Here is a 113,065-nt window from a genome sequence, read left to right as displayed (position 1 = left end):
CAGAGGCGCCGTCACCCCATCCGCGGGCGTTTCGCCAGAATACGGGAAAGGGGTGCATGGAATATGCACACCACCCGGCAGTTGCAGGCTGCAAGACCGCGGCTGCCAGAGATCGAAGTTGCAGACATCGGTACGAACTTCCAGGCCGATCCCGTGCAGGTGATCGGCGAGGCGCTCCGTGAAGGTTTCATGGGCGGTGCTGCCAGGCAGGCGCGGGCCGAGGGCATCCAGTTCCATCTGTTGTTGCCACAGCTCTGCGGCGTTGGTCCAGATGCCGTCCTCGGCCTGCATGGTCCTCAGGTCCTTCCCTTGGGATGGGGTTCCTGAGGGTGTCATGGATGGGGGATATGCGACAAGCCCGGCTTACCAGGTCGGCAGGATGCTGCCCTTGAAGCGTTCGAGCACGAAATCCCGCACCGGAGCTGAACGGTAGATCTCAATGAAACGTACCAGGCGGGCATCCTGGGCGCGGTCGCGGCGTGCAGCCCAGACCAGCGTCCAGTGAGAGGTCTCGTCCTCGAGTTTTAGCGCAGCCTTCGGATCGAGACCGGCAAGCACTGCATAGTTGAGGGTGATCACGCCCAGATCGATATCCGGCAGGGTGCGGGGTAGCTGGGCAGCGTCGATCTCGGAGAAGCGAAGATGTCTGGGGTTGTCGGCGATATCGAGGGGAGAGGCTGCATCCTGGTCGATGTCCGGCTTGAGGCGGATCAGCCCGGCGAGTTCCAGCAGCTTCAGCGCACGTGCACTATTGGTGGGATCATTGGGAATCCCGATGGTCGCGCCATCGGGCAGAGTGTCGAGGTCTTTGGCGCGCCCCGCATAGATCCCCATCGGCACCACGATCGAGGGCTGGAGTGGCACGATGTCGTAGCCCCGGGCGGAGATCTGAGCGTTCAGATAGGGGATATGCTGGAAATTGTTGGCATCAATATCGCCCGACTGGAGGGCGGCATTGATCACCGTCCATTCGGTGAACTCCACGATCTCGACCTTCAAGCCTTCCTGGTCGGCGATCTTTGCAGCGAAGTCGAGAATTTCGCCATAAGGCCCTGCAGAAACGCCAATTTTGAGGGGGGTACTTGTTGCAAAGCTGGTGGCAGGAACCGAGAGGACGATTCCGAGCCCCGCGATGGCGGTCAGGAAGCGGCGGCGGTCGATTGGCGGGAAGGGCGATAGGAGCGGTCCTGGCCTCTGGAGATGCAGGTGTCGAGGGGAGCGGAGCAGGGCGATGGCCCTGCCCTGGTCGTGATCGCTTCATCTATGTCCCGCAGCATAAAATTCGTCAAATGTATATGTTGATAGAAAATTTTATACGTAAATTCCGTGTTATTTTTGGCCAAAAGAAACCAGCTTCTTGCAAGAAAGCCGGTTTCAGTAATTCAGAGCGCGGCGTCGATCCGCTTCATGGCGTCCTCGCGGCCAAGCACGCGCAGCACCTCGAAGATCGGGGGCGAAACGGTGGTGCCGGTCAGGGCCGCCCGGAGCGGCTGGGCGACCGCTCCCAGCTTCAGACCGGTCTCTTCGGCATGGGCGCGGGCGATGTCCTCGAGAACCGCATCTTCCCAGGCGGTGGCCGCTTCCAGCTTGGGCTTCAGCGCGGTCAGCACGTCGCGACCGCCGCCATCGAGGATCCTGGCGGCCTTGTCGGTGAAGCTGAACGGCGGCTCCACGGTATAAAAGGCTGAAGATTCAGCCAGTTCGATCAAGGTCTTCGCACGCTCTTTCAGCCCTGCCATACCGGCAAGCAGGCGGGCGCGACCGGTCTTGTCCACTGTCTTGCCCGTGTTCGCCTCGATGAATGGCACGACCAGGTCGACGAGTCGGGCGTCCTCGGCAGTGCGCAGGTAGTGGTAGTTCAGGTTGGTCAGCCGGGCCATGTCGAAACGCGCGGCACTCCGGCCGATCGCCGGCAGGTCGAACCATTCGATCGCCTGAGCGTCGGAGATGATCTCGTCATCGCCATGCGACCAGCCCAGACGCAGCAGGTAGTTCCGGACCGCCTCGGGCAGCAGGCCCATGTCCCGATAGGCATCGACCCCCAGCGCGCCATGGCGCTTGGACAGTTTGGCGCCATCCGGGCCGTGGATCAGCGGGATGTGGGCGAAGGTCGGGGTCGGCCAGTCATTCGCCTGGTAGATCAGGCTCTGGCGTGCGGTATTGGTCAGGTGGTCGTCGCCGCGGATCACATGGGTGATGCCCATGTCGTGATCGTCGACCACCACCGCGAGCATGTAGGTGGGGGTGCCGTCGCCGCGCAGCAGGACCAGGTCGTCGAGCTGATCATTCGAGAACCGGACCGTGCCCTGCACCTGGTCGTCGACCACGGTCTCGCCTTCCGACGGCGCGAGCAGGCGTACCACCGGCTTCACGCCGGCTGGAACGGTCGCCGGGTCGCGGTGGCGGCAACGGCCGTCATAGCGCACCGGCTTGCCGGCCGCGCGCTGTTCGGCGCGCTGGGCTTCCAGTTCTTCGGGCGTGCACCAGCAGTGATAGGCGCGGCCGCGCGCCAGCATGTCGCGGGCAACCTCGGCGTGACGCTCGGCACGGGCGAACTGATAGGTCTCCGGAGCGTCCCAATCGAGGCCCAGCCACGTCAGACCATCAAGAATCGCGTCGATCGCCTCTTTGGTCGAACGCTGTCGATCGGTATCCTCGATCCGGAGTAGAAATTGTCCGCCGGTATGACGCGCATACAGCCAATTGAACAGCGCGGTGCGTGCGCCGCCGATATGGAGGAAGCCGGTGGGCGAGGGGGCGAATCGGGTGACGACGGTCATGGAACACGGCTTTCGAATGGGCGCCGCGGCGGGCACGGCGAGTGGCCCTCTGATTAGCACGAAAAATCCGCGGGTGCAGCCCCGGGCTTGGCGTCTTCGGCAGCAGACAGCGGGGATAGCATGAGCCTGGTGGATGAGATCGGAGATGCGCCGGCCACGGCTGGCCGCCGTCGCAGCCTCGGTGGGCCGCTCCTGCGCGCCTTCATCGCCGAGCAGGATCGATGGCGGCTGTGGAGTGCGGTCTTCTTCGCAATCGGCTGCGGAGGCTATTTCGGCCTGGCGGCGGAACCGCCCGTCTGGCTGGGGGTGGTGCTCACGCTCGGCGCGCTCGGTCTCGGCATCGCGCTCCGGTCACGACTGCCCTGGCTCGCTCTGACACTCTTCGCCTGTGCATGGACGGCGGCGGGGTTCTGGTCGGCGGTCACGGGAACGCGGCTGGTCGATGCCCCGATGCTGATGCGCCCGGCTCAGGGGGAGGTGACCGGCCGTGTGCTGGCGGTGGAGCCCGATGGCCGCGGTGGCGGGCGGCTTCTGATCGTTCCGACGGCGATCGACCGCGTCGCGGCAGAAGATCTGCCGGCACGGGTCCGGATCACCGTCCGGCAGGGGCCTGTGCCCCGTCCGGGGGATGGCGTCCGGCTGCGCGCCAGTCTGTCACCGCCGTCGCTGCCCGTGGTGCCCGGCGGTCATGACTTCGCCCGAAGCGCTTTTTTTCAGCGGCTTGGCGGCATTGGTTTTGCCTATGCGCAACCCGATATCGTACCGGCCCCGGAGCCGTCGGAAATCCTGCAGACGGCGCGCGAAGCCGTGGAACGGTTGCGCCTCGATCTGGATGCCGTCATACGTGGGGCGGCGCCTGGCGAGGGCGGTGCGGTGCTCTCGGCCATGGTGACGGGGCTGAGAGGGGCGATCGGCGATGAGGCGGAAGCAGCGATGCGCGACAGCGGCCTCGCCCATCTGATCTCGATTTCCGGTCTGCACATGACCATGGTCGCGGGGCTGATCTTCGGCGCCGTCCGGCTGGTCATGGCCTTCCTGCCTCGTATTTCGGATCGTTGGCCGGGACGAAAGATTGCCGCCGTGGCGGCCCTGCTGGGGGCTGCTGCCTATCTCGCGGTCGGCGGTTTTGCGGTGCCCACGCAACGCGCCTTCGTGATGACCGCGCTGGGCCTGCTCGCCATCCTGACCGACCGGCCGGTGTTGTCGCTGCCACTGGTGGCCAGTTCGGCGATCGTCGTGCTGGTGCTGCAGCCGGCGGCCCTGACCGGTCCCAGCTTCCAGATGAGTTTTGCAGCGGTCATTGCTCTGATCGCACTCTATGAAAGCCCGACCATCCGGCGCCTTGCCGGTCTCGACGCCGGCACGAGGCGCGGCCTGCCCATGCGGGCGGCAACATGGATCTTCGGCCTGCTCGCGACATCGATGATCGCCGGCGCTGCGACCGCGCCTTACGCCGCCTATGCCTTCGGCCGGGCGAGCGGCTATGGGTTGGTTTCGAACCTGGTTGCCGTGCCCGTCACCGGCTTCTGGATCATGCCTGTCGCATTGACCGGAAGCCTGCTCAGTCTCGTTTCGGAAAGCGCGGGCGGCATCTGCTTTGCGCTCGCAGCACGGGGCATGGAGCTGGTGATCGCGACCGCGACCACCGTTGCCGGCTGGCCGGGGGCGGTGGTGCCGGTTGCAGGCTTCAGCGTGACGGCCCTGTTGTTGATGACCTTCGGCGGGCTGTGGCTGGTGATCTGGCGACGGGCCTGGCGCTGGGCGGGGTTGGTGGCCATTGCGCTCGGAATGCTGCTGGCGGCCCGGCCGGTCCTGCCGGACCTGTTCCTGTCGGGGGATGGGCGGAGCATGGCGCTGCGCGGGCCGGACGGTGCTCTTTACGCGATGACACCGGAACGCGACCGCTTCGTGCTGGATCAGTGGGCGGAAAAGCTGGGGACGCTCACAATCCGCGACATGACCGAAGCCGTTGCATGTGACGGTGGGGATCTGTGCCGGCTTGAACGCGCGGGGCTTCGTATCGCCCTGGTCCGTGGACGCGAACGTCTGGCAGAAGCCTGCGCCCATGCCGACCTCGTGCTCGCCGGGGCCGATCCCCGTCGCGATGCCCCCTATATCAGGCGACCGGATGGTTGCGCTGCGACCACGCTGATTGAACGTACGGGCCGCAACTTCGGTGGTGCCGCCGTGACGGTGCGTCTCGACGAGGCAGGACCGGTGATCGAGGGGGTTGTGGGGCCGCGCGGAGATCGGCCCTGGACACGGTGAGCATCTGCTCCCGGATGCTTCTTCCGACAGAAAGCCGCCGACCGCAGAGGTGCGGGCGGCGGCTTTCCCAGGTTCGGAACGCGATCAGGCGTAGCGGCGGAAGAGGGCGATCAGTTGCCCTTGCACTTTCACCTGGTCCGGTCGGTAGATTCGGGTTTCGTAGTGCTGGTTCGCGGGCTCCAGCGCCACCGACTGACCCCGCCGGCGCAGACGCTTCAGCGTTGCCTCGCCGCCATCGATCAGCGCGACGACGATGGTACCGTTGTCGGCGGTATCGGTCCGGCGGATGATGACGGTGTCGCCGTTCATAATACCGGCTTCGATCATCGAATCGCCTTCGACCTCGAGCGCAAAATACTCAGATCCGGCCGGGATCATGGTCGCCGGCACCTCGACGGTCCGGTCCCCGTCGGACAGGGCCTCAATGGGGGTACCGGCGGCGATCTTGCCGTAAAGCGGCAGCACCACATTGCCGTTGTCGTCCGAACGACCGGTGCGCGGCGGCGCATTCAACGGCGGTCGGGTCAGGCTGCGAAAGCGCTGGGGCTGGAGTTGGGGGGCTTGCGCGGCGACGGGCGCCCGCCCGATGCCGATTTCGACCAGACGCGGCCCGCGCGGAGCCACGGGTGGGGTGACGAAGGGATTGGCCGAGGCCAGACTGGCCGGTGCCGTAGAGGGGCTGTCGCCCTGGCTCTGCCCCGGCATCTGGAACGGTCCGCCATCCGGCAGGCGGATGACTTCGATCGCCCGGGCACGATGGGCAAGCCTGCGGATGAACCCGCGCTCTTCAAGCCCAAGGATAAGGCGATGGATGCCTGACTTGGACTTAAGGTCGAGCGCGTCCTTCATTTCTTCGAAAGACGGCGCCACCCCCGTGGCCCGCACCCGGTCCAGGATGAACCGCAGCAATTCGTGCTGCTTGCGTGTGAGCACCCGCGCCTCCCGGTGATCGCGCGGCAAAAACCGGCCCCGACCGATCTCTGAACCGCAGACTGCTTGAACGAGACTGTTGTCGCACAGAACAAAGGCGCAACATCAATTTCAGGCTACGCCTGTCATCGCCACGCGTCAAGACGCTTGTCGTCTGTTCGTTTCAGTCTTGTTCGCACCTGTTCGCGAAAATACAACTGATGGGAGCTTATGAATGCAATTCATTCTAACAAAAGATGTAAATCATCAGATCAGTCGAGCCGGTCGAGACGGAGAATGTCGACGAGCTCTCCCGGTTCGGCCGCGGGGGCATGAGGCCGGCGGAGAATCAGGGCATCTGCATCGGCCAGTGCCGACAGAAGCGAGCTGTCCTGATCACGAACCGGCAGCACCGTTTCAGCGCCATCGCCATCACGCAGAAGGCGTGCCCGCATATAGTGTTGCCGCATGGCATTGGCTGCAACCGGCGCCGCCAGGGGCAGCCGTTCCGAGGCGGCATCGCGCGGCTCGCGCCCCGACAGCCGGTCGATGAGCGGCAGGGCGAAGAGCAGGCTGCAGACATAGGCCGAAACCGGATTGCCCGGCAGGCCCAGCACCGGCATGCCGCTCAGTCGTCCGTACATCAACGGCTTGCCCGGACGCATGGCGATCTTCCAGAAATCGATCTCTGCCCCCGCAGCCAGCAGTGCGGCCTGAACGAGGTCATGATCGCCCACCGACGCGCCACCGATGGTGACCAGAAGATCGGCGCCCCGCGCGGCGGCGATCTGCGCATCGATCCGGTCGCGCGCGTCAGGGGCGATGCCCAGATCGACGACATCGGCGCCGGCATCGGCAAAAAGCGCGGTGAGGCAGGGGCTGACGGCGTCGACGATCGCATCGGGCCCGAGCGGCTCCCCCGGCCGGGCCAGCTCGTCGCCCGTGGCAAGGATCGCCACCCGCGGCCGCCTGTGCACGGGCAACCAGGGGTGTCCCATGGCGGCGGCAAGGGCGATCGCCCGTGCTTCCAGCCCTCTGCCGGCCTGAAGACCGACCGCACCGGTCTGGAAGTCGATGCCGGCCGGCCGGATATTGTCCCCGGCCTCCGCGTCCGCGCGCTCCCCCGTGATCTCGACGGCAGCAGGGGCGCCGCTGTCGTGGTGGCCGGTCACCCTGGTATCCTCCTGGATCACCACCAGATCGGCCCCCGGGGGGACCGGCGCGCCGGTGAAGATCCGGACCGCCTCGCCGGGTCCGACATCGCCGCCGAAGCCTTCGCCAGCGCGGGCTTCGCCGTTGACCCGGAAGGTCCGGTGCCCCTCGGCAAGATCGACACTGCGCAGCGCCCAGCCATCCATGGCCGACATGGCCTGCGGCGGCTGGGTGCGGCGGGCGACGACATCGCGTGCCAGCACCCGGCCACGGGCGAGCCCCAGCGGCACCGTTTCGGCGCCGAGCGGCGTTGCGTCTGCAAGGATGCGGGCGCGGGCGTCGTCGACGGTGAGCATGATGTCGGGCTCCCGGTGCGTGAAGAGGGGCGTGTCGATCAGCCGGCGTCGTCCGGGGTGGCCGCCTGCCAGTGCCCCGACCGGCCGCCACGCTTTTCGATCAGGCGGATGGTCTCGATGGTCATGCCGCGATCGATCGCCTTCAGCATATCGTAGACCGTGAGGCTTGCGACACTCGCGGCGGTCAGCGCTTCCATCTCGACGCCGGTGCGCGCCGTGACCTTGGCGGTGGCACGGATGACCAGGCCGGGCAGGGCGTCATCCGCCTCCAGGTCGAGCGTCACCGACTGCAGCGGCAGCGGATGGCAGAGAGGGATCAGGTCGGCGGTGCGCTTGGCACCCATGATGCCCGCGAGGCGGGCGATGGCGATGACGTCGCCCTTCTTCGCATCCCCCCGCTTCACCACGGCCAGCGTCTCCGGCGCCATGCGCACCCGCGCTTCGGCCACGGCTACGCGCTCGGTCACATCCTTGGCCGATACATCGACCATGACCGCGGCACCGCTTTCGTCGAAATGGGTGAGGCCGGATGTCATCGCCATCACTCCGCCGCGGCCGGCGCCCGCGCCGACAGCAGATGGCGGGTCGCCGCCTCGACGTCGTTCTGTCGCATCAGGCTTTCGCCGACCAGGAAGCGGAACATGCCATGCCCCATCATCCGCGTGAGCGCATCGGGGCCGTCGAGCCCGCTTTCGCAGACCAGTTCCCGATCGGCGGGCACCGCGGCCGCAAGCTCGATCGAGGTCTGAAGATCGACCACCAGGGTCTTGAGATTGCGATTATTAATGCCGAGAAGCGGGCTCTTCAGTCGAAGGGCACGATCGAGTTCCGGGCGATCGTGAACCTCGATCAGCACATCCATGCCAAGCTCGAACGCCGCCGCTTCAAGCTCTGCCGCCTGACCATCGTCAAGTGCCGCCATGATCAGCAGGATACAGTCGGCGCCGAGCGCGCGTGCCTCCATCACCTGATAGGGGTCGAGCATGAAGTCCTTGCGCAGCACCGGCAGGTCGACCGCTCCACGCGCCGCGACCAGATAGGCATCCTCGCCCTGGAAATAGGGCGTGTCGGTCAGCACCGACAGGCAGGCCGCCCCGGCCGCGGCATAGGCGCGAGCAAGCGATGCGGGGTCGAAATCGGCGCGGATCAGTCCCTTGGAGGGTGAGGCCTTCTTGACCTCGGCGATCAAGGCCGGAAGGCCCTGCACCGTTCTGGCGGCCAGAGCCTTGCGAAAGCCGCGCGGCGCCGAGGCTTCGCCGAGCCGGTCCTCAAGTGCCGCAAGCGGCGTCTCGGCCTTCTTGCGGGCGATGTGGTCGCGCTTGTCGGCGCAGATCCGGGCGAGGGTATCGCCGGCCATGTCGTCAGCCCTCCCGGCCATTGGTGATCGCGATGACCCTGTCCAGAACCGCCTTGGCGCGGCCCTGATCCAGGGCGTCGCGGGCCATGGCGATGCCCTGGCCGACATCGCCCGCAACCCCGGCCACCAACAGGGCAGCACCGGCATTGAGCAGGGCGATGTCGCGGAGCGCGCCGGGCGTGCCGTCCAGCATCGCCAGGATCGCCGCGGCATTGGTCTGGGCATCGCCGCCTTTCAGCGCCTCTGCCGGATGGCGGGTGAGCCCGAACATCTCGGGCGAGACCGTGAAGCTGGTGACCTTGCCGTCCTTCAGCTCCGACACGGCAGTCTCGTCGGTGACCGTGATCTCGTCGAGTCCGTCGCGACCATGGACCACCCAGGCGCGTTCCGAGCCCAGATTGCGCAGCACCTGAGCGACCGGCTCCACCCAGCGCTCGGCGAAGACACCGATCAACTGGCGTGTGGCGCCCGCCGGATTGGCGAGGGGGCCCAGCAGATTAAAGATGGTGCGCGTGCCGAGCTCCACCCGGGGGCCGGCGACGTTCAGCATGGCGGCGTGGTGGCGCGGCGCCATCAGGAAGCAGAAACCGGCATCGCGTCCCGCGCGTTCCACCCGCTCCAGATCGGCCTCGATATTGAGCCCCAGCGCCTTGAGCACGTCGGCAGAGCCGGATTTGGAGGAGAGCGCACGGTTGCCATGCTTGGCCACCGGCACGCCGCAGGCCGCCACGATCAGTGCGGCGGCGGTCGAGATGTTGTAGGTGCCGCGCGCATCGCCGCCGGTACCGCAGGTGTCGATCGCGCCGGCCGGCACCCGGACGGTGGTGGCCTTGGCCCGCATCACCTCGGCGCCCGCGGTGATTTCCTCGACCGTCTCGCCGCGCACGCGGAGTGCCATCAGGAAACCGCCGATCTGCGCCGGCGTCGCCTCGCCGCCCATCATCAGCCGGAAAGCCTGGCGGGCTTCCTCGCGGGTCAGGGCATGGCCGTCGGCGGCACGGGCAATCAGCGCCCGGAAATCCGGGCTGGTGGTGTCGGAAGTCATGCGGTCTCCGTCGCGCGTGCGGTCCCGGAGGTGCGGACCGTCTTCAGGAAATTGCCGATCAGCTCGTGACCGTGGGCGGATGCGATGCTTTCGGGATGGAACTGCACGCCATGGATCGGCAGGTCACGATGCGACAGCCCCATGATGATGCCGTCATCATCCTCGGCGGTCACCACCAGCGCGGCCGGCAGGCTTGCGCGCTCTACGACCAGCGAGTGGTAACGGGTCACGGGGAAGGTCTCAGGCAGGCCGGCGAACAGCGGACCGCCATGATGGTGGATGGCGGTCACCTTGCCATGCATCGGCTTCGGCCCCCGTACCACATGGCCGCCGAAAGCCTGACCGATGGTCTGGTGGCCAAGGCAGACGCCGAGCAGCGGCGTGCCGGTTCGGGCAGCTGCCGCGACCATGTCGAGACAGATACCGGCGCGATCGGGATCGCAGGGGCCGGGCGAGAGCAGAATGCCGTCGGGCCGATGCGCCATGGCCTCGTCTGCGGTCATCTGGTCGTTGCGCACCACCTCGACCTCCGCCCCGGCCTCGCCCAGATAATGGACCAGATTCCAGGTGAAGCTGTCGTAATTGTCCACCATCAGGATCTTCGGGGTCGGCAGGATCATCGGGGTCGGGGTCCTCGCGCACGGAAGAATACCGGCCCATACAGGGCCGCCGGAGGCACAGGAAACCCCCTGCATCCGCTGCCGTCAAGCCGCGGGATGCGGCCGTAGCACCGGCCGGTTGCCGGAACGCCGCGACAGGCCGTCGCAATCGGTCAGGGGGTGCTTGACCTTCCAGCGACTGGAAGGTGCAGACTGGGTCGTGAAGGGATGCTCCATCCGATGCCGCCCATCGGCGTCACCCCCGCGGAGCATTCGAGAGAGGGTTGCGAAATGGATACGATCACGGCTGCGCAACAGGGCCCCGGAGACAACGCCGTCGAACGCCGTATCGCCGTGGAGGGCATGACCTGCGGCACCTGCGTCACCCGGGTGGGGCGGGCGCTGAAGCGGGTCGAGGGGGTCCGGGATGCGGAGGTCAGCCTCGCCACCCATGAGGCGCTGGTGACGCTGGAGCCGGGCGTCACAGACGAGCGTCTGATCCAGGCACTCACCCGCGCCGGCTATGAGGGTGACATCATTCCCGAAGCCGCCGAGGATGGCGGCCTGGGTGTCGACCCCCGCGAGGCGCGCGAGGCGCAGGAGCTGGCCGAGAGCCGCCGCATGGGCATCGAGGTCGTGATCGGCGCGCTGCTGGCCCTGCCGCTGGTCGGCCAGATGGTCTGGACCCAGTTCGGTATCGGCCCGCTGCCGGGCTGGGCGCAGCTGGCGCTGGCCGTGCCGGTACAACTCGGCCTGGGCCGCCGGTTCCTGAAACCCGCCTGGGGGGCGCTGCGCGCCGGGGTGGGGAACATGGATCTTCTGGTCGTGCTCGGCACCTGGGCGGCCTTCGGTCTCAGCCTCTATCTCTGGGTGGTTCATGGCCAGGTCCATCATCTTTATTTCGAGGCGGCGGCCGCGGTGATCGTGCTGGTCCTGTTCGGCCGCTGGATGGAGGGCAGGGCACGTCGTGCCACCGGCGCCGCCATCCGGGCCCTGGCGGCGCTCAGGCCCGACACCGCGTTGCGTCGCACCCCGGACGGAAACGACGTCGAGGTCGCCGTGACCGCACTCCGGCCCGGCGACGTGTTGTCGATCCGGCCGGGCGAGCGTATCGCAGCAGACGCACGTGTGATCGAAGGCGAGGGGGCCGCCGACGAATCCATGCTGACCGGGGAAAGCCTGCCGGTCACGAAGCGTGTCGGCGACACGCTGTCGGCCGGTACGGTGAATGGTTCCGATCCCCTGCTTGCCCGCATCGTCCGGGTCGGCCGCGATACCACCCTCGCCCAAGTGGTGCGGATGGTCGAACACGCCCAGGCGACGCGCGCACCGGTCCAGGCGCTGGTCGACCGGGTAAGCGCGGTCTTCGTGCCGGCGGTGATCCTGATCGCACTTGCAACCTTTGCCGGCTGGGTGGCGACCGGCACGCCCTGGCCCGAGGCGATCATTCATGCCGTGACCGTGCTCGTCATCGCCTGCCCCTGCGCCATGGGCCTCGCCACACCGGCCGCGATCGTGGCCGGGACGGGGGCGGCGGCGAAGGCCGGCATCCTGGTGCGGTCTCCCGCAGCCTTCGATCACGGGGTCGGCATCGACCTCGCCCTGATCGACAAGACCGGTACGCTGACCGAGGGGCGGCCGCGGCTGCTGCGGATGATCGGTGCGACGGGCAATGCGCTCGCCCGCGCCGCCGGCCTGCAGCAGGCGAGCGAACATCCGCTTGCCCGTGCGATCCGCGCTGCGGCGGAGACGGAGGATGTGGCGCCGGTCGAGGTCGCCCAGCGGCGCAACCGCACCGGTGCCGGCGTCGAGGGCGCGATCGCCGGGCTGCCCCACAGGCTGGGCTCACGACGCTTCATGACTGAGGCCGGGGTGGAGATCCCGGCGGCGCTGACGGCGGAGGCAGATGCAGCGGAAGCCGAAGGCGCGACGGTCGTCTGGCTGGCGGCGGTGCCGGAAGCCGGGGAACCGGACCTTCTCGGCGGTTTCGTGCTGGCGGATGCCCCCCGATCCGATGCCGCGGCGGCGGTGAAAGCGCTCGGCGATCGCGGCATCACCGTGAAGATGCTGAGCGGCGATGCCCCGGCGACCGCGCAGGCGGTGGCGGCACGGCTGGGCATCAGCGAGGCGGTCGGCGGGGCCGATCCGGCCCGTAAGGCAGCCGTGGTGGCCGAGGCGAGGGCGGCCGGCCGACGGGTGATGATGGTCGGCGACGGTGTGAACGATGCGCCGGCCCTGGCCGGGGCGGATCTGTCGGTCGCGATCGGCGGCGGCACCGATGTGGCGATGGCTGCGGCCGATGTCACCCTGATGCGACAGAGCCCATCCCTCTTGCCTGCGACCCTCGATATCTGTCGGGCGACCCGGGCGAAGATCCGCCAGAACCTGGTCTGGGCCTTCGGCTATAATGTGATCGGCATTCCGCTTGCCGCCCTGGGCATCCTGGATCCGGTGTTTGCGGGGGCGGCGATGGCGGCAAGTTCCGTGAGCGTGCTTGGCAATGCCCTGCTGCTGGCCCGCTGGCGGCCGGCCGGGATGAGGGAGCGCGCCGCATGACCGGCCTGACCATCGGTGCGCTCGCCGAGGCTGCGGGAACCAATCCCAAGACGGTGCGCTATTACGAGGAGATCGGGCTGCTGCCGAAGCCGGCGCGCGCCGCCAATGGCTATCGCGACTATCCGGCGACGACACTCGATCGGCTGCGGTTCGTACTGCGCGCCAGGCATCTGGGCTTCCCGGTGGATGACGTCCGCGACCTGCTGGCACTCTGGGATGATCGCGGACGGGCCAGCCGCGACGTCCGCCAGCTGGCCGAAGCCCGGATCACCGAGATCGACCGCCGGATGGCCGAACTCCGGAGCATGCGGCGCACCCTTGCCCATCTGGTCGCAAACTGCCATGGCGACGGTCGTCCGGATTGCCCGATCCTGGACGATCTGGCCGAGCATGACGGGCAGGATGTGGTCGCCGGTCATGACGTGCAGGCCCATCGGCAGCGGCCGGACGATGGGCTATAGTGCGCCCGCCGGCCGCGGGTCGGCCCAGGACCAGAGTGATTACGGACCAGACGCATGAGCAAGGGCGAGGACGGACGCCGCGACGGCGGCGCCGGCCGAAAGGGTGGCGGCAGCCGCAAGGGCAGCGACGAGACCGGCACGGCCGGCCGCAAGCCGGCTGCCGGAAGCAGGCCACGCAGTAGCGCCACTGGCGCGTCCAAGGCGGGGGCGTCAAAGGCGTCGGCGTCAAAGGCGTCGGCGTCAAAGGCGTCGGCGTCAAAGGCGGCTGGGGCGAAGGCCGGCGCGGCCAAGGGCGCCACCTTCAGGGCTGCGGGTGCAAAACCGGGGACGGCTGCCGGCAAGCCGGCATCGAAGGCGGCATCCCGCAAGCCCGCATCTGGTGGCACACCGCGCAGCCTGCGTGGGCCGGTCGGGGCTTCGGGGGCTGAAGGCCCCGGGTTTCTTGCTCGTTTCGGTTCGGCTCTGCTCGCCCGGCGGCGTTTCCTGGGCTATGGGCTGGTCGGCATCGCCCTATTGGTGGTCGCAGGCGCCGTGATCGGGTCGCTGATCAAGCCCGCGCGCTATGAACAGGTCGCCCGGCCGACCCTGCCTGCCGGTGCAGCCGTGACCGAGCCTGCCCGGCCCCAGGCCCCGGAGGCCCCGGCCGCAGCCCCCGAAGCACCGCGGAAGGAATGGACGCCGGATCTGGCCGGCAGCGGCGATACGATCACAGGTGCGGATGCGAGCCGTGAGTCGCAGCCCCAGGCCGCCGCGACCACGCCGCCTGCACCGGCCGCGAAGCCTGATCCGCAGCCGGCGGCGCCAAAAGCCGCGCCTGCGAAGCCGGCCGAGGCACCGGCTGCCGTTGCCACAGCTGAACCGGCGCCGCAGCAACTGGCGGCGATTCAACCGCCGGTGCCGGATGCCATCCGGCCGCCGGCCGACGGCAAGCCCGCCTGGCAGCGTTACGCGATGCCGGCACCGGTGGCATCCAAGGGGCCGCGGGTCGCCATCGTCATCGACGATATGGGGGTCAACAAGCCGCAGACCGCAGCCGCCATCGGCCTGCCGTCGCCGATCACATTCGCCTTCCTGCCCTATGCCCAGGATGTCGCCGGGCAGGCGGCCAAGGCGCGGGCAGCAGGGCATGAGTTGATCGTGCATATGCCGATGCAGCCGCAGGGCCCGGCCGATCCGGGGCCGGGTGCCCTGAATCCGGCGCTGCCGGTGGCCGAAAACGTCAAGCGGCTGAAGCATAATCTGGAGGCCTTCGGCGCCTATGTCGGGATCAACAACCACATGGGCAGCCGGGCGACCGAGGACACGCCACTGATGGCGGCGGTGATGGCCGAGCTGAAGGCGCGGGGGCTGCTGTTCCTGGACAGCCGGACGACCGCGAAATCGGTAGGCTCCAAGGCTGCCATTTCGGCCGGCATTCCGAATGTTCAGCGCGACGTGTTTCTGGATCACGAGATCGACGAGCGCAAGATCGCGGCCCAGCTTGACCGGCTGGAGGCGATCGCCCGGCGTCACGGCGCTGCGATCGCCATCGGCCACCCGCATCCCGAGACCCTGAAGGTACTGAACCGCTGGCTGCCGGCGGCCCAGGCGCGGGGCATTGTTTTCGTGCCGTTGACTGCGCTGGTCGCGGTCCCCGGCGCCAGTGAACCGGCCGGTCCCCGCACCGCGTCGGACGAGGCGGCCCCCGCACGGGCCGAGGAAGGCCCGGTCTTTGCCGACGGGCCGGCAGTGAAGGAGTGACGGACATGACCACCCAGACCTATCGTGTCGAGGGCATGACCTGCGACGGCTGCGCAAAGGCGGTCCGCCGCGCCCTGGGCACCCGCCTGCCCGAGGCTGAGATCGAGATCGACCGGCCGGCCGGCCTGGTCACGATCGCCGGCGCCCATGACGAGGCCGTGGTGCGTGAGGCGATCGATGATGCCGGCTATGACTTCGGTGGCAAGGCGGCCTGATGGCGCGCTCCCTGATGGTGCTCTACGGCCGCGGCAGGCGGTAGAGCACATGGCGAGCAAGGGGATGGTCCGGAGCAAGGCGCGGGTGATCGAAATCCAGCGCCGGATCCGGAACCATGCCCAGTCGCTGCATTACCGCCTGCGAGCGCTGGTTGGACGCGGCCGTGTAGGCCACGACCTCGTCAAGGCCCAGGGTTTCGAAGGCAAAGCCGCTTGCCGCCCGTGCGGCTTCGGTCGCAAGCCCCTGTCCCCAGAGGGCCGGGGAGAGCGTCCAGCCCAGTTCAATGGCCGGCGTGAAGGCCGCCTCGAAGGGGACCGGCCGCAGGCCGCCGAAGCCCGCGAAATCCCCTGAGCGGCGGTCTTCCATCGCGAAGAAGCCCCAGCCGCGCGCGGCGATCTCCGCCGCCATCCGCTGTGCAAAGGCGTGGGACTGGTCTCCGGTGAGCGTGCCGCCGAGCGTCTCGCCCACCCGTACGTCCCCGCGGAGAGCGGCAACGGGCGCCAGGTCGCCCTGCTGCCACTGACGCAGGATCAGACGGTCGGTTTCGATCCGGACCGACGACACTTCTGGCGGAACCAGCGGCTCGGTCGCGGATACCGTCATCGCGCAAGGCCACCCGCATAGCGCCAGGCTTCGCCGGCAGCGCGGATCAGGGCCCGGGCCTTGGCGCGGGTTTCCTCGTATTCAGAGGTCGGGTCGCTGTCGGCGACCACGCCAGCGCCAGCCTGGACGTGCAGCTCCCCATCCTTGATCACCGCGGTGCGCAGCACGATGCAGCTGTCCATGGCACCGCCGGCCGAGAAATAGCCGACACCGCCGCCATAGACGCCGCGGCGGTCGGGCTCCAGCTCGTTGATGATCTCCATCGCCCGCACTTTGGGGGCACCCGAAACCGTGCCGGCCGGGAAGCCGCCGATCAGGGCATCCAGTGCATCATGACGATCGGCAAGCCGGCCTTCGACGTTGGAGACCAGATGCATCACCGCGCTGTAGCGCTCGATGATCATATTCTCGGTGACCTTGACCGTGCCGATTTCGGCGAAGCGGCCGACATCGTTGCGGGCCAGATCGAGCAGCATCAGATGCTCGGCCACCTCTTTCGGATCGGCCGCCAGCTCTTCGGCCAGCGCCTGATCTTCCGCGGCATCCTTGCCGCGCCGACGGGTGCCGGCGATCGGGCGCACGGTGATCACGTCATCGCGGACCCGGACCAGGATTTCGGGGCTGGAACCCGCCACCTGGAAGGTGCCGAAATCCAGATAGAACAGGAAGGGCGAGGGGTTCTGGCGGCGCAGCGACCGGTAGAAGGCGAAGGGCGGCAACCGGAAGGGCAGGGTGAAGCGCTGCGAGGGCACGATCTGGAAGGCGTCGCCGGCCAGGATGTAGTCCTTGGCGGTGCGGACCATCTCCTCGAAGCGCGCCTGACCGACATTGGAGCGCGGCTCTCCGGTCTGGCCAAGATCGGCCGCCGAGGGCGCCAGACCGACCGGCAGGCCGCGGCCCAGATCCGCCACCACATCCATCAGCCGTTCCCGCGCCAGCCGCCAGGCCATGGCGGCATCGCATCCTGCAGCCGGGCGGACGGGCGTCACCAGGGTGACGGTGCTGTCGACCGCATCGAAGATCGCCATCACGGTGGGGCGCGTGAACACCCCGTCGGGTATGCCCAGCGCATCGTTCTTCGGGGCCGGCATGCGCTCCATGAAGCGCACCATGTCATAGCCCAGATAGCCGACCAGGCCGGCCGCCATCGGCGGCAGGCCGTCCGGCAGGTCGATACGGCTCTCGGCGATCAGCGCCCGCAGAGAGGCGATGGGCTCGGCGCCCTCCTCCGGCACGAAGGCATCCAGATCCGCCCGGGCGTCGCGATTGACCTCGACCCGGCCGTCGACCACCCGCCAGATCAGATCGGGCTTGAGACCGATCAGCGAATAGCGGCCGCGGACGGCACCGCCCTCGACCGATTCGAGCAGGAAGGAATAGGGCCGCCGATCCGCGAGCTTGAGCATGGCCGAGACCGGCGTTTCCAGATCCGCGGCCAGGGTGGTGGAGACCACCTGGGCCCGGCCTTCGCCGTAGAGCGTCGCGAAGCGGTCGAAATCGGGCGCGATGTCCATGGGCGGCCATGTGCTTTCAAAGAGGGGGCAGGCGAGGCGTGGCCTGGTACCGATGCGGATGGCTGCCGGTTCAGGAGCCGGCAGCCGGGTACATCTGGTTGATCAGGCCCTGATTGATCGAGGCCGGATGGCGGGCGCGCAGCACCTTCTCGTACTGGGTGAGGATGCTCTGGGACTGCGCCTGTTCCAGTCGCGCACCAAGAGCGGCCGCTTCCGCCCCTTCGGGCGCCTTGGGCACGATCACATCCGCCACGACCGCAACGATACGGCTGCCGTCGCCGGTATCGGCGGCGACGGCATCGCCGGTCTTTGCAGCGAAGGCATCACGGACAAGGGGCGCCGGCAGATTGGCGCGCTGCGGCTGCGCACCCGGGGCACCGGCAATCTGGCCGCGGCGATCGATTGCCGGCGGGGTTTCGACATCCAGGCCGAACCCGGCCGCCGCCGCGGCGAGTGCCGCGCCGCCCTTCACCGCTTCGACCAGCTTCTCGGCACGCTCGGAGGCCTGCTTGCGGGCTTCTTCGGCCCGCCAGTCGGCCACGACGCGCTCGCGCACCTCGTTGAGCGGCCGGTCCTCGGGCTGGGTGATACCGTCGACACGCAGGATGAAATAGCGGCCGTTTTCCCATTCGGTCAGCGGCGTGGTAGCACCCTGATCGGTGGAGAAGGCGAGGGCCGGGAAGCGGTCGGTCTCGGGCGCGCGGGCGACCGGATGACCCAGACCATCGGTGCCGTCGGCTGCGATCGCGTCGATCTTCACCAGGTCCAGGCCGAACTGCTGCGCGACCTGCTCGATGGTCGCACCGCCGGCAATGCTGTCCTCGATCCGGGTCGCTTCCTCATAGACCTTGTCGACCGCACGCTCCAGCTTCAGCTCTTCTTCAAGGCCTCGCCGGACCTCGTCGAAGCTCTGGGTCTTGCCCTCGACGACATTGCGTGCGGTCAGCACATGCCAGCCGAGGGGGCTCTGCACCGGTGCCGACACCGCGCCTTCGCCAAGGGCGAAAGCTGCATCGGCAAGTTCGGGCAGCATCTGCTCGCGGGTGACGTCGCCCAGATCGATGGTCGAGGCGTCGAAGCCCAGCGCACCGGCGACTTCGTCGAAAGATTCACCGGCAGCAATCCGGTCGCGGGCAGCCTTGGCCGCAGCCTCGTCCGGGAAGGTCATCTGCAGCACCTGGCGGGTGGCCGGGGTGGTGTAGCGGTCGAGATGGGCCTCATAGGCCTCGCGCAGCGCCGCCTCGTCGACGGTAATCTCGGATGCCAGCGCCTCGGGGGTCAGCGTTGCGAAGCTGACGGCCCGCCGCTCGGGGATCGCATAGGCCGATTTGTTGGCATCGTAATAGGTGGCCAGCACCTCGTCGGACGGCGCCTCGATCGCGGCCGGATCGGCGGGGACACGCACCGTGATCAGCCGGCGCTGCTCGCCCTGGAACATGTGCTCCAGCGTCACCAGCGGCTCCGGGGCCGGAACGGGCGTCGCCAGGGCCGAGATCAGCTGCTGACGCCGCAGATCATCGGCGAGCGACGCCTCGTAGGTTGCCGGCGTATAGCCGTTGCGCGCCAGGACCTGCTCGTAGACCATCCGGTCGAACCGGCCGCCCATGCCACGGAAGGCCGGCGCCTCGGTGATCGAGCGGGCGATCATGTCATCGGTGACGCCGAGCCCGAGCCGCGCGGTCTCGGCGCGGATCATGGCATCGCCCACCGCCATGCCGACCGAGCGCTCCAAGAGGCCCATGCTGCGGGCCATGTTCTGGTCGAAGGTCGGGCCGAAGATCTGGCGGGCGCGCTGGATCTCACCCTGATAGATCCGGTCCAGCTCCTGCGGTGTCACCTCCACGCCGCCAACCTCGGCCACGACGGTGGAATTGCGGCCGCGGAAGATGTCGCCGATTCCCCAGACCGCGAAGCTGGCTGCCAGCGCGATGAGGAACACGCGGAACAGCCAGTGGCGGGACGCGGTACGAAACTGGTTGAGCATGCGGGACGGATCCTGATCTCTGTTCGGCCCGGCGGCACGGTCAGGCGGGCACGGCCGGGGTCACGGTCGCGCGCATAATAGAAGGCGGGGCCTCTGCGTCGCAATCTTGAAACCCGCCCGCTGCATGTCGGGCCTGCGTTATGTGCTGTCGCACCGACTGGAAATGCCCTGCGAGGCGTGTTATAGCAGCCCCGACCGGACGCGGAGGGCGCGTTTGCCGGGCGTGAATGCGTGCGTGGACCTGATTGCCGCCGGCGATCATCCCGCGGATCCGCCGGTGAACCGGGCTTTCCTGCCGGGGAAGAGACCGACTCGTTTCTGCAGCCGCCTCTTATAAGATTACGGGAGCTACCGGGTATGCCGCATCGTCCCACGCCGCTGGTCGCCGGGAACTGGAAGATGAACATGCTGGTGGCCGATGGCCGCGCGCTTGCGGCCGAAGTCGCCGCCGGCGCCGAAGGCCTCGCCGCCGGGTTTGCCGTCTGCCCGCCCGCCGCACTGCTTCCGGTCGTGGGCGAGGCGATCCGCGGTTCGAAGGTCGCCCTGGGCGCCCAGGACTGCCACGCCAAGGCCTCCGGTGCCCACACCGGTGATCATGCCGCCGCCCTGCTCAAGGATGTCGGCTGCACCTATGTGATCGTCGGCCATTCCGAACGGCGCCAGGATCATGGCGAGACCGATGCCGTTGTCGCCGCGAAAGCGGAGGCGGCGGCAGCCGCAGGCCTCGTCCCGATCGTCTGCGTCGGTGAGACGCTGGATCAGTACAAGGCCGGCGAGGGCGTTGCGGTGGTGGAAACGCAGGTCGACGGCTCCGTCCCGGCCTCCGCCTCGGCCGACCGTCTGGTGGTGGCCTACGAGCCGGTCTGGGCGATCGGCTCGGGTCTGGTGCCCACGACCGACGATATCCGTGCGGTGCATGGCGCGATCCGTGCGCGCCTGGCGGCGCGCTTCGGCGATGCCGCCCAGGGCATCCGCATCCTCTATGGCGGTTCGGTGAAGCCCGGCAACGCAGCCGAGATCCTGGGGGTCGACGATGTCGACGGCGCCCTGGTCGGCGGTGCCAGCCTCAACGCCGCAGACTTCCTGGCCATCGGGGCGGCGGCACCGGCCCGCTGAGGCCGAGGCTCCCCCCTCTGAGAAACCCGTGCGGCCCGGCAGAAAGCCCGGGTCTCGCGACCACACTTTCGAGAACGGACCACACGCCCCATGGAAAGTGTTCTGCTGGTCATCCACCTGCTGCTGGCGATCGCGCTGATCATCACGATCCTTCTGCAGCGCAGCGAAGGCGGTGCGCTCGGCATCGGTGGTGGCGGTGGCGGCGGCGGGCTGATGTCGGTGCGCGGCCAGGCCAACCTGCTGACCCGTGCGACCGCGGTACTCGCCACGCTGTTCATCCTGACCAGCCTGGGCCTCGCCATCCTCGGCGGCACCCACAATCGGGGTGGCTCGGTCCTCGACCGCATCGACACCACCACGCCGGCGGGCCCGGCTGCGCCGATCACCCCGGCGACGCCGACGGCGCCCGTCGCACCGGCCGCACCCGCTGAGACGCCTTCGTCGCCTGCGGCACCGGCGCCTTCGGGCGACACGGTGACGCCGCCTTCGGCGCCGGCCGCTCCGGCCGCAAACTGACGACACTGCTTCGGGCCCCGCGCCGCTTCGGCCGCGGGGCTCGGAGCTTGATGGACGGGCCCGTCGGGGCCGGTCCGCTCAAGGACTTCGAGGACGGGCCGGTGTGTCGATCGCCGGCCGGGCCGCGCTTTCGGGGCGTGGCCTTCGCCCGTTGATCGACGTCCGGCGCGCCCCCGCGCCAAAGACCAGGACGAGCTTCTCCCATGACGCGTTTCATCTTCATCACCGGCGGCGTGGTCTCCTCGCTGGGCAAGGGCCTGGGCTCGGCGGCGCTGGGTGCGCTGCTGCAGGCCCGCGGCTACCGTGTCCGCCTCCGCAAGCTCGACCCCTATCTCAACGTCGATCCGGGCACCATGAGCCCGTATCAACATGGCGAGGTTTTCGTGACCGACGACGGCGCGGAAACCGACCTCGACCTCGGCCATTACGAGCGTTTCACCGGTGTCGCCGCCCGGCGCAACGACAACGTGACCTCGGGCCGGGTCTATTCCGAGGTGATCGCCCGCGAACGCCGGGGTGACTATCTGGGGGGAACCGTGCAGGTGATCCCGCATGTCACCGACTGCATCAAGGAATTCATCCTGGCAGATGCCGAGGCGCATGACTTCGTGCTTTGCGAAATCGGCGGCACGGTGGGTGATATCGAAAGCCTGCCCTTCATGGAGAGCATCCGCCAGCTCGGCAACGAGCTGGGCCCCGAGCGGGCGGTGTTCATCCATGTCACGCTGGTGCCCTATATCAAGGCGGCCGGCGAGCTGAAGACCAAGCCGACCCAGCACTCGGTGAAAGAGCTGCGCGGCATCGGCATCCAGCCGAACATCCTGCTGGTGCGCTGCGACCGTGAAATTCCGGCCTCCGACCGCCGCAAGATCGCGCAGTTCTGCAATGTGCGTGAAGAGGCGGTGGTGCCGGCCTATGACGTCGAGACCATCTACGAGGTCCCGATCCGCTATCACGAGCAGGGGCTGGACACCCAGGTTCTGAAGTCCTTCGGCATCACCGGTTCGCCGCGGCCCGATCTCACGGGCTGGGAGCGGGTGGTCGACCGGATCAAGCGGCCGGAAGGCGAGGTGACCATCGCCGTCGTCGGCAAGTATGTCGAGCTGATGGACGCCTACAAGTCGCTGAACGAGGCCCTTGCCCATGGCGGGATCGCCAACAACGTCAAGGTCCGCCTGAAGTGGATCGACGCTCAGGTCTTCGAGCGCGACGACGCCATGCTGCATCTGGAGGGCGTGCACGGCATCCTGGTGCCCGGCGGCTTCGGCGAGCGCGGGGCCGAGGGTAAGATCGCGGCCGTCACCTTCGCCCGCGAGCGGCGGATTCCCTATTTCGGCATCTGCTTCGGCATGCAGATGGCGGTGATCGAGATCGCCCGTCATCTGGCCGACCTGCCCAAGGCGTCGTCGACCGAGTTCGGCCCGACCGAAGAGCCGGTGGTGGGTCTGCTGACCGAATGGTCGCGGGGGGACGGCTCGACCGAAACCCGCATCGAGGGCGGCGATCTGGGCGGGACCATGCGTCTCGGTGCCTATGACTGCGCCCTGTTGCCTGGCAGCCGTGCCGCCGCCATCTATGGCAATGCGGAGCGGATTGCCGAGCGTCACCGCCACCGGTGGGAAGTGAACGTCAACTACCGCAGCCGGCTGGAGGCCGCGGGTCTGCGCTTCTCGGGCCTGTCGCCCGATGGCGTGCTGCCCGAGATCGTGGAGCTGCCGGATCATCCCTGGTTCGTGGGCGTTCAGTTCCATCCGGAGCTGAAGTCGCGTCCCTTCGAGCCGCACCCGCTGTTCGTGTCCTTCGTGCGGGCCGCGATGGAGCAGTCGCGGCTCGTCTGACCGACAAGATCCCCCTGCTGCGGACATCCCAAGGAAGGCCCGAGATGACCGAGACCCAGAACGGTATGCGCCGCGTGCGCGTCGGCGCGCTCGAGATCGCCAATGACCGGCCGCTGGTGCTGATCGCCGGCCCCTGCGTGCTGGAGAGCCGGGCCCACGCCCTAGAGGTCTCGGCGGCGCTGAAGGAGATGTCGGAAAAGCTCGGCATCGGCCTGATCTACAAGACCTCGTTCGACAAGGCCAACCGCACCTCGGCCAGTGCCGAGCGCGGCCTGGGCCTTGAAGACGCGCTGCCGATCTTCGCCGAGATCCGCGAGACCACCGGCCTGCCGGTGCTGACCGACGTGCATCTGCCCGAGCAGTGCGCCATCGCGGCCGAGGCCGTGGACGTGCTGCAGATCCCGGCCTTCCTTTGCCGGCAGACCGATCTTCTGGTCGCGGCGGCGAAGACCGGGCGGGTGGTCAATGTCAAGAAGGGCCAGTTCCTGGCGCCCTGGGACATGACCAATGTGGTCGCCAAGCTGGATGCGGCCGGAAACCCCAACGTGCTGCTCACCGAGCGGGGGGCGAGCTTCGGCTACAACACCCTGGTAACCGATTATCGTGGCCTGCCGATCATGGCCCGCACCGGTTGCCCGGTGGTGTTCGACGCCACCCATTCGGTTCAGCAGCCCGGCGGTCTGGGCGGGCGCAGCGGCGGCCAGCGCGAATTCGTGCCGGTGCTGGCGCGTGCGGCGGCGGCGGTGGGTGTGGCGGCGATTTTTGCCGAGACCCATCCCGACCCCGACAAGGCGCCGAGCGACGGGCCGAACATGGTGCCGCTGAAGGCGCTGCCCGAGATGGTGGCCGACTGGATGGCGTTCGATGCCGCCGCGAAGGCCCGCCCGCTGGCCGTCTGATCTTCTGCCGCCCCGACAGCATCATCGTCATGGGCGGCCTTCATTCTGATCCTGCATCGCTTCCTGTCGACGGCGCGTTTCGTCGGCAGGCAGCCCCTCGACAGTCGATCCCGGCCCCTTGCCCTTGAACGGAGAGCGAGACATCCCATGACTGCCATCGTCGATATTCGTGCCCGCGAGATCCTCGACAGCCGCGGCAACCCGACCGTCGAGGTCGATGTCGAGCTGGAAAGCGGTGCGATCGGCCGTGCCGCCGTGCCGAGCGGCGCCTCCACCGGCAGCCGCGAAGCGGTCGAGAAGCGCGACGGCGACACCGCCCGCTATCTGGGCAAGGGCGTCGAGCAGGCCGTCGAGGCCGTGATGGGCGAGATTTCGGACGAGCTGATCGGCTATGACGGCGAGGACCAGATCGGCATCGATCAGGCGCTGATCGAGCTGGACGGCACCGAGAACAAGTCGCGCCTGGGCGCCAATGCGATCCTGGGCGTCAGCCTGGCCGTTGCCCGCGCTGCGGCGGAAGAGGCCGGCTGGCCGCTGTTCCGCTATGTCGGCGGTGTCATGGCGCACACCCTGCCGGTGCCGATGATGAACATCATCAACGGCGGCGCCCATGCCGACAACCCGATCGACATCCAGGAATTCATGATCATGCCGGTGGCGTCGGACAGCATCGCCGATGCCATCCGCACCGGTGCCGAGGTCTTCCACCACCTGAAGAAGCAGCTGTCGGCGGCCGGTCACAACACCAATGTCGGCGATGAAGGCGGCTTCGCGCCCAATCTCGGCAGCAATGCCGAGGCGATCGACTTCATCATGAAGGCGATCGAATCCGCCGGCTACAAGCCGGGCGAGGACGTGGTGCTGGCGCTCGATGCCGCCTCGTCTGAGTTTTTCAAGGACGGCAAGTATCACCTTGACGGCGAGGGCCGTGTGCTCGGCGCCGACGAGATGGTCCGCTTCTACGAGGATCTGGTCGCACGCTATCCGATCGTGTCGATCGAGGACGGCATGGCTGAGCAGGACTGGGACGGCTGGGCGGCCCTGACCCGCGCCATCGGCGGCAAGGTTCAGCTTGTCGGCGACGACCTGTTCGTGACCAACCCGCAGATCCTGGCCGAGGGCATCGAGAAGGGCCTCGCCAACTCGATCCTGATCAAGGTCAACCAGATCGGCACCCTCACCGAGACGCTGCGTGCGGTCGACATGGCCCACCGCGCCGGCTACACCGCGGTGATGTCGCACCGCTCGGGCGAGACCGAAGACACCACCATCGCCGATCTGGCGGTCGCCACCAATTGCGGCCAGATCAAGACCGGCTCGCTCTCGCGTTCGGACCGTCTGGCCAAGTACAACCAGCTGATCCGCATCGAGGAGATCCTGGGCGATACCGGCTATTACGCCGGCCGCGGTGCGCTGAAGGCGCTTGCGCGCCGCTGATCCCGCCATCGTCGATCCCGGCGATCACGACCTGCACGAAGGCCCGTCCGGAGCGATCCGGGCGGGCCTTCGCCGTTCGCTGCCCTGGCCTTGTTCGCTGCCCTGGCCTTCGGCACGGATGACCTGCGAGATGCCCCAGGCAGAGAGCGCGGTGCCGACCACCATCATCCAGGTGAGCGGCTCACCGAACATGGCCCATGCCCAGACCAGGGTGACGGCCGGGCTCAGATAGAGAACCGTGGCCACCCGGGTGGGCGAGCTTCGGGCGAGGCAGAGCCAGTAGAGGCCATAGCCGCCGAGGCTGGACAGAAGCCCCGTCCAGAGCACCGCAACTGCGAAGCCGGGTGTCGCCGGCGGTGCGAGACCGCCATCGGCGCCGGCCAGACCGGCAAACACCAGGGCAGAGACCACCGCGTGCAGCCAGAGCCGTGCAAGGGGGCCGGGGTCCCCCCCGGCCGGCAGCCGGGCCTGCCAGAGGGTGGCGATCGCCAGTGCCGCCATGCCACCGAGCGGCAGCAGTATCGCGAAGACCGGTATCTCGTGAGACGCCAACGCATCCTGGCCGACAATAGCGACGCCGATGCCACCGGCAACGAGGCCCGCCCAGCCGCGACCCGGCAGATGCCGGCCGAAGAAGGCGGCGCCGAGCAGAGCCGTACCGATGGGGAGGAGATCTGCGATCAGGGCCGCGAGCCCCGCGGGCACCCCCAACTCGATGCCTTTCGCGACGCCGGCGAGATAGCCGCCCATCGCCAGCGCGCCGATTGCGGCCTCGGCGCCGAGGCGTCGCCATCCCGATCTGCGGAGCGGGCCAGTTCTGCGGATCTGGCGGATGGCCCAGGGCAGCAGGATCAGGCTGACCAGAATGCACCGCCAGAACACGACCAGAAAAATCGGCGCGTGATCGACCGCCAGGCGCGTGCCGACGAAGCCGGAGCTCCAGCTGACCACCAGGCCGGCTTCGAGCAGGGCCAAGGGCATACTGGTCCCCGGGTGGCGAAGCCTGGTGGAGATCATCGTCATGGCACATTCCGTTGCGGAGGGTCGTGAAAGGAGTCTTGATCCTGCCGCGGTGTTATCATTCACTAAAACGAAATGATTTGATCACCATGTTCGGAAAAATTTGATCATGCCGCCAATGCTCGACCTCGACCTTCTGCGCAGCTTCCACATGATCGCCCGGCTGGGACGGTTTCGGGCTGCAGCCGAACGGCTCAACAAAAGCCCGGCGGCCATCAGCGTTCAGGTCCAACGGCTCGAGGCGGTGGCCGGCGGTCGCCTGTTCGAGCGTGACAACCGCGCCGTCGTGCTGACACCCTTGGGCCAGCGTCTGCTCGCGGGGACGACCGAACTGCTTCGGGTCCATGACCGTCTTATGGACGAGATTCAGGATACCGGACCTGCCGGGAAGGTCCGCCTGGGGGTGCCCGATGAATATGCCGGGCATGTGATCCGGGACATCCTGCCCGTTATCGTGGCGCGATGGCCCCGGGTGGTGCTCGAGGTCGAAACGGCTGCAAGTGGTGTACTGACGGATCAATTCCGGCGCGGGCGGCTGGACATGGCGGTGATCGTGCGGCCGGCCGGGGGAGAGCATGACGGGCGGTACCTTGTGGCGACGACGCCGGTCTGGGTGGCGGCGCCGGCGCTGGCAAAGGCGCTGCCCGACATTCTGCCGCTCGCTCTTCATGCGGCCGACTGCCCCTATCGGGATGCGATGCTGGAGGCTCTGACATCAGCCGGCCGGTCGTGGCGGGTGCTGCTCGCCAGCCCGTCGGCCGGTGCGGTCGAGACCTGCGTCGAAGCCGGGCTTGCCCTGTCGGTGGTCGACAGGTCCAGAGTGACGCCGGCCATGCAGATCGTGGAAACGCTACCCCCGATCGGTGTGCACCAGGCTGTTGTCCTTGCGCATTCATCGGATGGCGACGACGCCGTCGGGGCGATTGGCTCCGTGCTGGCGCAGCATTTCAGGCTGTAGCCGTGGGGATATCAGTCCTTCAGGACACGAACCTGCGGACGGTAGGCCGTTACCGGGCCGTCGAGCACGACGGTATAGGTGGCGACCCAGCCGGGCGTGCCGTCTGCGCGGGCAAGCGGCATGATCAGCCACTCTGCCATGCGCCACTCGCCATCCGGCCAGGTGGCACGATCGACGCCCCAGATGAGTGTGGCCTCGTCGATGGCGCGGTCATAAGCGCGCAGGATGTCGGCACAGCGATTTCCGTACCAGATGCCGTCGACGAGATGGCCGGTGGCGTCGCGTCTGGCGAGCGCGACGATGACACTGCCGACATAGCGGTGCAGAAAGCCGCCATCGGCCAGGCGTTCAATGACCAGAAGATTGGGCAGGGTTCTCGGCATATCGACCAGCAGATCGAAATCCCGACGAAGCGGCATCGGGCGCCCCATCCGTAGCGACCGCCAATACGCGATCAAAGCCTGGATCCGCGGATCAGGGGCGTGGGGGCCGCGGCCATCGAAGCCGGTATCTGTGGGGTCCGTGGTCATCATGTGATCATCGGCCGGCCTGTCATTCGGGGCAAGTGTCTCGTCCGCGCAGCGTTGTGGCAGCGATAGACATCCTCCCGGTCGACAACCGTGATATGATGATAAAGTTCGTAGTCATCGCCCATACGATCCGAGGGATTCTCTGCCGTGGCCGGCCTGAAAACCATCATTGAACGACGAATGCCCCGGCTCTACGCCCGGCTGATCGACTTCCGCGATCGTATGGCCCCCGATTACGGCGAAAAGGAACTGGCGTTGGTACCGATTCTGGCTGAGGCCGATGCCGACGCCTATGACATCGGTGCCAATCACGGCGCCTATACGGCGCCCATGCTGCAGGTTGCCGGACGCGTGGTCGCCTTCGAGCCCAACCCCACCATGGGCAAGGTGCTGAAGACCCGGTTCGCCCGTGAATTGCGGGAAGGGCGGCTGGTGTTGATGCCGATGGCGCTGGGCGACGCCGAAGGAGAGGCTGTACTGCATGTTCCCGAGGCCGGATCCGGTCTCGCCTCCATGAAGGAGGAGGCAGTGCAAAGCGTCAGCACGCCTGGAATGCTGCACATTGCCGTCGCCGTCCGGCGGCTCGACGATCTCAAATCAGACATCGGCCGCGGCCGGCGCGTGGGCTTCGTGAAGATCGACGTCGAAGGGTTCGAAGGCACGGCACTTCGTGGCGCGGTCGAAACCCTGAAGGCCCATCAGCCCAGCCTGCTGATAGAGGCGGAAGAACGTCACACCCCGGGCACTCTGGCCGAACTCCAGGCTTTGCTCGGACCGATCGGCTATCGCGGTCTTTATCTGCTCGACGGCCGTCTGCATGACATGACGGGCTTCGATATCGCCCGGCTCCAGGATCGCTCTGCTTTGAATGCAGAGGGGACCCGCCGGCTGCCCGACAGGATCTACGTCAACAATTTCATCTTCGTCGCACGGCCTGAGCCGCTGGCCCGGCTGGAGGCGGCTTACGGCCCGGTGGTCTCTGCCTGATCCCGTTGCCCCGTTTCAGGGCTTAAGGGAGAACCGCATCGCATCCGTCGCGGCCGAAGCCCTCGCAGACGGCCCGCAGCATCATGCCGCCGCTGGGCGTTGCGGCACTTGGGCCCGAGGGCGGTGTGCCAAGCATGCCATAGACCATCACCCCGGCCTGCTCCTGGTCTTTCAGGCGTGCGGCAAGATCGCGAATGGCATCGATTCCCGGAACAGGTTGGCCGGTCGGGTCAGGGGGCACGATCAGCCCGAGTGCGAGCGGGCCGTCCCAGATTGCCCGATAGGCCGCGAAAGCGCGTTCCGGATCGTAGGACGGGCCGGCGGCATAAGCCATGATGGTCACCAGATCGACGGCGGCGGCCGCCTCGCGATCGCGGCTCAACCACAGCATGCTGCCCGTATACGGGCCGCCGGGCGGCTCGGTCTGAAATGCGCCGGTGCCATAAGCCCCAGTGCTCCAGGCCGGAATGCTCAGCATCATCGGGCGTGGAAGCACCGCACGGGTGTCGGCGATCAGCCTCGACCAGGTGAGATCCGTCCGACAGACGACGGTGGAGCCTTTGCGCGCCTCCGCCGTCTGACAATCCGGTTTTGCCGGCTCGTAGTCCAGATCGACGCCGTCGAGCCCAAGATCAGTGACCAGACGTGCCAGGGCCCCGGGGTCATAGCGGTGCCAGCCATCGACATAGCCGGACCCACCGACCGCCAGTAGCACCTTCATCGCAGGTGCGCGCCCTTTCAGCGCCCGAATGGCATCGGCGAGGACGGGGCCGGGGACCGGGGCCTGGAGCCCGGTCTCGGTAAGATCCAGCCCGCCTCGGTAGACGAGGTCCGGTTTGACGAAACCCAGGACCTGTACATCGATATGGTCCGGTGTCATCGCCAGCCGCGTGGCGCTGCCGAGTGCCACGGGTATCTCGTCCCAGCTTTCGTAATAGGCCATCGAGAAGGGCTGGGGAAGCGTGACCCGCTCGGCGCCCGAGGCCGCCTGCGTCGCCAGAAGGCCGATCGTCGTCAACAGAAGGGCGCGCATCGCCTGCATCAGAACACATCCCGTCCGGCCATGCCGCCGAACAAAGTCCGGGCCATGATCCGGATGTCGAACCACAGCGACCAGTTCTCGATATATTGCAGGTCCAGCTCGACCCCACGCCGGGCCTTGTCGGCATCGTGAATGCCGCCGCGCATGCCGTTGATCTGCCCCCAGCCGGTGATACCGGGCTTCACCCGGTGGCGGGCGGCATATTCCTGCACCGTCTCGAAATAGGTGCGCTCTCCGACCAGCATATTGGGGACATGGGCGCGGGGGCCGACGACCGACATCTCACCGCGCAGGACATTGAACAGCTGCGGCAGTTCGTCGATGCTGGTTTTGCGAATGAAGCGACCGAGCCGGGTGATGCGTGGATTGTCCATCGGCGTGCCGCGCGACCCGTCGTCGGTGGGATCGACGGTCATCGACCGGAATTTGAACATGTCGAATTCACGGCCGTTGAAACCGACCCGCCGCTGTCGGAACAGGACCGGACCGGGGCTGTCGAGCCGCACCAGGATCGCGACCACCAGCAGCAGCGGGGACAGCAGAAGAACGGCAATGCCGGCAACGATATAGTCCAGGATGCTCTTCAGAATCGCGTCAGTGCCCTTGAGCGGCCGGCGTGCGACCTGAAGAAAGGGCAGGCCGCCGACATTGAACAGCTGCGCACCGCGCAGATTGATCCAGTCCGCCTCGATCGGCAGCAGCACGTCGGCCGGGATGGCACAGAGTTTACGCATCATCTCGGCAATGCGCTGGCCGGCCCGCCAGGGCAGGGCGATGATCACCACGTCCACGCGTTCCTGACGCGCCCGACGGGCCAGTTCGTCGACACCGTGAGTGACGGTGAGGCCCGCAATTTCCACTGCGCGACGCGCTGCGCGATCGTCAAAGACACCGATCAATTCATAGAGATCACGCCGGCCGGGGGCATCGAGATAGCGGATCGCCGCCTCGCCTTCTTCGCCGGCGCCGATCACCGCCACCCGACGCTTCAATGCCCCACGCCGTTCCATACCCGCCACGGCGATCCGAGCCATGCTTCGCCCGATGGTCATCAGGATCAGGCCGGCAATCCCGAAGGTCGTCAGCCAGCTTTCGACAATGCCGCCCGGCAGAAAGCCGATGGCGAAGATGCCGGCCACCACCAGAGAGGCGAGCAGGCCCAGGATGATGTCGGCGACCTGCCCCCGCAGGTGGCGGTACCGTTCCCACCGATAGACCCGACGTCCCTCGTTCACCTGCACCATGGGCACGACGGCCAGTGCACCCAGAAGCACCGATTGTGCCCAGGTCACATCGGCCGCGGTGGCTTCCGACAGTGGCCGGGCGACTACTGCAGCGGCCAGCATGGCCAGGATATCGAGGAAGCGGACGGCCCGGTTCACAAGACCGAAAGTGATGTTGCGCAGCCGGGGCGTGATGCTGTCGGACGTGGTCATGCGCGGCGGGCCTCGTCAGCCGTGTGGTGGTGAGATGCGGGGCGGAAGCAGATGATCAGGTCGTTGACGGTTGCCGGTTCAGAGCCAGAAGATGGCGGAGCGTCGCCGGCAGAGGGAGCGCGGCAAAGGGACGGGCCGCCGGTAGCAGCGAGGCCGCGACCATGGCGGCCCCCAGGCCCCCCTGTGCAGTTGCGATTGCTGTGGCGAGTGCTGCACCGGATGCACCGATCAGCGGGATGAAACTCACGGACAATAGCAGAACCACCACCAGCTGCGCGAGATTGAGGCGCTGCAGGGTGCCGCCGTTGCCGGTCATGGCGAGCAGCACATCCTGCCCGGTATAAAGGGCGTTGATTGCCTGTCCGGCACCCAGGATCATCAGCGGAACCGCAGCAGTGATGAAGTCGGGAGAGAGGATGGCAAGCAGCGTCTCGGGCAGCACGATCATCGCCAGGCAGACGAAACCGCCGGTGACGGTGCCGATCAGCTGGATCTGCCGGTTCAGATGACCGAGGCTGTCCAGATCACCCTTGCGATGCAGGGCGGCAAAGCGCGGGCTGGCGACGGTGCCGAGACTGACCAGCACCATCCAGACCAGCATCGAGATCCGCAGCGCCACGCTGAATGCGCCGACATCGGCAGCGTCGGCCATCACTCCGAGAAGCAGGACCGGAACCGACACGATGGTCGCCTGGACGAGCTCGACCACCATAAGCGGCCAGGCCGTCGTCATCAGTGGCGGCATATGTCCGGCAGAGCCGGAGGCGGGCTCGCCGGCGCTCAGTGTTGTGTCGTGCCGGAAACGGGTCCGGTCGCAAAAGAAGATCAGGCCGGCAACACCGCCGGAAAACCAGATCGCAACACCCATCCAGGTCACCAGGCTCGCGGCGTCCCGCGCTCCTGCGATGACGGCGAGCACGGTAAGGGCAGGCCAGAACGCATTCTGCAGGAATTGCGCCCAGGTCGTCCGACCGGTGCCCGCGAGTGCGGCGGTCAGTGTGAAGGTTACGGACATGCCGGCGACGGCGATGGAGGTGTGGACGAGTGCGGGCGCCAGAGCCGGATCGCCGAAGACGATGTGCGCCAGAGTGGTACCGCCAAGTCCGGTGGCGATGCCCAGCACGAGCCCGGTCACGGTCACCCGTCCGACACCGGCCAGGAGCGTCCGCCGCGCGGTGGCACCCTGGGAGAGCCCCAGTTCCGCCCCCATGTGACGGGTCAGAGCCCGGTCGATGCCCATGCGCCCGAAGGTTGAAAACCAGCTGGACCAAGTAAGGCAGAGGAAAAACAGACCGGCTTCGGCCACCCCCAGAATACGTGCCGTCAGAAGATAAAGCGCCAGCTTCGCCACCACTTCAAAGGCTCGCACACCGAAGCCCGCAACCACAGGGCGCTGGAAGAAGAGGACGATCCGTTGCACCTGCCGATCCATCCGAGAGAGTGGGAAGACTGACGACTCGCGGGAACGGGTCGTTCCTGACGCGTTTCTGAAGTCTCTGCCAGTATACCTACTTCGTGGCCACAAGGCGTGCTTGAAGTCGTGGCGCGGGGCAAATATGCTGTGCTCAGCGAGTTCGAAGGCTGCAGCGTCCGCTCTATCGCCGGTTGTCGTCGATCTCTTGGCCGCGTCAGACTGCGGAAAGTCTCTGGAGAGGACGTCTTGGGACACCGGGCGGGCAGGCGGATCCTTAGCGCGATCGTATTCACCGTTCTTGCCGGTCCGGCGGCTTTCGGTCAGGAACTCCGTGCGGATGAGGATGACCCCTCGGTCGCAGCCATGAGGGCAAGTCGACAGTTGGATCCGCTCTATGAAATCCGCGAATACTTCCGACGCGAACTGCCTTTTGGATGGTGGGCCTCCGAGCCGGAGAAATTTCTTGGTGGATATCAGGTGACCTTGAACATTCCCAAAGATTGGGCCGGAAACCCTCATTCGGCAGCGATGAGCTATTGTCCGGATCGCACGAGCGAGATCTGGCAGGTGGTTCAGCGTCTGTATATCGAGACCAGATACCACGACCTCAGCTGGGCAGGTGTCGAATGTCGCTCGTGACAGGGAACGAGGCTGCGCGACGGCAGAGGCAGGGCACGGGACAGGGGGCATATACCCTGCGCGACCTGCTGATCGTCGCCTCCTATCATCGCAGGGCCATGATCGCGGTGTTCCTGGTGACCGTGATCGGTGCCTGTGTGGCGGCGTGGTTCAGCCCGATCCGGTACGAGGCGGAAGCGCGGCTTCTTGTCCTGTTCAATGCCGAGCAGTCCGGAAATCAGGACCTTGTCGAACGCCCGTCCATCCTGTCCATCGACGGCTTGAGGGCGACGGAGTCGGAAGTCGACATTCTCCGCAGCCGGACCCTGATCCGTGAAATGGTGCGCAAGGTGGGGGTCCAGACCCTGTTTCCTCGGCTTGATGGCGAGGGACCGCTGGGTTTCGGCAAAGCTGACTCCGAGGATCAACTGGTCGAACGCGCCACCGACCTGGCCGAGGCGCGCTTCCGGATCACCGCGCAGAGCGGTTCCAATCTGGTGCTCGTGGCATTTTCCCATCAGGATCGGGCTGTGGCGATCAGGGCGGTCGATGAATTGATCCGGGCCTATCTGGCGCGACGCGGTTCCATCTATGCCAATCCGCGATCGCCCTTCCTGGAAGAGGAAGCTGAGAAGTTTCGCCAGCAGATCGACCAGCTGCAGCGAAACCTGGCCACTGCCAAGGCGAAGTACAAGGTCCTGAATCTGGAGCAGGAGATCCTTCTGGCGGTGAACCAGGAGGATAGCATCATTCAACGCAGGCGCCATGTGATGGAGCGGCGAGAAGCGCTGCGCATCGAGGTGGCGAATGCGCAGGAGCGGTTGGCCAAGCTTCCGGAACGGGTGTTCGATTTCACGGAACGGACCAACCGTACCGACAATGACGAGGCGCGAAATGCCCGCATCAAACTCCAGCTTGAACGGGACCAGCTGCGGGCGCGCTATCAGGACAACCATCCGCGCCTGCAGGAAATCGAGCGCCAGATCAAGACGCTGGAGCAGTTTCAGGAGAAGGAACGGCCGGTCTATTTTGCCGACCGGACCGTTCGCAATCCCGCCATCGCCTTTCTGACCAACCATCTCATCCAGATTCAGCTGGAAGAGGAGGCGACGGCCCGTCAGCTGGAAGAGCTGGAGCGTCAGCGTGACGTTGCCCGCACGCGCATTGCCGAGCTGCGAGAGGGCGAACAGGTGATCGGAGACCTGACGCGCAGCCTGGACGTCGTCGACAAGCTCTACCGTCAGGCACGGGAACGCGCAGAAACGGCCAGTCTGGAAGAGGCTGCGGCTGCCGAACGGGCATCGAATGTGCGTGTGGTCGAATATGCCGATGCGCCTGCACGTGGAAGCAGCCAGGCAACCAATCTGGTGGCGGCCGGCCTGTTTGGTGGCCTGCTCCTTGCCGCTGTTGCAGGTCTGGCAGCTGCCTGGAACCGCAGGGTGTATCTCCTGCCGCTTGAAATCGAGCGCGGCCTCGGACTGCCGGTTCTGGCCACCTTCAACGAAGCAGGCGGTTTCGTGGGTGGTGGCGCCCAGGAGCAGATGATTTATTTTGTCGGACGCCTGCTTGCGGGACGGGAAGATGGGCAGTCGCTCCGGTCCATTCAGGTGGTCTCCTCAGGCGAAACTGAAAACCGTGAGGGTTTCTCCAGGGCGCTGGCGACCGAACTGGCGGAAGGGCATGGCCGGCGGACGCTTTTGGTAGATCTCGATCGTGACGGAAATGGCCAGGCTGGCGCACTGCGCGCCGGAGATGCCGTTGAGTTGGGCGTCGATGGTATCCGGGCCGCGCCGACACGGATTCCCCGCCTCGACGTGACCGTGGATGCTGCGGGTTCGACGCTGGGGCGCATGCGTACCGAGGTGGGTGAGTTGGGGGTGCTGATCGAGGGGCTTGCCAGCCGCTACGACTTCGTCATCGTCGATGCACCGGCGACCCGCAATAGCTTTGTTGCCTTGCGGCTTGCGCCGGTGGTCGACGGCTCCATCCTTGTCGTGCGGGCTGAACATACCCGTGCGCCGGTCGCCAGCCACACCCGGGACCAGATTCTGGATGCCGGTGGAGACATGCTTGGAGCCGTGGTGACCGGCCGCCGATTCCACATTCCGAGGGCGATCTATCGATGGCTGTGATGCGGATCGCAGGGAACTGGGGGCGGCTTCTGGCTGCCATGGGGCTCGTGCTGATGCTTGGCGCCTGCGAGACCGGCCAGGCCATTCGTCCGGTCGCGGCGGATTCGCCCTTCGCGTCCGGCACTTATAATCCGATCGCCTTTGCCGACTGGACCGACGAGCTGCCGCCCTATCGCATTGGAGAGGGCGATAAGCTCAAGGTCGGTTTCTGGCGAACGCCGGAGTTCGACGAAGAGGTTACGGTCCGGCCTGACGGCTATGTCTCGCTCAAATCTGCAGGTGAGGTGCTGGTGGCCGACCTGACCCCGGCCCAAGCCTCCGAGCGTGTGGCCGGCCAGTCGACGCGCATCCTGCGAGACCCGGACGTGAACGTGGCCGTCGACGATGCCATTTCGGCCCGGGTCTATGTCGGCGGCGACGTACGTGCGCCCGGTGTATATCGCATCGTCGGACGGATCGGCGTCGCCGAGGCCCTGACATTGGCCGGTGGAATAACGCCCAATGGCCGGATGAACGAGATCGTGCTGATCCGACGAGACCCGCAGGATCGACCGATGATGCGCACCGTCGATCTGCGGGGACTTCTGGAAGGCCGGTTGATCGACATTCCGATCGTGCAGGGCGACATCATCTTCGTCCCGCGCAGCCGGATTGCAGAGGTCAATCTGTGGGTCGCGCAGTTCATCGAGGGTGTCGTGCCGTTCCAGCGGGTCTTCCAGTATTCGATCACCCGCAACGACACGACGAAGAACACGCCGTTCTAGCGCAGGGAGGCACGACCGGATGACCGCCGAGACCGCCTCCACGCCGGCTGCGGTGCCGCGGATCGACTTTCTCGGGCTCGAGATCAGCGATCTCGATTGCGATCCGGCTGCGGCCGCCATCGCAGCACGCGATCCCGATGCCGGCTTTGCCTATGTGGTCACTCCGAACGCCCAACATATGGTTCGGCTTGCCCGAGGAGCTCCGGAGTTCGAGCGGGCCTATGCTGGTGCGTGGCTGGTTCTGTCCGACGGCAATGTGGTGCGCCGGTTCTCTCGCCTTGTCCTGGGGCAGGCCTTGCCGCATGCGTCGGGAGCCGATGTCACCGGCCGACTGTTCCATCACCATATCCGGCCCGACGACGGAGTCATGGTCGTCGGCGGTGATGATCGATTGATGACTGAACTTCGCCGCCAGTTCGGGTTGACCGACCTTCATCAATACGTGCCGCCCATGGGTTTCATTCGTGATGCAGCCGCAGTGGATGCCACGGTGGAGGCAGTAAAAGCGCGGTCGGCACGATATGTCTTCATTGCGGTCGGCTCGCCACAATCCGAGCTGCTTGCCCGGCGCATCGCCGACGCAGGAGGGGCGGTTGGCACGGGTCTGTGCATCGGATCTTCGCTGCTTTTCGTCACCGGACTGGTGCGTCGCGCACCGGCTTGGGTTCGAAAGCTCGGCCTTGAAGGCGGCTGGCGTCTGATGCTGTCGCCGGTGGGCCATTTCCGCCGGGTATTTCACGAGAGCCTGCCCATCCTCGGTATCATCATCCGCGCACGATTTGGTGGCCGCGGCATTCTGCAGCGACCGTCGTGAGAACCGGCGGCGGAAAGAAGGCGGTTCTGTCGCGCCGTCGCGGCCGGGTCGTGGCGCCCGGCCTCGCTGTCGATGGGGATGTCTCCGCCGATCTGGCAGAGAGGGTCCTTGCCAGTTCCGGGGCGACGGACCGATCGACCGGCCGGATGGAGATCCTGCTGCTCGTCGCGGCACTGCCGATGTTCGGGCAGGTCTTCCATTACCTCATCGATGCGGGACCATTTTACTATCTCTCGAAGGCCTGGCCGTTTCTGACCCTGCCGCTGGCACTCCACGGCGCCTTCCGGCTGAGCGGACGTCATCATCCGCTCTATGCCATCGTGCTCGGCTATGTCATCGGGATTACCCCGGCCCTGTCGATGCTCTGGCTGGGCAATGCCTTTATCGACGCGTTCGGCACGACGATCAAAGTCTGGCCGATCACCTATTATTTCAGCGTGCTCTCGACGCTGGCACTGCTGCGCCCGTCGCCGGATCTGCTGCGCCGGATCCTTCTGTCTTTCGGTGTGGCGACCTTCCTGCTGATGTGGCTGCTCTGGCTGATCGTGCCCCGCACGCACTATGCGGTGGATGCCACCCAGAGCAAGCTGTTCATGTACGAACTGGAGCGTGGCTACCGGATCTATATGCCGATGGTCTTCGGTGTGCTCTCGCTGCTTTATCTCGTTCGACGGATGAGCGTCTCGCCGCGGCTGCTCTATGTGGCGCTGTATCTGGCCGGGCTGATGACGATGGTGCTCATCTTCAAGCAGCGGATCAGCATTCTGGCTCTGCTGTTGATCAGCGCCTGGGTGCTCTACCGCAATCTGCCCAAGCTGCCCCGATCGCTGGTGACGCTGGGGCTCGGGATCGGTGTGCTGGTGCTGGCGATCACGGTTCTGATCCCGGCGGTCGAGGCCCTGGAGAAGAGCCTCGGCAACTCGCTCTCGATCCGGGCCCGGTCGCTGTCCCTGGCATTCGACTACATGCTGGCGGATGTCTGGCGCTGGCTCTTCGGCGTGGGGTCGATCACCCGCTTCAGCGCGGTGACGCTTTTCGACCTGTTTGGCACCGATCACTTTTATCTGGCCGATATCGGCTGGGTCGGCATCGTTTTTGAATATGGCGTGGTCGGGGCGCTGCTGATCTTTGGTCTCTATGTTGCGGGGCTGCGCGACGCCTATGGCCGGCGGGCGCGGGCGCCCGAGCGGCAGCTCGCCGACCCGCGTGCCGAGGCCATGGCAGCGGCTCTCGGCGACTATGTGCTGTTCCTGCTGGCGGCGAGCGCCGTCTACTCGGCCGTCTTCACGCCGGGTGAACTCGCGACGGTGACGGCGCTTCTCGTCTATCTGCGGGGGTTCTGGTCGACCCAGGCCGCAATGGGGCCGCGCACCACACTCCAGCCGGACGAGCATGTCCCGGTGCCCGGCCGTGGTGGCGTCGTCCGGCTCTGATCCGTATCAGGCAGCGGCCTCGGCTCTGGCCGCCGCGACATCCAGCGGTGCCGCAGACGACACGCCCAGCCGATCGTCCAGCCCGCCCAGGTCCAGCAGGCGGGCGATCAGGGCATCGACGCCGGCGCCACTCTTCATATTGGTGAACAGGAAGGGGCGGCGGCCGCGCATGCGGGCGGCATCCCGCTCCATGATCCCGAGATCGGCGCCGACCAGGGGGGCCAGATCGACTTTGTTGATCACCAGCAGATCCGATCGGGTGATGCCGGGGCCGCCCTTGCGCGGGATCTTCTCGCCCGCCGCCACATCGATCACATAGACCGTGATATCGGCAAGCTCGGGCGAGAAGGTCGCCGACAGATTGTCGCCGCCGCTTTCGACGAAGATGAGCTCCAGATCGGGGAAGCGGGTGCTCATCTCCGCCACCGCTGCGAGATTGATCGACGCATCCTCGCGGATCGCAGTATGCGGGCAGCCGCCGGTCTCCACTCCCATGATCCGCTCTGGTGCCAGCGCACCGGCCCGCGTCAGGATCTGCGCGTCTTCCTGGGTATAGATGTCGTTGGTGATCGCCGCGATGCGATAGCTGTCGCGCAGCCTGCGGCAGAGCACTTCGAGAAGGGCGGTCTTGCCCGAGCCGACAGGGCCGCCGACACCGATGCGCAAGGGCCTGGAACTACGCTCGGGGGTGAGCGGGATGGGCGCGGGGGAGAGTGTGGTCATGAGCGGAACAGCCTGGAATAGAGGGTTTCGTGTCGAAGGGCGGCAATGTCGGCAAGAATGGCAGCCCCGCCGGGAGCGGCCTCCGGCCTGGCGCGGGCGGCGGTGGCCACGGCACCGATCACAGGCCCCAGCGCCGCCAGCACCCGCTGGCCATCGGTCTGCCCCAGCGGCACCAGCCGGACGCCCGCCGAGACGAGATTGGCGGCAAAGGCGTGGACAAGGGCTTCGATCAGCATGTCTTCGGGCAGGCCGGCCCATCCGCCGCAGGCCCCTGCCGCAACCGGCAGGGTGACGGGAACCTCCACAGCGTCGAGCTGCGCCGCCAGGTCCGCGGCTTTGTCGAGCGCCCAGCCACGGGCAACCGCATGGAGGAACGACCGTCCCTGCTGGCGTGCCTCCAAGGCGCGTTCGCCGGCGGGGACCAGGGCGGACGAGACGATGGCGGTTTCCACAAGCCCGGCCATGTCGCCGGCACGGGCCTGGCGGGCGGCGCGCACAGCGAAACCGGCATCCGTCCGCCCGGCCCCGAAGCGCAGGACGCCGTCGATCCAGGCAGCGAGCGTTTCTGCCGTGCCGACCGTGCCGTCTTCGACCGCCTGCTCCAGCCCGTGACTGTAGCTGAAGGCACCGATGGGGAAGCTGGGGCTGGTCCAGGCGAGCAGCTGGTGGAGGCCCTGCACGTCGGTCGTGACTGCACAAGCTGCGGGTCCGTCCGGCCATCCGTAGAGCAGGGCCTGTCCTTCGGCGGTCATGGCGGGATCAGTGGTGATGGCCGTGATCGGCATAGGCACCGGGTTCAGGCTCGAAGGCATCTGCCGCCGGCAGAACACGCAGCCCCAGCGCGGCGGCGATCCGGCGGACAAGCGGTTCATCCGAGGCCCGGATCCGCCAGCCGTCCACCACCTGCACCGGCCGATGGCGGTTGCCGATCTGCCAGGCCGCACGGGCGGTGTCGGCACCGGTGCCGCCGACCAGATCGACGGCGGCGCTCGCCTTCATGGCATGGCCGTGGTCATGATGCCCGTGATCGTGATGCCCATGGCTATGACCGTGCTCATCCCCCGCCGCGATGCCGGCGGCCCCCAGGATCGGTTCCGGATCGAAGGGGGCGACGGTCTCCGTCAGATGCGCCCCCAGCCGGCCGAGCAGGTCGCGGGCAACCAGGTCGCGGGAAATGCGCAGCCGCGGCGTGACGATATGGGTGGTAACGGCCAGCGGCACATGCCGGTTGCCCAGATGCCAGGCGATGCGGACGAGATCCCGCCGATCCGCAGTTTCGGCTTCAATCACCGCTTCGGGTGCCGCCCGGACCACGACATGGCCGCCCTGGTCCAGCATCAGCCGGTCACCATCGGCCAGCCTGACCGCCTCGCGCAGGTCCAGCAGGAAGGCGCGGCCGTCATCGGTGGCAAGCCGGATCCGCCGGCGATGGCGGTCGGCATGCGGCAGGGTGATCGTGCCCCAGGCGGCATCCGGGCCCAGAACCGGCAAAGCAGCAGTCACCACCTGCACGGCCCTGGGCATGACCGACTGAGGGGCTTCGGGAACCAGGGGCGTGATCTTCTCGACGGCGGCGGCCGTGGCGGAAAGCTGGGTCATCTTCATGGGAACCGGTCTCCTGCGTGGCGACGCGATGCGGCTGTCGCATGCGGATCGTGCATCGGGACGGGGGGTTTGATCGGTGATCTTTCGGTGTGTCTCCCTGGAAAATCTGTGTCAGAAGAGGAAGTAGCGCTGGGCGAGCGGCAGGACCTCGGCCGGCTCGCAGGTCAGCACCTCGCCATCGGCGCGGACTTCATAGGTTTCGGGGTCGATCTCGATCACCGGGCAGGCGTCGTTGAGCGCCATCTGCGCCTTGGTGACCGTCCTGGTCCCACGCACGGCCGCAAGCCGCCGGCCGCCCGCCATTGCCTCAAGACGGCCGGAGGCAAGAGCGGCCCCAGAGACGAAGGTGAGGCAGGACGCCGTCCGCGCGGCGCCCATCGCCCCGAACATCGGCCGGTAGATCACCGGCTGCGGCGTCGGGATGGAGGCATTCGGATCCCCCATCGCCGCATAGGCGATGCTGCCGGATTTGAGCACGATGTCCGGCTTCACGCCGAAGAACATCGGCTTCCAGAGCACCAGATCCGCCAGCTTGCCGACCTCGACCGAGCCCACTTCGGCATCGATGCCGTGCGCGCGGGCCGGGTTGATCGTGTATTTGGCGACATAGCGACGGGCACGGAGATTGTCGTTGTCGCCGGTCTCGCCCGCCAGGCGGCCGCGCTGGCGGCGCATCTTGTCGGCCGTCTGCCAGGTCCGGATGATCACTTCGCCCACCCGACCCATGGCCTGGCTGTCGGACGAGATCATCGAGATGGCCCCCAGATCATGGAGGATGTCTTCCGCCGCGATGGTCTCGCGTCGGATGCGGCTTTCGGCGAAAGCGACGTCTTCCGGGATCGACGGGTCGAGGTGGTGGCACACCATCAGCATGTCGAGATGCTCGTCGATGGTGTTCACGGTGTAGGGGCGGGTGGGATTGGTGGAAGAGGGCAGCACATTGGCGAGCCCGGCCACCTTCATGATGTCGGGCGCGTGGCCGCCGCCGGCGCCTTCGGTGTGATAGGCATGGATGGTGCGGCCGGCGAAGGCGGCAATGGTCCGTTCCACGAAGCCGCTCTCGTTGAGCGTGTCGGTGTGGATGGCCACCTGCACGTCCATCAGGTCGGCAACGGTCAGGCAGGTGTCGATGGCCTTGGGCGTGGTGCCCCAGTCCTCGTGCAGCTTCAGGCCGCAAGCGCCGCCTTCGATCTGCTCCATCAGGCTTTCAGGCCGGCTGGCATTGCCCTTGCCCAGAAAGCCGACATTGATCGGCAGGTCGGCAGCCGCCTGGATCATGCGCATCATGTGCCAGGGGCCGGGGGTGACGGTGGTCGCGAAGGTGCCTTCCGCAGGTCCTGTGCCGCCACCGATCATGGTGGTTACGCCGCTTGCGATGGCGTCGATCGCCTGCTGGGGGGCGATGAAATGGATATGGGCGTCAATACCGCCGGCGGTCAGGATCCGTCCCTCGCCGGCGATGATCTCGGTGCCGGGGCCGATGACGATGTCGACGCCGGGCTGGATGTCGGGATTGCCGGCCTTGCCGATCGCGGCGATGCGGCCGCTGCGCAGGGCGACATCCGCCTTGATGATGCCGGTATGGTCCAGAATCAGGGCGTTGGTGATGACGGTGTCGGCAGCACCATCGGCGCGGGTGCGCTGTGACTGGCCCATGCCGTCCCGGATCACCTTGCCGCCGCCGAACTTGACCTCCTCGCCATAGATGGTGCGGTCTTCCTCGACCTCGATCACCAGTTCGGTGTCGGCCAGACGCACCCGATCGCCAACGGTCGGTCCGTAGGTGGCGGCATAGGAAACGCGATCGATCTCGTAGGCCATGGGTTCAACCCTCCCCGCCCTTGGGTGCCGCGGCGCCGAGCGCGCCCGACACCTTACCGTCGAAGCCATGCACCACCCGGTCGCCCTGATAGGCGACCAGGCGCACGCTGCGGGTCTGGCCGGGTTCGAAGCGGACGGCCGAGCCGGCGGGAATATCGAGACGCATTCCGTAAGCGGCCGGGCGATCGAAGGTGAGCCCGGTATTGGTCTCATAGAAATGATAGTGTGAGCCGACCTGCACCGGCCGGTCGCCGGTGTTCGCGACCTCGATCTCTATGGTCGGGCGGCCGGCATTCAGGGTGATCACTCCGGCGGCGGGGATGATCGCGCCCGGCGCCAGGCCTTCGGCGTCGGGAGAGAACGGGGTATCCGCAGCAGCGCGGGGCGGGGTGGTGTCGGTCATCCTGGCCCCCTCAGCGGATCGGGTTGTGGACGGTGACCAGTTTGGTCCCGTCGGGGAAGGTCGCTTCGACCTGGATCTGTTCGATCATCTCGGGGATGCCCGGCATCACCTCGTCGCGGGTGAGCACCCGACCGCCTGCCGCCATCAGATCGGCGACGCTGCGGCCGTCGCGGGCGCCTTCGACCACGACATCGGTGATCAGGGCAATCGCTTCCGGATAGTTGAGCTTCACGCCACGGGCACGGCGCTTTCGCGCCACTTCGGCCGCCATGGCGATCAGCAGTTTTTCCGTCTCCCGAGGGCTCAGATGCATGCGGCGGACGCTCCCTGGCCGTTCCCTGTATCGTTTAACCTGTCGCCTCTGACGGGCGGATTTCAGTTCAGCCGCGACGGATGCGCGGCAAACGCGGTGGATGATGAAGAAGTTCCGCCCGCGCCACCGCCCACAGCCGGTCGAAAACCCGCTTCAGACGGGCGGCATCGCCCCCCGCCATCCGCACCACCAGACACCCGTCGACGAGACCGATCCCGACGATGGGACGGGTGAGGGCATCCGGATCCGCAGCGGACCCTGTTGCATTTGATGCATGTTTCGTGCCGAAAGCCGGCTCCGGGCCTTCAGCCGCTTCCAGTTCCCGCCGCAACCGGTCGCGGAGCGCCTGGCCCGCGGTCTCTCCCGGACTGCCGATTCCGCAGAATCCTGCGATTGCGGTCATGCCGCCCAGCGCGGAGGGGCTGGCGATGGCGGCGGCGAAATCCTCCTCTGCCAGGTCGAAGGCATCGGCCAGCACAAGCCTGCCTGCACGCTCGACTGCCCAGGCATCGCGCAATCGTGCTCTGAGGACGCTCTCACCGTGGGCAGTCCGCCCGAGCACGAGTATCTCGCCGAACAGGGCGCGAGAGGTCTGATCGGCGAGCATTAGTCGGGTGCGACGCTCGAACCGGGCACGGTCGTAGATGATCGTCTCCTGCGGCAGCCATTCGAAGCAGGCATGCCGACCGACCCGGAACAGATTGTCGATCGTGGAAACCGGTCCGGTCGTCCGATAGACGCGCTCTGCCGCCTGCGGCATCAGCAGCAGCCGGGCCCCGTCCTCGACCGTCACGTCCAGCCCCAGCCGGTCGCCGCCCACGATACCGCCCGAGGTGCTGGTGACCACCACCATCGGCGGCTCGCCGGGTTCCGCATGGGGGAAGAGCGCCCGATAGGGCACCTGCTGGACAAGGTCGCGCAGGCCACGCCTGGCAGTGGGAGCGGGGCCCATCACCAGGGTCAGACGGCCGCAATCCAGGGCGGCACGCCGGGCACGAGCCGCATCGTCTTTGGGAATCTGCACCTTCGGGGGCTACCGGTATCAGACGGTGAGGTGGCGACGGATGTCGTCGTCGAGGGCTGCCCCGTCTCCGGCGGCGATCACCTCACCGCGATCCAGCACGATGAAGCGATCCGCAAGCTCCTGGGCAAAATCGAAATACTGCTCAACGAGGACCACCGCAAGCCCCCGTTCCCGGGCAAGCAGCCGGATCACCCGGCCGATATCCTTGATGATCGAGGGCTGGATACCCTCGGTCGGCTCGTCCAGGACCAGCAGCTTGGGGGCGGTGACGAGCGCGCGGCCGATGGCGAGCTGCTGCTGCTGGCCGCCGGACAGGTCGCCACCCCGGCGGCCGAGCATGGATTTGAGCACGGGGAAGAGCGCGAAGATGTCGTCCGGGATCTTCCGCTCCAGCTTGCGTGGCCGGGCGGCGAGGCCGGTGCGCAGGTTCTCTTCCACCGTCAGCAGCGGAAAGACCTCGCGGCCCTGGGGCACGAAGCCGATGCCGGACCGGGCCCGGTCATAGGGCGCGCGGCCGGCAAGATCGGCGCCATCCAGCTTGATGCTGCCGCCCGAGGGCTTCAGATGGCCTGTGATTGCGCGCATCAGCGTGGTCTTGCCGACACCGTTGCGGCCGAGCACGCAGGTGACCTCGCCGGCGCGGGCCTCGATCGAGACGCCCTTGAGCGCCTGGGCCGAACCGTAATGCACGTCCAGCGCATGAACGTCGAGCATGGGTGCAAGCCTCCGTCAGCGGCCGAGATAGACGTCCACGACCCGCTGGTCGGCCTGGACATGGTCGAGAGAGCCTTCGGCGAGCACCGAGCCTTCGTGCAGCACGGTCACCTTGCAGTCCAGATCGCGCACGAAGCCCATATCGTGTTCGACCACGATCACCGCATGAGACTGCGCCAGGCGCTTCAGCAGCACGGCGGTCTGTGAGGTTTCGGCATCGGTCATGCCGGCTGCCGGTTCATCGACCAGCAGCACCCGCGGCTGTTGCATCAGCAGCATGCCGATTTCCAGCCACTGTTTCTGGCCGTGGCTGAGACGGCCCGCGGGTTCATGGGCGCGGTGGGCGAGGGCGATGTCCTCTAGAACCGCCTCGATCCGCGCGGCCTTGTCGGCGGTGCGCCGGAATTTGAGGGCCGCAAACGGGCCGCGATCACCGGCAAGCGCCAGTTCCAGATTGTCGACCACGGTATGGGTCTCGAAGACGCTGGGCTTCTGGAATTTGCGGCCGATGCCAAGGGTGGCGATGCGCGCCTCGTCGAGCTTCGTGAGATCGATCGAACCGTCGAGCAGGACCTTGCCCTTGTCTGGCCGGGTCTTGCCGGTCATCACATCCATCATCGTGGTCTTGCCGGCGCCGTTGGGGCCGATCACGGCGCGAAGCTCGCCGTGATCGACCACCAGCGACAGCTCATTCAGGGCCCGGAAGCCGTCGAAGCTGACGGTCACGCCGTCGAGATAAAGGGCACTGCCCCGGGGGCTGCGGCCACCGTCGGGTGCGGTGCCGGCATCTGCCAGCAGGTCGGCGGTATGCACGGTCATCCGCGGTCCTCCGTGGCGGCGGGGGGGACGGCCTCGCGGCGGCGGCCGAAGGTGGGGAAGGCCGGCAGCCGGCCGACCAGCCCCTTGGGCAGGAACAGCGTCACGGCAACGAACAGCGCCCCCAGGGCGAAGAGCCAGAATTCAGGCAGGGCGCCGGTGAACCAGGTCTTTGCCCAGTTGACCGCGATACCACCCAGGGCGGCACCCCAGAGCGTGCCGCGGCCGCCGACCGCCACCCAGATCACGGCTTCGATCGAGTTGGCGGGGGCGAACTCGCCCGGATTGATGATGCCGACCTGCGGCACATAGAGCGCACCGGCAATGCCGGCCAGCATGGCCGAGAGCACGAAGACGAAGAGCTTGTAGTGCTCCACCCGATAGCCCAGGAAGCGCACCCGGCTTTCGGCGTCGCGGATCGAGACCAGCACCTTGCCGAGCTTCGAGGTCACCACGATGCGCGAGAGCGCATAGGCACCGACCAGGGCGATGGCGGTGGCGGAATAAAGCGCCACCCGCATCTCGGGTGCCTGCAGGCTGTAGCCGAACAGGTCCTTGAAGTCCGTGAGACCGTTATTGCCGCCGAAACCCATGTCATTGCGGAAGAAGGCGAGCAGCAGGGCGTAGGTCATGGCCTGGGTGATGATCGACAGATAGACGCCGGTCACCCGCGACCGGAAGCACAGCCAGCCGAGCACGAAGGCGAGCAGGCCGGGCACGACCAGCGCCATCAGAATGGCGAACCAGGCCATGTCGAAGCCATGCCAGTACCAGGGCAGTTCCTGCCAGTTCAGGAAGACCATGAAGTCGGGCAGAACCGGGTTGCCATAGACGCCGCGCGGGCCGATCTCGCGCATCAGATGCATGCCCATGGCATAGCCGCCCAGGGCGAAGAAGGCGCCGTGACCCAGGCTGAGGATGCCGCAATAGCCCCAGACCAGATCGAGGGCGAGGGCAAGCAGCGCATAGCAGAGATACTTGCCGAACAGCGACACCATGTAAGACGGGATCGCCAGCGGATGCTCTGCCGGCAGCACCAGGGCGGAGATCGGCATCAGCACGGCGGAGGCCGCGATCAGCCCCATGAAGATCAGCCCGCCACGATCGCCGAGCAGGGCCAGGAGGATCGGCCGGCGCGGGCCGCGTGCCAGGCCGCGCGGGGCCTGGCGGGGAGCGGCGGCGGGTTCGGTGGTCGATGCCATGGGATCAGGCCTCCACCGCGCGGCCCTTGAGCGCGAACAGACCGCGCGGCCGCTTCTGGATGAACAGGATGATCGCGATCAGCACCAGGATCTTGGCGAGCACGGCACCGGCGAAGGGTTCCAGCAGCTTGTTCACCACACCCAGGGCGAACCCGCCGATCAGCGTGCCCCAGAGCGTGCCGACACCGCCGAACACCACCACCATGAAGCTGTCGATGATGTAGCCCTGGCCGAGATTCGGGCTGACATTGTCGATCTGGCTGAGCGCCACACCGGCAATGCCGGCGATCCCTGAGCCGAGGGCGAAGGTGAGGGCGTCGATCCGGCCGGTCCGGATGCCCATGGACGAGGCCATGGACCGGTTTTGCGTGACCGCACGGACATGCAGGCCGAGGGGCGTTTTGCGCAGAAGCAGTGCCACGCCGCCGACCACGACCAGGGAGAAGGCCAGAATCCAGAGCCGGTTATAGGTCAGCGTGATGCCGCCGGCGATCTCGAAAGCGCCGCTCATCCAGTCGGGGCTGGAGACTTCGCGATTGGTCGGCCCGAAGATGGAGCGCACCGCCTGCTGAATGATCAGGCTGAGCCCCCAGGTCGCGAGCAGGGTTTCGAGCGGCCGGCCATAGAGCCAGCGGATCACGCTGCGCTCGATCGCGAAACCAGCGGCCCCCGAGACCAGGAAGGCTGCGGGCAGGGCGATCAACAGCGATACCGGCATCAGGGCCGGCGCCGCGGCCGCGATGCCCTGCTGGACCAGATAGGTCGTATAGGCCCCGAGCATCACCATCTCGCCATGGGCCATGTTGATCACGCCCATCACGCCGAAGGTGATGGCAAGACCGACGGCGGCAAGGACGAGAACCGATCCGAGGCTCAGCCCCTGATAGACATTGCCGACGAGCGCCCACATTTCGAGCTTGGCTTCCACGGCAGCCAGCGCATCGATCGCCGCACCCTTCACCGCCTGGGCGGCATCCGGGGAGAGCCCTTCCGGTGTACCGTCGGCGATCCGGCCGAGCAGGCTGCGGACCTGCGGGTCGGCATAGTCGCCCAGGGTCTCGATCGCCTGAAGGCGTTCCTCCGGGTTCTCGGCGTAGAAGGCCTGCACGGCGGCCAGCGCCTTGGTCAGGGCATCGCGGGCGCGGCCGTCGGTCTCGGTCTCGATCGCCTGGGTGAGCAGCGGCAGTGCCGCCGCATCCGGAGACTTGATCAGGCCGTCGGCCGCAGCAATGCGCCGTTCCGGCCGTTTTGCCCTGAGATCGATCAGGCCCATCGCGGCGCGGGCCTCGACCCGCACCCGATTGTTGACGCGGATGCGCTCGACCAGGCCGCGTTCGGCCTTGCCGAGATCCTCGCCGGTCACCGGATCGCGCATGCCGGCATCGTTGCCGCGACCTTCCAGGATCACCAGACCGCCATCGTTCAGGCGGCCGAGATTGCCGGACTGGAGGGCATCGATCGCCCGGGCGGCACGGGCATCGCCCGTGGCGGCCAGGGCGCGAATCAGTGCCAGCGCGCCGTCGAAGCCACTGCCTTCGGTGGCGAGTGCGGCGCGCAGCTGTGCATCCTCTTCCGCGGTCGGTGCGGCATCGGTCGTCTGGGCGACGGCCACGCCTGCGGGAGAAAAGGTGGATGGGCCGGTGGCGAACGGCAGGATCAGCAGCACCGCCGCCAGCGCGAGGGCGCGCAGCAGCGTGGCGGGGCCGCCGGCAGGCCGGCGGGGAGAAATCGCTTGTCCGGGCATCGGGCTCGTCTTCTGCAACCGCGTGCGGAGCCGCCGGTGAAGCTGACCGGCCGATCCGGGGCGGCAAGGGCAGGGTGGGGCTTCGGCGGTCGTGATGTCTCGGGCGGCGGGAGAGCGTACCGCGGCCACAGGCAGACAGCCGAAGCCCCGTCCTCCGCGATCGGGCGGCACGGGCCACCGTCCGATCGGTGAAGACTTTCCGTGAAGATGCTGCTGCGCCAGGCCATGCCGGGGTTGGGCCGGCCCGGCGCAGCCGCCGTGATGTCAGCGCATCACTTGTACTTCGGCGTCTCGCAGTTGCCGCAGACCCAGGGATAGGTCCAGTCGGCGGTCAGCTTGGCACTTTCCGGGATGTAGTCGGACCAGGCATCGCCGACGATCGGACCATCGGTCTTCCACACGGTCGAGAACTGGCCATCACCCTGGATCTCGCCGATCAGCACCGGCTTCGACAGGTGGTGGTTGACGTTCATGACCGCGGTGGTGCCGGTCAGCGACGGGACCTTCTGGCCGTACATGGCCTGGCGCACGGCATCGACGTCGGTGGTGCCGGCCTGCAGCACCGCCTGGCTCCACATCTTGAAGCCGATATAGGTCGCTTCCATCGGGTCGTTGACGACGCGCTTGTCGTCCTTGATGAAGGCGTGCCACTTCTTGATGAAGTCGGCGTTCTCGGGCGTATCGACCGACATGAAGTAGTTCCAGGCGGCCAGATGGCCGACCAGCGGACCGGTGTCGAGGCCGGCCAGTTCTTCCTCGCCCACCGAGAAGGCGACGACCGGAATGTCGGCGGCGTCGATGCCCTGGTTGGCCAGTTCCTTGTAGAACGGCACGTTGGCATCGCCGTTGATGGTGGAGACCACGGCGGTCTTCTTGCCGGCGCTGGCGAACTTCTTCACGTCCGAGACGATGGTCTGCCAGTCGCTGTGGCCGAAGGGCGTATAGCTCTCCATGATGTCGTCATCCGAGACACCCTTGGAGTGCAGGAAAGCGCGCAGGATCTTGTTGGTCGTGCGCGGGTAGACATAGTCGGTGCCAAGCAGAACCCAGCGCTTGGCCGCCCCGCCATCCTCGCTCATCAGGTATTCGACGGCCGGAATGGCCTGCTGGTTGGGGGCGGCACCGGTGTAGAAAACGTTGCGCGAGCTTTCCTCACCCTCGTACTGCACAGGATAGAACAGAAGCCCGTCCAGCTCTTCGAATACCGGTAGCACGGACTTGCGCGAGACCGATGTCCAGCAGCCGAAGACAACGTCGACCTTGTCCTTCTCGATCAGTTCGCGGGCCTTTTCGGCGAACAGCGGCCAGTTCGACGCCGGATCGACGACGACCGCTTCAAGCGGACGGCCGAGCAGGCCGCCGCTCTTGTTCACCTCGTCCACCAGCATCAGCACGGTGTCCTTAAGGGTGGTCTCGCTGATCGCCATGGTGCCGGACAGCGAATGCAGAACGCCCACCTTGATGGGTTCTGCGGCAGTGGCGGCGCTGACGGCGGCTGCGGCGAGAATGGCGCCGCTGGCGATGGTGCGGACGATGAGTTTCATTGACGGCCTCCGGTAGGGCGCGTTGTTCCGATCCATGAGCCAGAGCAGCAAGAAGCGGACCAAACATGCTTGGGTAGGAAGGCGGCGGTCTGCCGTCCGCAGGTCTCCGCGGTTCTCTCCGGGGAAGATTACGTAGAAGGCGACAGGCGCGCAGGTGTCCGAACGGTGTTGGGTTCGCTCAAAAAACCGTCAGATGACATGACATGGTTAAAATTTAGCCATATTTGTGACAGCCCGTGGAATGAGCCGGCGCGGCGACCGCGCCACAGGCGCCATGACAAATATCGGACGGGGAGGCCTGCGCCACGAAGGCTGATTGACGCCGTGACAACTGCGTGATTCCATGCACCCCATGTCGATGCAAAGGGATATAACGCGCCGCTTGCGCCAGATCGCGCCCCAGATTTTCTGGGGGTGCCTGGTCAGCTATTTTGCGTTCCACGCGGTTCAGGGCGACCGCGGGGTCGTGGCCTGGCTGCAGATGCGCCAGCAGCTGGCGGCGCTGAACCATCAGCTCGACGACGCCCGGACAGAACGGCAGCGGCTGGAGAAGCAGGTGGCTCTCATGCGCGCAGAGAGCCTGGATCCCGATATGCTGGACGAGCAGGTCCGCCGGGTACTCGGTTACACCGATGCGCGTGATCGCGTTGAATTTTACGACGCTGCAGCACCCGTCACGCCCGATGCGTCGAGTGAACCGCCGGCTTCGGGCGCCGCGGGTTCGGGTACGCCCAGTGTTCTGGACGTTCTGCCCGAGGCACCGCGATAACCCTTGGCTGCATGCCATCATGTGACGACCCGGTGATTGGACGCCTCTGCGTTTTGCGGTAGGCTTTCCATCAGGGGTTCACAGGCGTGGAGCGGCTGCCGTGACGATTTACTTCTCCACCGCCACCCAGGGCCGGGCCATGATTTCGGGCCCGCTGGCGGATGCGGTTCAGACCCTGTTGAACCGGAAAGGGGCGCGTCTGGTCGTCGATGGCCGGTTCGGCCCGGCGAGCGCCCGGGCCATGAATGACTGGCAGACGGGAAGCGGTTTTCCCGTCTCCGCCACCTTTCTCGAGGATGAGTGGCAGTCCCTCTCGACGCTGGGGCCGCTCACCGCCTTCGACCGGGTGCTGAATCCAACCGTCGCCTTCGAGGGCACCTATTTCACCGGTGCGGTGGGGGCCTTCGATTCGGGCGGACTTACCTGGGGCATTCTCGGCTTCACCCTGTCCTCAGGGGCGCTGGAGCAGCTGTTCTCGGATATCGAGATCAGAGCCCCCGGGCTGATTGCCGGCATCTTCGGGGATGAATACGATCAGATGATGCAGGCCCTGCCGCTCCGCGGCCAGGCTGCGGTCGACTGGGCGAAGACAATTTCGACGGGGGCCAACAACACCCGATTGATTGATCCATGGGCGGGCCATTTCTCCGCCCTTGGCAATCAGGGGGCGGCCAAATCGGTTCAGATGGACCATGCCTTCGCAACCTGGTTCGGCCGGGCGGTCGGCTATCTCAGCCGCTATATGTCGGGGCGGCAGGTCTCTCTGCTCGACATCGCCTTCTGGTTCGATGTCGCGGTACAGACCGGTGTGAGCAGTGCAGTTTCGGCCGATCTGCTGGCGGTCGATACGGCCGGGCTCGATAATGCCGCCTGCCGGGCAGCCTTTGCGCAGGTCATCGCCAACCACGCCGCCGCCCAGTGGCGGAACGACGTGCTGAGCCGCAAGATGACCTTTGCCACCGGTCGGGGCACGGTCCATGGGGCGGTTTATGACCTTGCGGACTGGGGGATCACCGATGAGGTGGTGCCGACGCCCGACGCGGAGACCCGGCCGGTGTTGTCGGTGATGTTCGCCGCCAGCTGATCATCGCTTGCTGCGCGAATGGCGGCGGCCAGGGCGGCGACTGCCTTCAGATATTGCACGCGGGCTGGCGAGTTCTCGGGCAGCGTGGAGAGCGCTGCCTGCAGGGCCATCACTTCGCGATCATCCGTGGCGGCGGCCTGTCGGGGTGACTCGATGTCGAGAAGATGGCTTGCGGTGGTGTTCAGCAACCGCGCAAGCGCCGGAATTGCTGCGGCTGGCACACGATTGACGCCGCGTTCGTATTTCTGGACCTGCTGAAAGGTGATCTCCAGGACGTTGGCGACGTCGCTCTGACTGAAGCCGCGCAGCCGGCGTAATCTCTTGATCTTCTGGCCGAGTATCACGTCGGCCTGACTGACGAGTCTGCCTGCCATTACCGGTCTCCATCCTGCCGGGAAGGGGTCTTGTCGAGAAAGCGGGCGAGCCTGGGCCCCGCCTCGCCAAAATCACCCAGGCTCGAATAGCCGTAGAGGGTTTCCAATCTGAGGGCGTCGTCGAGGGGGCGGCCGATCAGTTCCAGCACGGTCTCCTTGGCCGAGCGGACGGCGGTGCGGCCATTGGCCCGGATGCGTGCGGCCGTCTCCAGCGCGACGGTCATGAGGTCAGCGCGCGGCACCACCCGGGAGACCAGGTGCAGACGCAAGGCTTCGGCCGCGTCGACCGGTCGGCCGGTCAGGGTGAGATCGAGCGCCGTGCCGATGCCGGCGATGGCCGAAAGGCGCACGAGCCCGCCATCGCCCTGGTGCAGGCCATAGCGCAGCTCGAAGATGCCGAAGCTGGCATCCTCTGCGGCAATGCGGATGTCGCAGGCAAGAGCAAGTTCGAACCCGCCACCGATGACATGGCCGTGCAGGGCCGCCACCACCGGTTTGACCAGGCGATGGCGGCCGCGGGTGAGCCCGCCGCCGATGCCGGTTGGCGCATTGCGGCGCGGCGCCATCATGTCGGCACCCTGCCAGCGCGGAATGAAGCTCTTCAGATCGGCACCGGAACAGAAGGCCCGACCTTCACCCGAAAGCACGGCGACATCCGCCGCATCATCCGCCGCGAAGCGGTCCCAGGCGACGGCCAGGGCATCATTGAGCCGATCGTCGAGCGCGTTCAGCGCTTCGGGCCGGTTCATGGTGATCCGGGCGATGCCCTCCTCAACCATGTACAGCACCAGATCTTCGCGCATTGCCGGGGCCTCCTGAGCGGTGATGGCGCCTGTTACCAGGGCGTTCTCTGGCGCCATCATAGAAAGCAGCCTAAACTTAAGGAAAATGGATTATCTGGATCTTATCGATCTGAAAATTGGATGGAGGAACCGCCGTGACCCTCAGGCAATTGCGCTATCTGATCGCGGTGGTGGCGGCAGGCAGCATCACCGGCGGCGCACGCTCTCTGAACGTTTCTCAACCGGCGCTCTCGGCCGGATTGGCGGCGCTGGAAGATGAACTCGGTACGTCACTGCTGGAGCGGCAGCGCGGCGCCGTGCGGCTGACGGCTCTGGGGCGCCGGTTCCATCGGCGTGCACTCGGTATCGTGCGTGATGCCGATCTTGCGCGTCAGGAAGTGCGGCGTGGTCTGGAGCAGAGCGTGTTGACTCTGGGCGTGCTGCCGACCGTGCCGATGGGGCTGGTTCTGGGGCTGGCGGAGGCCTTGCACCGGCATCTGCCGGCGGTGGAATTGACCATCCGTGAAGCGCGGGAACCACGGCTTGCCGAGGCGGTGGGGCTGGGACGGATGGATGCAGCCTTGACCATCTCGGATCGTGCGGCCGATGGCTGGTGGGTGCCGGTGCGGGACGATCCGCTGGCGGTGGTGTGCCCGCCCGGCCATGATTTCGCCCGGCGCGGCTCGGTGCGGGTGGCCGATCTGGACGGGGAGGCCTTCGTTTTGCGTATGCATTGCGAGCGGGGCAGGGATGCGCAGGGGCTGCTCGATTCGCGTGGTATCCGGCTTCGCCCGTCCTTTGCCACGGATCAGGACGCACGAGCCTTTGCTGCAGTGCGGGCCGGGTTGGGCGTGACGATCGCTCCGCGGACGCTGGTACCGGAAGGTCTTGGTTTCGTTGCGATTGAAGATCTGGGGCTCACCCGTCGTCTGGGCTTGCAGCTGTCGGTCGGTCTTGATGAACGCTTGTCGGGCGCTCTGGTTGCTGCGCTGCGAGATGCCGAAGCCGCGCAGATGGCCATTCCAGACGCGAATGTGTCAATTAACTGAGGATAAGTTAATCATCTCTATTGCGCCGCAGCACAAGGATTTGCGCCCCCTGTTTCGCTTGCCAGCGGCGGATGCGGGGCTTAGGTTCAACTCCACCTAGGCGCTCCGGAGCCGGCTCGTGCGGCTCCCGCGCGTCACATCCGGGGAGGACCGCATGGCGACTTCGCGCCGTAAGCCCTCGGGCTCGCAGAGCAACGCGCTCGCGCCCGAGAACAGCACCATCGAACAGCTGGTCCACTACTACCGAGAGATGCTCCTGATCCGGCGCTTCGAGGAAAAGGCCGGCCAGATGTACGGCATGGGCCTGATCGGCGGCTTCTGCCACCTCTATATCGGCCAGGAAGCCGTCGTGATCGGCATGCAGGGCAGCCTGGTCGACGGCGACAGCGTCGTCACCAGCTACCGCGACCACGGCCATATGCTCGCCTGCGGCATGGAAGCCCGCGGCGTGATGGCTGAACTCACCGGCCGCCGCGACGGATATTCGCGTGGCAAGGGCGGCTCGATGCATATGTTTTCGGTCGAGAAGGGCTTCTTCGGCGGCCATGGCATCGTGGCGGCCCAGGTGCCGATCGGCACCGGCCTCGGCTTCGCGCACAAGTACAAGGAAGACGGCAAGGTCGCCGTCACCTATCTGGGCGACGGCGCGGTCAATCAGGGCCAGGTGTACGAGAGCTTCAACATGGCGAGCCTCTGGCACCTGCCGGTGGTCTATGTCATCGAGAACAATCTCTACGGCATGGGCACCTCGGTGGCGCGGGCCAGCGCGGTCACTGAACTTTACCGCCGCGGTGAGAGCTTCGGCATCCCGGGTTTCGCAGTTGACGGCATGGATGTGCGGACCGTGCGTGGTGCTGCCGAATTCGCCGTCGAGCATGCCCGCAGCGGCAAGGGTCCGATCCTGCTGGAGATGAAGACCTACCGATTCCGCGGCCATTCGATGTCCGACCCGGCCAAGTACCGGTCCAAGGACGAACTGAACCGCATGAAGGCCGAGCGCGACCCGATCGAACTGGTCAAAAAGCTGCTGATCGATAGCGGTGAATGGGACGAGGCGAAGCTCAAGGGCATCGACCGCGAGATCAAGGACATCGTGGTGGATGCCGCCGATTTCGCCCAGGAGAACCCCGAGCCCGATCCGTCGGAGCTGTGGACGGACGTGCTGGTCGAGAGCTGATCGAGGCTCTGCCGGTTCAAGGTTTTCACAGGAGACCGGGGCAGGGTGCGTCGGCGCCGCTCTGGTGACGGATTTCAGAGAGAAACGGGTCCATACATGCCGAAGATCACGGTACGCGAGGCGCTGCGCGACGCCATGGCCGAAGAGATGCGCCGGGACGGCGACGTCTTCGTGATGGGCGAAGAGGTCGCCGAATATCAGGGCGCCTACAAGGTCACCCAGGGTCTGCTCGACGAATTCGGGGCGAAGCGGGTGGTCGACACCCCGATCACCGAACACGGCTTTACCGGCCTTGCCGTCGGCGCCGCCATGCGCGGCCTGAAGCCGATCGTCGAATTCATGACCTTCAACTTCGCCATGCAGGCGATCGATCAGATCATCAACTCTGCCGCCAAGACCAATTACATGTCCGGCGGTCAGATGCGCTGCCCGATCGTGTTCCGCGGCCCCAACGGTGCGGCGGCGCGCGTGGCGGCCCAGCACAGCCAGGACTATGCCAGCTGGTATGCCCATGTTCCCGGGCTGATCGTCATCGCCCCCTGGTCGGCGGCGGATGCCAAGGGCCTGCTGAAGGCCGCCATCCGCAATCCGAACCCGGTCATCTTCCTTGAGAACGAGATCCTCTACGGTCAGAGCTTCGAAGTGCCGGACGACGACGACCATGTGGTCGAGATCGGCAAGGCCGCGATCGTGCGCGAGGGGCGGGACGTGACCATCACCGCCTGGTCGATCAATGTCGGCAAGGCGCTGGAAGCCGCGGATAAGCTGGCGGAAGAGGGGATCGAGGCCGAGGTCATCGACCTGCGTACGATCCGCCCGCTCGACGTCGACACCATCGTCGCTTCGGTGAAGAAGACCAATCGCCTGGTGACGGTCGAGGAAGGCTGGCCGACGGCCGGCATGGGCGCCGAGCAGGCTGCGCTGATGATGGAGCACGCCTTCGATCATCTGGATGCGCCGGTGATCCGGGTCTGCGGCAAGGATGTGCCGCTGCCCTATGCCGCCAATCTCGAGAAGCTGGCCCTGCCGCAGCCCGACGACATCGTCGAGGCCGCCAAGCGCGCCGTCGGCTACGAATTCTGAGCCGGCATCGCCGGACCCCATCGAGAATCCGAGGACCGAACATGGCTCAGACCATCCTGATGCCGGCCCTGTCGCCGACCATGACCGAAGGCACGCTCGCCAAGTGGCTGGTGTCGGCCGGCGACAAGATCGAAAGCGGACAGGTGATCGCCGAAATCGAGACCGACAAGGCCACCATGGAGGTGGAAGCGGTCGACGAAGGCGTGCTGGCGGAGATCCTGGTGCCGGAAGGCACCGAGAATGTGGCCGTGAACACGCCGATCGCCGTGCTCAAGGAAGAGGGCGACGACGATGCAGCAGTGGCGGAAGCTGCCGCCGGTGCCGGCGCGCCTGCGCCCGCCGCCAAGGCGGAAGAGGCCGAGGCCGAAGGTGACGATGCGGGTGAGGCGGAAGTAGCAGCAGCACCCGCTCCCAAGGCGTCGGCGAAGCCGGCGGCCGATGGCGAGGGCGGCCGGATCAAGGCGAGCCCGCTCGCCCGCCGCATCGCGTCGGAGGCGGGACTTGACCTCTCCGGTGTTGAGGGCACCGGTCCGCATGGCCGGATCGTGAAGGCCGATGTCGAGGCGGCGATCGCATCGGGTGCAAAGCCGGCCGAGGCGCCGAAAGCCCCGGGCCGCAGCGACGCTGCTCCGGCCGCCGAGGCGCCCAAGGCGACCCCGGCGCCGGCCCAGCAGACCGGTGGCGGCTACAGCGTGGCGGCGATCTCGGCCGCGGCTTCTGCCCAGACCCGCGATCTGGTCGACAAGCTGGGCATGCCGTATGAGGCCGAGGCCAATAACGGCATGCGCAAGACCATCGCCCGCCGCCTGCTCGACGCCAAGCAGACCGTGCCGCATTTCTACCTGACGGTGGACTGCGTCATCGACCGGCTGCTGGCGGTGCGCAAGGAGCTGAACGAGCGTGCCGGCGACGGCGTGAAGATCAGCGTCAATGATTTCGTGGTGCGGGCCAGCGCCCTGTCGCTGCGCAAGGTGCCGGCGGCCAATGCGGCCTGGACCGACGAGGCGGTGCTGCGCTTCAAGGATGTCGACGTCTCGGTGGCCGTTGCGATCGACGGCGGGCTGATCACCCCGATCATCCGCAAGGCCGATACCAAGGGTCTGGCCGCGATCTCGTCCGAGATGCGCGACCTCGCCACCCGTGCCCGCGACGGCAAGCTGAAGCCCGAGGAGTATCAGGGCGGGACCTTCTCGGTCTCTAACCTCGGCATGTACGGGATCAGGGAGTTCTCGGCGATCATCAACCCGCCGCAGTCGGCGATCCTGGCCGCCGGTGCCGCCGAGCAGCGGCCGGTGGTGAAGGATGGTGCGCTGGCGATCGCGACGGTGATGACGGTTACACTCTCCTGCGACCACCGGGTGGTGGACGGCGCCGTCGGCGCCCAGTTCCTGGCCGCCTTCAAGAAGCTGATCGAGGACCCGCTGTCGATGCTGCTCTGAGCGGCATCCCGCGGTTCATCCTTCGAGACACACACGAGACGGACGGGAGACCCATCCCATGCCGATCAAGGTTCTGATGCCGGCGCTGTCGCCGACCATGACCGAAGGCACCCTGGCCCGCTGGCTGGTCAAGGAAGGCGACACGATCGAAAGTGGTCAGGTGATCGCCGAGATTGAGACCGACAAGGCCACCATGGAGGTCGAGGCGGCGGACGAGGGCGTGCTGGCGAAGATCGTGGTACCGGAAGGCACCGAGAACGTCGCGGTCAATGCCCTGATTGCGGTCCTCGCCGATGAAGGCGAGGATCCGGCCGAGGCGGCAAAGGCCGCTGCCGGCGGTGCCGAGGCGCCGAAGGAAGCTACCAAGGCTGCCGAGGCCGCGAAGAAGCCCGAATCCCCGAAGAAGCCCGAGGCTCCGAAGAAGGCCGAGGCGCCCAAGGCCGAAGCGAAGAAGCCGGCGCCGAAGACGGCCTCGGGGCCGAAGAGCGGCGACGACTATGACGTGATCGTGATCGGCGGCGGCCCCGGCGGCTATGTCGCGGCGATCCGCGCCGGCCAGCTGGGCCTGCGCACGCTGGTGGTCGAGGAAAAGCACCTGGGTGGCATTTGCCTGAACTGGGGCTGCATCCCGACCAAGGCGCTGCTGCGGGCGGCCGAGGTGTGGACCCTGGTCAACCATGCCAGGGAATTCGGCATCACGGTCGAGAAGCCGAGCTTCGATCTGTCCGCGATCGTCAAGCGCAGCCGTGACGTGGCCAAGACCCTGTCGCAGGGCGTGGCTCATCTGCTGAAGAAGAACAAGGTCGAGGTTGCCGACGGCCGCGGCCGTCTGAACGGCCCTGGCAAGGTCGTGATCGAGGGCGCGAAGGGCAAGCGCAGCGTCACCGCCGATCACATCATTCTGGCGACCGGCGCCCGTGCCCGCGTGGTCAAGGGGCTGGAGCCCGATGGCGAGCGGGTCTGGACCTACCGCGAAGCCATGGTGCCCGAGAGTCTGCCCAAGTCGCTGCTGGTGGTCGGCTCCGGCGCGATTGGCATCGAATTCGCGAGCTTCTATCGCGCGCTCGGCGTCGAGGTGACCGTGGTCGAACTGCTCGACCGCATCCTGCCGGTGGAGGATGCCGAGATTTCGGGTCTCGCTCGCAAGGCCTTCGAAAAGCAGGGGATGAAGATCCTCACCGGCACCCAGGTCAAGGCGCTCGACAAGGGCAGGGACGGGGTGACCGCAACGCTCGAAGACGGCAAGGGCAAGACGCAGAGCCTGAAGGTCGACCGCGTTATCGTGGCGATCGGCATCGTCGGCAACACCGAGGATCTGGGGCTGGAGACGACGAAGGTGAAGGTCGAGAAGGGCCAGATCCAGGTCGGTCCGTATCTCGAAACCGACGAGCCGGGCATCTATGCGATCGGCGACGTGGCCGGCGCACCCTGGCTGGCTCACAAGGCCTCGCATGAAGGCGTGATCTGTGTCGAGGCCTTCGCCGGCGTCGAGCATGTCCACCCGATGACCCGCGAGAACATTCCCGGCTGCACCTATGCCACGCCGCAGGTGGCATCGGTCGGCATGACCGAAGCCAAGGCGAAAGAGGCCGGTTACGACGTCAAGGTCGGCCGCTTCCCCTATCGGGGCAATGGCAAGGCCCTCGCCCTGGGTGAACCCGAAGGGCTGGTCAAGACGGTGTTCGACGCGAAGACGGGCGAGCTGCTGGGCGCCCATATGATCGGTGCCGAGGTGACCGAGCTGATCCAGGGCTACACGGTCGCCAAGACCATGGAAGGCACCGAGCTCGACCTGATGCACACCATCTTCCCGCATCCCACCCTGTCCGAGATGATGCACGAGTCCGTGCTTGACGCCTTCGGACGGGCCATCCATTTCTAACCCGAAATACCCTCAGCGCCCTGCGACAGGCACGCCTGTGGCGCGGTCGACTGTGGTATGCTCGACCAAAGGCCCGGCTCCCGATCGCCGGTCGGGGCCGGGCCTCAACCCATCCAGGCCGGGGGACATCGCACGTGGCCGTGATCATCCATCCCGTCGAGACGGCGCCAGCCAGCACCACGCCAGCCCAGCGTCAGCGTAAGCCCGACTGGATTCGCGTCAAGGCGCCGACCTCGCCACAGGTGGCGGAGATGCGCCAGCGCATGCGGCGCCTCAACCTCTTCACCGTCTGCGAAGAGGCTGCCTGCCCGAATATCGGCGAGTGCTGGACCCAGAAGCACGCCACCGTGATGATCCTGGGCGACATCTGCACCCGTGCCTGTCGGTTCTGCAATGTCGCAACCGGCATGCCTCGCGCGGTGGACCCGGACGAGCCCGCACATCTGGCGGAAGCGGTGGCCGAGATGGGGCTGGCGCATGTGGTGGTGACCTCGGTCGATCGCGACGATCTCGACGATGGCGGCGCCGGCCAGTTCGTCCAGGTGATCCGCCGTATCCGCGAGATGTCGCCCGAGACCACCATCGAAGTTCTGACCCCCGATTTCCAGCGCAAGAAGGGCGCGCTTCAGGCGGTGGCCGAGGCGCGGCCGGATGTCTTCAACCACAACCTGGAAACCGTGCCGCGGCTCTATGCCGATGTCCGGCCAGGTGCGCGTTATTTCCACTCGCTCAAGATCCTGTCGATGGTGAAGGATGTCGACCCCTCGATCTTCACCAAGTCGGGCATCATGGTCGGCCTGGGTGAGACCAAGGGCGAGGTTCATCAGGTGATGAACGATCTGCGCGCCGCGGATGTCGACTTCATGACCATCGGCCAGTATCTGCAGCCGACGCCCAAACATCTGCCGGTCGACCGCTTCGTCACGCCCGAGGAGTTCCAGTCCTATGCGACCATGGGGCGGGCCAAGGGTTTCCTGCTGGTGTCGTCCAGCCCGCTGACCCGTTCGTCGCATCACGCCGACAAGGACTTCGCGCAGCTGAAGGCCGCACGCGAGGCGCAGCTTGCAGCGGGTGCCGCTCAGACCGTATAGAGAGACGGTCCGCCGCGGCGCCGTGGCAGCAGCCCCCGCATCGCGCGGGGGAGCTGCCCGGCTGCCGTCTGCCCGACGATTCTCGCCAACGGGAGTTAGCGTTCGACGATGCCGTCCTTCAGCGAAAAGCGCGTACTGCCCTACGCGCCCGACCAGCTTTTCGACCTCGTTGCCGCCGTCGACCGCTATCCGGAATTCCTCCCCTGGTGCATCGCCTCACGCATCCGCACGCGTGAGAGCTTCACCGATGCCGAGGGGCACAAGCGCGAGCGCATGGAGGCCGATCTGGTGATCGGCTTCAAGATGATCCGCGAGCGTTTCACCTCGAAGGTCGAACTCCTGCGCCCGCATGAGGTGCTGGTGACCGACGTGACCGGGCCGTTCGAACATCTGCGCAATCGCTGGTGTTTCGAGCCGCATCCCGAAGGTTGCCTGGTCGATTTCGAAGTCGATTTCAAATTCCGCTCGCGCCTGCTCGACAATGTGATGGGCGCGCTGTTCGGCGAGGCCACCCGGCGCATGGTCAAGGCTTTCGAGGCCCGGGCCGCTGATCTTTACGGCCGCGAGCCTCTGCATCGCGGCCAGGCGCCACGGCCGGCCGAGCCCTGATCCCGGCCCGTCCTCCGCGGCTTCTCGATTTTTCGATGTGACATCGCGATCAGGGATGTCACAGGATGTCCGGGGTGGACGTCTTTCTGGCAGCGTCTCCCTGTCGAAGGACGATCCGATGACCGACATCGCCACGCCGCCTCCGGGTTTCAGCCGCTGCCGCTCCGGCGGTTTTGCCGTGACCGGCCTTGCTGCCATCGTCTCGAATGACGATCCGGATGCGATCGGCGCCCTGTGGGGGCGCTGGTTTGCGGAGCGGCCGCTGGAGGGGCGGCCCTGCGCCGAGGCTGCGACCTTTGCCGTCTATGATCGGTATCAGGGCGACCACAGCGCCCCGTTCCGGCTGACCATCGGCCGGGTTCTGGTGCCCGGTCTGGCGGTGCCGGACGGGCTGATCCGGATCGATCTGGCCGCGGCCGATTTTCTGGTGCTGCAGACCGCCGGCCCGCAGCCGGCGGCGCTGGCCGCGGGCTGGGCCAGGATCTGGCAAACCCTGCCCGACCGCGCCTTTCGGGCCGATTTCGACAGATGGCCGGATGCCGAGCCGGACCGGGCGGACATTCATGTGGAGCTGCGCGCATGAGCCTGACCACAAGCGCCATGCCGGGACCCTCCGCAGCCCGAACCGATGCCTTTCTCGCCCATGCACCGGCGGCCTGGGCGCAGGCCTACCGGCTCACCGGCAGCTCGGCCGACGCCGATGATGTGATGCAGGATGCCTGGCTGCGCTGGCAGCGGGCGGAAACCGGCACCGAGGCCGGCCGGCCGCGTGAACCGCGGGCCTTTCTGCTGTCGGTGGCGACCCGGCTTGCACTCGACCGCTTGCGCAGCCGCCGGCGTGCCCGGACCGGCTATCCCGGCCCCTGGCTGCCGGAGCCGCTGGTGTCCGACATCGTGCCGCCCGAGGCGGGCCTCATCGAGACGACCGAGACCCTGTCGCTGGCGCTGCTCCGGCTGATGGAGCGGGTGCCGCCATCGGAACGCGCTGCCCTGCTTCTGGTCGAGGTGGCGGAGATGGAGGCCGACGAGGCGGCCGATGCGCTCGGCATCACCCCCGTGGCATTGCGTCAGCGGCTGTCGCGCGCCCGGCGCCGCCTGACGGCCGCCCGGGCGGAGCTGCCGGCGGCGGCAGATCCGCTGCTCGACCGCAGCCCCGGCAGTGGCAGCGCCGATCCCGAGGCGGCGCGTGCGCTTGCCGAAGCGGTTCTGCAAGCGGTGGCAAGCGGCGACGAGGTCATGCTCCGGCGCCTGTTCGCCCCTGAAATCGTGCTGGAGAGCGATGGCGGGGGCAAGGCGGCGGCGGCGCTCAACCCCATCCGCGGCATCGACAAGGTGGTGCGGTTCCTGATCTCGATCACCCGCAAGCACCCGGCGCAGGGCGTGCGCCTCGCCCTGGTTAACGGCGCACCCGGCTTCATTCAGGATTTTCCCGACGGCAGCATGAGCGTCAGCGCGCTCGTCCCCGACGGGCAGGGGCGGGTGGGCGCCATCCTGACGATGCGCAATCCCGACAAACTCGGCGCCGTCCGCCGTCTGCTCGATGGGCGCGGCTGACCACCCGTCGGGGCTCCGGCCGGGGTCAGTCCGCCAGGGCGTCGAGCAGCATGTCGAGCGCCACCGCGACGCTCTGCGCCCGCACGGCCTGACGGTCGCCCGGGAAGACATGCCGGCGATGGGTGACCGTGCCGCCGCGCCGCGCGCAGGCGAGATAGACCAGTCCCACGGGCTTGGTGGGCGTGGCGCCGCCGGGCCCGGCAATGCCGGTGATCGACACGGCAAGATCGGCACGCGACCGGGCAATGCCACCGGTCGCCATCGCTTCGGCGACCGGCCGGCTCACCGCGCCTTCGGCCTCGATCAAGGCTGCCGGAACGCCGACCATCTCGGTCTTGGCCTCGTTGGAATAGGTCACGAAGCCGCGATCGACCACATCCGAAGAGCCGGCGACGGCGGTGAGCGTGCCGGCAACCAACCCGCCGGTGCAGCTTTCGACCGTGGCGATCTTCAGGCCGCGGTCCCGCGCACGGGACAGAACAAGCTCTGCGGTCTCGATCAGGCTGTCAGTGAGCATAGGCAGGTGCTCCGGCGTGCGATCAAAGGGCAATGCCGGCCATGTCGAGGCCGGAGGCCAAAGCGACGAGCAACAGAATGGCGTAGACCCCGGCGATCAGGTCGTCGAGGATCACGCCCAGTGCGCCGCGGACATGGCGGTCGGCCCATCCTACCGGAAAGGGTTTGGCGATGTCGAAGGCACGGAAAGCGATGAAGGCCGCAAGCCACCAGTGCCAGTCGCCGAGCCGCCCGAGAGGGGCCAGTGCTGCCAGCGTAATCCAGAGGCCGGCCAGTTCGTCGATGACCACGCGTCCGGGGTCGTGGACCCCGTCATGAGCGGTGACCAGGCGGATGGCCCACCAGCCGGCGATGACCGCAAGCAGGGCACCGATCAGCAGCGCCGGGGCACCGCCCGCCCAGGCGACCGGGATGCCGATGGCCAGGGCGGCGACGGTGCCGACGGTGCCGGGTGCGCGCGGGGCGTTGCCGCTGCCGAGCACGGTCGCGATCAGCTCTGCCGGATGATGGGCCGGCAGATGCTCGCGATGGCGGCGGGGGCTCAAACCACCGGCTCCGGAGCGGAGAGATCGGGGAGCAGCACCGTGGCGGTCGCCATGGCCGCCAGTCCCTCGCGGCGGCCCGTGAAGCCCAGCTGCTCGGTGGTGGTGGCCTTGACCCCGATCCGTGCGGGCGGCAGTCCGGTCAATTCGGCAAGGCGGCGGCGCATCGCCTCGCGATGAGGACCGACCTTCGGTCGCTCGCCGATGATGGTCACGTCACAATGCACCAGCCGGCCGCCCATCGCGCCCATCAGGGCCAGGGCGTGGATCAGGAACCGGTCGGACGAAGCGCCGCGCCAGCGGGCATCCGTCGGCGGAAAATGACGGCCGATATCATCGGCGGCGATGGCACCCAGCACCGCATCGGTCAACGCATGCAGGGCGACATCCGCATCGGAATGCCCGGACAGCCCCTGATCATGCGGCACAGGAACACCGCAGAGCCAGACATGGTCGCCGGGGGCGAAAGCGTGGACATCGAAGCCGCTGCCGGTGGCCGGGAGCAGGGTGGCCGTCTGACCGCGCCGCGCCAGCAACTGCCGGGCCCTGTCCATATCCGCGGTCGTGGTGATCTTGAAGGCGGCTTCGTCGCCGTCGACCAGCCGGACGGCATGGCCGGCCGCCTCCATCACGGCCGCATCATCGGTCAGCGCGCGGGGCAGCGTGTGTCCGGCCGCGGCGCGATGAGCCGCAAGCAGCAGGTCGAGCCGTGCCCCTTGAGGGGTTTGCGCCCGCCAGAGGCCGTCGCGCGACACGGTCCCGGCGACCGTCATCGCCTCGCCCCGCTTCAGCGTGTCGGTGACGGCGAGTGCCGGCAGGGCTGCCGGCGCGTCACCCAGGGCATTCAGGACCCTGTCGATCATCCCGGCCGGCAGGAAGGGGCGGGCGGCGTCGTGAACCAGCACGAAATCGATGTCACCACGCGCCGCCAGTGCTTCCAGGCCGAGGCGCACCGAATCCTGTCGCTCCGCGCCGCCGATGACCGGCGGCGCCACCTCCAGCCCTGCCAACGCCCGGTCGTGCAGGTCCCGGTCATCCGGCCCGATCACGACCTGGACGAGATCGATCCGCGGGTGGGCAAGAAAGGCTGCGGCGGCGTGGGCGAGCAGGGCGCGGCCCCCAAGGGCCTGATACTGCTTGGGAACACCGCCGCCGAACCGCCGGCCGCGTCCGGCCGCGACGATGAGTGCCGCCGCGCGGCCACGCGGCGGAGCGTCGCCGACGGCATCGTCGGATGGCTGCGGCCGGGTCGGGGTCATCTGGCGCATCTCCTGGTCGGGCAGGGCGGGGTGGGGCTTCGAAACACCGCAGTGTCCTTCGATACCGGGGTCGGCCGATGGTTGCAAGCGCGGCCGACGCTTGCACCGCGCGGGCCGGCTCAATACACTTCGCCTAAACTTTATGCACTCAGCTCGGGCAATTGCCCAGCCCATGACCAGGAACCCGATGATCGATCGGCTTTTCTCACCCGACAGAGCTGCACCTCCGGTGCTGCTGGCACCCATGGCCGGTGTGACCGACCGTCCGTTTCGGACGATGGTGCGGCGCTTCGACGTGTCGGCGACGGTGTCCGAGATGATCGCCGGCGGCACCCTGGTCGAGGGGTGCCGTCGCACCCTGTCGATGATCGACCTGGCGGGTGAGCCGGGGCCGGTCGCGGTCCAGCTGGCGGGGCGCGACCCCGAGGTGATGGCCGAGGCGGCGGAGAAGGCTGTCGAGGCGGGGGCGGCCTGGATCGATATCAACATGGGCTGTCCGGCAAAGAAGGTGACCAGTGGCGCCTGCGGCGCCGCATTGATGCGCGAACCCGACCGTGCCGAGGCCATCGTTCGGGCCGTGATCCGTGCGGCCGGCCCGGTGCCCGTCACGGTCAAGATGCGGCTGGGCTGGGCCGAAGGTGAACTCTCGGCGCCCGATCTGGCTGCACGGCTTGAACAGATCGGAGTCGCGATGATCACCGTGCACGGCCGAACGCGCGCCCAGTTCTACAAAGGTTCGGCCGATCCCGCGGGCATCGCGGCAGTGCGGCGGCGGGTTCGCGTGCCCCTGATCGCCAATGGTGACGTTGCAAGCCCTGCCGATGCGCGGCGGCTTCTGGATCGAACCGGTGCGGACGGGGTGATGATCGGACGCGCCACTCTGGGGCGTCCGTGGCTGCCGGCAATGGTGATGGCGGGGCTGGCGGGGCGTAGCGTCGCCATGCCGGACACGGCTGCCATCTGGTCGCTTGCCCGGGCGCATTATGATCTGGCACTCGACCACTACGGCGAGGCCCATGGCCGCCGGGTGGTGCGCAAGCATCTCGACGCCTATGCGACCGTTGCCGGCGCCGGCCGGGCGATACGCGACCATCTTGTCCGTGCCGAGCAGCCGGACGACGTACGTGCCGTGCTCGATCGCCTTGCGCTGGGCGATCTTCCGGCAGATTTCGGAGTGGCCGCATGAGTGATCCCATCCTCCGGCACCCCGATCTTCTTAACCACGACACCCCCGATCCCGAGGATCCCGTCCGTGATGTGGACGGGACCGCGGACGACGGCCCCTCCACGCCCGCGGACGGGGGCCAGGACCCCGTCGGCAGCCCCCGCCAGCGCATGTGGAAAGGTCTGGCCCAGACCATGGCTCTGACCAGCTTCGGCCGGAAACGCCGGCCCTCCAAATCGTCCGTCCCGGGCGATGCGATTCTCGACGCCTTGCCGCACCCGGTTCTGGTGGTGGCCAATGACGACCGGATCCTCTATGGCAATCCGGCTGCGGAGCAGTTTTTCGGCACCGGCATCTCGGTGCTGATCGGCTCGGCGCTGACCGAGTTCATCCGCTATGACAGCCCGCTGATGGACATCATCCGCAAATGCTTCCTGCATGGCGGATCCAGCCTGAACGAATACGACATCGTGATCGACGGGCCGCGGACCGGCAGTCGGCTGGTCGATGCGCAGGTGGCCCCGCTGCCTGATCAGGGTGCCCCCGCGGTGCTGCTGTCGCTGATCGAGCGGTCGATGGCCCATAAGATCGACCGGCAACTGACCCATCGGGGCGCCGCCCGATCGATCACCGGCATGGCCATGGCGCTGGCCCACGAGATCAAGAACCCGCTTTCGGGCATCCGCGGTGCCGCACAGCTGCTGGAGTACAATGTCGCCGAGGGCGACCGCATGCTCACCCAGCTGATCTGCAAGGAGGCCGATCGGATCGTGAACCTGATCGGCCGGATGGAGCAGTTTTCCGACGGCCGACCGATCGAGCGGGAGCCGGTAAACATCCACGTGGTGCTGGAACATGTCCGCCGCCTGGCCCAGAACGGTTTCGCGAGCCATGTCCGGTTCATCGAGCAGTACGACCCCTCGCTGCCGCCGGTCTACGGCCATCACGACATGCTGGTGCAGATCTTCCTGAACCTGGTGAAGAACGCCGCCGAAGCCGTTCCGGAAGAGGGCGGAGAAATCACGCTCACCACCGCCTTCCAGCATGGTTTGCGTGTCCAGGTGCCGGGCAGCCGTGACCGGCTGGACCTGCCGCTGGTGGTGACGGTGCAGGATAACGGCCAGGGCGTGCCCGAGGATATCCGGGCCAATCTGTTCGATCCTTTCGTGACCACCAAACCCTCGGGTACCGGCCTCGGCCTGTCGCTGGTCGCCAAGGCGGTCAACGATCATGGCGGGGTGATCGAGGTCGACAGCCGCCCCCGGCGCACCGTGTTCAAGGTGATGCTGCCCATGTACAACCCCAAGGCCTGAAGGAACGACGGACGCGATGGAGCCCGCAACCATCCTGGTCGCCGATGACGACCGCAGCATCTGTACCGTTCTGCATCAGGCACTCAGCCGGGCCGGGCATACGGTGCGCACCACCGGCACCGCCGCCTCGCTGTGGCGGATGGTCGAGGACGGCGACGGCGATCTGGTGATCACCGATGTGGTGATGCCCGATGAGAACGCGCTCGACCTGTTGCCCCGGATCAAGCGCCTGCGCCCCAACCTGCCGGTCATCGTGATGACCGCACAGAAGACGCTGCTGACCGCGGTCAAGGCGACCGAACGCGGGGCCTTTGAATATCTCCCCAAGCCCTTCGATCTGAACGAACTTCTCCGCATCGTGCAGCGGGCGCTCAACACCCGGCGGGGCGATGCACCGCCGCCGGCGCTGGATCAGCGCGGTCAGCCGCAGGCCGAAGAAGAGATGCCGCTGGTCGGCCGTTCGCCGTCGATGCAGGAAGTCTACCGGGTCATGGCCCGGATCATGGGCACCGATCTGACGGTGATGATCACCGGCGAAAGCGGCACCGGCAAGGAGCTGGTGGCGCGGGCGCTGCATGATTACGGCAAGCGTCGCGGCGGGCCGTTCGTGGCGATCAACATGGCGGCCATCCCGCGCGACCTGATCGAATCCGAGATGTTCGGCCACGAGAAGGGCGCCTTCACCGGTGCTGCCCAGCGCAAGACCGGCCGGTTCGAACAGGCCCAGGGTGGTACGCTGTTTCTGGACGAGATCGGCGACATGCCGCTGGATGCCCAGACACGGCTGTTGCGCGTGCTTCAGGAAGGCGAATTCACAACCGTCGGCGGGCGCACGCCTATCCGGGCGGACGTTCGGATCATCGCGGCGACCCATCGTGACCTTCGCCAGCTGATCCAGCAGGGCCTGTTCCGCGAGGATCTGTTCTATCGCCTGAACGTGGTGCCTGTGCGCCTGCCGCCGCTGCGCGAGCGGCGGGAAGACATCGCGGATCTGGCCCGGCATTTCCTGAAGCTCGCCTGCGATCAGGGCCTGCCGCTCAAGACCCTGTCGGCCGATGCGATCGAGGTGCTGACCGCCTATCACTGGCCCGGCAATGTCCGCGAGCTTGAGAATCTGATGCGTCGCCTGGCGGCGCTGTCGGCGGAGGACGTGATCTATCGCCCCGATATCGAGGGCGAGTTCGCCGAGCCGATGCCGGCGGATGACGACCGGCGCCGCGGCGGCAGCCTGGGTGAGGCGATCGATTTCCATCTCGCCGAGTATTTCGATGCCCATGATGACGGCCTGCCGCCGGCAGGTCTCTATGATCGGATTCTGCGCGAGGTCGAGCGGCCGCTGATCGAGCGTACCCTGGTCGCAACCCGCGGCAATCAGATCAAGGCGGCCCAGGTGCTGGGGCTGAACCGCAACACCCTGCGCAAGAAGATCCGCGATCTGTCGATCGAGGTCACCCGCGGGGGTGAGCCGACCCGCATCGGCGGCAGCGTGGCCGGCAGATGACCACCGGATCCGCCGGGGAGGGCGTGCAGGAGGAACGGCCGCAACCGTCGCGGGCGCCCGAGATGCGGCACCAGCGGGTTGCCGGTCGCATTGCCGGCAATTTCGGCCGCCGCATGGCCGTGCTCGTGGCCCGCATCCGTCCCGGCCGGATCTTCACGATCGCCCTGCTGATTGCGGCGCTGGGTGCTGGTGTTGCGACCTATCTGGCGCTGACGGGGCTTTCGTTCTTCGGCAACAACTGGGGGACCGAGGCCCGGGCCGATGCCGGCACGGTGTTCATTCTGCTGAACATCGATCTGGCCCTGCTGCTGCTGCTGGTCGGCATGCTGGCCCATGGGCTGGTCCGGCTTTGGCTGCAACGGCGCCGGCAGTCGACCGCCTCGCGGCTGCAACTGAGGCTGGTGACGCTGTTCGCGCTGGTGGCGGCGCTGCCCGCGATCGTCGTGATGGTGTTCTCGGCGCTCTTCTTCGATTTCGGCGTGCAGACCTGGTTCAACGAGCGGGTCCGCACGGCGCTCAGCCAGTCGCGCGAGGTGGCCCAGGCCTATCTGCTGGAGCATCAGCGCACCATCCGAGCGGATGTCATCGCCATGGCGGGCGACATCGACCGCGAGGCCCTGACCACCTTTGATGCCAATGGCCGGCTTCAGCGGTTGATCGAGATCCAGGCGGCGCTTCGCAATCTGCCCGAGGCGATGGTCTTCCGCGGCGATGGCCGCATTCTTGCCCGCACGGAACTGAGCTTCAGCCTGGAATTCGCCACCGTGCCGCAGCCGCTGCTGGACGAGGCGCGGCGGGGCGAGGTGGTGCTGCTGACCGACCGCCAGGACGATCGGGTACGGGCGCTGGTCCAGGTGCCGAGCCTGGGGGACGTTTTCCTGTATGTGGGGCGGTTCGTCGACAGCACCGTGCTCGACCATATGGAGCAGGTGAACCGGGCGGTCTCGCAATACGAAGAGGCGGATACCCGCCGGTCGGGTATACAGCTCAGCTTCACCGGCCTGTTCGTGCTGATCGCACTTCTTCTGCTGCTCGCGGCGGTGTGGATCGGCTTTCTGGTCGCGCGCTCGATCGCCCGGCCGGTCAGCCAGCTGGTCGGCGCCGCGGAACGGGTGCGCGGCGGCGATCTGACCGCGCAGGTGCCGGAGGGGCGGGAGGATGACGAGGTCGGCATTCTGGCCCGGGCCTTCAACCGCATGACCCGTCAGTTGGCGGCGCAACGCGAGGCACTTCTGGCGGCCAATCGCCAGATCGACACCCGCCGCCGCTTCACCGAGAAGGTGCTGGAGGGCGTCTCGGCGGGTGTTATCGGTCTCGATGCCGAAAACCGGGTCAATCTGGCCAATCGTTCGGCTCTGGCCCTTCTGGGGGTGGATTTCGATCAGGCAGTGGACCGGCCGGTCACCGAGCTTCTGCCGGCGCTGGAGCCGTTGCTCGCCCGCCTGGCCGAACGGCCGGATCGGGTGGTCCAGGCCCAGATCGAGGCGGTTGCCGGCGGCAATCATCGCAATCTGATGGTGCGCCTGGCGGCCGATCTGGTGGTTCAGCGCGGCCGCGACGGCGCGGCGGCAACCGTCGGCGTGGTGGTGACCTTCGACGACATCACAGAATTGATGGTGGCGCAGCGCACGGCCGCCTGGTCGGATGTGGCACGTCGCATCGCCCACGAGATCAAGAACCCGCTGACCCCGATCCAGCTGTCGGCCGAGCGGCTGAAGCGGAAATATCTGAAGGAAATCACCTCCGATCCCGACACATTCGTCGCCTGCACCGAGACCATCATCCGTCAGGTCGGCGATATCGGACGGATGGTGAACGAGTTCTCGTCCTTCGCCCGCATGCCGCAGCCGGTGATGGCCGATGTTGATCTGGGGCCGTTGCTGCGCGAAGCCTCGATCACCCAGCGCATGGGACGCCCCGAACTGAAGTTTGATCTGGAACGGCCGGACGGTCCGGTGATGGTACGGGCGGATGCGCGCCTGCTCGGGCAGGCCTTGACCAATCTGCTGGTCAATGCCGGTCAGGCGGTTGACGTCGTGGCCGAGGGCGAAGGGGTGCCGGTCAAGGATCTGCCCGAAGAGCGCCGGGTGATCCGGATCGTTCTGGAGGCGGGGGAGAGGCGGGCCCTGATCACCGTCGAAGACGCCGGCAAGGGCCTGCCCGAGGCGTTCCGCGGGCGACTGACCGAGCCTTACGTCACCACCAAGGCGAAGGGAACGGGTTTGGGCCTCGCCATCGTCCGCAAGATCATGGAAGATCACGGCGGCCGCCTGTCGATCGACGACCGTCGATCGGCCGACGGGCGTATCATCGGGGCGGTGGCGACACTGGAACTGCCCCTGGCCGATCCGGGTGCCGTCCCCGGCGCGGCCGCGTCAGACAACCGGCATTCCACGCCACGGCAGGACGGTCCCAACAGCTCTTCTGGTTCTACAAGGCCCTGACGCGATGCCATCGGACATTCTGATCGTCGATGACGAAGACGACATCCGGCACCTGGTCGCTGAACTGCTCCGCGACGAGGGCTATACCGCCCGGACGGCGCGCAACAGCGACGAGGCGCTGGCCGAGGTCGCGGCCCGGCTGCCCGATATGGTGCTGCTTGACATCTGGCTCGATGGCAGCCGGCTCGACGGCATGGGCATCCTGTCCGAAATCGTGCGCGACCATCCCGGCCTGCCGGTGGTGATGTTCAGCGGTCATGGCACCATCGAGACGGCGGTCACCGCCATCCGCGAAGGTGCTTATGATTTCATCGAGAAGCCGTTCAAATCCGATCGCCTGCTGCTGGTGGTGCGCAATGCCATCGAGCATGCAAAGTTGCGCCGCGAAGTGGCCGACCTGAAGAAGCGCACCGGCGGCGATGCCGAGCTGATCGGCACTTCGGCGGCGGTGCGTCAGCTGCGGCACACGATCGAGCGGGTGGCGCCGACCAACAGCCGCGTGCTGGTGACCGGCCCGGCCGGTGCGGGCAAGGAGGTGGCCGCGCGGCGGATCCATACCCATTCGCGCCGGGCCGATGCGCCATTCGTGGTGCTGAACTGCGCCATCATGACGCCAGATCGCGTGGAGGCGGAGCTGTTCGGCGCGGAGCCGGGGGCGCTTGGTCCCGACACGCCGCGCAAGCTCGGCCTGTTCGAACAGGCCCATTCCGGTACTCTGTTCCTCGATGAGGTCTCGGACCTGCCGATGGAGACCCAGGGCAAGGTGGTGCGTGCCCTGCACGAACAGCGCTTCACCCGGCTTGGCGGCGAGCGGCCGATCGAGGTCGATGTGCGGGTGGTGGCGGCCACCAACCGCGATCTTGCGAGCGAGATCCAGTCGGGGCGTTTCCGCGAGGATCTGTTCTACCGCCTGAACGTCGTGCCGCTCAGGGTACCCAGCCTGAAAGAACGGCGGGACGACATCCCCGAACTGGCGCGGCATTTCATGGCGCGGGCAGCGGCGATGTCGGGTCTGCCGCCGCGCAGCCTGGGGGCGGATGCGCTGGCCGTGCTTCAGGCCGGAGAGTGGCCCGGCAACGTGCGTCAGTTGCGCAACGTTATCGAGTGGCTGCTGATCATGGCGCCTGGCGACGGCCAGACCGAGATCCGTGCCGAGATGTTGCCGCCCGAGCTGGGTGCAGGGGCACCAGTCCTGGTCAACCCGTCTGAAGATGGCGAGATCATGGGCCTGCCGTTGCGCGACGCGCGCGAGGTTTTTGAGCGCAATTACCTGAAGGCCCAGGTCGCCCGCTTCAACGGTAATGTGTCGCGAACGGCGAGCTTTGTGGGCATGGAGCGCTCGGCGCTGCACCGCAAGCTCAAAAGCCTCGGCATCAACACGTCGTCGTAACCCGCTGGCAGATCGTCGAAAGGGCAGGGCCACATGAAGGTCATCATCTGCGGCGCCGGCCAGGTGGGGCACAACATCGCACGCTCGTTGGTGCGCGAAGAGAACGACATCACCGTCATCGACCAGTCGGAAGACCTGATCCGCAAGCTTTCCGAATCGCTCGAGATCAAGGGGTTGATCGGCTACGCCTCGCATCCCGACGTGCTGGAGCAGGCGGGGGCGGCCGATGCCGACATGCTGATCGCGGTCACGGCCTCAGACGAGGTCAACATGGTCGCCTGTCAGGTGGCGCATGCGCTGTTCAACGTCCCGACCAAGATCGCGCGCGTCCGCCATCAGGGCTATCTGCAGCCGATGTGGGCCGATCTGTTCAGCCGCGAGAACCTGCCGATCGACGTGATCATCTCGCCTGAACTGGAAGTGGCACGGGCAATCGGGCGGCGGCTGAAGGTGCCGGGGGCGACCGACGTCATTCCCTTCGCCGGTGATCGGGTCTATCTGGTCAGTCTGAAGGCGGAAGCCTCGTGTCCGGTGGTCAACACGCCCCTCTCTCAGCTGACCGAACTGTTCCCGGATCTCACGCTCCGGATCGTGTCCATCATCCGGGGGGACCGGATGATCGTGCCCACCCCGCGCGATCAGATCATCGCCGGCGACCAGATCTATTTCGTCGCGGATCGGGACCACGTGCCGCGGGCAATGGCGATCTTCGGCTTCGAGGAACGCGAAGCGCGCCGGATCATCGTGGTCGGTGGCGGCAATATCGGCCTGTTCCTGGTCTCGCAGCTTGAAAAGCTGCAGCCGCGGCTGAACATCAAGCTGATCGAAGCCGATCGCCATCGGGCGGAACGGATCGCGGATCAGCTGACCCACAGCCTGGTGCTTTCGGGCAGCGGGCTCGACCCGGACCTGCTGGGAGACGCCAATACCGGCGGCGCCGAGACGATCGTCACCGTGACCAATGACGACGAATCCAACATCCTCTCGGCCCTGCTGGCCAAGCGCATGGGCTGCAAGCGGGCTATGGCGCTGGTCAACAATCCGACCTACCCGCCGCTGATCAGCTCGCTGGGCGTCGATGTGGTGATCAATCCGCGGGCCGTGACGGTGTCGCGGATCCTGCAGCATGTCCGGCGTGGCCGCATCCATGCCGTCTACAGCCTTCAGGATGGCGGCGGCGAGATCATCGAGGCCGATGCGCTGGAGACGTCACCGCTGGTCGGGCGTCCGCTTCGGGAGACCGGCCTGCCGCAGGGGGTGATCATCGGCGCCGTGGTGCGCGAGGGCAAGGTCATCGCTCCCGACGGCGATACGGTGATCAAGGCACGCGACCGGATCGTGCTCTTCGCCCTGGCCGACAGTATCCGCAAGGTTGAAAAACTGTTCTCTGTCCGCCTCGAATTCTTCTGAACCGATCCGGAGCCCCGCCTTCGCCATGACCCTGACCATGCCCGAGCGCGGGCTTGACGATGCGGCTGCCTTTGCGCGGCTCGGCCGTCCCGACGCCGTGCTGTTCGACTGGGACCACACCCTGGTCGATGCCTGGGGAGCGATCCTCGCCGCCTATAACGACGTCATGATCGCCTATGGCAAGCCGCCGGCGCTGACGCCGGAAGAGGGGCGGCTGCGCATCCGCCGCTCGATGCGCGACACTTTCCCCGAGATTTTCGGGGATCGCTGGCAGGAGGCGGCGCTGCGTTTCAAGGCAGCCTATGCCGCGCGGCACCTCGAGACCGTGGTCGCCATGGAGGGGGCTGCCGATCTGCTCGACCTGCTGGCGGGGCAGGGGATTCCGCTCGGTGTGGTCAGCAACAAGCAGGGGCCGTTCCTGCGGGCCGAGGTTGCCCATCTGGGGTGGGGGGAACGCTTCGGCGCCCTGCTGGGGGCCGGCGATGCCGCCCGCGACAAGCCCGATGCGGCGCCGGTCATAGAGGCGCTGGCCACCGTCGGCCGCGAGGCCGGCCCGAATGTCTGGTTTGTCGGCGATGCCCTGGTCGACATGGACTGTGCCCGGGCCGCGGGCTGCACCGGCATCCTTCTGGTCCACGACGGCACGAGTCTTGATGAAGGGGTGCTTACACGCGCAGATCTCCGGGTTGTCGATTGCCGCCACCTGCACGACCTTGTAACTTCGGCGATGGGTCTTACCTGATCGGGCGGTCCGATATGGTACGGCTCCGGGCCGGCGTGTGATGGCACGCGGTACCCGGGCGGGGGACGCCCGGCAACCGGCTCGACAAAGATCCCGGCTAAGACCCGAAAAGCGGTCGCGGCGGCCGGGAGACAGACCAACATCGCCGCATGATAACAAGAAGGGGTGCCTCTCATGGCGTCTGAAAAGAACCAGAACCTTCAGGATGTGTTCCTGAACTACATCCGGAAGAACAAGACTCCGGTGACCGTGTTCCTGGTCAACGGTGTCAAGCTTCAAGGTGTCGTGACCTGGTTCGACAACTTCTCCGTGCTGCTGCGGAGGGACGGGCACAGTCAGCTCGTGTACAAGCATGCTATCTCGACCGTCATGCCGACGGTGCCGGTCCAGCTGTTCGATGCCCAGGCTCAGGGCGATCGCGACAAGGATCACGGCGACCATTGATGGTCGAGACGGACGGGGAACACGTGCTCTGCCCGCGCGGGTCCCCTGTCCGGCAGGGTTTCTGACCAGGCCGCCGCGGGGTCGCGTGCGGCCTGTCATCGCCTTTGGGGGCGGGGTGGCGACCGCTGGCGACATGATGTCGCAACCTTTCCTGTCCTTTGCGCCCGGCGCATGAAGGAGCGGTTTGTCCGACGATAAGATCATCATCCGGCCCGACGGCGATCTGCCGGCCCGGGCCCTGGTTCTGCAGCCCGACGTCAAGGAGCAGCGGCGCGGTGCGCCGGCCCCGGTCGAGGACGATCCCGAAGCGGTGCGCAGCATGCGTGCGCGGCTGGACGAGGGGATGGCGCTGACCGGCGCGCTCGGCCTCGACGTCGCCGAGGGGCTGGTTGTGCCGGTTGCGCGCATGCGGCCTTCCACCCTGCTGGGGTCGGGCAAGGTCGACGAGATCAAGGCGAAGCTCGAAGCCGCACCGGTCGATCTGGTGGTGATGAACCGGCCGCTGACGCCCATCCAGCAGCGCAATCTGGAGAAGGCCTGGAACGTCAAGGTCATCGACCGGATCTGGCTGATTCTGGAGATTTTCGCCGACCGTGCCCGCACCCGGGAAGGGCGGTTGCAGGTCGAGCTTGCCCGGCTCGGCTATCAGCGCAGCCGTCTGGTGCGCAGCTGGACCCATCTGGAGCGCCAGCGCGGCGGCCGCGGCTTCCTGGCCGGCCCTGGCGAAACCCAGATCGAGACCGACCGCCGGATCATCGACGACAAGATGGCCAGGCTGAAGCTTCAGCTTGCCGAGGTCGTCCGCACCCGGGAACTGCACCGCAAGAAGCGCCGTGAAGTCCCCTATCCGGTGGTGGCCCTGGTCGGCTACACCAATGCCGGCAAGTCGACGCTGTTCAATCGGGTCACCGGCGCATCGGTGATGGCCAAGGATATGCTGTTCGCGACGCTGGACCCGACCATGCGCGCGCTCGACCTGCCCTCGGGCCGGCGGGTGATCCTGTCCGACACCGTGGGCTTCGTCTCCGAACTGCCGACCGGCCTCATCGCCGCCTTCCGGGCGACGCTTGAAGAGGTGCGCGAGGCGGCGCTGATCATCCATGTCCGCGACATCGCAGACCCGGACACCGGCGCCCAGCGGCGCGACGTGCTCCATGTGCTGGGCGAGCTGGGCATGGGCCATCGCCTGGCCGACGACGTGCTCGAATTCCGCAACAAGCTCGACATGCTGGAAGGCGAGGCGCGGGAGCGGGTGCTGAACGAGGCGGCGCGCGCCGAAGATGCGGTTGCGGGCTCAGCCCTCTCCGGCGAAGGGCTCGACCGGTTGTTCGCCGCGATCGATGCCCGGCTCGCGATCGGGGACGAGCTTGCCCATTTCGACGTGCCGCATGCCGACGGCCAGGCCCTGGCCTGGCTCTATGAGCACGGTGAAGTCGCGGAACGTGCGGATGATGAGGCCGTGGCCCATGTCGCCGTCCGCCTGAAGCCCCAGGATCTGAGCCGGTTCCACGCCCGCTGGCCGCATCTCTCGGCGCCTGTGTCGCCGACGTGATTTTTTTGGGCCGGCGGCCCTTGAACGATTTGCTAGCACTCTTACCTGAGGAGTGCTAAACAGCCCGTGCAGGTCCGGCCCATCCGGGAGAGCCTGAACGGGCCGGGCATATCCTCAGAAATCGCTCAGACTGGAGAGTACTCATGGCGATTCGTCCGCTGCATGATCGCGTCGTTGTGCGCCCGATCGAGCAGGAGCAGAAGACGGCCGGCGGCATCATCATCCCCGACACCGCCAAGGAGAAGCCGCAGCAGGGCGAAGTCATTGCGGTCGGCAATGGCGTCCGCGGCGAGGACGGCAAGGTTGTGGCGCTCGACGTGAAGGTCGGCGACCGCGTCCTCTACGGCAAGTGGTCGGGCACCGAGGTGAAGGTCGACGGCCAGGACGTTCTGATCCTGAAGGAGCAGGACATCTTCGGCGTGATCGAGGGCTGATCCCCTTCATCCCGCATCCGGTTCCGCTTTCGCCGGACCAAATTTCGTGACCAGGGACCGGGATGGCCGCCAGGCGGGTCCCATCCCCTGACCACATCAGAGCTTTTGAGGAAGAACCATGGCTGCCAAGGAAATCAAGTTTGGTAACGATGCGCGCGTGAAGATTCAGCGCGGTGTCGACGCCCTGGCCAATGCCGTGAAGGTGACGCTGGGCCCGAAGGGCCGCAACGTCGTGATCGAGAAGTCCTTCGGCGCGCCGCGCATCACCAAGGACGGCGTCTCGGTCGCCAAGGAAATCGAGCTGTCGGACAAGTTCGAGAACATGGGCGCGCAGCTGGTCCGCGAGGTTGCCTCGAAGACCGCCGACAACGCCGGTGACGGCACCACCACCGCCACCGTTCTCGCCCAGGCGATCTTCAACGAGGGCCTGAAGGCCGTCGCCGCCGGCATGAACCCGATGGACCTGAAGCGCGGCATCGACCAGGCCGTTGCCAAGGTCGTCGAGACCCTGAAGTCGCGCGCCAACCCGATCAACACCTCGGACGAGATTGCCCAGGTCGGCACCATCTCGGCCAATGGCGAGCGTGAGATCGGCGAGATGATCGCCGAGGCCATGCAGAAGGTCGGCAAGGAAGGCGTGATCACGGTCGAAGAGGCGAAGAGCCTGCTGACCGAGCTGGATGTCGTCGAGGGCATGCAGTTCGACCGCGGCTATGTCTCGCCGTACTTCGTGACCAATGCCGAGAAGATGGAAGCCGAGCTCGAGAGCCCGCTGATCCTTCTCTACGAGAAGAAGCTCTCCAGCCTTCAGCCGATGCTGCCGGTCCTTGAGGCCGTCGTGCAGCAGAACCGTCCGCTGCTGATCATTGCCGAGGACGTCGAGGGCGAGGCCCTGGCGACCCTGGTCGTGAACAAGCTGCGTGGCGGCCTGCGCGTCGCCGCCGTGAAGGCGCCGGGCTTCGGCGATCGCCGCAAGGCCATGCTGCAGGACATCGCGATCCTGACCGGCGGCCAGGTGATCTCTGAAGACCTGGGCATCAAGCTGGAGACGGTTACCGTCGACATGCTGGGCACCGCCAAGACCGTTCGCATCACCAAGGACGACACCACCATCGTCGACGGTGCGGGCGAGAAGGAGGAGATCCAGGGCCGCGTCGCGCAGATCAAGGCGCAGATCGAGGAGACCACCTCGGACTACGACCGCGAGAAGCTGCAGGAGCGTCTGGCGAAGCTGGCCGGCGGCGTCGCGGTGATCCGCGTCGGCGGCGCCACCGAGACCGAGGTGAAGGAGCGCAAGGATCGCGTCGACGACGCGCTGCATGCGACCCGCGCTGCGGTCGAAGAGGGCATCGTTCCGGGCGGCGGCACTGCGCTGCTCTACGCCACCAAGGCGCTTGAGGGCCTGACCGGCGTCAACGCCGACCAGACCACCGGCATCGACATCGTCCGCCGCGCCCTGACCCGTCCGGTCCGTCAGATCGCCGACAATGCCGGCGTCGACGGTGCCGTCGTGGCCGGCAAGCTGGCCGAGAGCGACGACAGCAACTGGGGCTTCGACGCGCAGAAGGGCGAGTATACCGACCTGGTGAAGGCCGGCATCATCGACCCGGTGAAGGTCGTCCGCAGCGCGCTGCAGGATGCGGCCTCGGTGGTCGGCCTGCTGATCACCACCGAGGCCATGGTCGCCGAGAAGCCCGAGAAGAAGGACGCTGCTCCGGCCGGTGGCATGGGCGGTATGGGTGGCATGGGCGGCATGGACTTCTGATCCAGCCGATACCTGCCGACCCGATCTTCGGATCGACGGTCTATGTATCGATGGAGGCCGCAGTCCCGGAAACGGGGCTGCGGCCTTCTTCTTTTCTGACAAAGAGTTATCGACCGATCTTCTGGAATTCCGGAAAGAAAAAGCCCGCCCCGGTGCGACCGGGGCGGGCTTTCTGATGATGGGCAAGGCCCGGCTTCAGCCGCGCTTCACCGCGAAGGCGTTGAAGGCCTGCATGACCGGCATCAGCTCCAGCACGTTGATGTTGAGGTGCCGGGGGGTCTTGCTGACCCAGTGGATGACGTTGGCGATGTCATCGGCACTCATCGGCGTCATGCCTTCATAGACCTTCGCGGCCCGTTCCTTGTCGCCGCCGAAGCGCACCGTGCTGAACTCGGTATCCGCCATGCCCGGCTCGATGCTGGTGACGCGGACATTGGCCCCCAGCAGATCGGCCCGCAGGTTGAGCGAGAACTGGTGCACGAAAGCCTTGGTGCCGCCATAGACATTGCCGCCCGGATAGGGGTAGGTGCCGGCAACCGAGCCCAGATTGATGATATGACCGCGATCGCGGGCGACCATGCCCGGCAGCATCGCGCGGGTCATATAGGTCACGCCCTTGATGTTGGTGTCGATCATGGTGTCCCAGTCATCGAGATCCGCGCTGGGGCGGGGTTGAGGCCCAGGGCGAGGCCGGCATTGTTGATCAGCACGTCGACGGCGTCGAAGGGGGCGGGCAGGGCGGCCATCGCTTCTTCCACGGCCTTGCGGTCGCGCACGTCGAGGGTGACCACATGCACCTCGCCGCCGAGTTCGACCTTGAGCGCTTCCAGACGCTCGGTACGGCGCCCGACCAGCACCAGACGGTCGCCGGAAGCGGCATAGGCGCGGGCGAGGGCGGCGCCGAAACCGGCGGTTGCGCCGGTGATGAGGACGGTCAGGCGGTCGGACATCACGTCGTCTCCTTGTCTGGTCCGGGGAGGTCTTCAGGTATGAGAGCGGCTTCGGCCTCGGAAGCCTTCACCGCCTGCCAGAGCGCTTCCAGCCGGTCGGCATCGACCGGCCCATCGCCTTCTTCAGCTGTGCCTTCTTCAGCTGCGAGCCGGGTTTCAAGGGCGCGAAACCGCCGCTCGAACTTGGCATCGGCCCGCCGCAGGGCATCTTCGGGATCGAGATGAAGCTTGCGGGCAAGCTGGGCAACGCTGAACAGCAGGTCGCCCACCTCTTCGCGCACGGCATCGTGATGGCCGGCATCCATCGCCTCACGCAGCTCCGCCGTCTCTTCGGCGACCTTGTCGAGCACGCCCCGGGCATCCGGCCAGTCGAAGCCGATCCGGGCGGCGCGCTTGCCGAGCTTTGCGGCGCGCATCAGCGCCGGCATCGCCCGGCCGACATCATCCAGCAGGCTTGGGGCGGTGGCCGGGGCGGCATCGGCGCGGGCGACTTTGGCGGCGCGTTCTTCCGCCTTGATATCCTCCCAGCGCCGGCGCACGGCATCCTGGTCGGTGCCGGCATCCTCCGCAAAGACATGAGGATGCCGGCGGATCATCTTGGTGACGATCGCGTCCACCACATCGGGGAAGGCGAAGGCGCCGGCCTCTTCGGCCATGCGGGCATGAAAGACCACCTGGAGCAGCAGATCGCCCAACTCGTCGACCAGATCGGCCATGGAGCCGCGATCGATGGCGTCCGCAACCTCGTAGGCTTCTTCGATCGTATAGGGTGCAATGGTCGAGAAATCCTGGGCGACGTCCCAGGGGCAGCCGCTCTCGGGGTCGCGCAGCCGCGCCATCACCCGCAGCAGGGCCCGGATGTCGCGGCGGTCCGCGGTTGCGTCGTCGGGCAGGGCGGGGCGGGCAGGGGCGGCGTCCGTCATCGGGCGGCTTCCATCTGGATGGAGAGGGGCGGCTTCGGCCGTGTCGGGCCCCTTTCATACCGCCGCCGCCGCCCCGGGTCCATGATGAACCACCGCAGGTCCATCTGGTGGATTTCCGCACGGGTGCAGGGCCGCCCGATGGGGCAGGCGCCTGGTAAGTCGGGCGCCCGGTGGGTCCGGCGGTCTGCGCCGCGTGGGTCAGGCGGCCTGCGCCGCCTCGGCCTTCAGCTCCGAGACGATCGAGAACGACCGACGACGCAGATCCTGGTCATAGATCGCCGCATTGATCATCACCTCATTGGCGCCGGTCAGCCCGATCAACCGGTCCAGCCCCTTGCGGACGGTCTCGCGGCCACCGATGATCGAGGCGCCGAGGAAGTCTTCCACGGCCCGGGCTTCGTGCACCGACCAGAGCGCGTCCATGTCGTCCACCGGCGGTGCCAGCGGCTGCATGTCGTTGCGGATCAGGTTCAGCACGTGCTGCTTCGCCGAGGTCGAGAGATAGTCGGCCTCTTCGTCGGTCTCGGCGGCAATCACGTTGGTGCCGATCATCGCATAGGGGGCCTGCAGCGTCTCCGACGGTTCAAAGGCCCGGCGGTAGATCGCGAGTGCTTCCAGCATGTAGCGCGGCGCGAACTGGCCCGCGAAGGCGAAGGGCAGGCCCAGCTTGCCGGCAAGGCGGGCGCTGAAATCGCTGGAGCCCAGCAGCCAGATCGGTACCTCCAGGCCTTCGCCCGGAATCGCCCGCACCCGGCGTGGCGACGAAGATTCCGGCTTGGCCAGGAAGCCGCGCAGCTCCATCAGCAGGGCAGGGAAGTCTTCCGGGCGGCCGGTCAGGTCGCGGCGCAGCGCCCGTGCGGTCAAGCCGTCGGTTCCGGGCGCCCGGCCGAGGCCCAGATCGATGCGGCCCGGATAGAGGCTCTCCAGCGTTCCGAATTGTTCGGCGACGATCAAGGGGGCGTGATTGGGCAGCATGATGCCGCCGGATCCGACGCGAATCCGGCGCGTGCCTCCGGCAATATGGCCGATGAGGATGGCGGTGGCCGAACTGGCGACCCCCGGAATGTTGTGATGCTCCGCCAGCCAATAGCGGGTATAGCCCAGCTCGTCGACATGGCGGGCCAGAGCGAGGCTGTCGGCATAGCTTTGGGCAATCGGATGGCCGGCCCTGATCGGCGACAGGTCCAGCACGGAAATCCGGGTTTGGGCAAGAAGGCTCATGGAATGCGGGCTCCCGGTCGGGTTCGGGTGGTCCGGTCTATATAAGACCGATTCGGTCGGGATTGCACCTGTCGCGTTGCATGGAGGCTGACTTGTTTATGTTGTACGCACCCGGATCAGCCGCTAGCCTGGAGATCTCAGGCCCGGCCCGGGCCTCCTCCCTCCGACCGGGAAAGCATCCGACATGCAGGGCGAATCGTGGACCGGAGATCCGGCTCGTCACGGGCAGGCCGCATGAGGAGGGGTTGCGACATCTGCCCGCGAGAGAGAAGGGCTCTCCGATGAGACTGTCTGCGCCGATTTTCCGACTGAAGCGCCATGCACGCCTGCTGTCTCGCAGCACCGGCAACCCGCTCCATCAGGCTCTGGACCATGTGGCCCGGGATGAAGGCTTTCGCAGCTGGAGCCATCTCGCCGCCGCTGCTCGTGAAGGTGCGGGCCCCGGTGCCCGGGTGTTGAACGGGCTGGTGCCCGGTGACCTGGTACTGCTTGGCGCTCGCCCGGGCCAGGGCAAGACGCTGCTTGCGCTTGAGATGGTGGCTGAAGCTGCAGTGGCGGGCCGTCAGGCCTTTTTCTTCACCCTGGACTATACCGAGCGGGACGTCGGTGAACGGATGATGGCGCCTGGTGTGGCTCAGGCCATTGCCAGTGGCCGGATCGTGATCGATACCTCCGACGAGATCTGCGCCGATCACGTCGTTGACCGGCTTCACGATGCACCGCATGGAACCCTGGCGGTGATCGACTATCTCCAGCTGCTCGATCAGCGGCGCCAGACGCCGGAACTGGGCCGGCAGGTCGACGTTCTCAAGACCTTCGCCCGGACGGCCGGCACGATCATCGTGACGATCTCCCAGATCGATCGGGCCTTCGATGCGCAGGAGCAGAGATTGCCCACGGTTGCCGATGTCCGGCTGCCCAATCCGATCGATCTGAAACTCTTCACCTGGACCTGCTTCCTCCACGATGGCGAGATACGGCTGGAGGCGGTTGCCTGACCGGAGGTCGGGACTGATCTCAGGCGCGGTTCTTGACGACCGGGGGATCTTGGCCAAAAACCGCGCCCTCCAGAATTTCATTAGAATCGCATAAGCAACATTATGGAAAATAAGACCTGAATTATGGCGGACGCTGTCATGGCCTGACATATGGTTTGGTGACCGGTGCCCGGTCTTGATGCATTCTGCCGCGCCACACTGCCAGCCAGACCCGAGGGTCGGTAAGCCATAAGGGATCGACATTGACCGACCTCCGACACGGGACAGCGATCCCCAACTGGTATCGCGCCGAGGATCATTTCTTCACGGCCATCAGCGCCCAGCATGAGGGCTTCGGGCGAGGTGTCCGGGCCTATGTCACCGGCGTGGAAACGGCGGCGCTGAACCTGCTGTCCCTGCATCTGCCGGCCGAGGCGCCGGACGCCGCGGCTGATCGTGGGGTTGCCTTCATGACCGGCGCCGGCCTGCCCTTCTCGCTCGCTTTGCCCGAAGACCGGGCGTCGGCATACGAAGCCTGGGCTGCCGGCTACGGGCTGACGCCGTCCGGGATCACGACCGCGATGACGATCGATCCGGCGAAGCGGCAACCCCGGCCGGGCGCCGTCGGCGTCGACCTTGTGGTCCGGGCCATCGATGACCTTGAGGTCTGGAGCCGCCCGTTGGCCGAAGCTTTCGGCGGCGGGCCTGAGATTTCGCGGCAGTATAGCGATCGCCACCATGCAGCCAGGCATGCCGGACATCGTCTGGTGCATCTGACCGGCTTCGTGGAGGACGAGCCGGTCTGCTCGGCGACCCTGTCCATGGCGGGCCGGATTGCGCGCCTCGACGATGTCGGCACGCTGCCGGCCCGTCAGGGGCGCGGCTATGGCAGCCGACTGGTCGCGCACGCCCTGCAGCTGGCGGAGATGCGGGGCGCCCTCGCCTGCTGTCTGGAAGCATCCGTCGACGGAACGGCGCTCTATGCCCATGCCGGCTTCGTCGAGCTGTTCCGCATCATGATCTTTGCCCGCGACGAGGCCTGAGCCGACAAAAAAATGCCGGGAAACGGTGAACCGTTTCCCGGCCAAGTCACTTCCGCATCGGCGACCGATCCGGGGGCAACCGGACCGGTTGGGCAAGGCTTCCGACCGTCAGGGCGGACGGGTCGGAAGCAGACCGGCACGAGACGTGGGCAGGGTCGAAATGGCCGTGCCGGCCGGTGTCAGCGAAGCGCCAGGGGTCTCGAGGACGACTTCGCCGAACGTCGAACCATCGGGCTGAACGGGGGCAGCCAGCCCGATGGAAAATCAGAACAATTCCTCGTCGCCGCCGAAGAAGTCGCCACCCTCGTCGGCCATCATGTCGGCCGCGGGATCGAGCTCTTCGGGCATGGCTTCGGTTGCGGCTGCCATGGCTTCATCGGGTGCGAGCATGCCGGCGATCATGTTGCCGAGCACCACGCCGCCCGCGACACCCATGGCGGTCTGGGCTGCACCCGCCAGGAACCCGCCGCCGGAACGCTGAGGCTGCGCCCCCCAGGGGGCCCCGCCCGGCTGCTGACCGTATCCCGGCTGCTGCTGGCGATAGCCCTGCTGAGTATAAGCCTGCCGGGGCTGCGGCTGCGGAGCCTGGCGGCTGCCGCCGCCGAACAGGCCCGAGAGGAAGCCACCGCCCGAGGCGGGCCGGCTGGCGAGCTGCTGCTCCAGCTCCTGGATACGGGCCTGCGCCGCATTCAGCGCATGCTCCTGGATGACGATGGTCTGCGCCATGTAGTAGGGCGAGCCGGGCTGCGCGTCGACGCGCTGACGGATGAACTGCTCTGCCTCGGCATCGCGCGCACCGGCGCTGCGTTCGACCTGGCCGAGCTTGGCAAAGAGGTCGTCGATGGCTTTGCGGTCCTGGGCGTCCATGACGTGATCTGTTCCCGTGATGACGGATGACGTGTGATGATAGTCGCAGCCTGGTGGACTTCACGCGGGACGCGAGGTGCTGGCGGCACCCCTGCCCTCCGGCACCGGGCGGAGGCCTTGAAGCCCCCTGCCCCGGCACCGGCGGCCGTCACTCCTCGCGCTGGCCGGTCAGGCTCAGCAGCAGCTGGAAGAGGTTGACGAAGTTCAGGTAAAGCGAGAACGCGCCGAACACCGCCAGCTTCTGGCTCGATTCATGGTCCCAGTTCTCGGAGTACTGCTCCTTGATCGACTGGGTGTCCCAGGCGGTCAGGCCGACGAAGACCAGCACGCCTGCCACCGAGACCACGAACTGCAGCATCGACGAGCCGATGAAGATGTTCACCAGGCTGGCGATGATCACGCCGATCAGGCCCATGACCAGGAACGAGCCGAACTTCGACAGGTCCCGCTTGGTGGTGTAGCCGTAAAGGCTGGTGGCGCCGAACATGGCGGCCGTGATGAAGAAGGTCCGGGCGATGCTGGCGCCGGTGAAGACCAGGAAGATCGACGACAGTGACAGGCCCATGACCGCACAGAAGGCCCAGAAGGCGGTCTGTGCTCCGGCAGCCGACATCTTGTGGATGCGGAACGAGAACACGAGCACGAAGGCGAGCGGCGCCAGCATCACCACCCATTTGAGCGGCGTGCTGAAGATCGGCACATAAAGTGCGGGCGTGGTGCCCACCACGAATGCGACGATGCCGGTGAGGACGAGCCCCAGGGCCATGTAGTTGTAGACCCGGAGCATGTGCCGCCGGAGGCCTTCGTCAAACGCGGCGCCCGTCTGGGCGTATGCCGCTTCGCGGGCGAAGGGTGGCAGGTTCATCTGGTGTGGTCCCCTTTGGGGGCCCGTTCCGGGCGGCATTGCCGCCGGGGGCCCTCGTCAACTCATTGCCGTTGCGTTTGCGTTCGATCGTTCAGTAGAGGCTGCGGGCCAGGCGATCCGCGGCTTTGCCGAGATCGCGCGGGTCCGCGACAGAGGCGGTCAGGACATAGGCCTGATCGCCGATCTGCCAGAAGGCGGCCGCCTCGTCTTCCGCCTTCACTTCCTGCGGCCAGGAGACGTCGAACTCGTCGACCCTGACCGCGAAGAGCGACATCCGTCCGAGTTTCCGGTCCTCGATCGTCATCTCAACGCTCGGGCCGTCATTGGACGGAAAAACCTGGACATCGATCACCCGCCAGTCTTCCGGCAGAACCGGCAGGGAAATGCGCGTGGCCTGGCGGATTTCCTGGGCGTCGAAGGCTGCCGCCGTCGGCGCGGACACCATGCCGTGACGAAGCATCGCCACCCGATGCGCCATCAGCGCCTCGTCTACGAAGCCCGGCGGCGTGGGGGCCGCCTCGCTGGTCGAGATGCCACCGAACTGGGCATGGGCCGCCCAGCCGATCGACAGCAGGGCAACCACCGCTGCCGCCCGCTGCATCCGACGCATCACGCCGGTAAAGGCCAGACCGCGTTCCACACGCCGCGCCGCATCGATGAGCCGTGGCGACGGACGGCCCTGGGCGCCACCGAAGGCGATCCGGAGCGCATCGCGGGTGCGCAGATCGGCCATCACCTGCGCCGCCACCTCGGGATGACGAGACAGGTAATCCTCAACCTCCATCCGCCGCGCAATGTCGAGCTGTCCGTCGACATAGGCATGCAGATCGAAATCGGGCAGGCGCTCAGTCGGTGCCGTCATCCGACCCTCCAACGATTCGGAGCTTTGGCGGGGAACCGGCGGTCCGCGCCGCTGCGGGCCCGGCCTCGTCGAGCGCCCGAAGGGCGGCCCGCGCGCGGCCGATCCGCGACATCAATGTTCCGACCGGCACGTCGAGCGCTGCCGCCGCTTCCTGGTAGGACAACCCTTCGATCGCCACCAGATGCAGCGCTTCGCGCTGCTCGTCGGGGAGCTGCAGGAATGCCCGCCGCACCTCGTCCAGCCGGACCGCGCCGTCCTGGGCCGGTTCCGCATGCAGCGGTTCCAGCTCGGCCGAGCGCTCCTCGCGGGTCTGACGCGCCAGCCGCGCGCGCCGGGCGGAGACGAAGGTGTTGTGCACGATCGCCAGCAGCCAGCCCTTCAGATTGCCGCCGCTGCGAAAGCTGCCCCGCTTTTCATAGGCACGGACCAGCGCGTCGTGCACGAGATCCTCGGCATCCGCCTCGTCGCGGGTCAGCACCCGGGCATAACGCCGAAGCGCCCCCAGTTCCCCAACCACATCGAAGCCGTTGCGTATCGTGCCCATATCCCGTAGACGCAGCGACGGCCGGGTTTCATCCCGGCCGTCGTATTTTTTCGGAATTTTTTTGACCCGGTCAGTTGCGGGTCCAGCGGGGCTCCCGCGCCGGCTCCGACGGCCGGCCGAACCAGCGGTCGAACAGCCGGTTCACCCGGCCGCGATGGTCGTCCAGGACCTCGGGCGGCGTTCGCCGCTCGGCCCAGCGCAAGCCGAAACTCACCACGGCGATATCGTCCAGAATGCCGAAGATCATCAGCACATCGGGGATGAGGTCGAGCGGGCTCACCACATAGGCGAGCACGCCGATCACAGCGGCCCTGGCCGCCCAGCTCTGACGGCGGTCACGGATGCTGGAGACCAGGGCAAGGGCATCGCGCCCGAGCAGGGCAGCGACGCGGAACAGGCGCAGTCGGGCCATGGCTGGCTGCGTCTCCCATTCGAAAGGGGCGGCGAAGGATTCGGCCGCCCGGCGGGGGCGTGCCCCGGCGCTCTTCACATGGGAACGGCGGACCGCCTTGCCAAGATCCCGGCCCCCGCCCCTGCTTTCCCCTTGTGCGACCGACCGTCTCAGGCGCATATCTTAACAACGATAAGATTGGAGGATATGCCTCATGACCATGCAGTCCGATTCCGCGCCGGCAGCCGATCGGCGCCTGATCCTGCTTCTCGCCGGCATGGCCGGCCTTGGGGAGTTTGCCGCCACGGCCTGGCTGCCGGCCCTGCCGGCCGTGGCGAATGATCTGGGGGTCGGCCTTGGGACCGTTCAGGCGACGGTGACCGCGGGTCTGGTCGCCTTCGCCCTCGCCAACCCGATCCTGGGGCCGCTTTCCGACCGCATCGGGCGTCGTCGGGTGCTGGTGCCGGGATTTGCGGCATACCTTGTCGGCTGTGTGATCGCGATGGCGGCACCTTCGGCGATCTGGCTGATTCTGGCGCGCATTCTTCAGGCCGTCGGTGCCTGTGCCGGACTTGTGGTCGGCCGCGCAATCGCCCGTGACCGTCATGACGGGGCGGCGCTGACGCGGATCATGGCTCTGATCACCCTGGTCTTCTCGGTCGCTCCGGTGGCGGCGCCGCTGATCGGCGGACTTCTGACCGATGGCGTCGGCTGGCGGGCGATCTTCCTGGTCGCATTCGTCTATGCCGCCCTGCTGCTGCCGCTTCTGCACCGGTTGCCTGAAACGCGGCCGTCGGGCACCGCCGCCACGCCGATCACTGCCCTGCCGCGCAGCTATGCCGGAATGCTGCGCGAGCCGGGCATCGGTACTGCCCTTGCCGGCAGCGCGCTGCTTCTTGCGGCGCTGTTCGTCTTTCTGGTTGGGGCGCCTGCGATTTTCGTGCAGGGCCTGGGGCTGGGCGCATCGGTGGTCGGCACGTTTCCGCTGCTCACCATGGGTGGGTTCGTCATCGGGACCGTGCTTGCCGCGCGGCTGGCAGATCGCATGCGTCCGCGCGGTCTGATGCGGGTCGGCGCCGGCATCGCCGTTGCCGGTACGCTCGCCATGCTCACCCTTCCGGTGGCTCCGCTACCGACGCTTGCCGCCATGGCGATCTTCGATCTGGGGCTCGGTCTGGTGCTGCCCGTGGTCGGCAGCACGGTGATGACGGCCTTTTCCAGCCGGGCCGGTCTGGCATCGGGATTGATCGGCCTTGTTCAGATCACCGGTGGAGCCTTGGGGGCCGGCCTGGTGCCTGCGGTCGGCGGGCCGGCCGAACTGGCCGTTCCTGCCCTTATGAGCGGTCTCGCCGGTGTCGCCTGCCTCTGCTTTCTGGCCAGAGACGCGGGCGGAAGCCGTTGAACAATCGGCTGGCCCTGATCACTATGGCCGTGCAGTGCTGTCAGCGTCACGGAAAGGGCCGATGGCCAAGGCCAGATATCATCACGGCGACCTCCCCAGAATGCTGGTCGAGGCGGCGATCGTTCATCTTAAGGACCACGACGCCTCGACCCTGGGGCTGAGGCCGCTTGCCAAGGTGGTCGGGGTGTCCGAGGCGGCCCCCTACCACCATTTCGCCGACCGGCGTGCGTTCGAGCATGCGGTGATGATCGAGGGCTATGCCCTGCTCCGGGCGCGCTGTCTGGCCGTGGCACCCCAATCGCTACGCGACCTGCTGGATGCCTATGTCGGCTTCGCCGTGGAGCATCCCAATCTCTTCCGGCTGATCCACCGCTCGGGCGAGGCCCGTGATCCCGCCAATGCAGCGCTTGCGGCCGCGTCGGAAGCCGCCTTCGCCCCATTGCTTGCGGAAGTGCGCCGTCGGGCGCAGATGGCCGGAGTTTGCGAGGCGGATCGGATCGGCTTTCTGGCCCTGATGGTCTGGACCCAGGTTCACGGCCTTGCCGAGGTCGTGATCTCGGATTTCCTGCGGCTTGGTGCCGACGGCGCGAGCTTCAGGGAGCGCGCCTATGCCTATATCGAGGCCGGGCTTCGCACGGCGCTGACCGCTGACTGAGATCAGCTCCGCCGCTTGCGGGCCCGGTCGTCATTGCGGCGCCTGCGCGGCGCATCGGTCTGGACCGGCCTCGTTCCGCCCTTCCGGCTTCCGCCCGGCCGGCTTTCGCCCTTCCGGCCCGTATCCTGCAGGGCGGTATCCCGTGCCTTCCCTCGCGCCTGCCAGGCAGAGCGCAGCCCGAACACGGCCATGCCGCCGGCGATGGTGAGCAGGGTTGCCGAGGCGATGACCATCCCGAACGTGTCGCCGGTGAGGGCCTCGTCGAAGCCGTAACGATAGACCAGCCCCCGGAACAGGCCGAAGAACAGTCCGCCCGCGACAAGCATCCAGAGCAGCTTGTGGAGCGGCCGGTCAGTCTGCCAGCCCAGCACGGCACACAGGATCCAGAGGATCGGGTCCCGCAGCGTGCCGAGGAAGATGGTCTTGATGATCAGGGGATCCATAATGCTGCTCACCCTTCTTCGGTCTCATAGGCCAGCTCGACCGCCAGGCCGTCGAAGGCGGGCTCGATGCCCTCGGGCAGTTTCGCTGCCAGTGCCGCATGGCCCATTTCGTGGTTCATATGGGTGAGCAATGCCCGTTCGGGCGCCACCCGGTCGATCCAGCTCAGGGTCTGGTTCAACCAGGAATGGGTCATGTGCGGCCGTTCGCGCAGGCAGTCGACGATCCACAGCCGGGTGCCGGCCAGTACATCGAAGGCGGCATCGTCGAGCGCATTCACATCGGTCGAATAGGCGATCGGTCCGAAGCGAAAGCCGAGGCTGGTGATCCGGCCATGGGTTTGTGGAAAGGCCTCGATGCGGATATCGCCGACCGTGAACACGGCATCCTGCGCGATCCGCATGGCCTCGGCCGTCGGCGGATAGAGCGGGTTTGGTTTGGCCGGGTTCGGGAAGACGTAGCGAAAGCCGTCGAACAGCCGATCGATGGTGAAATCGTCGCCATAGACCGGCGTCGGCCGGTCGGTCCGGAAGGCGAAAGGCCGCAGATCGTCGATGCCGTGGATATGGTCGGCATGAGCATGGGTGTAGAGCACCGCGTCCAACCGGTCGACCCGCTCCGTCAGCATCTGGTCGCGGAAATCCGGCCCGGTATCGACCACGATCCGGGTGGTCGCGGTCTCGACCATGATCGAGGCACGACGACGGCGGTCGCGCGGATCGGACGACAGGCAGACCGGACAGCCACAGCCCACCACCGGCACGCCCGCAGACGTGCCCGACCCCAGCACCACCACGCGGATCCGCCCGGGGGCGGGCGGTGTGCGCGGGTCAGGGTGCGGGGGCATCGGCGACATCACGCTCCGGTGGCCCCCGTCGCGGCAGGACGGATCGCCTTGGAGAACAGGCGGTAGAAATTGTCGGTGGTGACCGTTCCTAACTCGTCCGCCGTCACCTCCTTCAGCCCGGCCAGGAAGGCGGCGGTATGGGCGACGAAGGCCGGCTCGTTGCGCTTGCCGCGCTTCGGCACCGGCGCCAGATAGGGGGCGTCGGTTTCGACCAGCAGCCGGTCCAGCGGCACGCGCTTTACGGTCTGGCGCAGTTCCTCGGCATTGCGGAAGGTGATGATGCCCGAGATGGAGATGGACATCCCCATCTCGAGTGCCGCATCCGCCAGGCGGTCGGTCCCCGTGAAGCAATGGATCAGGCCCGGAAAGGCCCCCTTCCCCATCTGCCGGGTCAGCACGTCGATGGTGTCGTCATCGGCATCGCGGGTGTGGATGATCACCGGCAGCCCGGTGGCGCGGGCGGCCTCGCAATGGGCCTCGAAGGTCCGGATCTGGTCCTCGCGCGGGCTCTTGCCGTAATAGTAGTCGAGCCCGGTCTCGCCGATGCCGATCACCCTGGCATCAGGGGCGGCCAGGCCGATCAGCGTCTCCGCCGCGACCGGCCCCTCGGGGCCGGCCTCGTGCGGATGAATGCCGACGGAGCACCAGACATCGTCATGGGCTTCCGCCACAGCCCGCACCCGCTCGTAAGTGGAAAGCCGGGTGGAGATGGTCTGGAAGGCGATCACGCCCGAGGCGCGGGCCGCGTCGAGTACGGCATCGAGTTCCTCGGCAAAATCGGGGAAATCGAGATGGCAGTGGCTGTCGACCAGCATGTGACCCGTCTTCGTTCCGGATGATCGGTCGGCTGCGCGTCTCTTCGCGGATGCGTCAGCCTTCAGTCTTCGCAGTCGTGTCGATGCGCGGGAAGATCGGCTGCGGCGCCCCGATCTCGCGGCCGGGCAACAGAGCGTGCTTGGTGCCCAGTGCCGTGAAGCTGCGATCGGCGGCATCGACCTTCAGGAAGTCCAGGATGCGCGCTGCCGAGGTCGGCAGGAAGGGCTGCACCACGATCGCCAGATGGCGGATGGTCTCCATCAGGATATAGAGCACCCGGTTCATCGCATCCGGATCGGTCTTGCGCAGCGTCCACGGCGCCTCGCGATCGATATAGCGATTGGCGGCGCCGACGGTGGCCCAGATTTCTTCCAGCGCCTTGTTGTAGGCCTGGGCGGTCACCAGCGGGCGCACGCGGCTGATCAGGTTGTGGGCCTCGGCGATCAACGGCTCCTGGGCGAGCATGGCGGCATCGACGCCGGGGCTCGGCACCTTGCCCGCGCAGTTCTTGGTCACCATCGACAGCACGCGCTGCACCAGGTTGCCGAAATCATTGGCGAGATCGTTGTTGATCCGCCCGATCATCGCCTGGCGCGAGAAGTCGCCATCATTGCCGAAGGGCACTTCGCGGAGCAGGAAATAGCGGGTCTGGTCCAGGCCATAGGTCGACACCAGGTCGTGCGGATCGACCGTGTTGCCCAGGCTCTTGGACATCTTCTCGCCTTCGATCGTCCACCAGCCATGGGCGAACACCCGGCGCGGCGGGGTCAGGCCGGCAGCCATCAGGAAGGCCGGCCAGTAGACGGCATGGAAGCGGACGATGTCCTTGCCGACGGTATGATGCACGGTCGGCCAGAAGGTCTTGAAACGCTCGTCCGAGGTGTCGGGATAGCCGATCGCGGTCAGATAGTTGGTGAGCGCATCGATCCAGACATACATCACATGGGCCGGATCGCCCGGCACAGGCACGCCCCACGAGAAGGTGGTCCGCGACACCGACAGGTCGTTGAGCCCGCTGCGGATGAAGCTCAGCACCTCGTTGCGCCGGCCGACCGGCTGAATGGCGTCGGGGTTGCGCTCGTAATGCGCCAGCAGCTTCTCGCCCCAGGCCGAAAGCCGGAAGAAGTAGCTGGGCTCCTCCACCCATTCCACCTCGGCGCCGGTCGGGGCCTTGCCGTTGACCAGCTCGCTTTCCTGATAGAAGGCTTCGTCGCGGACCGAATACCAGCCGGCATAGGAGCCGAGATAGATCTCGCCCTTGTCGACCAGGGTCTTCCACAGCGCCTGACAGGCTTCGCGGTGACGGGGCTCGGTGGTGCGGATGAAATCGTCATTGCTGACGTTCAGCAGACCGGTCAGTTCGCGAAAGCGCTCAGACACCTCGTCGGTAAAAGCCTGCGGGTCGACCCCCTTCAGCTCGGCCGATTTGGCGACCTTCTGGCCATGTTCGTCCGTGCCGGTCAGGAACATCACCCGCTTGCCGTCCAGACGCATGAACCGGGCCAGCACGTCGCACGAGATCGTCGTGTAGGCGTGTCCGATATGGGGCTTGTCGTTGACGTAATAGATCGGCGTCGTGACGTAGAAGGCGTCGGCCGCGGACATCGGGCGTCTCCGGACAGGGGAGGGCCGGCCGCTCACGGGGTCGCGGGGCCGGGTCGGTCTCATCTCGGCATCGTGTACGGCGTCGTCAACCGCTCGCCGCCGCGAACTCGGCAACGACGGTGATCAGCACCTGCTTGCGGTCGAGATTTGCGGAGAGCGCCTGGCGGAGCCGCGCGCTCAACCTATCCCACAGCTCGACCCATTGTTCAAGGGGACGCGCCCCGGCCAGACGCGCGGCCAGGCGCGCCTCGCCGGGGATCACCTCCCGGTCGATCCCGCCCGCGCGTGCATGGGCGCGCAGCCAGCGGGCCATCCACCAGCCCCAGGCCTCGACCAGGGTCTCGTAGGCCTCCAGCGCATCGGGTCGGCCCACCGCCTCCCCCAGCGCAATCAGGGCCTTCCAGTCCGGCAACGGCCGGCCGGTGTCGAGGCAGGCGATCAGGGCGGCCAGCAGTTCGGGCCCCTGCCCCTGTGCGAGCGTCAAGGCGCGGCCGGGCGCGCCTTCCGCCATCGCCCGGGCGACGGCGCGCCGTGATGGCGCAAGTTCCGGCAGGCGCGCCGTCAGAAAGCGCTCCATCCGCGCATCGTCGAGCGGCGCCAGCGCCAGCCGTCGGGCGCGGGAGCGGATGGTGGGCAGCAGCCGGCCGGGCGCATGGGCGACCATCAGGATCAGCGCCTGCGCCGGCGGTTCCTCCAGCAACTTCAGCACCGAATTGGCGGCATTGCGGTTCATCTCGTCGGCGGCATCGATGATCACCACCCGCCAGCCGCCGGCGGCCGATGTCTGGCCCAGAAACGGTCGAAGTTCCCGGGCCTCGCCCACGGTGATCTCGGTGCGCGGGCGGCCCCGGTCGTCCACCCCGCGTTCCAGCACCAGCAGGTCGGGATGACTGCCGGCCGCGATCCGCCGGGCGGCCGGATGCTCGGCGGAGATGTCGAGACTTGCAGGCGGTGTCGCGGGATCGAAGAGCGGCGGGCCGCCGAACAGCCCGGCACCCTCGGTCGCGGCCCGGGCGGCATCCTCGGTGGTCGCCAGCACGAAGCGGGCGATGCGATAGGCAAGCGTCGCCTTGCCCAGCCCGCGCGGCCCGGTGATCATCCAGGCATGGGCCAGACGGCCGCCGTTCCAGGCCTCCAGAAAGCCGCGTTCCGCAGCCTCGTGCCCCACAAGCTGTGGTGTGAACCGCGGATGGCCCGAGATGGCCTCGCTCATGCCGGCACATCCCGGCCAGGAGCCAGGCGACCGGTCACAATATCGCGAATGGCTGCCTCGACCGCGTCGATATCGGCGGTGGCATCCACGACCGCGCATCTTGCGGGCTCTGCTGCGGCGATGGCCAGAAAGGCCTGTCGCAGCGCCTGATGGAAATCGATCCCCATGCGCTCGAACCGGTCTTCGCCCGTGCCGGGCGCCGCGGGGGCCGCGGTTTCGATCCGCCGCCCGGCGCGGGCCAGGCCGGTTTCGGGCGGAAGATCCAGGATCACGGTCAGATCCGGCATCAGCCCGTCCAGCACCCAGGCTTCAAGCGTCGCGATGACGGCGGGGTCGAGCCCGCGGGCGCCGCCCTGATAGGCGCGGGTGCTGTCGATGAAGCGGTCGGAAATCACCCAGAGCCCGGCATCGAGCGCCGGGCGGATGGTCTGCTCGACATGATTGCGCCGGGCGGCGGCGAGCAGCAGGGTTTCCGACAGCACGTCCCAGCGGGCGACATCTCCCTGGGTCAGCAGCGGCCGGATCGCCTCGGCGCCGGCCGCACCTCCCGGTTCGCGGGTTTCGACCACATCGATCCCCTGCCCGCGCAGATGCCGCGCCAGACGGCGAAGCTGGGTGGACTTGCCACCCCCCTCCCCGCCTTCCAGGGTGATGAAGCGGCCGGTCGCCGTCACGATCCGCCTCATCACTGCTGCGTCTGGGATTCGGCGTTGCCGGCAGCACCCGAAACGAAATGTGAGATGGCAGCCAGGATCCGGCCGACCGGTCCGGCCTCGGCCACGTTCTGGCCGGCAACCAGCGGCACCGAAAGCGGCTCGACGCCGGGCACGTCGACCACCAGCTTCGCGATCTCCTGACCCTGGGCGATCGGTGCCTGGATCGGACCCTCATAGACCACCTTGGCAGCCAGATTGTCGCGATCGGCCACCGGCAGGGTGACGACCAGATCCCGCGCCGGTACCAGCGGCACGGTGCCCTGATCGCCCAGCCAGACCTCGGCGCTCTCCACCACCTCGCCGGCGGAGAACAGCTTGCGGTTCTCGAATTCGCGCATGCCCCAGGACAGCAGCCGCTCGCCCTCGTTGGAGCGTTCGTTGACGTTGCCGAGGCCGTTCACGACCATGATCAGCCGCCGGTCGCCCTGCTTCATCGATGCGGTCAGACCGTAGCCGCCGGCTTCGGTGTGGCCGGTCTTCATGCCGTCGACGCCGATATCCTTGTAAAGCAGCGGGTTGCGGTTGCCCTGCTTGATGCCGTTATAGGTGTATTCGGTCTCGGAATAGAATTTATAGAACTCGGGGAAGTCGTCGATGATCCGCCGGGCGAGCGTCGAAAGGTCGCGGGCCGTCATATAATGCTCGGGATCGGGCCAGCCCGAGGCATTCATGAAGTGGCTGCCGGTCATGCCCAACTCGCGGGCCTTTTCGTTCATCAGCCGTGCGAAGGCCTCTTCGCTGCCGGCCAGGCCTTCGGCCACCACGACGCAGGCGTCGTTGCCGGACTGGACGATGATGCCCTGGATCAGGTCCTGAACCTTCACCCGGGTGTTCACCTCCACGAACATCTTGGAGCCGCCCATCCGCCAGGCGCGTTCGCTGACCGGGAAGGCGTCGTCCATCGACACCCGGCCTTCCTTGATGCGCTCGAACAGGATGTAGGCGGTCATCAGCTTGCTCATCGACGACGGCGCCATGCGCTCGTCGGCGTTCTTGGCGTAGAGCACGGCACCGGTGGTGTCGTCGAGCAGGATGGCCTGCTTGGCGGCGCTTTCGAAATGGGGGGCGGCGGCAAGCGCCGTCCCGGAAGCCAGCACCGACGCCAGCAGGGCGATACCGGCGCTCATCCGTGCCGTGACGCCGCGGATGTCGCGCCGGCGGCGGGGGAACGTCGTGCCGTTGCGCAAGCTCTGTGCGATCACCGTCATGCTCTTTCGATAGCTCGTCTGCTCAGGACTTGAAGATGGACCGGCGAAGGCGGGCGACAAAGGCCCGTCGCCGTCAGTCCGTGACGATCGAGCCGCGACCGTAGCCGTCGCGGCTCAGCCGCGCCACCACCTTTTCCGCGTCGCGTGAGGCCTTGAACGGGCCGATCCGGACCCGATAGAAGCGCTGGCCGTCGACATCCGCCGGTGCGATCACCGTGTGGCCGTAGTCGAGCAGCCGGTTTTCCAGCGCGCGCGCGTTCTCGGGCTCGCGGAAGGCGCCGACCTGGACATAGGTGCGGTCCGATCCCGGCGCCGTGCGGGTACCGGCGGGCGGCGGCACCGGGGTCGCGAAGACCTCTCCTGCCGGCACGGCCTCGACCTGTTCTTCCACGATGCTCGCGGTGGCGACCACGGGCCCGCGCGGCGAGGTGGCGGGCGGGGTTGCGGTCGCCTCGGCGCCGAGCGATGCCAGCATTACGCCATCCGCCTCGGGCAGGTAGTCGAGCCCGTATTCCTCGGTGACGTTTTCGAGCCGCACCCTGGCCGTGCCCTTCTGGATCACCCCCAGCAGCTGGGCCGAGCGTTTGGACAGATCGATGACCCGGTCACCCACGAAGGGTCCGCGGTCGTTGACGCGCACGATCAGCACCCGGCCGTTTTCGAGATTGGTGACCCGCACGATCGAGGGCAGCGGCAGGGTGGTATGGGCGGCGGTCAGCGCGTTCTGGTCATAGACCTCGCCATTGGCCGTGTACTTGCCGTGGAAGGTCGGCCCGTACCAGGACGCCACGCCCTCTTCCCTGTAGCCCGGCTCGTCGGCCGGATAATACCAGCGGCCCATCACCTGATAGGGCTTGCCGATCTTCTGGTTCGGCCGGGCGGCCGAGCTTGAGGACGGCGTCGTGCCCTGCCCCACGGCCGGGGCGGACGATGTCGGCTGGGTCGGCCGCCCCGCGCAGGCGGTCAGCGCCAGCGCGGCAAGGGCCACGCCCGTGAGCATCAGCGTGCGGCGGGAAGCGCGGGCGGCGCGGCCGTCGACGGGTGGAGCCATGGACGTGTCGTCTCCCGGAGAAGTGCGGGGATGGGGATGGGCGGTGTGTCAACAACAGACGCCGCTCTGGCGGACCGTCAGGGGAAGCCGCCGCGGCGCCACGGTTTCGAACGCTGTCGGGACCGGATGTTAACGGCCGGCAATCCGGTCGGCAAGGGTGCCCACCGCGGTCGCGAAGTACTGCGAGCGGTTCCAGCGCAGGATCACCTCGTAATTCTCGGTCGCGAGATAGGCCGGGCCGTTGCGGCCGCCGGGCAGCACGATCTTCGCCGGCACGTTGCCGGTGACCGGCAGGGCGGCCCCGTCCTTGCCCGTGACGCCGGCGGCGGCCCAGGCTGCTGCCGTCCGGCTTTCGCCGTCGAGGCCGATGCGGCTGCGATCGAAGCCCTTGGGCAGTTCCACCGGCCCGCCCCAGCCGAAATTCGGGTTCCAGCCGCGCCGCGACAGATAATTGGCGGCCGAGGCAAAGACGTCCTTGCGGGTGTTCCAGATGTCCTTGCGCCCGTCGCCGTCGCCGTCGACGGCATAGGACACGAAGCTCGACGGCATGAACTGGCTCTGGCCCATGGCGCCGGCCCAGGATCCGCGCATCTCGGCGGGCGAGATATGGCCCTCGTCCAGGATCTTGAGCGCGTGCAGCAACTCGCCCCGGAAGAACTTGGCCCGCCGCCCCTCATAGGCGAGCGTTGCCAGCGAGGCGATGACCGGATAGGTGCCGGTCACCCGGCCGTAATCGGTCTCGACGCCCCAGAGCGCCACCACCACTTCGGACGGCACGCCGAAGCGCGCCTCGACATCGGCCAGATCGGCCTGGAACTCGCCACGCAGGCGCCGGCCCTGATCGATGCGCCGCTGCGGCACCACCCGGGTCATGTACTGCTCGAAGGTGATGGTCGATTCCGGCTGCGAGCGATCGAGTTCGATCACACGCGGGATCGGGGTGACGTCGCGGAAGGCGGCATCAAGAATGCCTTCCGAAATTCCCTGGGCACGCGCTTCCTTCTTCACCCCCTGAACCCAGGCATCGAAGGCCGGGTCGGCCGGGCTGACGGTGCGGGCATGGGCCAGCGAGACCGGCACCGGGGCGGCGGGCTGGGCTGGCGGCTGCGGTGCCACCACCTGCGGCTGGACCGAGGCGACCGCCTCTTCCGCGCCACGTCCGCCGCCGCAGGCGGCCAGCACCATAGCCAGGCCGGTCGCGGCCATCAGCCGTGCCACCCGCCTTTCCGGACGGATCGCGGGGCGGTGGTCGGTCGTGGGAAGGCCGGTGTCGCGGATCATGCCGATCTCCGGAATGCTCTGGGGAGGATGGTCGGGGGCGTCCTGTCGCATCCGGTTGTGCCACACGTCTTCCGCGTGCGGCAAGCCCGGCCAGGGGCTCGCGGGCCTGAATTCGTATGGTCCTGCCCCGCTTCGGGCCACCCGGTCGGTATGGTTAAAATGCCGTGAAAAAAATCGGGCGAAAAATCATCCTGCGGTCTTGCCGGCGGTGAAAACCGATCCCATCCCTAACCTACAGGAAGCAGGACGAAACCCCGAGGCCGGGACGCCCCAGAGACGGGGCCGCCGCATAAAGGCCGGGCGAGGTCGGCAGCCGTTCACGACAGGGTGACGGTCCCCGCTCTCGGACCCGTGACATCCCCGCCGGAGGTTGATTAGGCGTCCTGCACGCAAAAGCGGGCGTGCGGTTATGTGCCTGGAGTGATCCTCCACCATATGACGTCGGGCCGCCCGCATGAACGGTCGGAGTTGCAAGCGGCACACGCGCGTGCGGCTGCTCCCCGCCCGCGGCGACGGCGGCACCCGCCCGAGGGACGCGCCGTGCGGCCGCCGACCCGCCAGAGGCCGGTAAGACGGACCATGGCAGCGGTTGGCAGACCCCACGGCGTGCCATGATCCCGACGGGACCGCGACGGACCGCGCACCGGAGGAGAGCCGCAACACCCCCGCAGAGGCGGCAGGGTACCTCAGGAGCAGGCGCGCGGCTCGCCCCGTCCGACTGTCGGGCCCGGCGGCGTCGGGTCCCGGGGGACTTTCCCGTCCACCCCGCCCCGACGCCGCCGGCGCTCTCTCCGCTCCACCTGCCCGTCATGTACCGCACAGGCCAGGCGTTTTCGCACCGCGCCTGCGTTGGCCTGCGTTCGCACGTCTTGCCGCCCCCCTCGCCTTCTGCTACCCATGTCGAACCGGATGGGTGGCCGAGCGGTTTAAGGCACCGGTCTTGAAAACCGGCGTGGGGTCATGCCCACCGTGGGTTCGAATCCCACCCCATCCGCCATACCGCCGATTGCCGTATAAATGGACAGGGTATCGCCTTATTTATCAATCAGATAGCGGGTTGCGGGCCGCTGACCTTGGGCGAGAGGTTCTCGCACGCCCTGCGGGGCAGATATAGCTCCTTCAAAGGGTGAAAATCGCAGCAGCGCAGAAAATAGTGAGCATGGTGCGGTTGATCGCAATCCAGGCTCGGCCGCAAATACTTGTCAGCGCTCACCAATTATTCAGACTGCGACATCATAGAGCCAAGTAGCCGCATACTGCGCTCTAACTCTGCGGCCGACTGATACTCTATCAACTGAGTTCGCTCGGCGTCTTCCTCGTTCGTCAAGCCATTCTGCGCTTGTTTGCGGTTCAGTATCGACAGACGAAGACCTCGATGGACGGGCGCACTTGTCTCGCGGAGCCGACTCCAAAGCCCTTCAGCCGCTTCGACCTCACCAAATCGGATTTCATATTTGCAGCGTAGCCCGACCTGAGCGTCGTGATTAGTACCACCAAATCGCTTCTGAGGGCCCGTCCGGAATGTTATTGAATCCGGTGAATCTGTTGTGATTCGATGCCGCCCCAAAGGAAATGGGAGCGGACAGAATGTGGACGAGGGAAAGCCGCCGGATTTATGAGCGGCCGGGGTTGAGATATCCGAGCGGATCGTGTCCCAAGGATTGGTGTAACAGCGCAGTCGCCGTTTAATCTCCGGCAGGGTTGTCCGTGATAGTCAGGCTGCCGCGACGGGCGGCAGGCTGGTCAGCGGATCATCGCCCAAGGGGGCGACGGATTCCAGGGTCATATAGCGGGATCGCTGGACGGCCCATTCGTCGTTCTGTTCCAGCAGGATGGCGCCGATCAGTCGGGTGATAGCGGCCACGTTGGGGAAGATGCCGACGACCTCGGTGCGGCGCTTGATTTCGCCGTTGAGGCGCTCGATGGGATTGGTCGAGTGCAGGCGCGGCGGGGAAGTCCATGTATGCGAGGACGTCGGTTTCGGCGTCGTCCATCAAGTCCGCCAGTTTCCGGGCTCTGGGGCGCAGTTGGTCGGCCACCTGGCGCCATTGCGCACGGGCGGCCTGACACGGGCGGCCCGGGCGGTGTCCTGGGCGAAGGCGGTGCCGATGAAGGCCGAGACGACGCGGCGGCCCTGTTTGCCCGCATGGGCCAGCACGTTGCGCATGAAATGGACGCGGCAGCGCTGCCAGGTGGCATTCAGCACCTTGGCAATGGCCGCTTTCAACCCTTCGTGGGCGTCGGAGACCACCAGCCTGACGCCGCGCAGGCCCCGCCGCGCCAGCTTGCGCAGGAAGTCGGTCCAGAAGGTCTCGGCCTCGCTGGGGCCGATGTCGATGCCCAGGACTTCGCGTCGCCCGGCGGTGTTGGCACCGACCGCGATGATCACCGCCACGCTGACGATGCGGCCGTCCTGGCGCACCTTGACGTAGGTGGCATCGAGCCAGACATAGGGCCAGTCGCCCTCCAGCGGGCGGTCGAGGAAGGTTGCGATCTTGCCGTCGATTTCGGCGCACAGGCGACTGACCTGGCTTTTCGAGATGCCGGTCATGCCCATGGCCTTGACCAGATCGTCGACCGACCGTGTCGAGATGCCCTGGACATAGGCCTCCTGGATGACGGCGGTCAGCGCCTTTTCCGCCATCCGGCGGGGCTCCAGGAAGCACGGCCTTTGCGCAGGCGTGGGATGCGCAACGCCACCGTCCCCGCCCGGGTCTCCCAGTCGCGCTCGCGGTAGCCGTTGCGGTGGACAAGGCGCTGATCGGGCTTGCGCTCGCCATGCCCGGCGCCGGTCAGCGTCGCCACCTCCAACTCCATCAGCCGCTCGGCGGCAAAACCGATCATCTCGCGCAGCAGATCGGCATCTGCGCTCTTTTCCAGCAGGCCACGAAGGCGATCGACCTGCGTGACGACCGGAAAACTGCCGAGACACTCTTCACGCTTCTGAACATGATCGTGGATAAGACCGTATCCGAACCCAAGTACATCGCGGAATTATACGCCTCACTACCAGAGAGCGGGATCCAGGCCATTGAAAGGCGGGACGGCAAGGTGTGATCCGTTCGAATAGCGCATTTATTTACATAACGACAATCGGTTGAATATCATCCATCACTCCACCCGCATCTGCGGCCATATCCAGATCAAACCGCATCTGCAAATTCAGCCAGAATTCCGGCGTCGTGCGCAGGGCGCGGGCCAGTCGCAGCGCGGTGTCAGGAGTCACCGCGGCCTGTCCGTTGATCAGACGGGTCACGCGATTAGGGGGCACGTGGATGGCGCGTGCGAGTTCCGTTGCGGAGACACCGAGGGGGTCGAGGAATTCGGTGCTCAGGATCTCACCGGGGTGAATGGGCTCGTATTTTGTCGGCATCACCGTCGGGCCTCCCTGCCCTCCATGCGGGGCTTAACCAAAGTAGGACTCAATGGTAGTCCACAATTTCGACGTCTCGGGGGCCGGCTTCTGTCCAGATGAAGCACAGTCGCCACTGATCATTGATCCGGATCGAGTGCGCACCCGCCCGGTCGCCGCGAAGGGCTTCCAAGCGATTACCGGGAGGGCTGCGCAGATCATCGAGAACGTGGGCTGCGTCGAGCATCAGAAGTTTGCGGCGGGCCTGACGTTCAATGGCGCCGAACCGTCGGGATCGTTCCCGATTGAAGAGGGCTTCCGTTTCCCGGCACGCAAAAGATTGGATCATGGGCTTGCTCCTGCTATCTTTACATATTACGTAAGACGTAAAATGTCAATGAAGCAGCTCTGGCGAGCTTCGCGCTGTCCGACAGACCCGAAGCGCGAAAGTGGACTCGTCCCCGCAAACTCCGACAATAGCTGCCACATATCCGCCTACCGACGCGCATGCTCCAAGGAGATCTCCCCCATGCCCCCCCGCCAACCGATCGACCCCGCCCTGCGCCAATACCTCGACACGCTCGACGCCGTCTCCGGCCCCCCGCCTGCCGATGATGCCGCGCGGGTGCGGGAGGCGCGGGAGGGGATGGTGCGGGCGCTCTTGGCGCGCGAGGCGATCCCTGGACTGCCGAATGCGGTGCGGGTGCGTGATGTGGTGATCGGGGCGGGGTTGACCGGGCGGCTTTATCTGCCCGAGCGGATGACGCCGGCGCCGGCGGTTCTGGTCTATACCCATGGCGGCGGCTGGGTGTTCGGGTCGGTGGAGACCCATGATCCCTTCTGCCGGCTGCTGGCCGATGCGGCCGGGGTGATCATCCTATCGGTCGAGTACCGGCTGGCGCCCGAGCATCCCTACCCCGCCGCCCGGGATGATGCCCTCGCCGCCTGGCATTGGGCGGTGGCCGAGGCGGCGGGTTTCGGTGGCGATCCGTGGCGGGTATTGCTCGGCGGGGACAGCGCCGGCGCGCAGCTGGCCATGGTGACGGCCCGTCGGGTTCTGATGGCGGCGGATGACGCGGATGGTCAGGCGGCGGTGCGGCCCGCCGGGGTGATGCTGCTCTACCCGGCGACCGATCATCCCTCGGGCGGCCATGCCTCTTATGTCGAGAATGCCACGGGCTATCGGCTGACGGCCGAGGCGATGCACTGGTTCTGGCGCCAGTATGCGCCGGATGGTGATCCGGCGGATCCGGATCTGTCGCCGCTGCGGGCTGGTGTCCTGCCGGATATGCCGCCGGTGCTGGTTGCGACGGCCGAATATGATCCGCTGCGGGATGAAGGCATCGCCCTTGCCCGCCGGCTGGAAACGGCAGGCATGGCCGTTACGCATCTGCATGCGCCAGACATGCATCACAACTTCCCGGTCCATCCGGGGTCGGTGGCGCGCTTCCCGCAATGTGATACGGCCATGGCCGGGATGGCCGGCTGGCTGCGGTCGGTGGCGGGCTGATCGCTCAGCCGGCTGCCTGCGCGCGCATGCCGTTGGTTTCATCCGTCGCGCGGCAGACCCGGTTGCGGCCGGCGCGTTTCGCATCGTAAAGCGCTGCGTCGGCCCGACGCACGATGTCCTCGACCCGGTCTTCGGGGCGCCAGGCGGCAACCCCGAAACTGCCGGTGCAGGGGCCGACCGCGAAGCCATGGGCGGCTATGGCCGCCCGCAGCACCTCGGCCCGCCGGGCGGTTTCGGGCAGATCCGCCCCCGGGCAGACCAGGATGAATTCTTCGCCGCCCCAACGCCCTGCCAAGCCGCCCGGGCCCTGGCCGGTACGCAGCAGGGCTGCCACATCGACCAGCACGGCATCGCCCAGCTGGTGGCCGTGCTGATCGTTGACGGCCTTGAAATGGTCGAGATCGAGCATGATCACCCCGAAGCTCTGCCCGGTTCGTCGGGCACGGGCCAGTTCCTCCTCGAGGAAACCGTCGACCTTCATCCGATTGAACAGCCCGGTCAGCGGGTCTGTGGTCGACAGGCGGACCAGTTCCCGATTCATCCGCGCCAGTTTACGGTTCCAGTAAAGCGCAAGCAGCAGCAGCACGGCCGCTGCGGCACCGACCTGCCAGACGAGGCGATAATCGATGCCGCGCTGGATCTGCACGGCGACATGACGGTTGGAGATCGCCTCCCGCTCCTGCGGTGTGACCGTTGCGATGCCCTTGTCCAGAATGTCGCGCAGCATCGGTTCTCCGGCCAGAACGCCGACCCGCAATTCATTCGTCAATTCAGGAACCTGGCCCGCAATCTTCAGATTGAACAACCCCTCCTTGCGGATCGCATAGGCGGCGACGATCAGCGACCGGATGGTTATGTCGGCCCGGTGTTCCGAAACCATCTCGACCGCTTCGGGCTCGCTGCCGGTGGTTGTGATCTGAAGATTGGGATAGAGCCGCCGCAGCCGCTCCTCGACCATGGTGCCGCGCGGCAGGGCCACGGTCTCGTCGCTGACGCCGTGAAGGTCACCGATATAGGGGTGCTCTTCACGGGTGATCACGATGTTCTGGTCGCGAAAGATCGGTGCGGTGAACACCAGCCAGCGCTCACGTTCTGGCGTCCGGTTCAGAAAGCTGAGGATCCGGCAGTGCCCGGCCTTCGAAGCGGCGAGGCTTTCATCCCAGCTGGCCGTGGGGTAGAGCACGATGTCGATGCCGAGCCGTGTCGCCACCAGACGGAGAAGATCGGCCGCGATGCCGACATGCCGGCCGGCTTCGTCGATCCGCTCAAAAGGCTCCCAATCCGGGTCGACGCACATGGTCACGGGGCCGCTTGTCGCCAGCCATAGCCGTTCGGTTTCGGTGAGTGCGACTGAAGCACCATCTGCTGCCGCCGTCGTGGCGGCGCCTGGGGTCATACAGGCTGCCCCGAGAGCAAGGCACGCAGCGATACCGCCCCGTCGGAGCCGTCTGCCGATCCGTGTTGTCCTCACCTGGGCGCCGTCTCCGATATCGTCTCGTGTTGTGAGCATAGCCGTATCGCATACGGTCGCAAAGCACGGAACCTGGCCCGGAAATCCTGGCATCATCGGAGATTGACCCAATGGTCACCATCGGGCTTAACTGAGACAGCCGACTGGACTGTCCCATGCGGCATCCACCCCGCGGAGGCCCGCATGATTGCCCAGATCCTTGCCGCGCTGGTTGCGGCCATCCATGCCTATATTCTCGTTCTGGAGATGTTTCTCTGGGACACGCCGCGCGGTCGGAAGGCCTTCGGCACCACCGCCGATTTCGCGGCGCAGACCCGGGTTCTGGCCGCAAATCAGGGGCTCTATAACGGCTTTCTGGCAGCCGGCCTGATCTATGGCATGGTGCGCGGCGGTGATGAGGGCTTCGCCTTCCTCGTCTTCTTCCTGGCCTGCGTTGTGGTGGCAGGGCTCTACGGTGCGGTAACGGCGAGCCGTAAGATCCTGTTCATTCAGGCATTGCCGGCGGTTTTGGCGCTGGCGGCGCTGCTCGCCGGGATCTGAGGCGCGGGTCGAATCATGATGTGCGGGCGGGCGACTTCCTGACGCCATTCTGTCAGTTGGGTGCCTGTCCAGCGCGAATTTCCGCCCTTCGGGTTCGGCAAGCGCGGAAACGGCTGCTAGGATGGACGGAACGAGAACGGCGCCGCTGCCGTTGTTCGCGTCGCGCTGGTGGTCCCATCGACGGAGCACCGGCATCGGAAAAGAGACAGACGTCGCAGACGTTCCGGGGTGGCGCGGCAGAGACCCGCCCCCGTCTTGTCAGGAACCAATGGGGGACGCCGCTCCATGCCGACCATCGATCGCCGCACCTTGTTCCGCCGTGCGGGCCTTCTCACCCTCGCCGCCACGCTCGCTGTCGGCACCGCTGCCGTCGTGACGGGTCCGGCCCGTGCGGCCGACGCCATCACCGTCGGCTCCAAGATCGACACCGAAGGTGCGGTGCTCGGCAATGTCATCCGCCTGGTGCTGGAGAATGCCGGCTATACCGTCAACGACCGGATCTCTCTGGGCCCGACCAAGATCGTGCGCGAGGCGCTGCTGGCGGGTGAGATCGATATCTATCCGGAATATACCGGCAATGCCGGCTTCTTCTTCAACATCGACGCCGATCCGGCCTGGAAGAAGGCCGATACCGCCTATGCCAAGGCGAAAGAGCTCGATGCCGAGGCCAATGATCTGGTCTGGCTGAAGCCGGCGCCGGCCAACAACACCTGGGCGATCGCCGTGCGCGGCGACGTAGCCGAGGCGCAGAAGCTCGCCACGCTGGATGATTTCGGCAAATGGGTTGCAGGCGGCGGCGATGTGAAGCTCGCGGGCTCGGCCGAGTTCGTCGAAAGCCCGGCCGCCCTGCCCGCCTTCCAGGAGGCCTATGGGTTCAAGCTCTCGGCCGATCAGTTGCTGGTGCTCTCGGGCGGTGACACGGCCGCGACCATCAAGGCCGCAGCCGAGGGCACTTCGGGTGTCAATTCGGCCATGGTCTACGGCACCGACGGCGCCATCGCCGCGGTCGGGCTGAAGGTCATGGAAGACACCAAGGGCGTGCAGGCGGTCTACGAGCCGGCGCCGGTGATCCGCGGAGCGGTGCTGAAGGCGCATCCGGATATCGAGGGCCTGCTGGAGCCGGCCTTCCAGACCCTCGACCTCGAAACGCTTCAGGCGCTGAACGCCAGCGTCCAGATCGAGGGGCAGGATCCGCGGGCCGTTGCCGAAGCGCATCTGAAGAAGGCAGGGCTGCTGAAGTGAGCACGCTCGACGGCCTGGATGCCGTCGACGACGAGGCGGCGCCCGCAGGGCGCCCCTCCCCGCGCGGCAACCGGCTGCTCGCGGTTCTGGTGGTGGCGATGGCGGCGGCGACCGCCTTTGCGGGCTTCGTGACCATCGCCCCCAACCGCATCCTCTCCGGCCGTGCCGTGGCTGCCGTCGACGCCCTGCCCGGGGCCGAGTTCGCCATCCTGGTGCTGATCCTGGCGGGGCTGGGTGCCACCGCGCTGGTCCGGCCCGGGCGCGGTGCCGACCTGGTTGCGGCGGCGCTCGCCGGCCTGCTGTTTTTCGGCCTGCTCTTCGCTGCCGGCGATATCGCCACCGGGGTCCTTGCCGAACGCGGTACCTCCGCCCGCACTTCCTTCGGTGCCGGCTTCTGGATCCTGGCCGCCGCGGCCCTTCTGGTGCTGATCGACGCCGTGGCCCGGCTGAGGCCGGGCCCGGTGCTGGGGCCGCTGGGTGTGGTGGTCCTGCTCGGCCTGATCTGGGCGGCGGTCGCCTCGGGCCGGCTCGATGATCTGTCGCTGATGCGCGAATACATGGCCCGCCGCGACCGGTTCGGCGTCGAGATCCTGCGCCATCTGCAACTGGTCGTGCTGGCGCTGGCGATCGCGTTGCCGTCGGGCGGTGCCCTCGGCCTCTGGGCGCGGGCCCGGCGCGGTGTGGCTCCGTTAATCTTCGGCGTGCTCAACCTGCTCCAGACCGTGCCCTCGATCGCGCTTTTCGCCCTGCTGATCGGCCCGTTGACCGGCCTCGCGGCGGCCTTCCCCGCACTCAAGGCTGCGGGCGTGTCGGGGATCGGCGTGGCACCCGCGGTGATCGCCCTTGCCCTCTACGCCCTGCTGCCCACGGCGCGCGGCGTGGTCGCCGGCTTCGCCTCGGTGCCCGAAGCGGCGATCGAGGCGGCCCGCGGCATGGGGCTCTCTGACCGTCAGATCCTGGTGCAGGTCTCGCTGCCGCTGGCCCTGCCGGTGCTGCTCGCGGGCCTCAGGATCGTGCTGGTTCAGACGATCGGTCTTGCGGTGGTCGCGGCGTTGATCGGTGCCGGAGGGCTTGGCGCCTTCGTCTTCCAGGGCCTGGGTCAGACCGCCACGGATCTGGTTCTGCTGGGGGCGCTGACCGCGATCGCCCTCGCCCTCGCTGCCGATGTGGTGCTGCGCGCCGCCTCGGCCTGGCTCGCCACCCGCCTCACCGGAGCCCGCACGTCATGAGCATGATCGTCTTCGACGGGGTGAGCAAATTCCACGGCAACCGTGCTGCGGTCGAAGACCTCTCCTTCACGGTGCCCGAGGGGGAGATCTGTGCGCTGGTCGGGCCCTCGGGCTCGGGCAAGTCCACCACGCTACGCCTGGTCAACCGGCTGATCGAGCCCGACAGTGGCCGGATCACGCTCGGCCGCACCGACATCGCGAGTCTGGAGCCCGTCGCGCTGCGGCGCCGCATCGGCTATGTCATCCAGTCGATCGGGCTGTTTCCGCACTGGACGGTGGCGCGCAATGTCGCAACCGTGCCGGTGCTGCTTGGCTGGCCCAGGGACCGGATCCGGGCGCGGGTCGAGGAACTCCTCGATCTGGTGGGTCTGGACCCGGCGGAGTTCGGCGGCCGACATCCGCACGAGCTTTCGGGCGGTCAGCAGCAGCGCGTGGGTGTTGCCCGTGCGCTGGCCGCAGACCCCGAGGTTCTGCTGATGGACGAGCCCTTCGGCGCGCTCGACCCCGTCACGCGCGACGAGATCCAGACCGAATTGCAGCGCATCCAGACGGCCACGGGCAAGACGATCGTGATCGTCACCCATGACGTCGACGAGGCCATTCGCCTCGCTGATCGTATCGCCATTCTGCGCGATGGCCGGCTGGTACAGATCGATCGCCCGGCCGCCCTGCTTGCCCGACCGGCGGATGATTTCGTGCGGGAATTCGTCGGCGGGCCGCTCGCCGGCCTGCGTATGCTTCGCACCCGCACGGTGGCCGAGCGGATCGAGGCCGGAGGCGACGTGGCCGGGGGGCCGGTGCTGCATCCGGACATGCCGTTGGATCTGGCCCTCGGCGCCATGGTGGCCGCCCGGGCCGATCGGCTGGCGGTGGCCGATGCCTCTGGTCGAAAGCTCGGGGTGGTGACCCTGGGCGGGCTGGTTGCAAGATGAGCCTTGCCGGCACCCCGCCCTTGCATCGCCCAGGCCGTCCGCTCTGGCGCGATCCGCTGCCCTGGGCCGCCGCGGCGCTGGTGATCGCGACGCTCGCCATGCCGGCAGCGGAGCCCCTGTTCCGGACGCTCTATCCGGACCTGCCCCGACCGATCTACACCCGTACCAATTTCCTGACCCTGATGCTGTCGCATGTCGGGCTGGTGGCCGCTTCGAGCGTGATCATCTGCCTGGTCGGCATCACGGTCGGCATTTTCGTGACCCGGCCGGCCGGTCGTGACTTCGCGCGCATGGTCGATATGGCGACGGCGGTCGGGCAGACCTTCCCGCCGGTTGCCGTGCTTGCCCTGGCGGTACCGGCCGTGGGCTATGGTCCGTTGCCGACACTGATCGCGCTCGCCTGCTATGGCGTGCTGCCGGTGGTCGAGACCACGGCAGCCGGTCTCCGTGCCCTGCCACCGGCATTGAAGGAAGCGGCGGACGGTGCCGGTTTCGGGCCAACGGGCCGTCTGCTCCGCATCGAACTGCCGCTTGCCTTTCCGGTGATGCTGGCGGGTATCCGGACGGCGGTGATCATCAATATCGGCACGGCCACGATCGGCTCCACGGTCGGCGCCGTCAGCCTGGGCTCACCGATCATCGAGGGGCTGTCGGGCTCCAACCCGGCCTATGTGGTTCAGGGTGCCATCCTGGTCGGACTGCTTGCCATCACCACCGACCTTTGTTTCGAACGTCTCGCCCGCCTGGGGTCAGTCCGGGGCTAGCACCGTCGCCATGCGGGTCAGGAGATCCTGGGGCTCGCGGGTCACCACCTCCAGCGCACCGGCATGAACCGCGCCGGTATTGCCGTCCAGCGTGATCCGGCTGCCGGTCCCGAAGATCCGACCACCGATCATCACCCGCCCGGCGGCCTCGTCAATCGTCAGCTCTCCACAACCGACCAGACAGACCTTGCCGAGCTGCCGGGCTACCACGGCCGCATGGGATGTTCGGGCGCCGCGCATGGTGAGCAGCCCGGCGGCGCGGTCGAGTGCGGCCACATCCCGGGTTTCCGCGTCCCGGCGAACCAGAATGGGTGTCTCGCCGCGGGCGCGCGCTGCCTCGACCTGGGCTTCGTCGAGGGCGATGGGCCCGCTCGCCACCCCGGCGGATGCGCTGGCCGCGCGGGCAAGCGGTTCGGCCACAGTTCCGTCGGCCGTGGCGATCACCCGCTCGGCGAGGCTCGCCCGGTCGAGGGACCGCAGGCGGTCGCGGGCGGTGCGGGCATCGATCAGCCCTTCGTCCAGCAGATCGAGCGCGATGCGTGCGGCGGCGAGCGGTGTGCGCTTGCCGTCGCGAGTCTGGAGCAGGAACAGGCGGCCGTTCTCGATCGTGAATTCGATGTCCTGCATGTCGCCGAAAGTCTGTTCCAACCGGGCCGCCGACGCCACCAGTTCCGCCCAAAGATGCGGCGCCGCAGCAGACAACGCCTCATGTCCCTCGGCCGAGCGGCGACCGGCGACGACATCCTCGCCCTGGGCATTGAACAGGAAATCCACCCAGAGACCGGGCACGCCGGTGGTGGGATCGCGAGTGAACCCGACGCCGGCGCCCGAGAGTCCGCCGGCATTGCCGAACACCATCTGTTGCACGGTGACCGCTGTGCCCATGCTGTCGGCGATCGCATGCAGTGCCCGCCAGGACCGTGCCTTGGGCGCCTGCCAGGACCGGAACACGGCCTGGATTGCGGCCTGAAGCTGGTCGGCAGGATCCTGCGGGAAGGCCGTGCCGGCGGTGCGGGCATAGGTGTCCAGATGGCGGCGGGTCAGCCTGCGCAGCGCATCGAAATCCAGCGCCCGCTCGGGCACCGAGCCGCGGATCGCATCCAGATCGGCATCGAAGGCGGCGGGATCGATACCCGCCACCACTTCACCGAACCCCGCCACCAGCCGGCGATAGGCATCCCAGACGAGCCGCGGATGGCCGGTCAGCCGAAGCATGCCGTCAACGGTTGCGTCGGAGAGCCCGATATTGAGCAGGGTCTCCATCATGCCCGGCATAGAGACCGGTGCACCGGAGCGCACCGACAGCAGCAAAGGCCGGCGGGGATCCCCAAGCCTGCGGCCCGTCGCTTCCTCCAGGCGCTCAAGCGCGGGGCGCCACAGGGCCGGGCCGACCTCTTCCGCCCGCGCGCACCAGGCCGTACCGATCACGAAACCCGGCGGAACCGGCAGGCCCAGCGCCGCCATCCGGGCCAGATTAAAGGCCTTGTTGCCGAGGCTCGCGGCGCTCGTATTTTCGGCCAGGGCGGCCCCCGGCAGGATGACGGGGATGGTGGTCGCAAGCCCTGCCATGCCCTCGCTCTTCACATTCTGGCGCGTCATGCTCCGGCTCCCATGCGGCTGAAGGCGAGGTCGCGCAGCCCGTAGCCGGTGACCAGCAGGGCGTCGGTCGCCAGTTCCAATGCGGCAGCGAAATCGGTGGCGAGATTGAGAGACGCCGCATCGGTCAGGTGCCGGGCAAGCACGCGGCGGACGTCGCGCAACAGCTGATCGGCGGCGCGTTCGGCCCCGACGATCCGCCAGAGGACCGCCACCAGCTCTTCATGATCGTCTGCCGTACCATCAGGCCCAAGGCTGCGTGCAATCGCCAGAGCGCGGACATGATCCTCGGCCGCGGTGAACGTGGTCTCAGCCAGGCGTCGCAGCACCTCGCGGACCTCGGACGTCCAGCCCAGGTCGTGGCCCTCGGCGATCACCGACAGCAGGAAAGCTGCCTCTTCCAGCGCATCGGCGACATCATCGGCCCGTTCGATCAGCCGCAGCATCGGCAGACGATGGGGCTGGCGATCTGCCTGTTCGCGCAACCGCATGACCAGTTCGTCTGCCTGACGTTCCCAGGTCTTGGCGCGGTCGGCAAAAGCGGTTGCGGCGGCAACATCGTGCTCAAGGCCATGGATCAGCCCGTCCCGCACACCTTCGGCGAGGGCATGGCAGAAGCCGGCATGGTCGGCCAGCGCCTCGAACTCGCTGACCTGGTGGCGCAGATGCGCCAGCAGCATCACCCGGGCATCATCTGCCACCACCCCGGCCGGCTGATTGCGCAGCAGGGCCTCTTTCGCCCGCACCATCAACTCGACCAGAAAGGCCATCGCGGCGG

105 protein-coding genes, 1 tRNA gene and 4 pseudogenes (2 of these 110 running past the window's edge) are annotated in these 113,065 nt (G+C 67.1%); 52 read left to right on the top strand and 58 right to left on the bottom strand.

What is annotated here, in order from left to right:
• The 3 genes from TMO_RS31215 to gltX all read right to left on the bottom strand — a co-directional run.
• Positions 1–291, bottom strand: partial view of a hypothetical protein gene (locus TMO_RS31215; protein ID WP_014745284.1) — the start only. Its footprint begins 1,098 nt before the window's first position; only the first 291 of its 1,389 coding nucleotides appear in the window; the start codon lies at positions 289–291; its stop codon lies off the left edge, out of view.
• Positions 292–363: 72 nt separating this feature from the next.
• The gene (locus TMO_RS08875) at positions 364–1,119 is read right to left on the bottom strand and encodes a MetQ/NlpA family ABC transporter substrate-binding protein (protein WP_228382308.1); all 756 of its coding nucleotides are present in this window, start codon (positions 1,117–1,119) and stop codon (positions 364–366) included.
• Positions 1,120–1,382: 263 nt separating this feature from the next.
• Complete coding sequence (gene gltX / locus TMO_RS08870; RefSeq protein ID WP_014745282.1) at positions 1,383–2,780, bottom strand: glutamate--tRNA ligase; 1,398 nt, start codon at positions 2,778–2,780, stop codon at positions 1,383–1,385.
• A gap of 120 nt (positions 2,781–2,900) precedes the next feature.
• On the opposite strand from gltX, the gene TMO_RS08865 reads away from it, so the two are divergent.
• On the top strand, positions 2,901–5,048 hold the full coding sequence (locus TMO_RS08865) for a ComEC/Rec2 family competence protein (RefSeq protein ID WP_014745281.1): 2,148 nt from the start codon (positions 2,901–2,903) through the stop codon (positions 5,046–5,048).
• Positions 5,049–5,132: 84 nt separating this feature from the next.
• On the opposite strand, the gene lexA is transcribed toward TMO_RS08865, so the two are convergent.
• The 6 genes from lexA to TMO_RS08835 all read right to left on the bottom strand — a co-directional run bounded on the left by lexA (position 5,133) and on the right by TMO_RS08835 (position 10,487).
• A complete protein-coding gene (lexA, locus tag TMO_RS08860) occupies positions 5,133–5,981 on the bottom strand; it encodes a transcriptional repressor LexA (RefSeq protein ID WP_014745280.1) in 849 nt (282 codons plus the stop codon).
• A gap of 248 nt (positions 5,982–6,229) precedes the next feature.
• The gene (gene glp / locus TMO_RS08855) at positions 6,230–7,465 is read right to left on the bottom strand and encodes a gephyrin-like molybdotransferase Glp (protein ID WP_014745279.1); all 1,236 of its coding nucleotides are present in this window, start codon (positions 7,463–7,465) and stop codon (positions 6,230–6,232) included.
• Between the two features lie 38 nt (positions 7,466–7,503).
• The gene (gene moaC / locus TMO_RS08850) at positions 7,504–8,001 is read right to left on the bottom strand and encodes a cyclic pyranopterin monophosphate synthase MoaC (protein ID WP_014745278.1); all 498 of its coding nucleotides are present in this window, start codon (positions 7,999–8,001) and stop codon (positions 7,504–7,506) included.
• A 5-nt stretch (positions 8,002–8,006) separates the two neighbouring features.
• Positions 8,007–8,822 carry an indole-3-glycerol phosphate synthase TrpC gene (gene trpC / locus TMO_RS08845; protein ID WP_014745277.1) on the bottom strand — a complete coding sequence of 272 codons (816 nt, stop codon included), beginning with the start codon at positions 8,820–8,822 and terminating at the stop codon, positions 8,007–8,009.
• A 4-nt stretch (positions 8,823–8,826) separates the two neighbouring features.
• The gene (gene trpD, locus TMO_RS08840; protein WP_014745276.1) at positions 8,827–9,867 is read right to left on the bottom strand and encodes an anthranilate phosphoribosyltransferase; all 1,041 of its coding nucleotides are present in this window, start codon (positions 9,865–9,867) and stop codon (positions 8,827–8,829) included.
• Positions 9,864–10,487, bottom strand: coding sequence for an anthranilate synthase component II (locus tag TMO_RS08835; RefSeq protein WP_014745275.1), 624 nt, complete (start codon positions 10,485–10,487; stop codon positions 9,864–9,866). Before TMO_RS08835 ends, trpD begins: the two co-directional genes overlap by 4 nt.
• A gap of 270 nt (positions 10,488–10,757) precedes the next feature.
• On the opposite strand from TMO_RS08835, the gene TMO_RS08830 reads away from it, so the two are divergent.
• Genes TMO_RS08830 through TMO_RS08815 form a run of 4 tightly spaced genes read left to right on the top strand, consistent with a single transcriptional unit; the run spans position 10,758 to position 15,438 of the window.
• Positions 10,758–13,022 carry a heavy metal translocating P-type ATPase gene (locus tag TMO_RS08830; protein ID WP_014745274.1) on the top strand — a complete coding sequence of 755 codons (2,265 nt, stop codon included), beginning with the start codon at positions 10,758–10,760 and terminating at the stop codon, positions 13,020–13,022.
• Positions 13,019–13,483, top strand: coding sequence for a MerR family DNA-binding protein (locus tag TMO_RS08825; RefSeq protein ID WP_014745273.1), 465 nt, complete (start codon positions 13,019–13,021; stop codon positions 13,481–13,483). Before TMO_RS08830 ends, TMO_RS08825 begins: the two co-directional genes overlap by 4 nt.
• A 54-nt stretch (positions 13,484–13,537) precedes the next feature.
• Complete coding sequence (locus TMO_RS29265) at positions 13,538–15,223, top strand: divergent polysaccharide deacetylase family protein (protein ID WP_014745272.1); 1,686 nt, start codon at positions 13,538–13,540, stop codon at positions 15,221–15,223.
• A gap of 5 nt (positions 15,224–15,228) precedes the next feature.
• Entirely contained in the window at positions 15,229–15,438 is a 210-nt protein-coding gene (locus tag TMO_RS08815) for a heavy-metal-associated domain-containing protein (RefSeq protein WP_014745271.1), read from the top strand.
• A 22-nt stretch (positions 15,439–15,460) separates the two neighbouring features.
• On the opposite strand, the gene TMO_RS08810 is transcribed toward TMO_RS08815, so the two are convergent.
• The 3 genes from TMO_RS08810 to TMO_RS08800 form a co-directional block, all read right to left on the bottom strand.
• On the bottom strand, positions 15,461–16,042 hold the full coding sequence (locus TMO_RS08810) for a GNAT family N-acetyltransferase (RefSeq protein ID WP_014745270.1): 582 nt from the start codon (positions 16,040–16,042) through the stop codon (positions 15,461–15,463).
• A complete protein-coding gene (gene trpE / locus TMO_RS08805; RefSeq protein WP_014745269.1) occupies positions 16,039–17,556 on the bottom strand; it encodes an anthranilate synthase component I in 1,518 nt (505 codons plus the stop codon). Before trpE ends, TMO_RS08810 begins: the two co-directional genes overlap by 4 nt.
• A 70-nt stretch (positions 17,557–17,626) precedes the next feature.
• Entirely contained in the window at positions 17,627–19,540 is a 1,914-nt protein-coding gene (locus tag TMO_RS08800; RefSeq protein ID WP_014745268.1) for a SurA N-terminal domain-containing protein, read from the bottom strand.
• Between the two features lie 357 nt (positions 19,541–19,897).
• Here TMO_RS08800 and tpiA point away from each other — a divergent pair, with 357 nt between their 5' ends.
• The 5 genes from tpiA to eno all read left to right on the top strand — a co-directional run bounded on the left by tpiA (position 19,898) and on the right by eno (position 25,346).
• A complete protein-coding gene (gene tpiA, locus TMO_RS08795; protein ID WP_014745267.1) occupies positions 19,898–20,656 on the top strand; it encodes a triose-phosphate isomerase in 759 nt (252 codons plus the stop codon).
• A 90-nt stretch (positions 20,657–20,746) separates the two neighbouring features.
• Positions 20,747–21,172 carry a preprotein translocase subunit SecG gene (gene secG, locus TMO_RS08790; protein ID WP_014745266.1) on the top strand — a complete coding sequence of 142 codons (426 nt, stop codon included), beginning with the start codon at positions 20,747–20,749 and terminating at the stop codon, positions 21,170–21,172.
• 203 nt (positions 21,173–21,375) lie between these two features.
• Positions 21,376–23,010: a CTP synthase gene (locus TMO_RS08785; RefSeq protein WP_014745265.1), complete on the top strand. Its 1,635-nt coding sequence runs from the start codon at positions 21,376–21,378 to the stop codon at positions 23,008–23,010.
• A 44-nt stretch (positions 23,011–23,054) separates the two neighbouring features.
• The gene (gene kdsA, locus TMO_RS08780; RefSeq protein WP_014745264.1) at positions 23,055–23,909 is read left to right on the top strand and encodes a 3-deoxy-8-phosphooctulonate synthase; all 855 of its coding nucleotides are present in this window, start codon (positions 23,055–23,057) and stop codon (positions 23,907–23,909) included.
• 147 nt (positions 23,910–24,056) lie between these two features.
• On the top strand, positions 24,057–25,346 hold the full coding sequence (eno, locus tag TMO_RS08775) for a phosphopyruvate hydratase (protein WP_014745263.1): 1,290 nt from the start codon (positions 24,057–24,059) through the stop codon (positions 25,344–25,346).
• A gap of 24 nt (positions 25,347–25,370) precedes the next feature.
• Here eno and TMO_RS08770 read toward each other — a convergent pair whose 3' ends face one another.
• Complete coding sequence (locus TMO_RS08770) at positions 25,371–26,369, bottom strand: DMT family transporter (protein ID WP_051045339.1); 999 nt, start codon at positions 26,367–26,369, stop codon at positions 25,371–25,373.
• Positions 26,370–26,475: 106 nt separating this feature from the next.
• On the opposite strand from TMO_RS08770, the gene TMO_RS08765 reads away from it, so the two are divergent.
• The gene (locus TMO_RS08765) at positions 26,476–27,324 is read left to right on the top strand and encodes a LysR family transcriptional regulator (protein WP_014745261.1); all 849 of its coding nucleotides are present in this window, start codon (positions 26,476–26,478) and stop codon (positions 27,322–27,324) included.
• An 11-nt stretch (positions 27,325–27,335) separates the two neighbouring features.
• On the opposite strand, the gene TMO_RS08760 is transcribed toward TMO_RS08765, so the two are convergent.
• On the bottom strand, positions 27,336–27,854 hold the full coding sequence (locus tag TMO_RS08760; RefSeq protein ID WP_228382307.1) for a PAS domain-containing protein: 519 nt from the start codon (positions 27,852–27,854) through the stop codon (positions 27,336–27,338).
• Between the two features lie 180 nt (positions 27,855–28,034).
• Between TMO_RS08760 and TMO_RS08755 the strand changes: the two genes are divergently transcribed.
• Complete coding sequence (locus TMO_RS08755) at positions 28,035–28,841, top strand: FkbM family methyltransferase (RefSeq protein WP_051045338.1); 807 nt, start codon at positions 28,035–28,037, stop codon at positions 28,839–28,841.
• Positions 28,842–28,863: 22 nt separating this feature from the next.
• Here the strand turns inward: TMO_RS08755 and TMO_RS08750 are convergent, their stop codons facing one another.
• Genes TMO_RS08750 through TMO_RS08740 form a run of 3 tightly spaced genes read right to left on the bottom strand, consistent with a single transcriptional unit; the run spans position 28,864 to position 32,751 of the window.
• Complete coding sequence (locus TMO_RS08750; protein ID WP_014745257.1) at positions 28,864–29,883, bottom strand: glycoside hydrolase family protein; 1,020 nt, start codon at positions 29,881–29,883, stop codon at positions 28,864–28,866.
• Positions 29,883–31,319 carry an undecaprenyl-phosphate glucose phosphotransferase gene (locus TMO_RS08745; RefSeq protein WP_014745256.1) on the bottom strand — a complete coding sequence of 479 codons (1,437 nt, stop codon included), beginning with the start codon at positions 31,317–31,319 and terminating at the stop codon, positions 29,883–29,885. Before TMO_RS08745 ends, TMO_RS08750 begins: the two co-directional genes overlap by 1 nt.
• A gap of 55 nt (positions 31,320–31,374) precedes the next feature.
• Complete coding sequence (locus TMO_RS08740; RefSeq protein WP_051045337.1) at positions 31,375–32,751, bottom strand: lipopolysaccharide biosynthesis protein; 1,377 nt, start codon at positions 32,749–32,751, stop codon at positions 31,375–31,377.
• Between the two features lie 96 nt (positions 32,752–32,847).
• On the opposite strand from TMO_RS08740, the gene TMO_RS31640 reads away from it, so the two are divergent.
• From TMO_RS31640 to TMO_RS08715, 5 genes are all read left to right on the top strand, one after another.
• Positions 32,848–33,372 (top strand): hypothetical protein, encoded by a 525-nt coding sequence (locus tag TMO_RS31640; protein WP_187297821.1) that lies wholly within the window; start codon positions 32,848–32,850, stop codon positions 33,370–33,372.
• Entirely contained in the window at positions 33,360–35,483 is a 2,124-nt protein-coding gene (locus tag TMO_RS32130) for a GumC family protein (protein ID WP_041604882.1), read from the top strand. Before TMO_RS31640 ends, TMO_RS32130 begins: the two co-directional genes overlap by 13 nt.
• Complete coding sequence (locus TMO_RS08725; protein WP_051045336.1) at positions 35,474–36,247, top strand: polysaccharide biosynthesis/export family protein; 774 nt, start codon at positions 35,474–35,476, stop codon at positions 36,245–36,247. Before TMO_RS32130 ends, TMO_RS08725 begins: the two co-directional genes overlap by 10 nt.
• Positions 36,248–36,266: 19 nt before the next feature.
• Entirely contained in the window at positions 36,267–37,061 is a 795-nt protein-coding gene (locus TMO_RS08720) for a WecB/TagA/CpsF family glycosyltransferase (protein WP_014745252.1), read from the top strand.
• 146 nt (positions 37,062–37,207) lie between these two features.
• A complete protein-coding gene (locus TMO_RS08715) occupies positions 37,208–38,494 on the top strand; it encodes a hypothetical protein (RefSeq protein ID WP_051045335.1) in 1,287 nt (428 codons plus the stop codon).
• A gap of 6 nt (positions 38,495–38,500) precedes the next feature.
• On the opposite strand, the gene ureG is transcribed toward TMO_RS08715, so the two are convergent.
• The 12 genes from ureG to urtA form a co-directional block, all read right to left on the bottom strand.
• Positions 38,501–39,217, bottom strand: coding sequence for an urease accessory protein UreG (gene ureG, locus TMO_RS08710; RefSeq protein ID WP_051045334.1), 717 nt, complete (start codon positions 39,215–39,217; stop codon positions 38,501–38,503).
• A complete protein-coding gene (locus TMO_RS08705; protein WP_014745249.1) occupies positions 39,214–39,969 on the bottom strand; it encodes an urease accessory protein UreF in 756 nt (251 codons plus the stop codon). The genes ureG and TMO_RS08705 overlap by 4 nt, the downstream gene beginning before the upstream one ends.
• A 7-nt stretch (positions 39,970–39,976) precedes the next feature.
• On the bottom strand, positions 39,977–40,822 hold the full coding sequence (locus TMO_RS29260; protein ID WP_014745248.1) for an urease accessory protein: 846 nt from the start codon (positions 40,820–40,822) through the stop codon (positions 39,977–39,979).
• A 111-nt stretch (positions 40,823–40,933) separates the two neighbouring features.
• Positions 40,934–42,643 carry an urease subunit alpha gene (locus TMO_RS08695; protein WP_014745247.1) on the bottom strand — a complete coding sequence of 570 codons (1,710 nt, stop codon included), beginning with the start codon at positions 42,641–42,643 and terminating at the stop codon, positions 40,934–40,936.
• A gap of 4 nt (positions 42,644–42,647) precedes the next feature.
• Entirely contained in the window at positions 42,648–42,983 is a 336-nt protein-coding gene (locus TMO_RS08690) for an urease subunit beta (RefSeq protein WP_041605781.1), read from the bottom strand.
• A 73-nt stretch (positions 42,984–43,056) separates the two neighbouring features.
• On the bottom strand, positions 43,057–43,359 hold the full coding sequence (locus TMO_RS08685) for an urease subunit gamma (RefSeq protein ID WP_014745245.1): 303 nt from the start codon (positions 43,357–43,359) through the stop codon (positions 43,057–43,059).
• A gap of 67 nt (positions 43,360–43,426) precedes the next feature.
• Positions 43,427–44,383 carry an urease accessory protein UreD gene (locus tag TMO_RS29255; RefSeq protein WP_014745244.1) on the bottom strand — a complete coding sequence of 319 codons (957 nt, stop codon included), beginning with the start codon at positions 44,381–44,383 and terminating at the stop codon, positions 43,427–43,429.
• An 18-nt stretch (positions 44,384–44,401) separates the two neighbouring features.
• Positions 44,402–45,097 carry an urea ABC transporter ATP-binding subunit UrtE gene (urtE, locus tag TMO_RS08675; protein ID WP_014745243.1) on the bottom strand — a complete coding sequence of 232 codons (696 nt, stop codon included), beginning with the start codon at positions 45,095–45,097 and terminating at the stop codon, positions 44,402–44,404.
• A gap of 15 nt (positions 45,098–45,112) precedes the next feature.
• Positions 45,113–45,916 carry an urea ABC transporter ATP-binding protein UrtD gene (gene urtD / locus TMO_RS08670; RefSeq protein ID WP_014745242.1) on the bottom strand — a complete coding sequence of 268 codons (804 nt, stop codon included), beginning with the start codon at positions 45,914–45,916 and terminating at the stop codon, positions 45,113–45,115.
• The gene (gene urtC / locus TMO_RS08665; protein ID WP_228382306.1) at positions 45,913–46,998 is read right to left on the bottom strand and encodes an urea ABC transporter permease subunit UrtC; all 1,086 of its coding nucleotides are present in this window, start codon (positions 46,996–46,998) and stop codon (positions 45,913–45,915) included. The genes urtD and urtC overlap by 4 nt, the downstream gene beginning before the upstream one ends.
• Positions 46,999–47,119: 121 nt before the next feature.
• Entirely contained in the window at positions 47,120–48,859 is a 1,740-nt protein-coding gene (urtB, locus tag TMO_RS08660; protein ID WP_014745240.1) for an urea ABC transporter permease subunit UrtB, read from the bottom strand.
• A gap of 272 nt (positions 48,860–49,131) precedes the next feature.
• On the bottom strand, positions 49,132–50,403 hold the full coding sequence (urtA, locus tag TMO_RS08655) for an urea ABC transporter substrate-binding protein (protein ID WP_014745239.1): 1,272 nt from the start codon (positions 50,401–50,403) through the stop codon (positions 49,132–49,134).
• Positions 50,404–50,785: 382 nt separating this feature from the next.
• Between urtA and TMO_RS29250 the strand changes: the two genes are divergently transcribed.
• Together TMO_RS29250 and TMO_RS08645 are read left to right on the top strand one after the other, a co-directional pair.
• Complete coding sequence (locus tag TMO_RS29250) at positions 50,786–51,172, top strand: FtsB family cell division protein (protein ID WP_014745238.1); 387 nt, start codon at positions 50,786–50,788, stop codon at positions 51,170–51,172.
• A 100-nt stretch (positions 51,173–51,272) separates the two neighbouring features.
• Positions 51,273–52,256: a hypothetical protein gene (locus tag TMO_RS08645; protein WP_014745237.1), complete on the top strand. Its 984-nt coding sequence runs from the start codon at positions 51,273–51,275 to the stop codon at positions 52,254–52,256.
• Here TMO_RS08645 and TMO_RS30335 read toward each other — a convergent pair.
• Entirely contained in the window at positions 52,160–52,630 is a 471-nt protein-coding gene (locus TMO_RS30335; protein WP_081598830.1) for a helix-turn-helix domain-containing protein, read from the bottom strand. The two genes, TMO_RS08645 and TMO_RS30335, sit on opposite strands and share 97 nt — an antisense overlap.
• Complete coding sequence (locus TMO_RS08640) at positions 52,630–53,433, bottom strand: enoyl-CoA hydratase/isomerase family protein (RefSeq protein ID WP_014745236.1); 804 nt, start codon at positions 53,431–53,433, stop codon at positions 52,630–52,632. The genes TMO_RS30335 and TMO_RS08640 overlap by 1 nt, the downstream gene beginning before the upstream one ends.
• A gap of 134 nt (positions 53,434–53,567) precedes the next feature.
• On the opposite strand from TMO_RS08640, the gene TMO_RS08635 reads away from it, so the two are divergent.
• The 10 genes and pseudogenes from TMO_RS08635 (at position 53,568) to TMO_RS08595 (ending at position 63,296) form a co-directional block, all read left to right on the top strand.
• Positions 53,568–54,461: a LysR family transcriptional regulator gene (locus TMO_RS08635; protein WP_014745235.1), complete on the top strand. Its 894-nt coding sequence runs from the start codon at positions 53,568–53,570 to the stop codon at positions 54,459–54,461.
• Between the two features lie 154 nt (positions 54,462–54,615).
• Positions 54,616–55,638: a pyruvate dehydrogenase (acetyl-transferring) E1 component subunit alpha gene (gene pdhA, locus TMO_RS08630; protein ID WP_014745234.1), complete on the top strand. Its 1,023-nt coding sequence runs from the start codon at positions 54,616–54,618 to the stop codon at positions 55,636–55,638.
• An 87-nt stretch (positions 55,639–55,725) separates the two neighbouring features.
• A pseudogene (locus tag TMO_RS08625) lies at positions 55,726–56,721 on the top strand (pyruvate dehydrogenase complex E1 component subunit beta); the annotation flags it as partial.
• Between the two features lie 41 nt (positions 56,722–56,762).
• Positions 56,763–58,160: a pyruvate dehydrogenase complex dihydrolipoamide acetyltransferase gene (locus TMO_RS08620; protein WP_014745232.1), complete on the top strand. Its 1,398-nt coding sequence runs from the start codon at positions 56,763–56,765 to the stop codon at positions 58,158–58,160.
• 58 nt (positions 58,161–58,218) lie between these two features.
• Positions 58,219–58,437: pseudogene (locus tag TMO_RS32125) on the top strand (biotin/lipoyl-containing protein); the annotation flags it as partial.
• A gap of 225 nt (positions 58,438–58,662) precedes the next feature.
• Complete coding sequence (gene lpdA, locus TMO_RS08615; RefSeq protein WP_041605769.1) at positions 58,663–60,042, top strand: dihydrolipoyl dehydrogenase; 1,380 nt, start codon at positions 58,663–58,665, stop codon at positions 60,040–60,042.
• 134 nt (positions 60,043–60,176) lie between these two features.
• Positions 60,177–61,133, top strand: a complete 957-nt coding sequence (lipA, locus tag TMO_RS08610; protein ID WP_014745230.1) for a lipoyl synthase — start codon at positions 60,177–60,179, stop codon at positions 61,131–61,133.
• Between the two features lie 108 nt (positions 61,134–61,241).
• Positions 61,242–61,742, top strand: coding sequence for a type II toxin-antitoxin system RatA family toxin (locus TMO_RS08605; protein WP_014745229.1), 501 nt, complete (start codon positions 61,242–61,244; stop codon positions 61,740–61,742).
• A 118-nt stretch (positions 61,743–61,860) separates the two neighbouring features.
• Positions 61,861–62,325, top strand: coding sequence for a GyrI-like domain-containing protein (locus tag TMO_RS08600; protein WP_014745228.1), 465 nt, complete (start codon positions 61,861–61,863; stop codon positions 62,323–62,325).
• Positions 62,322–63,296: a sigma-70 family RNA polymerase sigma factor gene (locus TMO_RS08595; protein WP_014745227.1), complete on the top strand. Its 975-nt coding sequence runs from the start codon at positions 62,322–62,324 to the stop codon at positions 63,294–63,296. The genes TMO_RS08600 and TMO_RS08595 overlap by 4 nt, the downstream gene beginning before the upstream one ends.
• Positions 63,297–63,321: 25 nt before the next feature.
• Here TMO_RS08595 and TMO_RS08590 read toward each other — a convergent pair whose 3' ends face one another.
• From TMO_RS08590 to TMO_RS08580, 3 genes are read right to left on the bottom strand one after another with little or no spacing between them, the layout of a single operon-like run.
• The gene (locus TMO_RS08590) at positions 63,322–63,813 is read right to left on the bottom strand and encodes a CinA family protein (protein WP_014745226.1); all 492 of its coding nucleotides are present in this window, start codon (positions 63,811–63,813) and stop codon (positions 63,322–63,324) included.
• Positions 63,814–63,835: 22 nt separating this feature from the next.
• Positions 63,836–64,357, bottom strand: coding sequence for a phosphatidylglycerophosphatase A (locus tag TMO_RS08585; RefSeq protein WP_014745225.1), 522 nt, complete (start codon positions 64,355–64,357; stop codon positions 63,836–63,838).
• Positions 64,354–65,613 (bottom strand): bifunctional 2-C-methyl-D-erythritol 4-phosphate cytidylyltransferase/2-C-methyl-D-erythritol 2,4-cyclodiphosphate synthase, encoded by a 1,260-nt coding sequence (locus TMO_RS08580; RefSeq protein ID WP_014745224.1) that lies wholly within the window; start codon positions 65,611–65,613, stop codon positions 64,354–64,356. The genes TMO_RS08585 and TMO_RS08580 overlap by 4 nt, the downstream gene beginning before the upstream one ends.
• 187 nt (positions 65,614–65,800) lie before the next feature.
• On the opposite strand from TMO_RS08580, the gene dusB reads away from it, so the two are divergent.
• From dusB to groL, 11 genes are all read left to right on the top strand, one after another.
• Positions 65,801–66,799 carry a tRNA dihydrouridine synthase DusB gene (dusB, locus tag TMO_RS08575; protein ID WP_014745223.1) on the top strand — a complete coding sequence of 333 codons (999 nt, stop codon included), beginning with the start codon at positions 65,801–65,803 and terminating at the stop codon, positions 66,797–66,799.
• On the top strand, positions 66,796–68,091 hold the full coding sequence (locus TMO_RS08570) for a two-component system sensor histidine kinase NtrB (RefSeq protein ID WP_228382285.1): 1,296 nt from the start codon (positions 66,796–66,798) through the stop codon (positions 68,089–68,091). The genes dusB and TMO_RS08570 overlap by 4 nt, the downstream gene beginning before the upstream one ends.
• A 16-nt stretch (positions 68,092–68,107) precedes the next feature.
• On the top strand, positions 68,108–69,592 hold the full coding sequence (gene ntrC / locus TMO_RS08565) for a nitrogen regulation protein NR(I) (protein ID WP_014745221.1): 1,485 nt from the start codon (positions 68,108–68,110) through the stop codon (positions 69,590–69,592).
• On the top strand, positions 69,589–72,036 hold the full coding sequence (locus TMO_RS08560) for a sensor histidine kinase NtrY-like (RefSeq protein WP_014745220.1): 2,448 nt from the start codon (positions 69,589–69,591) through the stop codon (positions 72,034–72,036). Before ntrC ends, TMO_RS08560 begins: the two co-directional genes overlap by 4 nt.
• Positions 72,037–72,040: 4 nt before the next feature.
• Positions 72,041–73,426 (top strand): sigma-54-dependent transcriptional regulator, encoded by a 1,386-nt coding sequence (locus TMO_RS08555; protein ID WP_014745219.1) that lies wholly within the window; start codon positions 72,041–72,043, stop codon positions 73,424–73,426.
• Between the two features lie 33 nt (positions 73,427–73,459).
• A complete protein-coding gene (gene trkA / locus TMO_RS08550) occupies positions 73,460–74,836 on the top strand; it encodes a Trk system potassium transporter TrkA (RefSeq protein ID WP_014745218.1) in 1,377 nt (458 codons plus the stop codon).
• Positions 74,837–74,861: 25 nt separating this feature from the next.
• Positions 74,862–75,578 carry an HAD family hydrolase gene (locus TMO_RS08545; RefSeq protein WP_014745217.1) on the top strand — a complete coding sequence of 239 codons (717 nt, stop codon included), beginning with the start codon at positions 74,862–74,864 and terminating at the stop codon, positions 75,576–75,578.
• A gap of 174 nt (positions 75,579–75,752) precedes the next feature.
• Positions 75,753–76,022 carry an RNA chaperone Hfq gene (gene hfq, locus TMO_RS08540; protein WP_041604880.1) on the top strand — a complete coding sequence of 90 codons (270 nt, stop codon included), beginning with the start codon at positions 75,753–75,755 and terminating at the stop codon, positions 76,020–76,022.
• 184 nt (positions 76,023–76,206) lie between these two features.
• Positions 76,207–77,574: a GTPase HflX gene (gene hflX, locus TMO_RS08535; RefSeq protein WP_014745215.1), complete on the top strand. Its 1,368-nt coding sequence runs from the start codon at positions 76,207–76,209 to the stop codon at positions 77,572–77,574.
• 143 nt (positions 77,575–77,717) lie between these two features.
• Positions 77,718–78,008, top strand: a complete 291-nt coding sequence (gene groES / locus TMO_RS08530) for a co-chaperone GroES (protein WP_014745214.1) — start codon at positions 77,718–77,720, stop codon at positions 78,006–78,008.
• 118 nt (positions 78,009–78,126) lie between these two features.
• The gene (groL, locus tag TMO_RS08525; protein ID WP_014745213.1) at positions 78,127–79,773 is read left to right on the top strand and encodes a chaperonin GroEL; all 1,647 of its coding nucleotides are present in this window, start codon (positions 78,127–78,129) and stop codon (positions 79,771–79,773) included.
• A gap of 195 nt (positions 79,774–79,968) precedes the next feature.
• Here groL and TMO_RS08520 read toward each other — a convergent pair.
• From TMO_RS08520 to TMO_RS08510, 3 genes and pseudogenes are all read right to left on the bottom strand, one after another.
• Positions 79,969–80,723 (bottom strand): annotated as a pseudogene (locus TMO_RS08520) (SDR family NAD(P)-dependent oxidoreductase).
• Positions 80,723–81,646 (bottom strand): nucleoside triphosphate pyrophosphohydrolase, encoded by a 924-nt coding sequence (gene mazG / locus TMO_RS08515; RefSeq protein WP_014745210.1) that lies wholly within the window; start codon positions 81,644–81,646, stop codon positions 80,723–80,725. Before mazG ends, TMO_RS08520 begins: the two are co-directional and overlap by 1 nt.
• Before the next feature lie 198 nt (positions 81,647–81,844).
• A complete protein-coding gene (locus TMO_RS08510; RefSeq protein WP_014745209.1) occupies positions 81,845–82,867 on the bottom strand; it encodes an LLM class flavin-dependent oxidoreductase in 1,023 nt (340 codons plus the stop codon).
• Positions 82,868–83,148: 281 nt separating this feature from the next.
• Between TMO_RS08510 and TMO_RS08505 the strand changes: the two genes are divergently transcribed.
• Together TMO_RS08505 and TMO_RS08500 are read left to right on the top strand one after the other, a co-directional pair.
• Entirely contained in the window at positions 83,149–83,865 is a 717-nt protein-coding gene (locus TMO_RS08505) for a DNA helicase (RefSeq protein WP_014745208.1), read from the top strand.
• Positions 83,866–84,107: 242 nt separating this feature from the next.
• A complete protein-coding gene (locus TMO_RS08500; RefSeq protein WP_014745207.1) occupies positions 84,108–84,887 on the top strand; it encodes a GNAT family N-acetyltransferase in 780 nt (259 codons plus the stop codon).
• 264 nt (positions 84,888–85,151) lie between these two features.
• On the opposite strand, the gene TMO_RS08495 is transcribed toward TMO_RS08500, so the two are convergent.
• The 5 genes from TMO_RS08495 to TMO_RS29245 all read right to left on the bottom strand — a co-directional run bounded on the left by TMO_RS08495 (position 85,152) and on the right by TMO_RS29245 (position 88,437).
• Entirely contained in the window at positions 85,152–85,754 is a 603-nt protein-coding gene (locus tag TMO_RS08495) for a DUF2076 domain-containing protein (RefSeq protein ID WP_014745206.1), read from the bottom strand.
• Positions 85,755–85,902: 148 nt separating this feature from the next.
• Positions 85,903–86,619, bottom strand: coding sequence for a Bax inhibitor-1/YccA family protein (locus TMO_RS08490; protein WP_014745205.1), 717 nt, complete (start codon positions 86,617–86,619; stop codon positions 85,903–85,905).
• 91 nt (positions 86,620–86,710) lie between these two features.
• Positions 86,711–87,481, bottom strand: a complete 771-nt coding sequence (locus tag TMO_RS08485) for an anti-sigma factor family protein (RefSeq protein WP_014745204.1) — start codon at positions 87,479–87,481, stop codon at positions 86,711–86,713.
• The gene (locus TMO_RS08480; RefSeq protein ID WP_014745203.1) at positions 87,465–88,025 is read right to left on the bottom strand and encodes a sigma-70 family RNA polymerase sigma factor; all 561 of its coding nucleotides are present in this window, start codon (positions 88,023–88,025) and stop codon (positions 87,465–87,467) included. The genes TMO_RS08485 and TMO_RS08480 overlap by 17 nt, the downstream gene beginning before the upstream one ends.
• A 70-nt stretch (positions 88,026–88,095) precedes the next feature.
• The gene (locus TMO_RS29245) at positions 88,096–88,437 is read right to left on the bottom strand and encodes a YkvA family protein (protein ID WP_014745202.1); all 342 of its coding nucleotides are present in this window, start codon (positions 88,435–88,437) and stop codon (positions 88,096–88,098) included.
• A 193-nt stretch (positions 88,438–88,630) separates the two neighbouring features.
• On the opposite strand from TMO_RS29245, the gene TMO_RS08470 reads away from it, so the two are divergent.
• Positions 88,631–89,818 (top strand): MFS transporter, encoded by a 1,188-nt coding sequence (locus TMO_RS08470; protein WP_014745201.1) that lies wholly within the window; start codon positions 88,631–88,633, stop codon positions 89,816–89,818.
• A gap of 61 nt (positions 89,819–89,879) precedes the next feature.
• A complete protein-coding gene (locus tag TMO_RS08465; RefSeq protein ID WP_014745200.1) occupies positions 89,880–90,473 on the top strand; it encodes a TetR/AcrR family transcriptional regulator in 594 nt (197 codons plus the stop codon).
• A gap of 2 nt (positions 90,474–90,475) precedes the next feature.
• Here the strand turns inward: TMO_RS08465 and TMO_RS08460 are convergent, their stop codons facing one another.
• The 9 genes from TMO_RS08460 to TMO_RS08420 form a co-directional block, all read right to left on the bottom strand.
• Complete coding sequence (locus tag TMO_RS08460) at positions 90,476–90,916, bottom strand: hypothetical protein (protein ID WP_014745199.1); 441 nt, start codon at positions 90,914–90,916, stop codon at positions 90,476–90,478.
• An 8-nt stretch (positions 90,917–90,924) separates the two neighbouring features.
• Positions 90,925–91,761 (bottom strand): MBL fold metallo-hydrolase, encoded by an 837-nt coding sequence (locus TMO_RS08455; RefSeq protein WP_228382284.1) that lies wholly within the window; start codon positions 91,759–91,761, stop codon positions 90,925–90,927.
• An 8-nt stretch (positions 91,762–91,769) separates the two neighbouring features.
• Complete coding sequence (locus TMO_RS08450; RefSeq protein WP_014745197.1) at positions 91,770–92,576, bottom strand: TatD family hydrolase; 807 nt, start codon at positions 92,574–92,576, stop codon at positions 91,770–91,772.
• A gap of 55 nt (positions 92,577–92,631) precedes the next feature.
• Positions 92,632–94,182 carry a methionine--tRNA ligase gene (gene metG / locus TMO_RS08445; RefSeq protein ID WP_014745196.1) on the bottom strand — a complete coding sequence of 517 codons (1,551 nt, stop codon included), beginning with the start codon at positions 94,180–94,182 and terminating at the stop codon, positions 92,632–92,634.
• An 85-nt stretch (positions 94,183–94,267) separates the two neighbouring features.
• Entirely contained in the window at positions 94,268–95,395 is a 1,128-nt protein-coding gene (locus TMO_RS08440) for a DNA polymerase III subunit delta' (RefSeq protein WP_014745195.1), read from the bottom strand.
• Entirely contained in the window at positions 95,392–96,069 is a 678-nt protein-coding gene (tmk, locus tag TMO_RS08435; RefSeq protein WP_014745194.1) for a dTMP kinase, read from the bottom strand. Before tmk ends, TMO_RS08440 begins: the two co-directional genes overlap by 4 nt.
• Positions 96,070–96,080: 11 nt before the next feature.
• Complete coding sequence (locus tag TMO_RS08430; protein WP_014745193.1) at positions 96,081–97,319, bottom strand: D-alanyl-D-alanine carboxypeptidase family protein; 1,239 nt, start codon at positions 97,317–97,319, stop codon at positions 96,081–96,083.
• Between the two features lie 73 nt (positions 97,320–97,392).
• Positions 97,393–98,370, bottom strand: a complete 978-nt coding sequence (locus TMO_RS08425; protein WP_014745192.1) for a septal ring lytic transglycosylase RlpA family protein — start codon at positions 98,368–98,370, stop codon at positions 97,393–97,395.
• Positions 98,371–98,499: 129 nt separating this feature from the next.
• Positions 98,500–99,651: a lytic transglycosylase domain-containing protein gene (locus TMO_RS08420; RefSeq protein ID WP_014745191.1), complete on the bottom strand. Its 1,152-nt coding sequence runs from the start codon at positions 99,649–99,651 to the stop codon at positions 98,500–98,502.
• A gap of 907 nt (positions 99,652–100,558) precedes the next feature.
• On the opposite strand from TMO_RS08420, the gene TMO_RS08415 reads away from it, so the two are divergent.
• Positions 100,559–100,648: transfer RNA gene (locus TMO_RS08415), tRNA-Ser, on the top strand.
• A 717-nt stretch (positions 100,649–101,365) separates the two neighbouring features.
• On the opposite strand, the gene TMO_RS32565 is transcribed toward TMO_RS08415, so the two are convergent.
• A complete protein-coding gene (locus TMO_RS32565) occupies positions 101,366–101,515 on the bottom strand; it encodes a hypothetical protein (RefSeq protein ID WP_014745190.1) in 150 nt (49 codons plus the stop codon).
• Positions 101,516–102,495: pseudogene (locus tag TMO_RS32560) on the bottom strand (IS256 family transposase); the annotation flags it as partial.
• Here TMO_RS32560 and TMO_RS32120 point away from each other — a divergent pair.
• The gene (locus TMO_RS32120; protein WP_014745188.1) at positions 102,397–102,708 is read left to right on the top strand and encodes a hypothetical protein; all 312 of its coding nucleotides are present in this window, start codon (positions 102,397–102,399) and stop codon (positions 102,706–102,708) included. The pseudogene TMO_RS32560 and the gene TMO_RS32120 sit on opposite strands and share 99 nt — an antisense overlap.
• A 22-nt stretch (positions 102,709–102,730) precedes the next feature.
• On the opposite strand, the gene TMO_RS08395 is transcribed toward TMO_RS32120, so the two are convergent.
• Together TMO_RS08395 and TMO_RS08390 are read right to left on the bottom strand one after the other, a co-directional pair.
• A complete protein-coding gene (locus TMO_RS08395; RefSeq protein ID WP_014745187.1) occupies positions 102,731–103,024 on the bottom strand; it encodes a HigA family addiction module antitoxin in 294 nt (97 codons plus the stop codon).
• 49 nt (positions 103,025–103,073) lie between these two features.
• Positions 103,074–103,352 (bottom strand): type II toxin-antitoxin system RelE/ParE family toxin, encoded by a 279-nt coding sequence (locus tag TMO_RS08390; RefSeq protein WP_041604877.1) that lies wholly within the window; start codon positions 103,350–103,352, stop codon positions 103,074–103,076.
• A 180-nt stretch (positions 103,353–103,532) separates the two neighbouring features.
• On the opposite strand from TMO_RS08390, the gene TMO_RS08385 reads away from it, so the two are divergent.
• Positions 103,533–104,513, top strand: coding sequence for an alpha/beta hydrolase (locus TMO_RS08385; protein WP_014745186.1), 981 nt, complete (start codon positions 103,533–103,535; stop codon positions 104,511–104,513).
• 4 nt (positions 104,514–104,517) lie between these two features.
• Here TMO_RS08385 and TMO_RS08380 read toward each other — a convergent pair whose 3' ends face one another.
• The gene (locus TMO_RS08380; RefSeq protein ID WP_014745185.1) at positions 104,518–105,909 is read right to left on the bottom strand and encodes a diguanylate cyclase; all 1,392 of its coding nucleotides are present in this window, start codon (positions 105,907–105,909) and stop codon (positions 104,518–104,520) included.
• 258 nt (positions 105,910–106,167) lie between these two features.
• Between TMO_RS08380 and TMO_RS08375 the strand changes: the two genes are divergently transcribed.
• From TMO_RS08375 to TMO_RS08355, 5 genes are all read left to right on the top strand, one after another.
• Entirely contained in the window at positions 106,168–106,524 is a 357-nt protein-coding gene (locus TMO_RS08375) for a DUF1304 domain-containing protein (RefSeq protein WP_014745184.1), read from the top strand.
• A 285-nt stretch (positions 106,525–106,809) separates the two neighbouring features.
• Positions 106,810–107,766: an ABC transporter substrate-binding protein gene (locus TMO_RS08370; protein ID WP_014745183.1), complete on the top strand. Its 957-nt coding sequence runs from the start codon at positions 106,810–106,812 to the stop codon at positions 107,764–107,766.
• Positions 107,763–108,995 (top strand): ABC transporter permease, encoded by a 1,233-nt coding sequence (locus TMO_RS08365; protein WP_014745182.1) that lies wholly within the window; start codon positions 107,763–107,765, stop codon positions 108,993–108,995. The genes TMO_RS08370 and TMO_RS08365 overlap by 4 nt, the downstream gene beginning before the upstream one ends.
• Positions 108,996–108,997: 2 nt before the next feature.
• Entirely contained in the window at positions 108,998–109,927 is a 930-nt protein-coding gene (locus TMO_RS08360) for an ABC transporter ATP-binding protein (protein WP_041605742.1), read from the top strand.
• Positions 109,924–110,691, top strand: a complete 768-nt coding sequence (locus TMO_RS08355; RefSeq protein ID WP_014745180.1) for an ABC transporter permease — start codon at positions 109,924–109,926, stop codon at positions 110,689–110,691. The genes TMO_RS08360 and TMO_RS08355 overlap by 4 nt, the downstream gene beginning before the upstream one ends.
• On the opposite strand, the gene TMO_RS08350 is transcribed toward TMO_RS08355, so the two are convergent.
• Positions 110,677–112,290 carry a PEP/pyruvate-binding domain-containing protein gene (locus TMO_RS08350; protein ID WP_051045331.1) on the bottom strand — a complete coding sequence of 538 codons (1,614 nt, stop codon included), beginning with the start codon at positions 112,288–112,290 and terminating at the stop codon, positions 110,677–110,679. The two genes, TMO_RS08355 and TMO_RS08350, sit on opposite strands and share 15 nt — an antisense overlap.
• On the bottom strand, positions 112,287–113,065 hold the final stretch of the coding sequence (locus TMO_RS08345; RefSeq protein ID WP_014745178.1) for a phosphate transport regulator. 1,168 nt of this gene lie beyond the right edge of the window; only the last 779 of its 1,947 coding nucleotides appear in the window; the start codon falls outside the window, past its right edge; it ends in the stop codon at positions 112,287–112,289. Before TMO_RS08345 ends, TMO_RS08350 begins: the two co-directional genes overlap by 4 nt.

This window comes from Tistrella mobilis KA081020-065 (genome assembly GCF_000264455.2).
Taxonomy (GTDB): Bacteria; Pseudomonadota; Alphaproteobacteria; order Tistrellales; family Tistrellaceae; genus Tistrella; species Tistrella mobilis.
This window is presented reverse-complemented; position numbering and strand designations above follow the sequence as displayed.

Excerpts from the sequence above, each read along its gene's own strand:
- gltX (WP_014745282.1), bottom strand. The coding sequence starts at position 2,780 with ATGACCGTCGTCACCCGATTCGCCCCCTCGCCCACCGGCTTCCTCCAT.
- TMO_RS08865 (WP_014745281.1), top strand. The coding sequence starts at position 2,901 with ATGAGCCTGGTGGATGAGATCGGAGATGCGCCGGCCACGGCTGGCCGC.
- glp (WP_014745279.1), bottom strand. The coding sequence starts at position 7,465 with ATGCTCACCGTCGACGACGCCCGCGCCCGCATCCTTGCAGACGCAACG.
- moaC (WP_014745278.1), bottom strand. The coding sequence starts at position 8,001 with ATGACATCCGGCCTCACCCATTTCGACGAAAGCGGTGCCGCGGTCATG.
- trpC (WP_014745277.1), bottom strand. The coding sequence starts at position 8,822 with ATGGCCGGCGATACCCTCGCCCGGATCTGCGCCGACAAGCGCGACCAC.
- trpD (WP_014745276.1), bottom strand. The coding sequence starts at position 9,867 with ATGACTTCCGACACCACCAGCCCGGATTTCCGGGCGCTGATTGCCCGT.
- TMO_RS08835 (WP_014745275.1), bottom strand. The coding sequence starts at position 10,487 with ATGATCCTGCCGACCCCGAAGATCCTGATGGTGGACAATTACGACAGC.
- TMO_RS08830 (WP_014745274.1), top strand. The coding sequence starts at position 10,758 with ATGGATACGATCACGGCTGCGCAACAGGGCCCCGGAGACAACGCCGTC.
- TMO_RS08825 (WP_014745273.1), top strand. The coding sequence starts at position 13,019 with ATGACCGGCCTGACCATCGGTGCGCTCGCCGAGGCTGCGGGAACCAAT.
- TMO_RS29265 (WP_014745272.1), top strand. The coding sequence starts at position 13,538 with ATGAGCAAGGGCGAGGACGGACGCCGCGACGGCGGCGCCGGCCGAAAG.
- TMO_RS08815 (WP_014745271.1), top strand. The coding sequence starts at position 15,229 with ATGACCACCCAGACCTATCGTGTCGAGGGCATGACCTGCGACGGCTGC.
- TMO_RS08810 (WP_014745270.1), bottom strand. The coding sequence starts at position 16,042 with ATGACGGTATCCGCGACCGAGCCGCTGGTTCCGCCAGAAGTGTCGTCG.
- trpE (WP_014745269.1), bottom strand. The coding sequence starts at position 17,556 with ATGGACATCGCGCCCGATTTCGACCGCTTCGCGACGCTCTACGGCGAA.
- TMO_RS08800 (WP_014745268.1), bottom strand. The coding sequence starts at position 19,540 with ATGCTCAACCAGTTTCGTACCGCGTCCCGCCACTGGCTGTTCCGCGTG.
- tpiA (WP_014745267.1), top strand. The coding sequence starts at position 19,898 with ATGCCGCATCGTCCCACGCCGCTGGTCGCCGGGAACTGGAAGATGAAC.
- secG (WP_014745266.1), top strand. The coding sequence starts at position 20,747 with ATGGAAAGTGTTCTGCTGGTCATCCACCTGCTGCTGGCGATCGCGCTG.
- TMO_RS08785 (WP_014745265.1), top strand. The coding sequence starts at position 21,376 with ATGACGCGTTTCATCTTCATCACCGGCGGCGTGGTCTCCTCGCTGGGC.
- kdsA (WP_014745264.1), top strand. The coding sequence starts at position 23,055 with ATGACCGAGACCCAGAACGGTATGCGCCGCGTGCGCGTCGGCGCGCTC.
- eno (WP_014745263.1), top strand. The coding sequence starts at position 24,057 with ATGACTGCCATCGTCGATATTCGTGCCCGCGAGATCCTCGACAGCCGC.
- TMO_RS08770 (WP_051045339.1), bottom strand. The coding sequence starts at position 26,369 with ATGACGATGATCTCCACCAGGCTTCGCCACCCGGGGACCAGTATGCCC.
- TMO_RS08765 (WP_014745261.1), top strand. The coding sequence starts at position 26,476 with ATGCCGCCAATGCTCGACCTCGACCTTCTGCGCAGCTTCCACATGATC.
- TMO_RS08760 (WP_228382307.1), bottom strand. The coding sequence starts at position 27,854 with ATGACCACGGACCCCACAGATACCGGCTTCGATGGCCGCGGCCCCCAC.
- TMO_RS08755 (WP_051045338.1), top strand. The coding sequence starts at position 28,035 with ATGCCCCGGCTCTACGCCCGGCTGATCGACTTCCGCGATCGTATGGCC.
- TMO_RS08750 (WP_014745257.1), bottom strand. The coding sequence starts at position 29,883 with ATGCAGGCGATGCGCGCCCTTCTGTTGACGACGATCGGCCTTCTGGCG.
- TMO_RS08745 (WP_014745256.1), bottom strand. The coding sequence starts at position 31,319 with ATGACCACGTCCGACAGCATCACGCCCCGGCTGCGCAACATCACTTTC.
- TMO_RS08740 (WP_051045337.1), bottom strand. The coding sequence starts at position 32,751 with ATGGATCGGCAGGTGCAACGGATCGTCCTCTTCTTCCAGCGCCCTGTG.
- TMO_RS32130 (WP_041604882.1), top strand. The coding sequence starts at position 33,360 with ATGTCGCTCGTGACAGGGAACGAGGCTGCGCGACGGCAGAGGCAGGGC.
- TMO_RS08725 (WP_051045336.1), top strand. The coding sequence starts at position 35,474 with ATGGCTGTGATGCGGATCGCAGGGAACTGGGGGCGGCTTCTGGCTGCC.
- TMO_RS08720 (WP_014745252.1), top strand. The coding sequence starts at position 36,267 with ATGACCGCCGAGACCGCCTCCACGCCGGCTGCGGTGCCGCGGATCGAC.
- TMO_RS08715 (WP_051045335.1), top strand. The coding sequence starts at position 37,208 with ATGGAGATCCTGCTGCTCGTCGCGGCACTGCCGATGTTCGGGCAGGTC.
- ureG (WP_051045334.1), bottom strand. The coding sequence starts at position 39,217 with ATGACCACACTCTCCCCCGCGCCCATCCCGCTCACCCCCGAGCGTAGT.
- TMO_RS08705 (WP_014745249.1), bottom strand. The coding sequence starts at position 39,969 with ATGACCGCCGAAGGACAGGCCCTGCTCTACGGATGGCCGGACGGACCC.
- TMO_RS29260 (WP_014745248.1), bottom strand. The coding sequence starts at position 40,822 with ATGAAGATGACCCAGCTTTCCGCCACGGCCGCCGCCGTCGAGAAGATC.
- TMO_RS08695 (WP_014745247.1), bottom strand. The coding sequence starts at position 42,643 with ATGGCCTACGAGATCGATCGCGTTTCCTATGCCGCCACCTACGGACCG.
- TMO_RS08685 (WP_014745245.1), bottom strand. The coding sequence starts at position 43,359 with ATGCATCTGAGCCCTCGGGAGACGGAAAAACTGCTGATCGCCATGGCG.
- urtE (WP_014745243.1), bottom strand. The coding sequence starts at position 45,097 with ATGCTCGACGTTCATGCGCTGGACGTGCATTACGGTTCGGCCCAGGCG.
- urtD (WP_014745242.1), bottom strand. The coding sequence starts at position 45,916 with ATGACCGTGCATACCGCCGACCTGCTGGCAGATGCCGGCACCGCACCC.
- urtC (WP_228382306.1), bottom strand. The coding sequence starts at position 46,998 with ATGGGGCTGATCGCGGCCTCCGCCGTGCTGATGCCGATCTCCGCCCTG.
- urtB (WP_014745240.1), bottom strand. The coding sequence starts at position 48,859 with ATGCCCGGACAAGCGATTTCTCCCCGCCGGCCTGCCGGCGGCCCCGCC.
- urtA (WP_014745239.1), bottom strand. The coding sequence starts at position 50,403 with ATGAAACTCATCGTCCGCACCATCGCCAGCGGCGCCATTCTCGCCGCA.
- TMO_RS30335 (WP_081598830.1), bottom strand. The coding sequence starts at position 52,630 with ATGGCAGGCAGACTCGTCAGTCAGGCCGACGTGATACTCGGCCAGAAG.
- TMO_RS08640 (WP_014745236.1), bottom strand. The coding sequence starts at position 53,433 with ATGCGCGAAGATCTGGTGCTGTACATGGTTGAGGAGGGCATCGCCCGG.
- pdhA (WP_014745234.1), top strand. The coding sequence starts at position 54,616 with ATGGCGACTTCGCGCCGTAAGCCCTCGGGCTCGCAGAGCAACGCGCTC.
- TMO_RS08620 (WP_014745232.1), top strand. The coding sequence starts at position 56,763 with ATGGCTCAGACCATCCTGATGCCGGCCCTGTCGCCGACCATGACCGAA.
- TMO_RS08605 (WP_014745229.1), top strand. The coding sequence starts at position 61,242 with ATGCCGTCCTTCAGCGAAAAGCGCGTACTGCCCTACGCGCCCGACCAG.
- TMO_RS08600 (WP_014745228.1), top strand. The coding sequence starts at position 61,861 with ATGACCGACATCGCCACGCCGCCTCCGGGTTTCAGCCGCTGCCGCTCC.
- TMO_RS08595 (WP_014745227.1), top strand. The coding sequence starts at position 62,322 with ATGAGCCTGACCACAAGCGCCATGCCGGGACCCTCCGCAGCCCGAACC.
- TMO_RS08590 (WP_014745226.1), bottom strand. The coding sequence starts at position 63,813 with ATGCTCACTGACAGCCTGATCGAGACCGCAGAGCTTGTTCTGTCCCGT.
- TMO_RS08580 (WP_014745224.1), bottom strand. The coding sequence starts at position 65,613 with ATGACCCCGACCCGGCCGCAGCCATCCGACGATGCCGTCGGCGACGCT.
- dusB (WP_014745223.1), top strand. The coding sequence starts at position 65,801 with ATGATCGATCGGCTTTTCTCACCCGACAGAGCTGCACCTCCGGTGCTG.
- TMO_RS08570 (WP_228382285.1), top strand. The coding sequence starts at position 66,796 with ATGAGTGATCCCATCCTCCGGCACCCCGATCTTCTTAACCACGACACC.
- ntrC (WP_014745221.1), top strand. The coding sequence starts at position 68,108 with ATGGAGCCCGCAACCATCCTGGTCGCCGATGACGACCGCAGCATCTGT.
- TMO_RS08560 (WP_014745220.1), top strand. The coding sequence starts at position 69,589 with ATGACCACCGGATCCGCCGGGGAGGGCGTGCAGGAGGAACGGCCGCAA.
- TMO_RS08555 (WP_014745219.1), top strand. The coding sequence starts at position 72,041 with ATGCCATCGGACATTCTGATCGTCGATGACGAAGACGACATCCGGCAC.
- trkA (WP_014745218.1), top strand. The coding sequence starts at position 73,460 with ATGAAGGTCATCATCTGCGGCGCCGGCCAGGTGGGGCACAACATCGCA.
- TMO_RS08545 (WP_014745217.1), top strand. The coding sequence starts at position 74,862 with ATGACCCTGACCATGCCCGAGCGCGGGCTTGACGATGCGGCTGCCTTT.
- hfq (WP_041604880.1), top strand. The coding sequence starts at position 75,753 with ATGGCGTCTGAAAAGAACCAGAACCTTCAGGATGTGTTCCTGAACTAC.
- groES (WP_014745214.1), top strand. The coding sequence starts at position 77,718 with ATGGCGATTCGTCCGCTGCATGATCGCGTCGTTGTGCGCCCGATCGAG.
- groL (WP_014745213.1), top strand. The coding sequence starts at position 78,127 with ATGGCTGCCAAGGAAATCAAGTTTGGTAACGATGCGCGCGTGAAGATT.
- mazG (WP_014745210.1), bottom strand. The coding sequence starts at position 81,646 with ATGACGGACGCCGCCCCTGCCCGCCCCGCCCTGCCCGACGACGCAACC.
- TMO_RS08510 (WP_014745209.1), bottom strand. The coding sequence starts at position 82,867 with ATGAGCCTTCTTGCCCAAACCCGGATTTCCGTGCTGGACCTGTCGCCG.
- TMO_RS08505 (WP_014745208.1), top strand. The coding sequence starts at position 83,149 with ATGAGACTGTCTGCGCCGATTTTCCGACTGAAGCGCCATGCACGCCTG.
- TMO_RS08495 (WP_014745206.1), bottom strand. The coding sequence starts at position 85,754 with ATGGACGCCCAGGACCGCAAAGCCATCGACGACCTCTTTGCCAAGCTC.
- TMO_RS08490 (WP_014745205.1), bottom strand. The coding sequence starts at position 86,619 with ATGAACCTGCCACCCTTCGCCCGCGAAGCGGCATACGCCCAGACGGGC.
- TMO_RS08485 (WP_014745204.1), bottom strand. The coding sequence starts at position 87,481 with ATGACGGCACCGACTGAGCGCCTGCCCGATTTCGATCTGCATGCCTAT.
- TMO_RS08480 (WP_014745203.1), bottom strand. The coding sequence starts at position 88,025 with ATGGGCACGATACGCAACGGCTTCGATGTGGTTGGGGAACTGGGGGCG.
- TMO_RS29245 (WP_014745202.1), bottom strand. The coding sequence starts at position 88,437 with ATGGCCCGACTGCGCCTGTTCCGCGTCGCTGCCCTGCTCGGGCGCGAT.
- TMO_RS08470 (WP_014745201.1), top strand. The coding sequence starts at position 88,631 with ATGACCATGCAGTCCGATTCCGCGCCGGCAGCCGATCGGCGCCTGATC.
- TMO_RS08465 (WP_014745200.1), top strand. The coding sequence starts at position 89,880 with ATGGCCAAGGCCAGATATCATCACGGCGACCTCCCCAGAATGCTGGTC.
- TMO_RS08460 (WP_014745199.1), bottom strand. The coding sequence starts at position 90,916 with ATGGATCCCCTGATCATCAAGACCATCTTCCTCGGCACGCTGCGGGAC.
- TMO_RS08455 (WP_228382284.1), bottom strand. The coding sequence starts at position 91,761 with ATGCCCCCGCACCCTGACCCGCGCACACCGCCCGCCCCCGGGCGGATC.
- TMO_RS08450 (WP_014745197.1), bottom strand. The coding sequence starts at position 92,576 with ATGCTGGTCGACAGCCACTGCCATCTCGATTTCCCCGATTTTGCCGAG.
- metG (WP_014745196.1), bottom strand. The coding sequence starts at position 94,182 with ATGTCCGCGGCCGACGCCTTCTACGTCACGACGCCGATCTATTACGTC.
- TMO_RS08440 (WP_014745195.1), bottom strand. The coding sequence starts at position 95,395 with ATGAGCGAGGCCATCTCGGGCCATCCGCGGTTCACACCACAGCTTGTG.
- TMO_RS08430 (WP_014745193.1), bottom strand. The coding sequence starts at position 97,319 with ATGACGGTGATCGCACAGAGCTTGCGCAACGGCACGACGTTCCCCCGC.
- TMO_RS08425 (WP_014745192.1), bottom strand. The coding sequence starts at position 98,370 with ATGGCTCCACCCGTCGACGGCCGCGCCGCCCGCGCTTCCCGCCGCACG.
- TMO_RS08420 (WP_014745191.1), bottom strand. The coding sequence starts at position 99,651 with ATGATCCGCGACACCGGCCTTCCCACGACCGACCACCGCCCCGCGATC.
- TMO_RS08395 (WP_014745187.1), bottom strand. The coding sequence starts at position 103,024 with ATGCCGACAAAATACGAGCCCATTCACCCCGGTGAGATCCTGAGCACC.
- TMO_RS08390 (WP_041604877.1), bottom strand. The coding sequence starts at position 103,352 with ATGATCCAATCTTTTGCGTGCCGGGAAACGGAAGCCCTCTTCAATCGG.
- TMO_RS08385 (WP_014745186.1), top strand. The coding sequence starts at position 103,533 with ATGCCCCCCCGCCAACCGATCGACCCCGCCCTGCGCCAATACCTCGAC.
- TMO_RS08380 (WP_014745185.1), bottom strand. The coding sequence starts at position 105,909 with ATGACCCCAGGCGCCGCCACGACGGCGGCAGCAGATGGTGCTTCAGTC.
- TMO_RS08375 (WP_014745184.1), top strand. The coding sequence starts at position 106,168 with ATGATTGCCCAGATCCTTGCCGCGCTGGTTGCGGCCATCCATGCCTAT.
- TMO_RS08370 (WP_014745183.1), top strand. The coding sequence starts at position 106,810 with ATGCCGACCATCGATCGCCGCACCTTGTTCCGCCGTGCGGGCCTTCTC.
- TMO_RS08360 (WP_041605742.1), top strand. The coding sequence starts at position 108,998 with ATGATCGTCTTCGACGGGGTGAGCAAATTCCACGGCAACCGTGCTGCG.
- TMO_RS08355 (WP_014745180.1), top strand. The coding sequence starts at position 109,924 with ATGAGCCTTGCCGGCACCCCGCCCTTGCATCGCCCAGGCCGTCCGCTC.
- TMO_RS08350 (WP_051045331.1), bottom strand. The coding sequence starts at position 112,290 with ATGACGCGCCAGAATGTGAAGAGCGAGGGCATGGCAGGGCTTGCGACC.